93 protein-coding genes and 1 riboswitch (1 of these 94 running past the window's edge) are annotated in these 115,343 nt (G+C 65.6%); of the genes, 50 read left to right on the top strand and 43 right to left on the bottom strand.

Annotated features, from left to right (window positions below):
* Positions 1–110 precede the first annotated feature (110 nt).
* On the bottom strand, positions 111–596 hold the full coding sequence (locus tag AB0Y14_RS11215; RefSeq protein ID WP_436589345.1) for a GNAT family N-acetyltransferase: 486 nt from the start codon (positions 594–596) through the stop codon (positions 111–113).
* Positions 597–766: 170 nt separating this feature from the next.
* Between AB0Y14_RS11215 and AB0Y14_RS11220 the strand changes: the two genes are divergently transcribed.
* The 6 genes from AB0Y14_RS11220 (at position 767) to AB0Y14_RS11245 (ending at position 8,906) form a co-directional block, all read left to right on the top strand.
* Positions 767–2,839, top strand: a complete 2,073-nt coding sequence (locus AB0Y14_RS11220; protein ID WP_436589346.1) for a DUF6541 family protein — start codon at positions 767–769, stop codon at positions 2,837–2,839.
* 111 nt (positions 2,840–2,950) lie between these two features.
* Positions 2,951–5,086: a DUF6541 family protein gene (locus AB0Y14_RS11225; RefSeq protein ID WP_436589347.1), complete on the top strand. Its 2,136-nt coding sequence runs from the start codon at positions 2,951–2,953 to the stop codon at positions 5,084–5,086.
* A gap of 283 nt (positions 5,087–5,369) precedes the next feature.
* The gene (locus AB0Y14_RS11230) at positions 5,370–6,125 is read left to right on the top strand and encodes a glycosyltransferase family 2 protein (protein WP_436589348.1); all 756 of its coding nucleotides are present in this window, start codon (positions 5,370–5,372) and stop codon (positions 6,123–6,125) included.
* Positions 6,122–6,664: a DUF2304 domain-containing protein gene (locus tag AB0Y14_RS11235; RefSeq protein WP_436589349.1), complete on the top strand. Its 543-nt coding sequence runs from the start codon at positions 6,122–6,124 to the stop codon at positions 6,662–6,664. Before AB0Y14_RS11230 ends, AB0Y14_RS11235 begins: the two co-directional genes overlap by 4 nt.
* Positions 6,661–7,536, top strand: coding sequence for a glycosyltransferase family 2 protein (locus AB0Y14_RS11240; RefSeq protein WP_436589350.1), 876 nt, complete (start codon positions 6,661–6,663; stop codon positions 7,534–7,536). Before AB0Y14_RS11235 ends, AB0Y14_RS11240 begins: the two co-directional genes overlap by 4 nt.
* Positions 7,537–7,544: 8 nt before the next feature.
* On the top strand, positions 7,545–8,906 hold the full coding sequence (locus tag AB0Y14_RS11245; RefSeq protein WP_436589351.1) for a hypothetical protein: 1,362 nt from the start codon (positions 7,545–7,547) through the stop codon (positions 8,904–8,906).
* Between the two features lie 540 nt (positions 8,907–9,446).
* On the opposite strand, the gene AB0Y14_RS11250 is transcribed toward AB0Y14_RS11245, so the two are convergent.
* Both AB0Y14_RS11250 and AB0Y14_RS11255 read right to left on the bottom strand, forming a co-directional pair.
* A complete protein-coding gene (locus tag AB0Y14_RS11250) occupies positions 9,447–9,944 on the bottom strand; it encodes a DUF4385 domain-containing protein (protein ID WP_436589352.1) in 498 nt (165 codons plus the stop codon).
* Between the two features lie 71 nt (positions 9,945–10,015).
* Positions 10,016–10,894: an EamA family transporter gene (locus AB0Y14_RS11255; protein WP_436589353.1), complete on the bottom strand. Its 879-nt coding sequence runs from the start codon at positions 10,892–10,894 to the stop codon at positions 10,016–10,018.
* Positions 10,895–11,122: 228 nt separating this feature from the next.
* Between AB0Y14_RS11255 and AB0Y14_RS11260 the strand changes: the two genes are divergently transcribed.
* Positions 11,123–16,117, top strand: coding sequence for an NAD-glutamate dehydrogenase (locus AB0Y14_RS11260; RefSeq protein WP_436589354.1), 4,995 nt, complete (start codon positions 11,123–11,125; stop codon positions 16,115–16,117).
* 128 nt (positions 16,118–16,245) lie between these two features.
* On the opposite strand, the gene AB0Y14_RS11265 is transcribed toward AB0Y14_RS11260, so the two are convergent.
* A complete protein-coding gene (locus tag AB0Y14_RS11265) occupies positions 16,246–16,587 on the bottom strand; it encodes a DUF202 domain-containing protein (RefSeq protein WP_436589355.1) in 342 nt (113 codons plus the stop codon).
* A complete protein-coding gene (locus AB0Y14_RS11270) occupies positions 16,584–16,961 on the bottom strand; it encodes a YidH family protein (protein WP_436589356.1) in 378 nt (125 codons plus the stop codon). Before AB0Y14_RS11270 ends, AB0Y14_RS11265 begins: the two co-directional genes overlap by 4 nt.
* Positions 16,962–17,243: 282 nt before the next feature.
* Between AB0Y14_RS11270 and AB0Y14_RS11275 the strand changes: the two genes are divergently transcribed.
* Both AB0Y14_RS11275 and AB0Y14_RS11280 read left to right on the top strand, forming a co-directional pair.
* Positions 17,244–20,633, top strand: a complete 3,390-nt coding sequence (locus AB0Y14_RS11275; RefSeq protein ID WP_436589357.1) for an NAD-glutamate dehydrogenase domain-containing protein — start codon at positions 17,244–17,246, stop codon at positions 20,631–20,633.
* Between the two features lie 64 nt (positions 20,634–20,697).
* Complete coding sequence (locus AB0Y14_RS11280) at positions 20,698–22,065, top strand: FAD-binding oxidoreductase (RefSeq protein ID WP_436589358.1); 1,368 nt, start codon at positions 20,698–20,700, stop codon at positions 22,063–22,065.
* A gap of 539 nt (positions 22,066–22,604) precedes the next feature.
* Here AB0Y14_RS11280 and AB0Y14_RS11285 read toward each other — a convergent pair.
* Positions 22,605–24,128 (bottom strand): GMC family oxidoreductase, encoded by a 1,524-nt coding sequence (locus AB0Y14_RS11285; RefSeq protein ID WP_436589359.1) that lies wholly within the window; start codon positions 24,126–24,128, stop codon positions 22,605–22,607.
* A 7-nt stretch (positions 24,129–24,135) separates the two neighbouring features.
* Complete coding sequence (locus tag AB0Y14_RS11290; RefSeq protein ID WP_436589360.1) at positions 24,136–25,554, bottom strand: aldehyde dehydrogenase family protein; 1,419 nt, start codon at positions 25,552–25,554, stop codon at positions 24,136–24,138.
* A 200-nt stretch (positions 25,555–25,754) separates the two neighbouring features.
* Between AB0Y14_RS11290 and AB0Y14_RS11295 the strand changes: the two genes are divergently transcribed.
* Complete coding sequence (locus tag AB0Y14_RS11295; RefSeq protein ID WP_436589361.1) at positions 25,755–26,720, top strand: helix-turn-helix domain-containing protein; 966 nt, start codon at positions 25,755–25,757, stop codon at positions 26,718–26,720.
* 34 nt (positions 26,721–26,754) lie between these two features.
* Here the strand turns inward: AB0Y14_RS11295 and AB0Y14_RS11300 are convergent, their stop codons facing one another.
* Together AB0Y14_RS11300 and AB0Y14_RS11305 are read right to left on the bottom strand one after the other, a co-directional pair.
* Complete coding sequence (locus AB0Y14_RS11300) at positions 26,755–27,975, bottom strand: M20 metallopeptidase family protein (protein WP_436589362.1); 1,221 nt, start codon at positions 27,973–27,975, stop codon at positions 26,755–26,757.
* Between the two features lie 89 nt (positions 27,976–28,064).
* Positions 28,065–29,951 (bottom strand): FAD-binding monooxygenase, encoded by a 1,887-nt coding sequence (locus AB0Y14_RS11305; protein WP_436589363.1) that lies wholly within the window; start codon positions 29,949–29,951, stop codon positions 28,065–28,067.
* 148 nt (positions 29,952–30,099) lie between these two features.
* Here AB0Y14_RS11305 and AB0Y14_RS11310 point away from each other — a divergent pair, with 148 nt between their 5' ends.
* From AB0Y14_RS11310 to AB0Y14_RS11320, 3 genes are all read left to right on the top strand, one after another.
* Positions 30,100–30,798 (top strand): IclR family transcriptional regulator, encoded by a 699-nt coding sequence (locus AB0Y14_RS11310; RefSeq protein ID WP_436589364.1) that lies wholly within the window; start codon positions 30,100–30,102, stop codon positions 30,796–30,798.
* 310 nt (positions 30,799–31,108) lie between these two features.
* Positions 31,109–32,893: a thiamine pyrophosphate-binding protein gene (locus tag AB0Y14_RS11315; protein ID WP_436589365.1), complete on the top strand. Its 1,785-nt coding sequence runs from the start codon at positions 31,109–31,111 to the stop codon at positions 32,891–32,893.
* Between the two features lie 602 nt (positions 32,894–33,495).
* On the top strand, positions 33,496–34,461 hold the full coding sequence (locus AB0Y14_RS11320; protein ID WP_436589366.1) for an alpha/beta hydrolase family protein: 966 nt from the start codon (positions 33,496–33,498) through the stop codon (positions 34,459–34,461).
* Positions 34,462–34,827: 366 nt separating this feature from the next.
* Here the strand turns inward: AB0Y14_RS11320 and AB0Y14_RS11325 are convergent, their stop codons facing one another.
* Positions 34,828–36,222 carry an MFS transporter gene (locus AB0Y14_RS11325; RefSeq protein WP_436589367.1) on the bottom strand — a complete coding sequence of 465 codons (1,395 nt, stop codon included), beginning with the start codon at positions 36,220–36,222 and terminating at the stop codon, positions 34,828–34,830.
* Between the two features lie 531 nt (positions 36,223–36,753).
* On the opposite strand from AB0Y14_RS11325, the gene AB0Y14_RS11330 reads away from it, so the two are divergent.
* From AB0Y14_RS11330 to AB0Y14_RS11365, 8 genes are all read left to right on the top strand, one after another.
* Complete coding sequence (locus tag AB0Y14_RS11330) at positions 36,754–38,349, top strand: fumarylacetoacetate hydrolase family protein (protein WP_436589368.1); 1,596 nt, start codon at positions 36,754–36,756, stop codon at positions 38,347–38,349.
* Positions 38,346–39,056: a GntR family transcriptional regulator gene (locus AB0Y14_RS11335; protein WP_436589369.1), complete on the top strand. Its 711-nt coding sequence runs from the start codon at positions 38,346–38,348 to the stop codon at positions 39,054–39,056. Before AB0Y14_RS11330 ends, AB0Y14_RS11335 begins: the two co-directional genes overlap by 4 nt.
* Before the next feature lie 14 nt (positions 39,057–39,070).
* The gene (hpaE, locus tag AB0Y14_RS11340; RefSeq protein ID WP_436589370.1) at positions 39,071–40,582 is read left to right on the top strand and encodes a 5-carboxymethyl-2-hydroxymuconate semialdehyde dehydrogenase; all 1,512 of its coding nucleotides are present in this window, start codon (positions 39,071–39,073) and stop codon (positions 40,580–40,582) included.
* 132 nt (positions 40,583–40,714) lie between these two features.
* Positions 40,715–41,824, top strand: a complete 1,110-nt coding sequence (gene hpaD, locus AB0Y14_RS11345; protein ID WP_436589371.1) for a 3,4-dihydroxyphenylacetate 2,3-dioxygenase — start codon at positions 40,715–40,717, stop codon at positions 41,822–41,824.
* Between the two features lie 10 nt (positions 41,825–41,834).
* Positions 41,835–42,620 carry a 2-oxo-hept-4-ene-1,7-dioate hydratase gene (gene hpaH / locus AB0Y14_RS11350; RefSeq protein ID WP_436589372.1) on the top strand — a complete coding sequence of 262 codons (786 nt, stop codon included), beginning with the start codon at positions 41,835–41,837 and terminating at the stop codon, positions 42,618–42,620.
* Positions 42,605–43,384 (top strand): HpcH/HpaI aldolase family protein, encoded by a 780-nt coding sequence (locus AB0Y14_RS11355; protein WP_436589373.1) that lies wholly within the window; start codon positions 42,605–42,607, stop codon positions 43,382–43,384. The genes hpaH and AB0Y14_RS11355 overlap by 16 nt, the downstream gene beginning before the upstream one ends.
* Before the next feature lie 348 nt (positions 43,385–43,732).
* A complete protein-coding gene (locus AB0Y14_RS11360; protein WP_436589374.1) occupies positions 43,733–45,322 on the top strand; it encodes a S8 family peptidase in 1,590 nt (529 codons plus the stop codon).
* A 164-nt stretch (positions 45,323–45,486) separates the two neighbouring features.
* On the top strand, positions 45,487–45,927 hold the full coding sequence (locus AB0Y14_RS11365; protein WP_436589375.1) for an AEC family transporter: 441 nt from the start codon (positions 45,487–45,489) through the stop codon (positions 45,925–45,927).
* Positions 45,928–45,965: 38 nt separating this feature from the next.
* On the opposite strand, the gene AB0Y14_RS11370 is transcribed toward AB0Y14_RS11365, so the two are convergent.
* The 7 genes from AB0Y14_RS11370 to AB0Y14_RS11400 all read right to left on the bottom strand — a co-directional run bounded on the left by AB0Y14_RS11370 (position 45,966) and on the right by AB0Y14_RS11400 (position 53,488).
* On the bottom strand, positions 45,966–46,808 hold the full coding sequence (locus tag AB0Y14_RS11370) for an SDR family oxidoreductase (protein ID WP_436589376.1): 843 nt from the start codon (positions 46,806–46,808) through the stop codon (positions 45,966–45,968).
* A 202-nt stretch (positions 46,809–47,010) separates the two neighbouring features.
* Entirely contained in the window at positions 47,011–48,348 is a 1,338-nt protein-coding gene (locus AB0Y14_RS11375; protein WP_436589377.1) for an MFS transporter, read from the bottom strand.
* A 36-nt stretch (positions 48,349–48,384) separates the two neighbouring features.
* Positions 48,385–48,840: a MaoC family dehydratase gene (locus AB0Y14_RS11380; protein WP_436589378.1), complete on the bottom strand. Its 456-nt coding sequence runs from the start codon at positions 48,838–48,840 to the stop codon at positions 48,385–48,387.
* A 66-nt stretch (positions 48,841–48,906) separates the two neighbouring features.
* Positions 48,907–50,412 carry an acyl-CoA synthetase gene (locus tag AB0Y14_RS11385; RefSeq protein ID WP_436589379.1) on the bottom strand — a complete coding sequence of 502 codons (1,506 nt, stop codon included), beginning with the start codon at positions 50,410–50,412 and terminating at the stop codon, positions 48,907–48,909.
* 29 nt (positions 50,413–50,441) lie between these two features.
* Complete coding sequence (locus AB0Y14_RS11390; protein ID WP_436589380.1) at positions 50,442–51,647, bottom strand: acyl-CoA dehydrogenase family protein; 1,206 nt, start codon at positions 51,645–51,647, stop codon at positions 50,442–50,444.
* Positions 51,648–51,650: 3 nt separating this feature from the next.
* Positions 51,651–52,568, bottom strand: a complete 918-nt coding sequence (locus AB0Y14_RS11395) for an amidohydrolase family protein (protein WP_436589381.1) — start codon at positions 52,566–52,568, stop codon at positions 51,651–51,653.
* A complete protein-coding gene (locus AB0Y14_RS11400; protein WP_436589382.1) occupies positions 52,565–53,488 on the bottom strand; it encodes an SDR family NAD(P)-dependent oxidoreductase in 924 nt (307 codons plus the stop codon). Before AB0Y14_RS11400 ends, AB0Y14_RS11395 begins: the two co-directional genes overlap by 4 nt.
* A 92-nt stretch (positions 53,489–53,580) precedes the next feature.
* Between AB0Y14_RS11400 and AB0Y14_RS11405 the strand changes: the two genes are divergently transcribed.
* From AB0Y14_RS11405 to AB0Y14_RS11420, 4 genes are all read left to right on the top strand, one after another.
* Complete coding sequence (locus AB0Y14_RS11405) at positions 53,581–54,108, top strand: MarR family winged helix-turn-helix transcriptional regulator (protein WP_436589383.1); 528 nt, start codon at positions 53,581–53,583, stop codon at positions 54,106–54,108.
* Positions 54,109–54,656: 548 nt separating this feature from the next.
* Positions 54,657–55,697 (top strand): agmatine deiminase family protein, encoded by a 1,041-nt coding sequence (locus AB0Y14_RS11410; RefSeq protein WP_436589384.1) that lies wholly within the window; start codon positions 54,657–54,659, stop codon positions 55,695–55,697.
* Entirely contained in the window at positions 55,694–57,418 is a 1,725-nt protein-coding gene (locus tag AB0Y14_RS11415) for an amidase (protein ID WP_436589385.1), read from the top strand. Before AB0Y14_RS11410 ends, AB0Y14_RS11415 begins: the two co-directional genes overlap by 4 nt.
* Before the next feature lie 55 nt (positions 57,419–57,473).
* Positions 57,474–59,093 (top strand): APC family permease, encoded by a 1,620-nt coding sequence (locus tag AB0Y14_RS11420; protein WP_436589386.1) that lies wholly within the window; start codon positions 57,474–57,476, stop codon positions 59,091–59,093.
* Between the two features lie 43 nt (positions 59,094–59,136).
* On the opposite strand, the gene AB0Y14_RS11425 is transcribed toward AB0Y14_RS11420, so the two are convergent.
* A complete protein-coding gene (locus AB0Y14_RS11425; RefSeq protein WP_436589387.1) occupies positions 59,137–59,850 on the bottom strand; it encodes a TetR/AcrR family transcriptional regulator in 714 nt (237 codons plus the stop codon).
* Between the two features lie 140 nt (positions 59,851–59,990).
* On the opposite strand from AB0Y14_RS11425, the gene AB0Y14_RS11430 reads away from it, so the two are divergent.
* The 6 genes from AB0Y14_RS11430 to AB0Y14_RS11455 all read left to right on the top strand — a co-directional run bounded on the left by AB0Y14_RS11430 (position 59,991) and on the right by AB0Y14_RS11455 (position 68,683).
* Positions 59,991–61,439, top strand: coding sequence for a flavin monoamine oxidase family protein (locus AB0Y14_RS11430; RefSeq protein ID WP_436589388.1), 1,449 nt, complete (start codon positions 59,991–59,993; stop codon positions 61,437–61,439).
* A complete protein-coding gene (locus AB0Y14_RS11435; RefSeq protein ID WP_436589389.1) occupies positions 61,436–62,359 on the top strand; it encodes a universal stress protein in 924 nt (307 codons plus the stop codon). The genes AB0Y14_RS11430 and AB0Y14_RS11435 overlap by 4 nt, the downstream gene beginning before the upstream one ends.
* Positions 62,360–62,438: 79 nt before the next feature.
* Positions 62,439–63,914, top strand: a complete 1,476-nt coding sequence (locus AB0Y14_RS11440) for an NAD-dependent succinate-semialdehyde dehydrogenase (protein ID WP_436589390.1) — start codon at positions 62,439–62,441, stop codon at positions 63,912–63,914.
* A 54-nt stretch (positions 63,915–63,968) separates the two neighbouring features.
* The gene (locus AB0Y14_RS11445; protein WP_436589391.1) at positions 63,969–65,399 is read left to right on the top strand and encodes a gamma-aminobutyraldehyde dehydrogenase; all 1,431 of its coding nucleotides are present in this window, start codon (positions 63,969–63,971) and stop codon (positions 65,397–65,399) included.
* Between the two features lie 31 nt (positions 65,400–65,430).
* Entirely contained in the window at positions 65,431–66,771 is a 1,341-nt protein-coding gene (gene gabT, locus AB0Y14_RS11450; RefSeq protein ID WP_436589392.1) for a 4-aminobutyrate--2-oxoglutarate transaminase, read from the top strand.
* Between the two features lie 412 nt (positions 66,772–67,183).
* Positions 67,184–68,683, top strand: a complete 1,500-nt coding sequence (locus AB0Y14_RS11455) for an amino acid permease (protein ID WP_436589393.1) — start codon at positions 67,184–67,186, stop codon at positions 68,681–68,683.
* 55 nt (positions 68,684–68,738) lie between these two features.
* On the opposite strand, the gene AB0Y14_RS11460 is transcribed toward AB0Y14_RS11455, so the two are convergent.
* From AB0Y14_RS11460 to AB0Y14_RS11470, 3 genes are all read right to left on the bottom strand, one after another.
* Positions 68,739–69,509, bottom strand: coding sequence for a hypothetical protein (locus AB0Y14_RS11460; RefSeq protein ID WP_436589394.1), 771 nt, complete (start codon positions 69,507–69,509; stop codon positions 68,739–68,741).
* Between the two features lie 64 nt (positions 69,510–69,573).
* The gene (locus tag AB0Y14_RS11465; protein ID WP_436589395.1) at positions 69,574–70,155 is read right to left on the bottom strand and encodes an arsenic metallochaperone ArsD family protein; all 582 of its coding nucleotides are present in this window, start codon (positions 70,153–70,155) and stop codon (positions 69,574–69,576) included.
* A 138-nt stretch (positions 70,156–70,293) separates the two neighbouring features.
* Positions 70,294–71,787 (bottom strand): alanine/glycine:cation symporter family protein, encoded by a 1,494-nt coding sequence (locus tag AB0Y14_RS11470; RefSeq protein ID WP_436589396.1) that lies wholly within the window; start codon positions 71,785–71,787, stop codon positions 70,294–70,296.
* Positions 71,788–72,039: 252 nt separating this feature from the next.
* Between AB0Y14_RS11470 and AB0Y14_RS11475 the strand changes: the two genes are divergently transcribed.
* A complete protein-coding gene (locus AB0Y14_RS11475) occupies positions 72,040–73,440 on the top strand; it encodes a GntP family permease (RefSeq protein WP_436589397.1) in 1,401 nt (466 codons plus the stop codon).
* 173 nt (positions 73,441–73,613) lie between these two features.
* A complete protein-coding gene (locus tag AB0Y14_RS11480; RefSeq protein ID WP_436589398.1) occupies positions 73,614–75,326 on the top strand; it encodes a dihydroxyacetone kinase family protein in 1,713 nt (570 codons plus the stop codon).
* A 3-nt stretch (positions 75,327–75,329) separates the two neighbouring features.
* Here the strand turns inward: AB0Y14_RS11480 and AB0Y14_RS11485 are convergent, their stop codons facing one another.
* From AB0Y14_RS11485 to AB0Y14_RS11510, 6 genes are read right to left on the bottom strand one after another with little or no spacing between them, the layout of a single operon-like run.
* Entirely contained in the window at positions 75,330–76,019 is a 690-nt protein-coding gene (locus AB0Y14_RS11485) for a GntR family transcriptional regulator (protein WP_436589399.1), read from the bottom strand.
* 39 nt (positions 76,020–76,058) lie between these two features.
* Positions 76,059–77,390: an MFS transporter gene (locus AB0Y14_RS11490; RefSeq protein ID WP_436589400.1), complete on the bottom strand. Its 1,332-nt coding sequence runs from the start codon at positions 77,388–77,390 to the stop codon at positions 76,059–76,061.
* Positions 77,391–77,444: 54 nt separating this feature from the next.
* The gene (locus AB0Y14_RS11495) at positions 77,445–78,437 is read right to left on the bottom strand and encodes a 3-hydroxyacyl-CoA dehydrogenase family protein (RefSeq protein WP_436589401.1); all 993 of its coding nucleotides are present in this window, start codon (positions 78,435–78,437) and stop codon (positions 77,445–77,447) included.
* Between the two features lie 25 nt (positions 78,438–78,462).
* A complete protein-coding gene (locus AB0Y14_RS11500; protein WP_436589402.1) occupies positions 78,463–79,833 on the bottom strand; it encodes an MFS transporter in 1,371 nt (456 codons plus the stop codon).
* A 34-nt stretch (positions 79,834–79,867) separates the two neighbouring features.
* Positions 79,868–80,644 (bottom strand): SDR family NAD(P)-dependent oxidoreductase, encoded by a 777-nt coding sequence (locus tag AB0Y14_RS11505; RefSeq protein ID WP_436589403.1) that lies wholly within the window; start codon positions 80,642–80,644, stop codon positions 79,868–79,870.
* A 59-nt stretch (positions 80,645–80,703) separates the two neighbouring features.
* Positions 80,704–81,624 (bottom strand): sugar phosphate isomerase/epimerase family protein, encoded by a 921-nt coding sequence (locus AB0Y14_RS11510; protein WP_436589404.1) that lies wholly within the window; start codon positions 81,622–81,624, stop codon positions 80,704–80,706.
* A 284-nt stretch (positions 81,625–81,908) separates the two neighbouring features.
* Between AB0Y14_RS11510 and AB0Y14_RS11515 the strand changes: the two genes are divergently transcribed.
* Entirely contained in the window at positions 81,909–82,712 is an 804-nt protein-coding gene (locus AB0Y14_RS11515; protein ID WP_436589405.1) for a triose-phosphate isomerase, read from the top strand.
* 34 nt (positions 82,713–82,746) lie between these two features.
* Here AB0Y14_RS11515 and AB0Y14_RS11520 read toward each other — a convergent pair whose 3' ends face one another.
* From AB0Y14_RS11520 to nhaA, 4 genes are all read right to left on the bottom strand, one after another.
* The gene (locus AB0Y14_RS11520; protein WP_436589406.1) at positions 82,747–83,451 is read right to left on the bottom strand and encodes a hypothetical protein; all 705 of its coding nucleotides are present in this window, start codon (positions 83,449–83,451) and stop codon (positions 82,747–82,749) included.
* On the bottom strand, positions 83,448–86,855 hold the full coding sequence (gene lysX, locus AB0Y14_RS11525) for a bifunctional lysylphosphatidylglycerol synthetase/lysine--tRNA ligase LysX (RefSeq protein WP_436589407.1): 3,408 nt from the start codon (positions 86,853–86,855) through the stop codon (positions 83,448–83,450). The genes AB0Y14_RS11520 and lysX overlap by 4 nt, the downstream gene beginning before the upstream one ends.
* 19 nt (positions 86,856–86,874) lie before the next feature.
* Positions 86,875–88,050 (bottom strand): alpha/beta hydrolase-fold protein, encoded by a 1,176-nt coding sequence (locus AB0Y14_RS11530; protein WP_436589408.1) that lies wholly within the window; start codon positions 88,048–88,050, stop codon positions 86,875–86,877.
* A gap of 91 nt (positions 88,051–88,141) precedes the next feature.
* Positions 88,142–89,413 carry a Na+/H+ antiporter NhaA gene (nhaA, locus tag AB0Y14_RS11535; RefSeq protein WP_436589409.1) on the bottom strand — a complete coding sequence of 424 codons (1,272 nt, stop codon included), beginning with the start codon at positions 89,411–89,413 and terminating at the stop codon, positions 88,142–88,144.
* 280 nt (positions 89,414–89,693) lie between these two features.
* Between nhaA and AB0Y14_RS11540 the strand changes: the two genes are divergently transcribed.
* A complete protein-coding gene (locus tag AB0Y14_RS11540; protein ID WP_436589410.1) occupies positions 89,694–90,215 on the top strand; it encodes a MarR family winged helix-turn-helix transcriptional regulator in 522 nt (173 codons plus the stop codon).
* 25 nt (positions 90,216–90,240) lie between these two features.
* On the opposite strand, the gene AB0Y14_RS11545 is transcribed toward AB0Y14_RS11540, so the two are convergent.
* Positions 90,241–91,002: a GntR family transcriptional regulator gene (locus tag AB0Y14_RS11545; protein WP_436589411.1), complete on the bottom strand. Its 762-nt coding sequence runs from the start codon at positions 91,000–91,002 to the stop codon at positions 90,241–90,243.
* Between the two features lie 156 nt (positions 91,003–91,158).
* Here AB0Y14_RS11545 and AB0Y14_RS11550 point away from each other — a divergent pair, with 156 nt between their 5' ends.
* Genes AB0Y14_RS11550 through AB0Y14_RS11570 form a run of 5 tightly spaced genes read left to right on the top strand, consistent with a single transcriptional unit; the run spans position 91,159 to position 95,002 of the window.
* Complete coding sequence (locus tag AB0Y14_RS11550) at positions 91,159–92,229, top strand: ABC transporter ATP-binding protein (RefSeq protein ID WP_436589412.1); 1,071 nt, start codon at positions 91,159–91,161, stop codon at positions 92,227–92,229.
* Complete coding sequence (locus AB0Y14_RS11555; RefSeq protein ID WP_436589413.1) at positions 92,226–92,912, top strand: ABC transporter permease; 687 nt, start codon at positions 92,226–92,228, stop codon at positions 92,910–92,912. Before AB0Y14_RS11550 ends, AB0Y14_RS11555 begins: the two co-directional genes overlap by 4 nt.
* A complete protein-coding gene (locus tag AB0Y14_RS11560) occupies positions 92,909–93,580 on the top strand; it encodes an ABC transporter permease (RefSeq protein ID WP_436589414.1) in 672 nt (223 codons plus the stop codon). The genes AB0Y14_RS11555 and AB0Y14_RS11560 overlap by 4 nt, the downstream gene beginning before the upstream one ends.
* A complete protein-coding gene (locus AB0Y14_RS11565; RefSeq protein ID WP_436589476.1) occupies positions 93,580–94,509 on the top strand; it encodes an ABC transporter substrate-binding protein in 930 nt (309 codons plus the stop codon). Before AB0Y14_RS11560 ends, AB0Y14_RS11565 begins: the two co-directional genes overlap by 1 nt.
* A 52-nt stretch (positions 94,510–94,561) precedes the next feature.
* Positions 94,562–95,002, top strand: a complete 441-nt coding sequence (locus AB0Y14_RS11570; RefSeq protein ID WP_436589415.1) for a DoxX family protein — start codon at positions 94,562–94,564, stop codon at positions 95,000–95,002.
* Between the two features lie 176 nt (positions 95,003–95,178).
* On the opposite strand, the gene AB0Y14_RS11575 is transcribed toward AB0Y14_RS11570, so the two are convergent.
* The 3 genes from AB0Y14_RS11575 to AB0Y14_RS11585 form a co-directional block, all read right to left on the bottom strand.
* A complete protein-coding gene (locus tag AB0Y14_RS11575; RefSeq protein ID WP_436589416.1) occupies positions 95,179–95,646 on the bottom strand; it encodes an acetyltransferase in 468 nt (155 codons plus the stop codon).
* Positions 95,647–95,893: 247 nt separating this feature from the next.
* The gene (locus AB0Y14_RS11580; RefSeq protein WP_436589417.1) at positions 95,894–96,454 is read right to left on the bottom strand and encodes a pyridoxine/pyridoxamine 5'-phosphate oxidase; all 561 of its coding nucleotides are present in this window, start codon (positions 96,452–96,454) and stop codon (positions 95,894–95,896) included.
* Positions 96,455–96,636: 182 nt separating this feature from the next.
* Positions 96,637–97,242, bottom strand: coding sequence for a lytic polysaccharide monooxygenase (locus AB0Y14_RS11585; RefSeq protein ID WP_436589418.1), 606 nt, complete (start codon positions 97,240–97,242; stop codon positions 96,637–96,639).
* Positions 97,243–97,450: 208 nt separating this feature from the next.
* Between AB0Y14_RS11585 and AB0Y14_RS11590 the strand changes: the two genes are divergently transcribed.
* The 5 genes from AB0Y14_RS11590 to AB0Y14_RS11610 all read left to right on the top strand — a co-directional run bounded on the left by AB0Y14_RS11590 (position 97,451) and on the right by AB0Y14_RS11610 (position 102,075).
* A complete protein-coding gene (locus AB0Y14_RS11590) occupies positions 97,451–97,921 on the top strand; it encodes a DUF3995 domain-containing protein (protein WP_436589419.1) in 471 nt (156 codons plus the stop codon).
* Positions 97,922–98,778: 857 nt separating this feature from the next.
* A riboswitch (TPP riboswitch) is annotated at positions 98,779–98,869 on the top strand.
* The gene (thiM, locus tag AB0Y14_RS11595; protein ID WP_436589420.1) at positions 98,860–99,726 is read left to right on the top strand and encodes a hydroxyethylthiazole kinase; all 867 of its coding nucleotides are present in this window, start codon (positions 98,860–98,862) and stop codon (positions 99,724–99,726) included. It overlaps the preceding riboswitch by 10 nt.
* Positions 99,723–100,409: a thiamine phosphate synthase gene (gene thiE, locus AB0Y14_RS11600; protein ID WP_436589421.1), complete on the top strand. Its 687-nt coding sequence runs from the start codon at positions 99,723–99,725 to the stop codon at positions 100,407–100,409. Before thiM ends, thiE begins: the two co-directional genes overlap by 4 nt.
* A gap of 17 nt (positions 100,410–100,426) precedes the next feature.
* Positions 100,427–101,341 carry a bifunctional hydroxymethylpyrimidine kinase/phosphomethylpyrimidine kinase gene (gene thiD, locus AB0Y14_RS11605; protein ID WP_436589422.1) on the top strand — a complete coding sequence of 305 codons (915 nt, stop codon included), beginning with the start codon at positions 100,427–100,429 and terminating at the stop codon, positions 101,339–101,341.
* Positions 101,342–101,367: 26 nt separating this feature from the next.
* A complete protein-coding gene (locus AB0Y14_RS11610; RefSeq protein ID WP_436589423.1) occupies positions 101,368–102,075 on the top strand; it encodes a TenA family protein in 708 nt (235 codons plus the stop codon).
* A gap of 51 nt (positions 102,076–102,126) precedes the next feature.
* On the opposite strand, the gene AB0Y14_RS11615 is transcribed toward AB0Y14_RS11610, so the two are convergent.
* The 3 genes from AB0Y14_RS11615 to AB0Y14_RS11625 all read right to left on the bottom strand — a co-directional run bounded on the left by AB0Y14_RS11615 (position 102,127) and on the right by AB0Y14_RS11625 (position 105,076).
* A complete protein-coding gene (locus tag AB0Y14_RS11615) occupies positions 102,127–102,876 on the bottom strand; it encodes a hypothetical protein (RefSeq protein ID WP_436589424.1) in 750 nt (249 codons plus the stop codon).
* A gap of 201 nt (positions 102,877–103,077) precedes the next feature.
* Positions 103,078–103,539, bottom strand: coding sequence for a universal stress protein (locus AB0Y14_RS11620; RefSeq protein ID WP_436589425.1), 462 nt, complete (start codon positions 103,537–103,539; stop codon positions 103,078–103,080).
* A 34-nt stretch (positions 103,540–103,573) separates the two neighbouring features.
* Positions 103,574–105,076 carry a CitMHS family transporter gene (locus tag AB0Y14_RS11625; RefSeq protein WP_436589426.1) on the bottom strand — a complete coding sequence of 501 codons (1,503 nt, stop codon included), beginning with the start codon at positions 105,074–105,076 and terminating at the stop codon, positions 103,574–103,576.
* Positions 105,077–105,226: 150 nt separating this feature from the next.
* Between AB0Y14_RS11625 and AB0Y14_RS11630 the strand changes: the two genes are divergently transcribed.
* Positions 105,227–106,900 (top strand): ATP-binding protein, encoded by a 1,674-nt coding sequence (locus AB0Y14_RS11630; protein WP_436589427.1) that lies wholly within the window; start codon positions 105,227–105,229, stop codon positions 106,898–106,900.
* Entirely contained in the window at positions 106,897–107,553 is a 657-nt protein-coding gene (locus AB0Y14_RS11635) for a response regulator (protein ID WP_436589428.1), read from the top strand. Before AB0Y14_RS11630 ends, AB0Y14_RS11635 begins: the two co-directional genes overlap by 4 nt.
* Positions 107,554–107,611: 58 nt before the next feature.
* On the opposite strand, the gene AB0Y14_RS11640 is transcribed toward AB0Y14_RS11635, so the two are convergent.
* From AB0Y14_RS11640 to AB0Y14_RS11660, 5 genes are all read right to left on the bottom strand, one after another.
* Positions 107,612–108,427: an IclR family transcriptional regulator gene (locus AB0Y14_RS11640; RefSeq protein ID WP_436589429.1), complete on the bottom strand. Its 816-nt coding sequence runs from the start codon at positions 108,425–108,427 to the stop codon at positions 107,612–107,614.
* 106 nt (positions 108,428–108,533) lie between these two features.
* On the bottom strand, positions 108,534–109,067 hold the full coding sequence (locus AB0Y14_RS11645) for a YbhB/YbcL family Raf kinase inhibitor-like protein (protein WP_436589430.1): 534 nt from the start codon (positions 109,065–109,067) through the stop codon (positions 108,534–108,536).
* A 35-nt stretch (positions 109,068–109,102) separates the two neighbouring features.
* The gene (locus tag AB0Y14_RS11650) at positions 109,103–110,665 is read right to left on the bottom strand and encodes a GMC family oxidoreductase (protein WP_436589431.1); all 1,563 of its coding nucleotides are present in this window, start codon (positions 110,663–110,665) and stop codon (positions 109,103–109,105) included.
* Positions 110,662–111,249: a hypothetical protein gene (locus AB0Y14_RS11655; protein WP_436589432.1), complete on the bottom strand. Its 588-nt coding sequence runs from the start codon at positions 111,247–111,249 to the stop codon at positions 110,662–110,664. Before AB0Y14_RS11655 ends, AB0Y14_RS11650 begins: the two co-directional genes overlap by 4 nt.
* Positions 111,250–111,279: 30 nt before the next feature.
* Positions 111,280–112,308, bottom strand: coding sequence for an NAD(P)-dependent alcohol dehydrogenase (locus AB0Y14_RS11660; protein ID WP_436589433.1), 1,029 nt, complete (start codon positions 112,306–112,308; stop codon positions 111,280–111,282).
* A 640-nt stretch (positions 112,309–112,948) separates the two neighbouring features.
* On the opposite strand from AB0Y14_RS11660, the gene AB0Y14_RS11665 reads away from it, so the two are divergent.
* The 3 genes from AB0Y14_RS11665 to AB0Y14_RS11675 form a co-directional block, all read left to right on the top strand.
* Positions 112,949–113,581, top strand: a complete 633-nt coding sequence (locus AB0Y14_RS11665) for a superoxide dismutase (RefSeq protein ID WP_129315584.1) — start codon at positions 112,949–112,951, stop codon at positions 113,579–113,581.
* A 188-nt stretch (positions 113,582–113,769) separates the two neighbouring features.
* Positions 113,770–115,131 carry an aldehyde dehydrogenase family protein gene (locus tag AB0Y14_RS11670; RefSeq protein WP_436589434.1) on the top strand — a complete coding sequence of 454 codons (1,362 nt, stop codon included), beginning with the start codon at positions 113,770–113,772 and terminating at the stop codon, positions 115,129–115,131.
* Positions 115,132–115,272: 141 nt separating this feature from the next.
* A protein-coding gene (locus AB0Y14_RS11675; RefSeq protein ID WP_436589435.1) for a pyridoxamine 5'-phosphate oxidase family protein crosses the window boundary here: on the top strand, positions 115,273–115,343 show its 5' end (the start). Its footprint extends 412 nt past the window's final position; 71 of the gene's 483 nt are visible here — the first part of the coding sequence; it begins with the start codon at positions 115,273–115,275; its stop codon lies beyond the right edge, outside the window.

Below are 115,343 nucleotides of genomic sequence, written 5' to 3' on the forward strand. Positions count from 1 at the left end.
CCCCCACCTTTTTTTGTTTAATGTCCGGACCCTGTGGCCCCGGCCCCCGGGGCTGGTGCCCCGGCGCCCCGGGCCCCGGGGCGGGTTCTGGTGTCGGGGTGGTGGGGTGATCACACACCACGCCGCATCGGGACGTGCGGGATCCCTGCCTCGACGTCGGGATCGCCGGATCGGGTGAACCCGAACCGTTCGTACCAGTTCTCGAGATAGGCCTGGGCATGCAGGTCGATCGTCTCACCGTCGTGATCCGCCACGGCGGCGTTGAGCAACGATCCCGCGAGGCCGCGCCCCCGATGAGTGGGCGACGTCGCCACCCTGCCAATCGCGGGCAACCCTGAGGGGCCGCGCAGAACTCGCAATGTCGCTACAGGTACGCCCTCGTCTTCGACCCAGTATGTGGTCGTTGTCGGGTCGAGGTCGGCGCCGTCCAGATCCTGTTCTGACGTGATGCCCTGTCCCATCGTGAAGACCTCATACCGTAGCCGGGCGAGCCCGTACGTGGTCCGGGGGTCCAGTTGGAGCCAATGTCCGCTGCGCACTTCCAAGTGGTTGTCGGACCGGTCCGGACGCTCGTGGTCTGCGAATTCTGAGCTCATGGGTCCACGGTATCCGACCCGGCGGCGCCGCATCCCAGTTCCGCTCCGACGGTTCGCGACTCACGCATATACTTTCTTGAGGTGCTTCATCCGTTTTGCCCAGAGCGTTTGTGTACTTTTGCTCAGTCCGGGCCAATGCCCGGTTCGCCTGATGATCCTCGGAGTTCTACGTGGTCCTTGCCTTCGTCGTATGCGCTTTGTGCCTTGTCGTACCTGGGTTGTTGATCACCTGGGCAACAAAGGTCCAAGGGTTCGACGCATTGGCCCTCGCCCCGGTGGTGTCGTTGTTCTGCCTGGGCTCAAGTGCGTTGATTGGTGGCCAGCTGGGCCTCCGCTGGGGATGGTGGATGCCCCTTGGCTTGGCCGTGGTCCTCGCGGCCATTCTGGCCGCGATCGTTCGCCCGACCTACCGTCGTCGTCTCGGTGGTAGAGAGCCCGAGCCCCAATCGACGATCACAGCGGCGCTGCCCGTCATCGGCAGTCGGAAGTTTTCGGGGGCGGCCTGGATTGGGCTGGCCCTGGGCGTGGTCGTCGGCATCTGGCAGACGGCCCATATCACCGGGGGAATGGAGCACTTCTCTCAGGCATTCGACAACACCTTCCATCTCAACGCCGTCCGGTACATCGCCGACCACGGGAACGCGTCCCCGCTGTTCGTCGGAACCCTGAATTCCGGCGGGACGCCCGGATTCTTCTATCCGTCCGTGTGGCACTCCCTCGGGGCCATCCTGGTGACGACGACGGGCATTTCCGTCCCCGCGGCCACGAACGTGGTCACTTTCTGCACCACGGCACTCGTGTGGCCGATCAGCATCATGTTCCTGATCCGCTCCCTCACCCGTAATCGCTACTCCTGGCTCGTGGCCGGAGCGCTCTCGGGGGCGTTCGTGGTTTTCCCGGTTCTGCTTCAGACATACGGAATCCTGTACCCCAACCTCCTGGGCAACGCCGCCGTCCCGGCAGGTCTGGGGCTCGTGGTTTGGGCGTTGCGCGGTGGGCCCGATTCCCGACTTCTCCGCCCACAAGCGCTGACCCTGGGTGCCATGGCAGGTATAGGGATTTCCCTCTCGCATCCGAATGCGATCGTTTCTCTGGTCGCCGTCGCCGTTCCCGCCACGATCGCGCGGATCGCATCCCTGGTCGCCGGGATGCTCAAATCCACGGGGAGTCGTTCCCTTCCTGCCGCGCCAGGGAGGCGGAGGCATCCGATCCCGGAAATCCTGCTTCTCCTGGTATGCCTCGCGGCTGTGCCCGTGCTGTGGATGATGCTGCGTCCGAAGACCTTCCAGCCCGAGGCGGTCAAGCAGATTCCGGTTTCCGGGTCCGTGGTGGATGCCCTGAGCCTGGCGCCGTCCGGATACAGCATTTCCTGGGTGATCGTCGGTTTCATCGTCGTCAGCGCTGTGGTTCTTCTGTACCTCCGGCGTCACGCGTGGATGGTTTTTGCTTATGCCATCCTCGTGGTGCTGTACACGGCCGTCGAATCGATGCCTTGGGACTGGAGAGATGCTCTGACGGGCGTCTGGTACAACGATCCGTATCGATTGACGGCCCTGTTCCCCGTCATCGGAATCCCCATGATCGCCATTGCGGTCGGTTGGGCGGTCCAGGAACTCTACGCCAGCATCTCCGGGTGGCGGGCCGTGGGTGTACGCCGGCCACTGGAGGGGGAAGCGGAAGGTCGGATGCCTCCCCGCCCCAAAGCTCGGCCCGCCCTCGCCCAAACGGCCAAGATCATTCTGGGGCTGATTGCCGTGGTCGCGGTGTCCGTGCCGATCTTTGCGGCCGAGTCCATGAAGGAAGGCCGCACTCTCGCCCACGAGCAATTCGAAACCACCCCGAGCTCCGAACTGGTGACGCCGGATGAGCTCGACGTCCTCCACCACGTCCCCGACTACGTTCCGCGCGATGACACACTCATGGTCAACCCATGGACTGGAGGGTCTCTCGCGTATGCGCTGACCGGACAGAAGGTCAGCTCCTACCACCTCCTCGAGACGCGCACCCCCGAGATCGATCGGCTGGACAAGACGTTGAACACCGCCCTGGCGGACCCCAGTGTGTGCCAGGACGTCGAGCGCGTCCGCGGGTACTATGTCCTGGACTTCGGCACACGCGAGATGAACGGCGTCAATCACGCATCCGTCTACGGCGGCCTGCGAGGACTCGAACAAACCGGCGTGGCCCAGACGGTGTACCAGACCGGAAACGCGAGGCTTCTGGAGGTCACCGCCTGCGGCTGATCCCATCGGTTAGAAATTTCACGATGACCCGGCAACCGCACGTGGGCGAAGCTACTAGGATTGTTGGAGTTTGCTCGAAATGCACCACTACTGATCGGAGCCATGGAGCCCATGGAATGGTTGAGCCTCGTCCCCGCCCTGGCCGTCTGCATCATTCTGCTGATCGTGCCGGGCCTTCTGGTCACGCTCGCCGTTCGCATGCGCGGATTCGACGCGGTCGCACTGGCTCCCGCGGTATCGATCGGCCTGATCGCCGTCAGCGCCGTGCTGGCTCCCATCGCCGGGATCGGGTGGGCCCTCTGGGTCCCGTTCGCGGGCGGGATCGTGACGGCACTCGTCTTCGGGCTCATCGCGTGGGGATTCAGGGCCGGCCGGATCGAGGACTATCCCGTCCGATCGACGCCCCGTGCCAGAACGAAGAACGGTACTTCCGCCAGTCACGACGACGTCGAACGGGCGCCGTGGAACTCCGAGGCGGGATCGGACGGATCGACGTCGTCCCGCGGCTCCTTCCGTTGGACCGGCCCCGGGCGTCTCGGCGGTGACCTGGTGCCGGCCCGGTGGTTCTCACGGGGCCAACTCGCCTACTGGGGCTCCTTCGTCATCGCGGCCTTGGTCATGCTCCGGACCATCACGAATGCCATCGGCGCACCGGATCGGTTCTCCCAGACCTTCGACAACAATTTCCATCTCAACGTCATCCGGTACATCGTCGAGCAGCACAACGCCTCGTCCATGACGGTCAGCGCAATGACCGCGGGCGGGGGCGCACCGACCTTCTACCCGGCGGCATGGCACGACGTCGTGTCCTTGGTCTTCACGGCCACCGGACAGGGCTCGATCCCCATGGCCACCAACGCCATGATCGTGACGGTCGCCGTCGTCGTCTGGCCGTTGTCGGTTCTGTACCTGATGCGATCGATGATGCGGTTCAACCTTCCGACCGTGCTCGCGGCAGGCGCCGTACTCTCAGGGTTCGCGGCCTTCCCGATCCTGCTGATGTACTTCGGCGTGCTCTACCCGAACTTCCTGGGCATCGCGCTGATCCCGGCGGGCCTCGGGCTCGTGATCAATGTGCTGCGGGTCTCCGCGATTCGCCGGGTGACCACGATTCAATCGATTCTCCTCGGCATCGTCGTGGCTCTCGGCATCGGATTCGCCCACCCCAACGCGGTCATGTCCCTGGTCATCATGACCGTCCCGATTCTTCTGGTGCGTGGGGCCGTGCAGATCTGGCGCGCGGTGAACCGCAGGACGAGGGTCGGCGTCGTGATCATTCAGGTCATCCTGATTGCCGCGGGACTCTGGGTGATCTGGTACCTGTGGGGCATAGTCCGACCGGAAGCCGGAGCCGCAACGTGGGGTCCGGCGACCTCGGATACCCAGGCGTTCGGCGAGGCCCTGCTCAACAGTCCCTTGAGCCTCACCCAGGCACAGTGGGTGCTCTCGATCCTCGCGATCCTGGGCACCCTCGTGGTCCTCTACACCCGACGCAACGTCTGGCTCGCCCTCGTCTACGGCGTGCTGATCTACTACTACATTTGCGTGCGCTGGCTCCAGTGGGACCAGGACCGAATGTGGGCCACCGGTGTCTGGTACAACGACCCCTATCGTCTGGCTGCCCTGCTGCCCGTGGCCGCGGTGCCCCTGGCCCTCGTCGGCATCCACTGCATCACGCAGGCCCTGATGGGTTCGGCCGTGGTCGAGCGGTGGAAGCACAGGGGATCGCAGGTGCTCGGCGTCGTCTCGGCCCTCACGGTCATCCTGGCGCTTGCGCTGACGCAGTTCGCCCGGCCCCTCAACGACATGGTCAACGCGTCCTACTGGAGCTACTATGCGTCCGAGGACGCCCAGCTGGTCGACAGCGACGAACTCGACGTCATCAATCACATCGACGATTACGTCCCGGACGAGGACACCGTCATCGTGAACCCGTGGACGGGTGGGGCACTCGCCTACGCCCTGGCCGACCGACACGTCACGGCCGCACACACGCTCTACACGCCCACCGATAACGCGAAGATCTTCGACGGCTCACTCAACCAGGCGAACCAAGACCCGAAGGTCTGCCAGGCCGTCAAGGACGACGACGCCGAGTACGTTCTGGACTTCGGAACCGACGAGGTCAATCAGGGCGACCACTCGGGCGCGTTCCAGGGGCTGCAGAACCTGGAGGAGAGCGGTGTGGCGACCCCCGTCTACCAATCCGGGGATGCCAAGCTGCTCAAGATCACGGCGTGCGAGTGACCCGTCGATCCGCACGACACGGGGGAACGCAGAGGGCACATCGCGTCCTCGGCGTTTCCCGGATTCAAGCAGATTCCGGCCGAAGACGTCATTCGGGCGTTCGTCCGGTCGGTCGAAGGCGTCGAGAACGGGCAGGTCCTGACCGTTTGGGGCTGACTCTTGGGCGCACGCAATTCCGTGCGCGAGTCACGAGAGCCGAAGCGCTTCGGGTGCCCGGTCCCACACGTATTCTTCGCCGGTCCTCAGGTAGTTCCAGGGCGCAACCGGTAGGCTAAGGACCACTATGGCTAAAATTCCAGACGCTCACCCCACGTTGAGCTGCCTCATCATCATGCCCGCATGGAATGAGGAAGAAGTCATCGGGTCGACGATCCGTGAGCTTCAGTCCACCATGCCCGCCTACGACCTGCTGGTCGTCGACGACGGTTCCACGGACGACACCTCGCGCATTGCGCGTGCCGCGGGCGCGAGCGTTCTGCAACTGCCCTACAACATGGGCGTTGGGGGAGCGATGCGTGCGGGGTTCAAATACGCCCAGCGCCTGGACTACGACCGGGCGATCCAGGTGGACGCGGACGGGCAGCACGACCCCCGCGACATTGAAAGGGTCCTCGAAGGTCTGGAGCAGGCGGATATTTCCATTGGTGCCAGGTTCGCCGAACGAGGCACATACAAGGCCAAGGGCCCCCGCCGGTGGGCCATGGGAATGCTCGCCGGGATGTTCTCCCGCATAGCCAAGACCCGACTCACCGACGTCACCAGCGGCTTCCGGGCGGCCAACCGCCGCGCGATCGCCCAGTACTGCCGGTACTTCCCCGCCGAATACCTCGGGGACACCGTCGACTCTCTGGCCATGGCCCTTCGCGCCGGCCTTTCGGTCACGCAGGTCCCGGTCGAGATGAGGGCAAGGCAAGCCGGAACACCGTCCAACAACCCGTGGAAGTCCGCGATCTACCTGGTCAGGTCGATGTTCGCGTTCTTCATCTCGATGACGCGCAAACGCATTTCCCTGAACGACGCCGAGGGAGGCCACGAGTGAATACAGCATCCATATTCTTCCTGGTTCTTGGGCTGATCCTCGTCATCGCCGTGATCCGCCTGGTCAGGAACCTCAAGCTGCGTGAGAAGTACGCTGCCCTGTGGCTCCTCACGGCGGTCGTCATCGCGATCCTGATGATCTTCCCCAGACTCCTGGACTCTCTCGCGTCCCTCGTGGGCGTGGTGACACCCGTGAACCTGCTGTTCCTCATCGGCCTGGTTCTCCTCCTGGGGGTGTGCCTGCACCTCTCCCTCGAGATTTCGAGGCTCGAGGACGAGACCCGGGTCCTGGCGGAGGAAGCGGCGATCCAGCGTTCCCTGCTCAACCGCCAATTGGAGAACGTGGAGAGGAACCGCAACCCGACGTCGTCGATGCCCATCATCCAGGTTGACGCCACTGGGGAGCCCCACACGATAGAGACCCACGGGTCCAGCGCGGCTGGGACCGATGGCCGGAAGGACGAGAACTCGCGTCCTTCGGAACCAAAGACTGACCACCGGATCACCGGAGATCCCCACGACCCGACGGAGAAGCCATGACCGTTGACATTCTGTTCCCCTACTACGGAGACGTCGCCCTGATGAAGCAGGCCGTCCGCTCCGTGCTGCACCAGACCAACACGGACTGGCGGTTGATCGTCGTCGACGACGGCTATCCCGACGACTCGATCCCCGGCTGGTTCGAGTCCCTGAACGACGACCGCGTGACCTACATGCGCAACGAGAAGAACCTCGGAGCCAACGGGAACTACCGCAAGTGCCTGGGCTTCGTCGAGAACGAGCTCGTGGTGGTCATGGGCGCCGACGACGTCATGCTCCCCAACTACATCGACTGGTTCGTGCACGCCGCCGAGGCCCACCCCGAGGCGAACATCTTCCAGCCCGGGGTATTCGTGATCGACGAGAACAACGCGCCCTCGAACACCATGGTCGAGAAGACCAAGGCGTACTACCGTCCTGACCGCACCACGGTGCTCGACGGAGAGGGCCTGGCGGTCTCGATCCTCCGCGGTGATTGGCTGTACTTCCCCTCGCTCGGTTGGCGTGCGGAGACCATCGTGGGTCTCGGCTTCCGCGAAGGATTCGACGTCGTCCAGGACATGTGCCTGGTCATGGACGTTGCGATGACCGGTGGCGCGCTCTTCTACGACGAGACCGCGGCCTTCATGTACAGGCGCCACAAGGCATCGGACTCCTCCTGGCGCGCACTGGACGGCACCCGTTTCGATGAAGAGCGCCGTTTCTTCGAGACCATGGCCGAGGAAATGGGCGCCATGGGTTGGTCCAAGGCAGCCACCGTGGCCCGCCTGCACGTCTCCTCGCGTCTGCACGCGGCGAGCCTCTTGCCGAAGGCGGCACAAGCCAAGAACTGGGGCGGAGTCAAGAACCTGGCATCCCACCTGGTCAAGTAGGGCGTTACATGGTTCGTGCAGGTGAGGGCGAAGCCCCCGAGGTCAGCGGACTCGGTTCGGAGGTCACCGCGGAGAACACGGCCGGCCAGAGGTCTGTGACCAAGAAGGAATCCACCGGAATCCTTCTGGCCTCCATGGTCTCGGCGGTTTCGGCGTTGGGCGCAACTTTCATCGCCAAGCACGCGCTCGCGGGCGAAGAGGTCACGGAATTCCTGGTCTTCTGGTCCGCGCTCTTCGGGATCTACGGGATCGTTGCGGGCCTCCAGCAGGAGACGACGCGCGCGGTCGGGGCCGCCCAATTGCACACCGGAGATGCGGGACCCTCGCGTCCTGGGGCACGGGTCATGGCGGTCGCGGGCGGTTTCGGCATCGTCATCGCTCTGCTGGTCGCCGTCACGTCGCCGGTCTGGGCGCACGGACAAGTTCCCACCGGCACCGGATTCGCCGTGGCCATGCTCTGCATCGGACCGTGCCTGTATGCGATGCACTCGGCCATGAGTGGTGCCGCCGCCGGGCGCGACCAATGGTTCCAGTTCTCTGCCCTGGGCGGCGGCGAGGCGGGATGGCGTCTGATCGCGATGATCGCGGTGGCCCTGATCGCCGGGTCGATCGGCGGACTCGAGGCCGCCGCAGTCTCCCCGGTTCTGCTGTGGATGTTTATCGCCGTGTTCACCTCGGAGGGCCGCAAGACGTTCTCGGCGAGGGCCGACGTCGGCGCCGGCCGCTTCGTGCAGAACGTCCTGTTCGCGATGGGTTCCTCGGCCGCCTCTGCGGTCCTGATGGTCGGATTGCCGGTGGTCCTCAAGGCCAGCGCCGGCGCGGATGCATCGACGTACACGAAGATCTCCATGGGGGCGCTGATCCTCGCGATCTCCATTACGCGCTCGCCGATCATGATCCCGTTGCAGGCCTTCCAGGGTGTCGCCATTTCGGCTTTCCTCAAACAGCGGCATCGTCCCGTGGCCGCGATGCTCAAACCGTCGGCGGCGCTACTGGGGATCGGTCTCTTCGGGGCGATTCTGGCCTGGATCATCGGGCCGTGGCTGTTTTTCCTCATCTATGGTCCCAAGCCGGAGGAAGCGGCCGCGTATCACGACGTCATCCACGGATGGTTGCTGGGTACCCTGACCTTCGGTTCGGCGATCATGGCTTTGCTGGTCCTCTCCGGGACGGCCATCCTGGCCCTCAACGCGCACCGCATCTACATCTTGGGCTGGGTCGTGGCCGCCGCGATCGCCATCGGCCTGCTGTTCCTGCCGGTGGGGCTCGTGCCGCGCACGATCATCGCCCTCTACGTGGGACCGGCCTGCGGGTTCGCGATCCACCTGGCCGGCATGGTCGTGGCGTCGCGGAAATACCGCCCCGAGTAAGGCGGCGCTCGCCCGCACGCCCGCATGCGACCGGCGAGGTGGCAGTCTCGTGCAGAATTCGCGGGCAAAACCGCACAAACGCGCCACTTCGCGGGAGGGTGCGGGGTACCAGGTGCAGGTGCCAAGCGCAGACGCAGGTGCAGGTGCACAAAATTGCCGCCTCGAGGGGGTGCCGACGACGTCGTGCGCGGCCACGGTTCCGTGAGGTGGCGGTTACCCGATTGGGCGGGGGTTGCCGGCGACATCGTGGCCCTGAGAGTCGGTTGCGCGGTTTGGTTGGGTGGCGGTTGCCCGATTGCGAGGAGTTTTCCGCCGTTAGGTGGAGCTTTAACCCCCACCTAACGGCGGAAACATCTGCCGAATCGGGGAACCGCCACCTCACTCGGACGCCCGGGGCGGGATGCTCGGACGCCGGACGTACTCAGGCGCCTAGATCGTCAACGCCCTCCGGCCCCGGCCGCCGCCAGCGTCCCGGCCCCGTCGCCATCAGCGTCCCGGCCTCGGCCGCCCCAGAACGCCCCGGCCGCCGCCAGAACTCGGTCATCCATAGGTTTCCCGGTGCGCCTTCCGGAGTCGTTGGTACTTTTCGTTGGTTCGGGCCGTGTCCCATGCCTTCTTGAATATGCGCGCCGACTCCGCCTTCTCCGGGTCCTCAGGAGAGGCTTCCCGCTGCTCACGACCATGCGCTCCGCTGACGCCCTTCTTGTCCGCTGGCACGGGACCCTTGTACTTCTTTCCGCCGGGATACTTGGCGTAGCGCCGGGACCTGGTGTATCCCATCTGCAGGAACTTGCGGGCCATGTCCGCACCGACGATGTCCTCCTGCTCGAGGTAGTCCTCGAACATGCCGAGGATGGTTGAGCTGGATCGCTCGGCATCCTGGGGCGTCGCGAATTTCCAATGGGGGAGGATCTCGGACTTGTAGGGTTCGACCTTCAGAACCCCCTGCTCGCCCCGACCGATGCGGTACAACTCCGGATTCTTCCGGAGGTCTTCTTTCTCGACGTCGATCGAGTCATCGAATTCACGTGCCACCACATTGTTTATCCTAGCCACCGCCGGGTGTTGGTCGGCGTGGGCAGTCGGGCGCGGCGGTCGTCGTCCTTGCCTCAACCACCGATCAGGGCGACGCCGGCTACGACCAGCAGCGCCCCGAGCAGGCGCCGTCCCGGTCGGGATTCCTTGAAGACCACCCAAGCAAGCAACGAACCGACCACGATGCTCGTCTCCCTCAAAGGCGCAACCAAGGAAACGGGTTCGCTCTGCATTGCGGTCAGCACGAGGATGTAGGCCGCCGGCGATAGGACTCCGATGCTGACGATCACGGGCCAGTTCGTCTTCACCGAATCTCTCATGAGACGACGACGCGAACTATTCAGCCCACAGGTCATGAAAAGCGCCTGGTAGACCGCGGACAGAGAAAAATACGGGATGGGCGATTGTGCCAGGGCGGTGACGGAATGGTCGTCCCACAGGGTGTAACCGGCAATGAACGCCCCAGTGAGGATCCCCCAGCCGAGGCCGGCGAGCAGTCGCGACCCGTCCATGGCCCCCGGGTCCCTGCCTGGGGCGGCCGTCACCACGATTCCGCCAACGATCACGAGCGCACCCGCCAGCGCCCACCACCCGGGCCGCTCGGACAAGAAGGCGACGGCGACGATCATCGTCAGTATCGGCCCCGTTCCGCGGGCGGCGGGATAGACCACGCTGAGCGGGGCGCGATCGTACCCGGTCTGGAGCGCGAGGTTGTAGCCGATGTGGATGACGGCCGAGACCGCCGGCGCCCAGACGAGTGCGGGACCGTAGACGGACCAGCCGCCTTGCTGGACGACGCACACGATCCCGACCGGTGCCGTGACAAGGGCCGTGACCACCGCATACCACCAGACGAAGGTGTACGAATCACCATGCTTCGCCTTCGCGGCGAGATTCCACACGGCGTGGAGCACCGCGGCAGAGAGAACCATGGCCAATGCTGCTGCGCTCATCCGACCAGTCTAGAGAGGTGACCGCCGGTCGTTCGTGAGGCGTTGGGGCGTAGGGGGGGGCACGCGACGCCCCTCGGGCAGACCGTTCATCCGGATGTGGCAACAAATGTTGCCCAGAGCAAAACTCGCCCCCGGCCAGGCTGAATTTCCGGAGGCGGGATGAGTATCCTTGGTCAGGTAAAGACGACCACAACGAGGTGGTCCAGTCTTCTGAGGAAGGTAATTGACGTGCCCTTAAACCAGCAGTCCGATCCCACCGAACCTGAGTCCACGAGCCCCACCGGCTCGAACGGGACGCACGGAGCCGACGGAGGGGACGGAGAGTCCTGGATCTCCACGTACTATCAGCACGCAACCCGAGACGATGTGGCCGAGTTCAGCGAGGCCGAGCTGGTCGAACGGGCGGAACTGCACCGGAAACTCGCCGAGACCCGCGAACCGCACGGCACCAACATCGAGGTCATCCACCACGGAGCCTCATGGATCCTCATGGTCGTCACCGACGACATGCCGTTTCTCGTCTCCTCGATCACCGCGGAGATCGCGGCTTCCTACGGCGGCTCGAACGCACTGTTCCACCCCTTGTTCCTGGTCCACAGGAACAAGGAGACGGGCGTGATCGAGAGCTTGCGGGGTCTGAACCTCAAACAGCAGGTGGCCAGCGGTGACACCGCTGTGTTGCCCAGCCTGGGGTCCGCCGCAGGTCGCGAGAGCGCGATCGAATCCTGGATTTCCGTGGAACTGATCGGGTGCGATGACGAAGCCACGGCGCAGAACGTCGTCGAGAGCGTGAGATCCGTTCTGCGGGATGCCCGCCATGCCGATGCCGACGCGGAAGCCGTGCGCGACAAGGTCCTGAACCTCTCCGAACGGGTCGGCAACCTGCCGGAACCCGGTCGGGAGAATTCCCAGAACACCCCCGATGCGGCGGAGCACCCCAAGGTGGTCCAGGAGTTCCTGAACTGGGTCGCTCGGGACAATTTCTTGTTCTTCGGGTACAAGGAACGCGACCTCAAGGACGGCCCCGACGGCCTGACAATCTCCGACCGGCCGGGTACGGGTCTCGGCATTCTCTCCGATCAGCACGACGACGCCGAGGAATCGGTCCACCACCGGGTCAAGCACCTCACGGGACTCTCGCAGGACAATGCGCGCGACTCCAAGATCGTCTACGTGACCAAGGCGAATTCCCGGTCGACGATCCACCGGCACGAATACCTGGATTACATCGGGATTCGCGACTTCGATGCGAACGGACGCGTCGTCGGCGAATACGTGATCCTGGGACTGTTCTCCCTCCAGGCCTACTCCCTGCCGGCCACGGAGGCTCCTCTGATGCGTGAGAGGGCCCGGGTGATCCGGAACCGGCTGGGGTTCCAGCCCGGATCGCACTCGGACAAGACGCTCACGGGCATGATCGAGGACTACCCGCGCCTCGAGATGCTCCAAGCCGACCAGGACTCCCTCACGGAGACCTTCGCCGGGATCATCGGGCTCGAGGAACGACGCCGCACCAGGCTGTTCCTCCGTCCGGACGAATTCGGGCGCTTCGTCTCCGCCGTCGTGTTCCTGCCCCGCGACCGGTACAACACGGGCGTTCGCATCCGCATCGAGAACGTTCTCCGCGAAGCCATGAATCTGGCGTCGATCGACTTCGAGGTCAAGCACTCGGCGTCGGCCCTCGCACGCCTCTTCCTGCGCCTGCGCCTGTCCGAGCCGAACCAGATCCCGGACATCGACGTTGCCGAGCTCGAGAAGAAGCTGCAGGACGCTACCCGCTCCTGGCCCGAATCTCTCGAAGCGGCCCTGGGAGGTCCGGGTGCGGCCATCGCCAAGCGCTGGTTGGACGCCGCCCCGGTCACTTACCGTGCCGACTACGAAATTTCCGAGGCCGTCGCCGACGCCGGGATCTTCGAGTCCCTCGAGTCCTCCGGTCCGGAACGCCCGGCCGCCGTGCGCATTCGCCGGCCTCGCGCGGAATCGGACGGCAACGGCGTCGAGAAGGAATACCGCCTCAAGACGTACCTGCGCGAACCGAAGACGCTGACCGAGCTCCTGCCGATCATGCAGAATCTCGGGCTCACCGTGATCGACCAGAAGCCCTACGACCTCTCGACCGCGGACGGGAGCGACTTCCTCCTGTACGACTTCGGGGTGACGTTCCCGGCCGGCGTGGACCCCGAGGACATCGGAGGGCTCTACGAGGACGCCCTGTGCGCCGTGCTCTCCGGGCGCGCCGAGTCCGATTCTCTGGACCGCTTGGTGCTCGCCGAGAAGCTTCCGTGGCACACGGTGGCCGTGCTGCGCGCATACGTGCGGTACCTGGTTCAGCTGGGGACGGGACTGTCCCACGCCTTCATGGCGGACACGCTCCTGGCCAACCCCCGAGTCACACGCCTGGTGGTGCGGCTCTTCGAGTCGAGCTTCGATCCGTCCACGGAGGAGACCGTTGACCAGCGCAAGGCACGGCGCGCCGAGATCACGGAGGAAATCGAGTCGGCCCTGAACGAAGTGCCCACGCTCGACGCCGACAAGATGCTCCGAGCCCTGGCGGAGGTCGTGGCGGCGACCGTCCGGACCAACGCGTACCAGCAGGGTCCGGCGATCGCCTTCAAGCTCATGCCCCAACAGATCACTTCGGCCCCACTGCCGCGGCCCAAGTACGAGATCTGGGTCTACTCGCCCCGAGTCGAGGGCGTGCATCTCCGTTTCGGCGACATCGCCCGCGGTGGTCTGCGCTGGTCGGATCGTCGGGAGGACTTCAGGACCGAGGTGCTCGGCCTGGTCAAGGCCCAGATGGTCAAGAACGCCGTCATTATCCCGACCGGAGCCAAGGGCGGCTTCTTCGCCAAGCAGCTGCCCGATCCCGCGGCGGACCGCGAAGCGTGGATGACCGAGGGGCGGGCCGCGTACAGCCTGTTCATCCGTTCGCTCCTGGACGTCACCGACAACCTGGTGACCTCGGAGAATGGGGAGGAATCGGTCGTGACGCCGGAGGGCGTCGTCGCACTGGACGGCGACGACACCTACCTCGTGGTTGCCGCCGACAAGGGCACCGCGGCGTTCTCGGACCTCGCGAACTCGATCTCGCAGGAATACGGGTTCTGGCTCGGTGACGCGTTCGCCTCGGGCGGTTCCGTGGGCTACGACCACAAGGCCATGGGCATCACCGCCCGTGGGGCGTGGGAATCGGTCAAGAGGCATTTCGCGGAGCTGGGCATCGACTGCCAGAACGAGGAATTCACGGCCGCAGGCATCGGCGACATGTCCGGTGACGTCTTCGGCAACGGGATGCTGCGCTCGGAACACACGCTCCTGGTCGCCGCTTTCGACCACCGGGACATCTTCATCGACCCGACGCCCGACGCGGCATCGTCCTTCGCCGAGCGTCAACGGCTCTACGACCTGCCGCGCTCCTCGTGGCAGGATTACGACAGGTCTCTGATTTCCGAAGGAGGCGGGGTCTTTTCCCGGTCAGAGAAGTCCATCTCCCTGACCCCGGAGATCCGCAAGGTCCTGGGACTGGACGACAGGGTCACTCATCTCGCCCCGGCCGAGCTGGTCTCTGCCATCCTCAAGGCCCCGGTGGACCTGGTCTACAACGGGGGCATCGGCACCTACATCAAGGCGTCGACCGAAACGAATGCGCAGGTCGGGGACAAGGCGAACGACGTTCTCCGTGTCAACGGTGCCGATATCCGGGCCCGCGTGATCGGTGAGGGCGGCAACCTGGGTCTGACCCAGCTCGGACGTATCGAGGCCGCTCGCCAGGGTGTTCTGGTCAACACGGACGCGATCGACAACTCGGCCGGCGTCGAGACCTCCGACCGCGAGGTCAACATCAAGATCATGGTCGACCGCCTGGTCTCCCGCGGATTGTTGGACCCCGGTGAGCGCGCCTCGTTCATCGAGGCCCAAACCGACGCCGTCCGGAGCCTTGTTCTGGAGACCAACCGGGAGCAGAACGGGTTGTTGCAGGCAGAGCGCATGGGCACCATGCCCACGACGGCGACCGCCGCCCGCCTCATGGATCATCTCGAGGAAGCCGCAGGGCTCAACCGCGCGATCGAGTTCCTTCCGACCGACGACGAGCTGGAAGAACGCGTCGCCGAGGGCTGGGGGCTCACCGGGCCGGAACTGGCCGTGCTCACCGCATACGTCAAGATCGACATTTCCGACTCGTTGCTCAGCAGTGGATTCGGCAACGATCCGTGGCTCTCGCGGATCCTGGACGAGTACTTCCCGGAGGCCGTGACCGCACGGTTCGGCGATCAGCTGGACGATCACCCGCTGCGTCGGGAGATCATCTGCACCCGAGTCGCCAACGAGATGGTCGACCTGGCCGGGATCACCTACGCCTACCGGGCGGTCGAAGAAACCGGCGCCTCCGTGGCGACGGTGGCCAGCGCTTTCCTGGTGACCCGCGAGCTCTTCGACATCCGTGATCTCATGGCGGCCCACCGGGAACTGCCGGCGAACATCGAGCCGACCGCCTGGCGCTCCATGGCACGGGAGATCCAGCGCGTCGTCGACCGCGCGACCCGCTGGCTGATCAACGAAGGCTCGTTGGCAACCGGCGACCTGCGCACCGAGGTTCCGGAGAACCTGCAGATCAAGGCCGTGATCGACCGGTACGCTCCGGCGCTCGCGCTCGCTCCGGAGGTCCCCGAGCTGCTCGGTTCGAGCGCCCGGAAGCGCCTGGACGAGCGCGAGGAGCAGGCGCTGTCCTGGGGGATCCCCTCGGACTTTGCCGCCCGCTGGGCTCGGTTGCTGGACGTGTACCCGCTCATGGACATCGCGACCCTCAACGAGGAGACCGAGTGCGATCTCCGCGAGTCCGCGCTGCTGTACTACGCCCTCTCGGACCGGTTTGACGTCGACCGGCTGCTCGTCGCCGTCTCCAAATTGTCGCGTGAGGACCGGTGGGAGACCCTGGCGCGTTCATCGTTGCGGTCGGACCTGTACGAGACGGTCGCGGCGCTCACGGTCACGGTGTCCCGGGAAGTCACCCAGGGAGAACTCGGAGGGGGTGCCGCGTCGTCGTGGCCCGCGGACTCCGTCGCGGCGAGGAAACTCGTGGATGCGTGGGAGGGCGAGCACCCGGTGCATTCCTCGCGGATCGAGCGCCTCATGGGCGAACTGGACCAGGAACTGGGAGCGGAATCCGCGCCGCGCATGTCGACCCTCTCGGTCGCGGTGCGCACCCTGCGCGGCCTGATCTAGCGCCTCGGGCGGCAAGCCTCACGAGGGGGGGGGGGGGGGGCAGTTGGGGGACCGAATCTTCGCGATGGGCTCCCCAAACTGCCCCCTCGGCGTGAGGGACGCACGGGAACGCAACCCCGGCGTCCGGATCAGCCGCGCGTGATCACCACGATCGCGATGCCGGTGAGCGACAGGCCCGCGACGGCCGCGGCGGTCGAGAGCACGGCGACCGGGTCCGCCGACAGGCTCCCGTGGCGCACCCCGCGGGAGTGGCGGCCGTAGCGACGTCGTTGGGTTGCGTGGATCGCGGCGGCAATGAGCCACGCGAGAACGGTCAGAAAGACCACCCACCAGCCGAAGTGAGGCAGCCACCGCAGGAATCCGGCGCCGACGACGCCGACAGCGAGAAGCGTCCGACCCCAAGCGAGGACCGTCCGCTCCGGTTGCAGGCCGGCGTCCGCCGGGGCGTCGAGACGGTCGTGAACGCTCACCCCAGGACCATCCCGAGAATCAGGCAGGCCGCCACCGCGCCTCCCAGGCTCAGTAACGGAACAATCAGGGGCAGGGTCAGAGGCCTACCTCGTCGAAGCCGATTCTCGGTCTGCCACCACCGAACGGCGGCACCCAGGCTGATCAGGAATGCGATGGCAATGACCAGGATCGACAGAGCGCGGTGGATCCCTTCGGGAAAGACGCCGTCGCCAATGGTCTCCAGGGCGATGCCTCCGGCCAGAAAGGCCAGAGAAGTCCGGATCCACGCGAGAAAAGTCCGCTCGTTGGCGAGGGTGAACCGGGGGTCCGGCTCGGAACCGCCAGGGAGGACGGTGCGGGAGGCCCAGTCACGGTCCTTGGCTTCTTCGCTCATACATCCTCCGGATCGACGTCGTTCCCACCCTATATTGCTCCGTGTGACCCGTCACCGGAGCCGGTGACGACGTCATGAAATGCACCGGGCCAACGGGAGCATCCGAGCTCACCAACGGGCCCGCGTGAGACGTCCGCCCCCTCGTAGACCATCCCTGAGCGTGCGTAACGTTTTTCCACATCCTGGGCTGAGATCCTCAGCAGACCGTCACGGGTCCTACCCTTGGGAAAAAGTAACTTGAGCCATGCCCATGGCCGAAGACCGGAGGGAAGGGGGAGTCGGATGGCTCACCAGGAGAAGACCGAAACCACCGTCGAACGCGTGCGGTACGAGCTCCCGGAGGAGCAGGTCGATGCCTCGATCTTGAGGGACCTCGCGGAAGCGGGCCCCGATCGTCCTGCCGCGACCCGACTGTTCCGCCCTTCGACGGACGACGACCAGAACAGGATCGCCGGGAAGGAAGTTCGCCTTCGGGTCTACCTGCGTGAGCCTCGAGCCCTGTCCGATCTCCTGCCGATTCTGCAGAATCTGGGGCTCCACGTGGTCGACCAGATTCCCTACGACGTGCACACCAAGGACGGCGCAACGTTCGCCCTCTACGATTTCGGGGTCGTGTTCCCCGAGGGCGTGGACATCGACGAAGTCCTTCCCCTGGCCGAGGACGCTCTGTGCGCGGTGCTCGCCGGGCGTGCTGAACCCGGTTCCGCCAACCGGCTGGTTCTGTTCGAGTCCCTGCCGTGGCGAACCGTCGCCGTGCTGCGTGCATACTGCCGGTACCTGTTGCAGCTCGGAACCGAGTACAGCCGACCCTTCATGGCGGACGCCTTGGTCCAGAATGCGCCAGTGACCAAGTTGCTCGTGCAGCTGTTCCGCGTGGGCTTCGATCCCGAGTGGGAGCACGGGGCATCGGCCGAGCGGCGCCGCGAAAAGCAGGAGGAAGTCCGGGGAGAGATCCGCGCGGCTCTCGACGACGTCGCCGATCTCTCTCAGGACCGGTTCCTGCGGACGATGACGGAGGTCGTGTCCGCCACGGTCCGCACCAACGCGTACCTCGGCAAAGAAACTATTGCCCACAAGTTGTTGCCTCGGAAGATCGAGGAGGCGCCACTGCCGCGACCGGCCTTCGAGATCTGGGTCTATGCGCCGCGCGTCGAGGGCGTCCATCTGAGGTTCGGCAAGGTAGCTCGCGGCGGGTTGAGGTGGTCCGACCGTCGCAACGACTTCCGCACGGAGATCCTGGGCCTGGTCAAGGCCCAAATGACCAAGAACTCCGTGATCATCCCGACCGGCGCCAAGGGTGGCTTCTTCCCGAAGAATGCCCCGGGCCGCGATGAGGACCCGGAGGGTTACCAGAGGGAGGGCGAAGAGTCCTACAGGCTGTTCATCCAATCCCTGCTGGACGTCACCGACAACCTGGTGACCACGGACAAGGGCGAGCACGAAGTGGTCTCCCCGGAGGGCGTGGTCGTGCTGGACGAGCCCGACCACTACCTCGTGGTCGCGGCGGACAAGGGCACGGCGACTTTCTCCGACTTCGCCAACTCGATCTCGCAAGAGAACGGTTTCTGGCTGGGGGATGCCTTCGCGTCGGGTGGTTCGGTGGGCTTCGATCACAAGGACATGGGCATCACCGCCAAGGGCGCTTGGGAGTCCGTCAAACGGCACTTCGCATCCCTCGGGGTCGACTGCCAGAGTGAGGACTTCACGGCCATCGGCATCGGCGGTATGGCCGGAGACGTGTTCGGGAACGGCATGCTCCTGTCGGAACACACCAAGCTGGTCGCGGCCTTCGACAGCCGCCATATTTTCCTGGATCCCGATCCCGATGTGGCGAAGTCCTATGCCGAACGTCGTCGGTTGTTCGATCTTCCCCGGCCGTACTGGACGGACTACGACACGTCGCTCATCTCCGAAGGTGGCGGGATCTACAAGCGAAGCGACAAGTCGGTCGCCATCACACCGCAGGTCCGGGAGGCCCTCGGTCTGAAGGACGAGGTCGAGCGGCTCTCACCCGCCGAACTCGTGTCGGAAATACTGCGCGCCCCGGTGGATCTGCTGTACACGGGAGGGGCGGGAACCTACGTCAAGGCAACCGCCGAAACCCATCAGGACGCGGGAGACAAGGACAACGACCCGCTGCGGATCGATGCTTCCGAGCTCAGGGCCAAGGTCGTCGGCGAAGGCGGAAACCTCGGCCTGACTCAGCGGGCCAGGATCGAGGCCGCCAAGAATGGGGTCCTGGTCAATACGGATGCGGTCGACAATTCGGCCGGCGTCGAGACCTCCGACCGGGAAGTCAACCTCAAGATTCTGGTGGACCGTTTGATCGAGCACGGTCACATCGACCGTGAGGAACGGGCCGGATTCATCGAGGAGCAGGTCGAAGAAGTCTCCGACATGGTTCTGTGCAGCAATCGGGACCAGAACATTCTGCTCCACGCCGAACGGCTCGGGACTCGGCCGACCAACAGTAGCGCCTCCCGATTCATCCATTTCCTCGAAGAGCATGCTGACCTCAACCGTGAGGTCGAGTTCCTGCCTTCGGACAAGGAACTCAGGAAGCGCCGTGAGAACGGGGAGAAGCTGACCAGCCCGGAACTGTCCGTGATGACGGCCTATTCCAAGATCGAGCTGACCCACGCACTCCTGGACGCAGGATTCGGCGACGACCCCTGGTTGGAGGAAGTCCTCCGCGAGTACTTCCCGCAGCCCGTCACGGAACGGTTTGCCGAGTACTTCGGGGAGCACCCGTTGCGACGCGAGATCATCTGCACGCGCGTGGCCAACGAGATCGTGGATACCGCGGGCATCGTCTTCGCCTACCGCGTCATGGAGGAAACCGGTGCGTCCGTCCTGACGGTCGCCCGCGCCTTCCTCGTGATCCGGGAACTGTTCGACCTGAGGAGACTCCGGAAGCTCCACCGGGACATTCCGGCCGACGCTGACCCCGAGGCCTGGCGGACCGTTATCCAGGACATCCAGCGGTTCACCGACCGTGCCGTGGGGTGGGCCATCCGCCACGGCGTCGTCGCCCGCAAGGACGAGTCCAAGGGCGGAGACGTCATCGCCGACGCCATCGAGGAGCTCGCTCCCGGCGTGGCGCTGCGGGACGACGTCGCGAGCCTGGTCGGGCAGAAGTCAGAGGCCTCGATCCGCCGGCGTCTCGAACAGGCCGAGGAATGGGGTCTGCCCGATGAACTGTCCCGCACCTGGGCGCAGCTGTGGGAGTCCCTGACCCTGCTGGATGTCGGCGTCGTCGCCGAGGAGTCAGGACTGGCGCCCCGCCAGGCGGCGCTGATGTACTTTGCGGTGGTGGACAGGTACGCGGTCCACGAGCTGTTGGCCGCGGTGACGGAGTTGCCCCGGGTCGGTCGGTGGGAATCCATCGCGCGAGCCTCCCTGAGGTCCGACCTGTACAAGGCCAGCGAGGAGTTCACGAAGCGTGTGCTCAAGGACCTTCCGACTTCCGACATGCCCCAGGATCCGGCCGAGGCGCGGTCGGCTCTTCTCCAGTGGGAGAACGAGCACCCGGCCTATGCTCCGAGTATCGCGCGTCTGACCGACGAGATGAACCTCGAGATCCAGGGCTACTCGGGCGGCTCGCGGCCCGTCGATCTGGCGACCCTTTCGGTGGCCGTCCGGACGCTGCTCCACCCGACGGGAGAGTTCTAGAACACCCCGCCGCGGGGCGCCCGGCGAGGGTACCCCGCGGCTCCGAGCATTGAGGAGAGGGCCAATGACGACCTCGCACACAGCCACCCCCATCGTCGATCCATTGAGGCAACGCCTGGGGAGTCGATTCCTCACGTCTGCTGAGGCGCTCCGTGACTTCTCGGGGGACCGGTCATTGGCCGTGGCCGAGGGCCAGCCTCTCGGGGTCGTCCTCGCGGAATCCGCCGACGACGTCTCGGTTGCCCTGGCTTGGGCGAACGAGACGAAGACCCCGGTGTCGGTCCGGGGCGGCGGTTCGGGGCTGTCGGGTGGCGCGGTGTCCTACCCCGGTGGACTCGTGGTGTCTCTTGAGGCGATGAATCGCGTGCTGGACATCGACGTGGAGAACCGATTGGCCGACGTCGAGCCCGGAGTCATCACCTCCGACCTGGACGAGCACGCCCGGAAGCACGGCCTGTTCTTCGCCCCGGACCCGGCGAGCGTCCACCTGTCCACGGTGGGAGGCAACATCGCGACCGACGCAGGCGGCCTCCGGTGCATCGCCCACGGGACCACGGAAGCCTCGGTCGCGGCGCTGGAAGTCGTTCTGGCCGATGGCAGCATCATCCATACCGGGGCAAGAACCATCAAGAACGCGACCGGGCTCAACATGACACCGCTCTTCGTGGGCTCGGAGGGCACACTGGGTGTCATCACCCGGGCGACCGTTCGGCTCAAACCGGTTCCGGAAGGAACCCCGAGGACGTTCTGCGCGAGCTTTGACACCATCGAGGCGGCCGGTCGTGCCGTAACCTCGATCGTTTCCTCGAATCCGCGGCCGGAGGTGCTCGAACTGATCGATGCGATCTGTGCGCGCCTCATCGAGGACTTCGAACCCAGCGGTCTTCCGCAGCCCGAAGCGGCCCTGCTCCTCGGGCAGACGGTGGGCCCGACGGCGCAGCGGGACGCGGAGATCTTGGTCGCCGCGTGCGAACACATGGGCGCCACCGTGACCCGGATCGAGGAAGGCAACGACCTGCTCGAGGCTCGGAGGATTGCCAACGGCGCGCTCATGGCGGGCCGCTACGCGGTCCATTGCGACGTCGGGGTCCCGGTCGGGAATCTCGTGGAGATGATGCGGGGTGTGCAGGCCATTTCCGAAGAAGCGGGCCGCGGAGTCTCCATCCTTGCCCACGCCGGCGACGGCAACCTGCATCCGGCTGTCGAATCCGACGAAACACCCGAAGACCGCGCCGCGGCCGAGAAGATCGTGGACCGCATCACCGAACTCGCGATCAGCCTGGGCGGCGTGATCACCGGGGAACACGGCATCGGATCCATCAAGTATCGCGAACTGCCCCTCCAATTCGACGAGCCGACCCTCCGCGCGCAACGAGCCCTCAAAGCCGCACTCGATCCGCACGACATTCTGACGCCTGGCCGCGGAGTCTAGCCCGGGTCTTCCGGCAGCTTCCGGCGGTGGGCCGGCGGCTTCGGCGGGTACGTGACGTGGCGGCGTCCTGACGTGCGAGAACGAGGGGCCGGGTCTCTGCGTTTGGGCTGCGGGCCGCGCCTTTCAGGGGTCAGTCCGCTCGGGTCGGGGCCGGGCTACGCGGGCCGGAGTTGAGCTGCGCGGGTTGAGTGGTGGTTACCGGAACCGGAGGCAGTTTCCGCCGTTAGGTGGGGGTTAAACCGCCACATATGGGCGGGAAACACCTCTCAATCGGGCAACCCCCGCGTTACAGCGTCTTCGGGGGCCACGATGAGCGACGACGGCGTCGGTAAACCCCTCGAGGTGGCAACCGTGTGCAGGAGCGGACCCCGAGGTGGCAGTCCCGTGCGCTTTTCGCACCGGAATGTGCACAAACCTGCCACCTCGGCGGTGCACCTGCACAAATCTGCCACCTCGGCGCCGTCGCGTCGCTCCGCACCGCCGCGCCCGCTCCGCACCGCGGCGCCCGCGCACCGCCGCGCCCGCACCGCCAGCCGGTGCTACCCGAGCCGCTCGGCCGCGCGTTCGGCGATCATGATCGTCGGTGCGTTGGTGTTGCCCGTGGGAATCGTCGGCATGATCGACGCGTCGACGACGTGCAGGCCCTGGGTTCCCTTGACGGCGAATCGGTCCGGGTCCACGACGGCCTGCGCATCGGTCCCCATCGCGCACGTCCCGACCTGGTGGTGATACGTGACCACCGAGTCTCGGACGTACTCCTCGAGGTCGTCGTCGCTGACGTCGGGGCCGGGCCAGATCTCCTGGGCACCCCATGCGTCGGCCAGGGCGGGTTGGCGGCCGATGTCCCGGCAGTGGCGAACCGAGGCCACGAGGGCGTCGACGTCGGCCTGCTGGCTCAGAGCACCAAGATCGACCTCTACCGGATCATCCGGGCCCGCCCCGGTCAGGACCAGTGAGCCTCGGCTGACGGGGCGAACGAGCCCGCCGAGCAGGCTGAACGCCTTGTCCGGCCCGCTCATCTCACCGTTCTTGTACCCCTGCGAATACATCGGGACGGAGAAGAAGATCGGCTGCGTGTCGGGCACCGGAGCGTCCGGACGGGACTTCGCGAACAAGTGGACCTCGGCGGGGGCGACCTCGGGGTCCGGCAACGGGTGAGACTCCTCGGTCGTGAAGATCACGGGGGAGAGCAAGTGGTCGTGCAGGTTCTTTCCGACACCGGGAACATCGGCGACGACGTCGACCCCGACCTCCTCGAGCTCGGTGCGAGGACCGACCCCGGACCTGAGCAGGACCTCAGGGCTGCCCAGGGCACCCGTGCACAGGATCACCGTCTCGCCACGAGCCTCCTCGCGGGTCCCATACCGGTCGTACTCGACGCCGACGGCGCGATTCCCCTCGAAAAGAATGCGACGGACCTGGGCTTGCGTCACGAGCCTCAGAGCCTCGTGATCCGCCACCGGCTCCAGGTAGGCCTGCCACGTGTTGAAGCGTTCCCCGTCCCGTACGTTCAGCTGCATGCGGGACACGCCCTCGGGGTCGCCGAGGTTGTAGTCGGGGTTCAACGGGAAGCCCGCCTCCTGGGCGGCGTCCACCATGGACTCCTGAATGGGGTTGCGCTCGAAATCGGTGCGCACATCCAATGGGCCGTCCGTGCCGTGCAGATCCGAGGCCGGGCCGTCGAAGTTCTCGATCCGCGTGAAGTACGGCAGAACCTCGTCCCAGGTCCATCCTGGGCACCCGAGGTAGGCCCAGGCGTCGTAGTCCTGGCGTGCGCCCCTGACCCAGATGCACGCGTTGAGAGCGTGGGATCCGCCCATGACCTTGCCTCGCGGCAGGTGCAACCGCCGCGAGGAGCAGCCTTCCTGCGGCACCGTGAAGTAGTCCCAGTCCTGGGGGCTGTGCCAGATCTTGCCCAGATCGTACAGGTGCCTGATGTCAGGGTTTGTCTCTTCGCCGCCCGCCTCGAGGAGGGTCACGGTGTGACCCGCGTCGAGGAGACGCCGCGCCAGAACGTTGCCCGCAGATCCGGCCCCCACAATGACGTATTCCGTGGTTGTCATGATTCTCCTAACCGCTGATGACCTGGGGCAGTCCAAGGGCCTTGAGCCCCTCCACCCCGAACTCGAGTCCGTAGCCTGATTTCTTGACCCCACCGAAGGGAATCCGGGGGTCTACGCCGCCGTGTCCGTTGATCCAGATCGTTCCGGACTCGATCCGGGCGGCGACCTCGCGGGCCTTGTCCGGGTCGGAGGACCATACGGATGCGCCCAGGCCGACGTCGAGCGAGTTTGCTGCCTCGACCGCCTCGTCCACGGTGGAGTACCGGATGATCGGCAGGGCCGGGCCGAACTGTTCCTCGGTGACCAGAGGATTGTCAGGGTCGATGTCCGCGACCAGAGTGGTCGGGTAGAAGAACCCCGGATGGTCGGTGTCCGGATTTCCGCCCACGAGAACCTTCGCCCCGCCGTCCTTCGCGGCCTCGACGAGCCGGTCGACGACGTCGTACTGCGCCTTGTTCTGCAGCGGGCCCAGCACGTTCTCCTCCTCGAGCCCGACGCCCATCGGCATCTTCCCGGCAACGTCCACGAGTGCGGCGCACACGTCGTCGTACAGCGAGTCCGGGACGTAGAGCCGCTTGAGCGCGGCGCAGGTCTGCCCCGTGTTGATGAATGCACCCCAGAAGAGGCCTTCGGCAATCGCGGCCGGATCCGCGTCCTCGAGCACGATCCCGGGGTCGTTGCCGCCGAGCTCCAACGTGAGGCGCTTGATCGTTTCCGTGGAGGACTCGATGATCTTCCGGCCCGTTGCAGTGGAGCCGGTGAACATGACCTTGTCGATGTCCGGGTGTGAGCTCAGGGCCGAGCCGATGTCTCGCTCGCCCGAAACCACGCGGAGCACATCCTCAGGAAACACCGAATTGAGCACGGCGCACAGGGCCAGGACGCTGAGGGGCGTGTACTCCGAAGGCTTGGTGACCACGGTGTTGCCCATGCGCAGGGCCGGAGCAAGTTGCCAGACGCTGATCATCATGGGCCAGTTCCAGGGGCTGATGGTGCCGACGACGCCGATGGGCCGATAGCGCAGCACCGCGTGGGTCTCGCCGTCGTCGACGAGCACGTTGTCCTCGAGCTCGAACCCGGCGGTCGCGCGCAACCATGAGGCGCAGGCTCCCACCTCGAAACGGGCATTGGGCCCGTTCAACGGTTTGCCCTGTTCGCGGGAGAGGAGTTCGGCCAAGGGCTCGGCGCACGCTTCCACGGCGTCGGCGGCGCGCAGAAGCAGGTCGCTGCGCTCCTGGTGGCTGCGGCGACCCCATTCGGGCTGAGCCGCCGAGGCGGCCGCAATGGCGGCGTCGAGATCATCTGTCGTGTCCCGTGGTGCGTGACCGATGGTCTCGCCCGTCGCGGGATCCCGGATTTCGCGGCCGTCCGGGCCGGCGTCGACGGCGGCAAGAAGGTCGGCGTACGTGGAAGGAAGCTTGTTCATGAGGGTTCCTTGCTTCGTAGGGTGCAGTTCCCCCATAGTCCCCGGCGACCGGCGCCGACCAATTGCCGTACAGCGCAACGTTGTTGGCCACGAGCGTGCTCCACGTCACGTCGGTGATATTTTGAAGCAAGGAATCGGTGGACGGATTCCACCGCGACGGCCGGCAATGACGCCGTGCCGTGACCCCGGAAGGTGTTGAGATGACCCAATACCCTGTGCAAGAGACCCGAGCCTCCCGGTCGGGGCTGACCCCGCGGCAGTGGCAGGATTTCGCGGCACGGTATTTTGCGCCCCTGCGGATGACTTTCCCGGAGGGGCGGGACTTCCGTGCCGAAGTGCACCAGGTGGCGGTCGGGGACGTACACCTGCACGACATGGTCACGGACCCTCACACCGTGACGCGCAGCCCCGATCTCATCACCGAAGGCGAGGTTGCCTACTGCAAGCTGAGCCTGCAGCTCGCGGGCACGTCAGGGCTCGAGCAGGACGGGCGCAAGTGCAGGCTGTACCCGGGCGATCTGGCCCTGTACGTGACCCAGCGGCCGTACGAACTGTCCTATACCGAGCCGCAGCACGGCCTGGTGGTGCACTTTCCGGCCTCCTACGTGCAGATGCCGCCCGACCAGTTGCGGATGGTCACGGCCAGGCCGATCACCCGAGGCCACGGCCTGGGGAAGGTGGCCGTTCCCCTGTTCGAACAACTCGCCCAGAACATGGACCTCCTGCACGGTGCCCACGCGATGAACCTGATCCGCTCGTCCCTGGACATGCTGGTCACGGTCCTTTCCGCGGAGGCCAGGGACAGCGGGCAGGACCTGTCGGAGGGGTATTTGCTGCACGAGGCGATCTCGTACATCGAGCACCACCTGGACGACCCGGACTTGGGCCCGGCAAGGATCGCGGACTACCTGTACGTCTCGGTCCGCCAGCTGCACAGCCGATTTGCCGCGCACCGGCTGACGGTTGCTTCCTACATCAGGAACAGGCGTCTACAGGCCATCCGGCAGGACCTCGCGAACCCGCTCCTGGGCAACGAGACCGTGCACACGATCAGCGCCCGGTACGGTCTCTACGATCCGTCGCACGTCAGCAAGGCGTTCAAGGCAGAATACGGCGAATCGCCGTCCGCCTACCGCGCCCGCGTCCTCCAGGCCGACGCCGCCTGAGCCGCCCGGAGGACGCGACGGAGTGTCGCGCGCGTCAGGCCGCGAGTAGGCGCTCGAAGGCGAGCGTGGCCAGGGCCGCGGACTGGGTGGGCAGGACGGCGTCGTCGAAACGCACCTCGGCCGAGTGGTTCATCGGCGCCGTCATCGGGTCGGTGCCCGGATACGACGCGCCAAGGAACATGAACGTTCCCGGGACCTCTTCGAGCACGAAGGAGAAGTCCTCGGAGCCCATGCGAGGTTCCGGAACCTCCCGGACCCCTTCCTCGCCCAGGACGCCGCGCAGGGTGTCCGCGGCCCACTCGGTTTCGGACTTGTCGCAAACTGTCGGCGGATAGAGCGTCGAGAACTCGACCTCCGCGGTGCACCCGTGCGCCGCGGCAATATTTTCGGCGAGACGCCGCACCACGACGTCGAACTTCTCGCCGGACTCCCGGGTCATGGCCCGAACCGTCGCTCCGAGGCGGGCGTCGTCGCCAATGACGTTGACGGCGGCGGTTCCCGCCTCGAGCTGCGTGATGGTCGCGACCACCGGGTCGAAGACGTTGAACTGCCGGGTCACCGCGTTCTGCAGGGCCGAGGCGATCTCGGTCAGCGGGGGAACCGGATCAAGTGAGGAGTGCGGGGCGGAGCCGTGACCGCCCTTGCCGTGCACGGTGATGCTGAGATTGTAGGCGCCGGCCATCACGGTTCCCGAACGGTAGGCGAAGCCTCCGCGCTCGCCCGGGGCCACGTGGAACCCGTAGGCCGCCACCGGGCGCTTCCCGGTCACATCGAGCAGGCCCTCGTCCAGCATCGGCTTGGCCCCGCCGGGTCCTTCCTCGCCCGGCTGGAACATGAACACGACCTTGCCCGGCAGATCCTCCTGGTGGGCACTGAGCAACTTCGCGGCGCCGACCAGTCCGGAGGTGTGCAGGTCGTGCCCGCATGCGTGCATCGCACCATTCGTCGAGGCGAACTCCTCGCCGGAGTTCTCTTCGACCGGAAGGCCGTCCATGTCGCCTCGCAACAGAACGGTCGGACCCGGCTTTCCGCCTTCGAGCACCGCGATCACGGAGGACACGTCGGTGCCGCGGTGGACCTCGAGAGGCAACCCGGAGAGGGCCTCGATCACGGTCGCCTGGGTCTGGGGCAGATCGTTGCCCAGCTCGGGATTCCGGTGGAGGGTCCGTCGGAGATGGCTGAGCTCATTCGCGAGGACCGTCGCTTCCGAGAGGAAGTTGGGGGACTGCTGGTTCGGAACTCGGCTCTCAGCCATGATCATCTCCGTCACATACCGACATCGGATTGTCCATCCATGATGTCCGCCCGCTCAGGGAGTGTCCACCGACTCGCCGGAATGAGATCTCAGCGTTCGACGAGGATCGGCTCGAAGAACCCGGCCATACCTTCCCTGTCGGTCAGCGGCAGGACCGCGGAGACATACTGATCCGGCCGCACGACGACGATCGCGCCATCCCGGCTGATCCCTCGCTCCTCGAAGATGTCCTCATCGGGCAGGGTCGCGTACACCTTGTCCCTGTTGACCAGCCCGAATTCGCCAACTTTGGGCAAGAAAGCCTGTGGGACGCGGGACAGGTCGACGTCCGTGTGGGGCTGTTGGTAGACGACCTTGGTGTCGAAGACGGCGTCGTCGTCGGCGTGCTGGGGCGTGTAGCGGACCTGGGGCGAAGCGTGGTCGCGGGCAAACCATTCCGCGAAATCCGTGAGACGGGATGGTTCGCCCGCCGCCGGCCGGTCCGCGAAGACGTAGATACGCCACCGTCCGTCCGCGACCGCCTGGTGCCCCAGGTGAAGGGGATTCGCATCGCACACACGGTTGGCCTTGGCCGATTTGAAGCGCTTCCCGATCGGGAACCCGCTGGCCAGGCCCTGGTTCTCGGCCCCGCCCGTGATCATCGAGGGGGTGTATTCGGTCATGAACCCTGCCGGGAACTCGGCGGTCTTGACGTAGAAGTCCTCCAGGGTGGATTCGTCGGGGAGGTCCTCCGGCTTGGCGGCCATCAGGGTGGACCATTCCTTGTCGAAGTCGATCAGGTTCTTGGCGATGACCTGGCGTTCCTCCGAATAGGTGCTCAGCAGCTCTTCCGGGCTGGTTCCCGTGAGGACGTGGCCCAGCTTCCATCCGAGATTGAAGCCGTCCTGCATCGAGACGTTCATTCCCTGACCGGCCTTGGCAGAGTGGGTGTGGCAGGCGTCCCCGGTGATGAAGACGCGCGGCGTGCGTTCTCCGGTTTCCGCCTCGGAGACGTCGTCGAACTTGTCGGTCAGTCGGTGGCCGACCTCGTAGACGGAGTGCCAGGCCACGGATTTCACGTCGACCGTGTAGGGGTGCAGGATCGAGTTGGCCTTGTCGATGATTTCCTCCAGCGACGTGTCGCGGACGGCGTGATTGTTGTCCACAGGCACCTCGCCCAGGTCCACGTACATGCGGAACAGGTGCCCGCCTTCGCGGGGGATGTGCAGGATCGAACCGTTCACGGACTGGATCGCGCACTTGGTCCGGATGTCCGGGAAGTCCGTATTCGCCAGGACGTCCATCACGCCCCAGGCGTGGTTGGCGGCGTCGCCCGTCAGCTTGCGGCCGATCGATGACCGGACGGGGCTGCGGGCGCCGTCGCACCCGACCACGTACTTCGCCCGAACCGTGCGCTCTTCACCGTCCCGTTCCCCGGCGGTGTAGCGCAGGCGCGCCTGGATGGGGTACTCGCCCTCACCCGTGTTCTGCAGATCGAGGAATTCGATCCCGTAGTCCGGGGTGATGCGACCGGGGGAGTGCGCGGCGAATTCGGCGAAGTAGTCCAAGACCCTGGCCTGGTTGACGATGAGGTGCGGGAATTCGCTGATGCCCTGGGGGTCGTCGAGCGGGCGTGCCGTGCGAACGATGTTCTCTGGGTTCTCCGGGTCCGGCTTCCAGAAGCACATTTCGGTGATGTGGTAGGCCTCGTCCACGATCTGGTTCGCGAAACCGAAGGCTTGGAAGGTTTCGACGCTGCGGGCCTGGATCCCATCGGCCTGACCGATTTCCAGGCGGCCCGGGCGGCGCTCGATGATCCGAGCGCAGACGTCGGGGAACTGGGACAGCTGGGCGGCGAGGATCATGCCGGCCGGCCCCGTGCCGACGATCAGTACGTCCATGTCATCGGGCAGTTCCTCGGAGCGGTCGACGCCGTAACCGGCCGGCTCCTCAATCCGCGGGTCACCCGAAACGTATCCATGATGATGGAACTGCATATGAGACGAACTCCCTCCCCAACCACGGTGTTGGAGCGTTGATTGATTCTCTGTGTTCTATATGCGAATATTGCGTTCACATAACGAAACTCGCTAAATCATATACGACCCGCGTTCTATGTGGCAAGGGTCTCACCAAAGGTCGGTCATGCCCACTCCCGCCAGAGTTCCCTCCCAGACGCTGAGTCGCGGCCTCAGCATCCTCGAGATCCTGGCCGACGCCAGCGTCCCCCTCGGTATCGACGACGTCGCCGCGCACCTCGGCGTGCACCGGTCCGTCGCCTACCGCCTGATCCGGACCCTCGAGGAACACGGGCTCGTGGTCAGGAAGAACGATGGGCAGTTGGCCCTGGGGAACCGGCTTGCGGCGCTCGCCGGCGGCGTCGAGCGTGACCTCCAGGCGGTCGCCGTCCCCGAGCTGACCCTCGCCGCCCGGGACCTGGGGATGACCTGTTTTCTGGGGGTGCATGACCGGGGCGAGTGCCTGACCTTCGCCAGCGTGGAGCCTCCGCAGACGGTCGCCGTGGTCGCTCAGCGTCCCGGTACCCGCCACCCGGTGGCCCTGGGTGCGCCGGGGAAGGCGATCCTCTCCATGCTTCCCGAGGACCAATGGCCCGAAGGGGTCACCGACGCCGATCGTCAAAAAGTCGAGGGGATTCGGACCAACGGGTGGGTCGAAACCACCAACGAGGTCATCACCGGACTCCACTCGGTCGGTGTGCCCCTGAATCTCCGGGGCGGCCAGGCGGCGGCGCTCGCTGCGGTCTTCGTGGGCGACGGTGATCGCCCTGCCATCGCGGCGAGGCTGCGTCGAGCCGCCGACGTCATTTCGAGAAGCGGCGCCTGAGACTTGGCGTGCGGTGTTCGGTGCGCGGTATCCGGTGGTGAGGTGGCGGAGACGTGCGTTCTTTGGGTGGATTGGGTCCCGAAATTGCCACCTCGCCGTCGTGGGTGCACGAGATTGCCACCTCGCGCGGGGAAGGGCCGAGGGCACACCGACGTGGGAACGGTTGCGGAATCCTGGCCGAAGACTTATGTTAGGCGTGTCCGACATCACAGAGCATGTCCGGTGTTCGAAAAAGGGGCACTCAGTTGCGGCGATCCCGGAACGAGACATATATGGCCTAAAAGTTCATATGTGGTTCCGGAGGAACACCATGCAGTCCGTATCCGAAACGGTTGCGCGCGCCCTGACGCGCCATGTCGAAAAATTCTTTTGCCTGATGGGCAACGGCAACGCCTACTTCATTGACGCCCTCGAGCGTCTCGGCGTCCCGCCGATTCCCGTGCGCCACGAGTCGGGCACCGTCGCCTCGGCCGACGCCTACTATCGAATGACCCGGAAAGTCGCCGTGGCTACGGCGACCTACGGTGCAGGATTCACCAACACGCTGACGTCGCTGGCGGAATCGTCGTTGGCAAAAATGCCGTTGGTTCTTGTCGTCGGCTCCGCACCGACCGCGGGTCCCCGACCGCTCGACATCGACCAGACCATGACTGCCGCGTCCATGGGCGTACCCACATACACCGTGGGGGTGCAGGATGCCGGCACCGTGACCATCGAGGCCCTGGCCGACGCGATCGAGAATTCGAGACCCGTGGTGCTCGCGATTCCTTACGACCTGGCGCCCGAACTCATCGGTGAGCGCGGGGAAATCATTCCCGACCTGCCCGAACCAACCCGTCTGCCGTCACCCGACCACGTCGAGGCTGCGCGGATCGCCCACCACCTCGCTGACGCCGAGCGGCCGCTCATCCTGGCCGGCAGGGGCGCGATAGGGGCACGTTCCGAGTTGCGGGCGCTCGCGGAAACTCTGGGTGCCGACGTCGCCACGACCGTTCCCACCCAGGGCTATTTCTCCGTCCCCGCGCGGAGGCCGACGAACTTCCGTGATCTCGGCGTGTGCGGCGGATTCTCCGCACCCGTCGCATTGCGTGAGATCGGACGTGCCGACGTCGTCTTCGTGGTCGGAGCAGGCCTGAACCAGTTCACGATGGCATTCGGAACTGCCTTCTCGGACGAGGCTCGAGTCATCCAGGTCGGAGATACTGCGGAGCCAACCAATTCGCGGGTTGACCAGTACTGCCGCGCCGACGCCACCGACGCCGTGCGGCTGATCCATGACAAAATCCTGCAACTCGGAGTCAGCGGACGCACACCCGTGATCTCCCCGACCTCGGAGGAAGCCCAGCGGCGCACCGAGGGCGATGAGCAGGCTCCCGACGGGCGTCTCGACCCCCGGCGGGTCATGAGCCGCCTCAACGACCTGCTGCCCCAGGACCGTGTTGTGTTCACGGACGGCGGGCACTTCATGCAGTGGCCGCTGACCTATCTGAAGGTCAATGAGCCGGACAGTCACGTGACTGTGGGTACGCAATTCCAGTCGATCGGCCTGGGCTTCCCCAGCGCCGCAGGTGTGCTGGCGGCGTCGGGCAAGAGGTTGCCCGTGTTGGTCTCTGGCGACGGTGGCGGACTCATGGGAATTGCCGACGCCGAGACCTTCGTCCGCACGACTCGCCGCGGCGTCGTCGTGTTCTTGAACGATGCCGGTTACGGCGCCGAGGTTCACCAGTATGCCGCCCGCGGGCTGGCCCCCGAGCCCATGCTGATCCCCGACGTCGACTTCGCAGGAATCTTCCGTGCCCTGGGTGCCAAAGGCGATACCGTGCGGACCTTGGCGGATCTTGAAGACTTCGAGCGGTGGATCGCTGACGACGAGGACGGGATCTATGTTCTGGACTGCCGCATTACGAACAGCGTCCGTGCCGATTGGATCATCGAGACGCTGGAGGAGGCGCGCCGGGCTGCTCCGCACGTCGAGGAGATGCTCGGGATGGACGCCTCATCCCGGAACCCTTCGGGTGCGGCCCGGGGCGGTGGCGCAACGGACAGTGATCAGGAGAGCGCGAACGAAATCGACGGGCGTCACCTGCATGCGTGATCCATGGAAGCCTCACCAGCCGGCGTGGAACCCACCGACGTGGAGCTGAGGAGCTTTCGGCCCAGGCCGGACCATTCTTGAGAACACCGGCATCGGGCGGCACGTGCTGAGGGGACACACGTTTCGAGAATGACAGGCGGTCGGACACACACGTGTCCGGCCGCCTGAACCGTTCGCGGCAATATTGTCTTCCGGTGCTGACCGTCTGGTGTTCGAGGTCGGACTCGCCACAGCTGCCCGGGCCTCGTCCACGGCTCGACCGGCGAGGCGACGACGAAGCCCCAGATGAGCCACACTGCGAGAAATGCGGCACGGACGAAGCGCGTGATCCACCGGAATGCGTATGACTTTTTCATGGTTGCTCCGTCGAGTGACGTCGGTCAATACCTGGGTTGTGCCCCGAAGATACTCCACGGTGATGCACATATGGATTCATGATCCGGTGGTAAGACAGCTGTCTGCGGAAACGTGATCGACGTCGTTGAGCTCCGCCGTATCCGTGACATAAGATTTTGATGATCCATGGATCTTCCGTGGGATCTTCTGTGGTTGTTGGATGAATGGGTGTGGGGAGTTCGACGAACCACCGTTGAAAGGATCCTGTGAAGACCGGACTGACCAAGCCGACACGCCTTCCTCGGCTCGGTAAGATCGCGGCAGGCTCGATGGCCTTGGTTCTGCTCGTCACGTGCTCGGGCTGTTTTCCGAAAGAGGATCCTGGGCCTCTGAAGATCCAGGACTCGACCGTCGCCGCCGCTGAGCAACCGGTCTCCGAGAGGGCGGAACCCACCTCGCAGCGCATCCCCTATCCCGTGGGTGGCCAGGGGGATCCCAATCAGAACTGGGGAGACCTTTACCTTCCCGGTGGAGTTCACAAGCAGGGCACCGTTCCCATGGTGGTCCTGGTCCATGGCGGCGCCTGGCACCACTCCATCGGCGCGAGCACCTTCGATGATTACGCGCGCGCCATCTCGGCACACGGTTACGCCGTCTACAACATCGAGTACCGTCGCGTCGGATCGGGCGGCGGTTGGCCGACCACTTTCACGGACGTCGCCGCGGCCTTCGACCACGTGTCACAGCTTATGGACGAGTATCCCGAGCTTTCCGGTCGCGCCGTCGCGGTGGGTCACAGCGCGGGGGCCCAGCTGGCCACATGGGCGAGTACGCGTGGTGACTCCCAGCTCGTTCCGGGGCTGAGTGCCCCAAAGTTCAGGCCATCGCGCATCGTCGCCCTCTCCGGTCCCATGGACATGACCTTCGAGGCGACCACGGATGATCACGATCTGTTCCACGTCATGGGCGGGAAGCCGTCGCAGGTTCCGACCAACTACTCCGCCGTCGACCCGATTCAGAATCTCGATCCCCAGATTCCCGTCACCGCCGTGCACGGCACCGCGGACCAGACGGTCGCGTGGCAGAACTCCCAGCGGTACGTCCAGAGACTCCAGGCCCGGGGCGGTCAAGCCGACCTGAGGCTCCTCTACGGAGAAACCCACGGCTCGTTCCTGTCCTACGGGTCGCCCCACTTCAACGAGGTCATCGACCTCATTACGAACGGCACGTAGACCCCGGACGGCGTCCCCGCGGGGTCTGGGCTCGACGAGAATCTGCCCCGCTCCCAGCGAGGGTACGGGAGGCGAACGGGGCGGTGGGCGTGCCGGTTCAACGAACCGGATCGAATGCCTTGCTTGGCCGCGTCATGACAGCCGGTCAGGACGGCATGAAGCGCGTGATCCCAGGAGTCGCTGGCACCCGCCATGACGTGTCAGCCCAGAGACCGTGGCGTCCTGACTGCCGCGGTGCGTTCAGGAGCGGAGTTCATGGTGGCCTTCAACGGAAAAGAATTCCCTGCAGAATCCATCGCCCCGGACGACCTCGGCACGTACTCCTGACGACTTCCTTCTTGACCGGCCGGCGTTGTTCAGGCCTGGTTACTGGGCGTCCGACTTCACGAAAACGAGCGGGCTGCGCGACTGCTCCTCTTCGCTGCCGTGGCCCAGGGGAATCCCGGTGCGGTCTCGCAGCAGGAGTGTCGCGACCATTCCCAGGATCACCATGATGCCCAAGTAGATGCCGATGGACTGGGTGCTCCCCGTGGCATTCAGGAGGGCCTGGGCGATGGTCGGTGCGAATGCGCCGCCGACGATCGCCCCAATGGCGTAGGAAATCGAGACTCCCGAGAAGCGGACCGACGCGGGGAACAGCTCGGTGTAGGTCGCCGACTGCTGGCCGTAGGTGAAGCCGAGGCCGACGGTCAGCACCACCAGTCCCAAGAACAGCATCCCAATACTTCCGCTCTTGACCAGGGGGAAGAGGGCGACGACGCCGATGAACAAGAGAATCCACCCCAGGATGTAGCTGTTGCGGCGACCCATCCGATCCGAAGCCCAACCGGCGATCAGTGTGAAGATCAACCAAGTCACGGCGGACCCGGTCACGGCCAGAAGCACGGGGCCGCGTTCGAAGGCGAGGGGTCCCTCGGGGTCGGTCGCGTAGCTCTGGATGAACCCACCGGTGGTCATGTAGCCAGCGGCGTTGTTGCCGGCGAAGATGAGCGCGGCAAAGATCACGAGCACGCCGTGCTTGCGGAAGAGGACCCCGATCGGGGCCTTGCGTTCGTCCTTGAGCTCGGCGATCTCGTTGAACACAGGCGATTCCTCGACGCCGTGGCGGATCCAGTATCCGACGGCGATAAGTACCACGCTCAGCAGGAAGGGCACGCGCCAGCCCCACTGCATGAAGGCATCACCGGGGGCGATCGTCGTCATCAGAGTCAGCATGCCGGAGGCCATGAGCAAGCCAAGCGGAACACCGATCTGGGGTGCCGACCCATAGATACCGCGACGGTCCACGGGGGCGTGCTCGACCGCCATCAGTGCGGCGCCTCCCCATTCACCACCCGCCGACACGCCTTGGAGCAGGCGCAAGAGAATCAGGAGGATCGGCGCGGCCGCACCGATGCTCGCGTACGTGGGAAGGACGCCGATGAGAGTGGTCGAGGCGCCCATCCCGACCAGGGTCACCATGAGCACGCGTTTCCGGCCCCACTTGTCGCCGAGGTGCCCTGCGACGAAAGCACCGAGCGGCCGGAAGAGGAAGCTGAGGCCCACGCTCATGAAGGACACGATGACCGATGCCTGAGGTCCCAGCGGGCCGAAAAACAGCTTGCCGAAGACCAATCCGGCGGCCGAGGCGTACAGGAAGAAGTCGTACCACTCGATGCTCGTGCCGATCACCGTTCCGGCGATCACGCGTCGCTGTTCCTTGGCCTGCTGGACGGTGCGCAACGCTGCCGTCCTGGTTGTTGGATCGTGGTGGGCCGTCATCTCGACTCCTTTGTCGTGCGGTGCGGGTGTGTGGTTTCCGGGTTGCGGTTCCCGGCTTGCGATGCGGTTGTTCCGTGGTTGCGTCCCGCAGAACCTCGTTGTCGCGGGCCGGACAGGGCGCGTTGGCGTCCGATGATTGTGATCCAGCATACTCTTGATGTGATATTGGATGATATACGATGTGCGATTCAGGTCAAGGCCGGCCGCGTGTGTGACGCCGCCACCCTGCGTGAGCTGGAGGTGGGGCATGGATGCAGACTGTGTGTTGCTCGCGAGGTGGCAGTTTCGTGCGGTCACGCGCGGTGAGGTGGCGAGGTGAGCCAAGTGGGTCAAGTTGCCCAAACCGACCAGGCGGGCCCAATGAGCCGCCCGGCCCGAACGGGCCGAGCGAGCCAAGTCGGCCCAACGAACCGGCCGGTCCGCGCCCCAACCCAACCAAGCGGTCTCGTTACTTTGTGACCTGGACTACTTGTTGGCAAATCCGAAATAATATACGATCTGTGGCGAAGCATTCATCGACGAGGAGGCTGCATGACCACTCCGTACAAGGAGCCAGAGCGCGCCGCGCAGAATTCCGGTGGTGAGGTCGCCGATGTTCCGGTGCGTCCGGGAAAGATCATCGCCGTCCACGTGGCCTATGAATCGCGGGCGGCCCAGCGCGGCCGGCGGCCCGCGAAACCCTCCTACTTCATCAAACCCGCCAGCTCGCTCGCCGGCTCCGGAGCAACCATCGAGCGTCCGGAAGGGACCGAACTCCTGGCCTTCGAGGGTGAGATCGCGCTGGTTATCGGCCGGGCCGCAAAAAACGTGTCGCTGGAGAACGCCTGGAGCCACGTCGCTTCGGTCACCGCGTCCAACGACTTCGGCATCTATGACTACCGGGCCGCGGACAAGGGATCCAACCTCAGGAACAAGGGCAGAGACGGGTACACCCCCGTCGGCCCTCGGCTCATCGACGCGCGCGGCGTCGAACCCACCGAACTTCGGGTGCGCACCTGGGTCAACGGTTCCCTCGCCCAGGAGGACGGCACCTCGGAGAAGCAACTGATTTTCCCGCTGGCCCAGTTCGTCGCCGATTTGTCCCAGCACGTGACCCTCGAACCGGGCGACGTCATCCTGACCGGAACACCCGCGGGCTCGAGTGTGGTGGCACCGGGCGACATCGTCGAGGTCGAAGTGGACGCACCGAACGCACCGGGCACGCCGACGTCGGGACGCCTGCGGACCCGAGTCGTCGAGGGTCCGGGTCGTTTCGAGGAGTCCCTCGGCGCGCTTCCTGCCGTGGACGACAAGCAGCGCGAGGAGGCCTGGGGGTCCCGCGAGGCCGCAGGGCTCCCCGCAATGGACCCGACCGCCGACGCCGACCCGACCGCCGGCGCCGCCCCCAGCTCAACGCCCGCGCTGCCCGAGGACCTGCGCCGACGGCTCCTCGACCTGCCCACGGCCGGGCTCTCGGCGCAGTTGCGTCAGCGCGGCCTGAATCAGGTCAGTATCGAGGGCGTCGCACCGTCGCAGCCGGGCACCAAACTGGTCGGCGTCGCGAAGACCCTGCGTTTCGTTCCTGCTCGCGAAGACCTGTTCAAGAAGCACGGCGGAGGTTACAACGCCCAGAAACAGGCCTTCGACGCGGTCGGGGACGGTGAAGTGATCGTGATCGAGGCCCGTGGTGAGCCCGGTTCCGGGACCCTGGGCGACATACTGGCGCTCCGGGCCAAGTCGCAGGGCGCGGCCGGCGTGGTCACGGACGGCGGGGTTCGCGACTCCGCCGCCGTGAGAGACATCGGGTTGCCGGTGTTCTCGACCGCCTCGCACCCCGCGGTCCTGGGGCGGAAGCACGTCCCCTGGGAGGCCGACGTCGCCGTCGCCTGCGGAAATGCGACCGTACTCCCGGGCGACGTGATCGTGGGCGACGACGACGGCGTCATCGTGATCCCGCGTGACCTGGTCGAGGACGTGGTCGACGGCGCAGAGGCCAAAGAAGTCCAGGACGCCTGGGTCGCCGAGAGAGTTGCAGAGGGCCATCCGGTGGACGGGCTGTTTCCCCCGGTCGGCCGGTGGAAGGACCAATACGAGTCGTGGCTGGCCTCCAGGGAGCAGTCCTCCACGGAGAGCGGAGAGAACCAATGACCCAGGACCAGACGCTGCCCTCGACGTCGGAGGACCTGAGCAAGGCGCAACGCGCCTACCAGTGGCTCAAACAGAAGATTGCCGAGCAGGAATTCACCCCGGGATACCGGCTCGTGCTGAGCACCATCGCTCAGCGTCTGAACATGTCGGTCGTTCCCGTGCGGGAGGCTATCCGGCGGCTCGAAGCCGAAGGGCTCGTGACGTTTCGACGGAACGTCGGGGCGCAGGTCGCGATGGTCGACGAGTCCAGGTACCGCTATTCGATGGAAACCCTCGGGATCCTGGAGGGCGCCGCGACGGCGCTCGCCGCCCCGAACCTCACGAACGAGGACCTGAACCGGGCCCGCGAGCTCAACGACCGCCTCGCGGCCTCGCTCGAAGATTTCGACCCCCACGCCTTCACGCAGACTAACCACGATTTCCATCTGGTTCTGTTTTCCCGGTGCCCGAATGAGCGCCTCATGGACCTGGTCGGAGCCGAGTGGGAACGTCTGGGGCACCTGCGCGATTCGACCTTCTCGTTCGTGCCGGGGCGCGCCCGCGAATCCGTCGAGGAGCATGCGCGCATGCTCGAACTCATCGAGAGCGGTGCGAGCACCGTGGAGATCGAGCGCGCCGCCCGCGGACACCGACAGAACACCTTGGCGAGCTACTTGAAGAGTAAGCAGTCCGACGCCGCCGACACAGACTTCAGCACGAATTCCTGATCGAAGGGAGCAACATGACCACTGCACACCAGGTCAACGCCCGTCCGGAGAACCTGCCCGAGACCATCCGTCACTACATCGGCGGCTCGTTCGTCGACTCCCTGGACGGTGAGACGTTCGATGTCATCGACCCCGTGACCAACGACCCGTACATCACGGCCGCGGCGGGCAAGCACGCCGATATCGACGCCGCGGTCGCCGCCGCGAAGAAGGCCTTCGATGAGGGCCCCTGGCCCAGCATGCTTCCTCGGGAGCGCGCTCGCGTGCTCAACAAGATCGCTGACATCGTCGAGGACCGCGGCGACCAGCTGGCCGCGATGGAGTGCTTCGACACGGGGCTGCCGATCAGCCAGGCCCTGAGCCAGGGGCGCCGCGCCGCCGAGAACTTCCGTTTCTTCGCAGACCTGATCGTCGCCCAGCACGACGACGCCTTCAAGGTCCCGGGTCGCCAAGCCAACTACGTCAACCGCAAGCCCATCGGCGTCGCGGGCCTGATCACCCCCTGGAACACGCCCTTCATGCTCGAGTCCTGGAAGCTTGCTCCGGCGATCGCCACCGGTAACACCGTGGTGCTGAAGCCCGCGGAGTTCACCCCGCTCTCTGCCTCGCTGTGGGCCGGCATCTTCGAGGAAGCCGGCCTCCCCGAGGGCGTGTTCAACCTGGTCAACGGCTTCGGCGAGGACGCCGGCGACGCCCTGGTCAAGCACCCGGACGTCCCCCTGATCTCCTTCACCGGCGAGTCCACCACGGGCCAGTTGATCTTCGCCAACGCGGCCCCCTACCTCAAGGGCCTCTCGATGGAACTCGGCGGAAAGTCCCCGGCCGTGGTCTTCGACGACGCCGACCTGGAGGCCGCGATCAACGCGACCGTGTTCGGTGTCTTCTCCCTCAACGGGGAGCGTTGCACCGCGGGCTCCCGCATCCTGGTGCAGCGGGGCATCTACGACGAATTCGTCGAGCGCTACGCGGCCCAGGCCAAGCGAGTCAAGGTCGGGGTGCCGTCCGATTCGAAGACCGAGGTCGGTGCCCTTGTGCACCCGGAGCACTTCGAGAAGGTCATGAGCTACGTTGAGCTCGGCAAGACGGAGGGCCGTCTCGTGGCCGGGGGCGGGCGCCCCGACGGATTCGAGGAGGGCAACTTCGTGGCCCCCACGGTCTTCGCCGATGTTCCCGCCGACGCCCGCATCTTCCAGGAGGAGATCTTCGGACCCGTCGTCGCGATCACCCCGTTCGACACGGAGGAGGAGGCGCTCGAGCTGGCCAACAACACCAAGTACGGGCTCGCCGCCTACATCTGGACCAATGACCTCAAACGGGCGCACAACTTCTCGCAGTCCGTGGACGCCGGCATGGTCTGGCTCAACTCGAACAACGTGCGTGACCTCCGCACCCCCTTCGGCGGCGTCAAGGCCTCCGGGCTCGGCCACGAGGGAGGGTACCGCTCGATCGACTTCTACACCGATCAGCAGGCGGTTCACATTAACCTGGGCGAGGTCCACAACCCGGTCTTCGGCAAGGCCGAGTGACGGCGTAGCCCCGTGCGGACGCGCGGCGTCGTTCGGCTGCCGACCGGACGACGTCGCCCGCCCGACAGGGCGCCCGACCGGCGCAATGCCGGTCTCCCTATCCAACCCATCGACAGAGCAAGGACGCTTGAGATGACCGCAACAGATTCCAACCCCATCCCGACACCATCGGTTCCGGCGCCGGATATTCTCCGTTGTGCCTACATGGAACTGGTCGTGACCGACCTGAAGAAGTCCCGCGACTTCTACGTGGACCTGCTGGGCCTCGTCGTGACCGAGGAGGACGACGAGGCGATCTACCTCCGGTCCATGGAGGAGTTCATCCACCACAACCTGATCATCCGCAAGGGCCCCGTGGCTGCGGTGCGTGCGTTCTCCTACCGTGTGCGCACCCCGGAAGACGTCGATACGGCCGAGGCCTACTTCAAGGAGATGGGCTGCAGGACCGAGCGTCGTCGTGACGGATTCGTCAAAGGCATCGGCGACGCGGTGCGGGTCGAGGACCCCCTCGGATTCCCGTACGAATTCTTCTACGAGGTCGAGCACGTCGAGCGTCTCGCATGGCGCTACGACCTGTACGGCGCGGGCGCGCTGGTCCGGCTGGACCACTTCAACCAGGTCACCCCGGATGTGCCGCGCGCGTGCCGGTACATGGAGGGCCTGGGCTTCCGGATCACCGAGGACATCTCGGATGCGGAGGGCACCGAGTACGCGGCGTGGATGCGTCGCAAGTCCACCGTCCACGACACGGCGATGACCGGCGGCAACGGACCCCGCATGCACCACGTCGCGTTCGCGACGCACGAGAAGCACAACATCCTCTACATCTGCGACAAAATGGGCGCCCTCCGCCTGTCCGACCGGATCGAACGGGGCCCGGGGCGCCACGGCGTCTCGAACGCGTTCTACCTCTACATCCTGGACCCGGACGACCACCGCATCGAGATCTACACCCAGGACTACTACACCGGCGACCCGGACAACCCGACGGTCCACTGGGATGTCCACGACAACCAGCGTCGTGACTGGTGGGGAAATCCCGTGGTGCCGTCTTGGTACACGGAGGCGTCTCTCGTCCTGGACCTCGACGGCAACCCGCAACCGGTCCGCGAACGGGACGACAAGTCCGAGATGGACGTGACGATTGGCGCGGACGGGTTCTCTTACACGCGTGCCGACGATGAGGCCGGAACCTACCGCGGCCAGGCATCCAAGGGCTTCAAACTGGGCCACCAGGTCTGAGGAGGGAAATATGCTCGAGAAGGAACAGCTCACCTCGATCGCGGACGACCTCGCCGCCGCGGAGGAGTCCCGCGGGATGATTCCGCGGCTGACCTCGCGGTTCCCCGATATGACGGTCGAGGACGCCTACGCCGTGCAGAACGAGTGGCGACGCCGGGGCGAGGCCGCCGGCCGGCGGCTCGCCGGACGGAAAATCGGTTTGACCTCGAAAGTCATGCAGCAGGCCACGGGGATCACCGAACCGGACTACGGTGCGATCTTCGCGGACCAGGTTTATGAGAACGGCTCGGTGATCGAGCACGGCCAGTACTCGAACGTCCGCATCGAGGTCGAGCTGGCCTTCGTGCTGAAGGAAGACCTCGCGGGCGACGACGTCACCATCTACGACGTCCTCCGAGCGACCGAGTACGTGACTCCGGCCCTCGAGGTGCTGAGCTCCCGCGTCGAGATGGAAGGGCGCACGATCGTCGACACCATCAGCGACAACGCGGCCCTGGGGGCGATGGTTCTGGGCGGGCGCCCGGTGGCACCCGACGCCGTGGACCTGCGATGGGTTGCCGCGATGCTGTACCGCAACGAGACGATCGAAGAAACCGGCGTGGCCGCGGCGGTGCTGAACCACCCGGCCGCCGGCGTCGTCTGGCTCGCGCGCAAACTCGCCTCACACGGGGACTCACTCAAGGCGGGGGAGACGATCCTCGCGGGTTCCTTCACGCGCCCGATGTGGGTGCACCAGGGCGATACCGTCCACGCCGACTACGGAAACCTGGGGGCCATCACATGCCGTTTCGTGTAGAACTTCCCGACACCTTCGCTCGGACCCTGGCCGGCGCGGACCGGCCCCTGGTGGGGATGTGGGTGTGCTCGGGTTCGCCCGTCGCCGCCGAGATCGCCGGGTGCTCAGGGCTCGATTGGGTCCTGCTGGACGGCGAGCACTCCCCGATAGGCCTTGAGACCACCGCATCCCTGCTCCGCGCGCTCGCCGCCTACCCGACGACGCCAATGGTTCGCGTCCCGTCCCTGGACACCGTGCTCATCAAGCAGTTCCTCGACCTGGGCGCCCAGAACCTCCTGGTGCCCATGATCGACACCGCCGAGGAAGCGCGGCAGGCCGTGGCCGCCGTGCGGTATCCCGCGCGGGGAGTCCGCGGCGTCGGCTCCGCCCTGGCCCGGGCCTCCCGGTGGGGAGCGGTTGAGGGGTACCTCGGGCGGGCCGAGGACACGGTGTCCCTGACGGTACAGATCGAATCCTCGGCCGCGGTGGAGAACGCCGCGGAGATCGCGGCGGTGGACGGCGTCGACGCCGTCTTCGTGGGCCCGTCCGACCTGGCCGCCTCGATGGGTGTGCTGGGGCAACAGACACATCCGGACGTGACGGCGTCCGTGCTCTCGGTCTTCGACGCCGTGCGTGCGGCCGGCAAGAAGGTCGGCGTCAACGCGTTCGACCACGACCAGGCGCGAAAGTACCTCGACGCCGGTGCCTCGTTCGTACTGGTCGGGGCGGATGTGCAGCTGCTGACCCAGGCGTCGCGGGGTCTGGCGGAGAAGTTCATGGGGTGATTCCCGGGCCTCCACGAAGCGCGACCCGAATATCTCGGTCACCAGGGAAAACGAACACGCACAATCATTGCCACCCACACACCTCCTAAAACATAGTTTTTCTATGTGAATAGTGGCACTTCTCGATTCAAAAAATCTGTTGTAAATTTCTCCATCGTGCGCGCGAAGATCTCACGGATCAGCGCCATCATGGGGATGGAGTCGCTCCGACGGCGTCGTCCATCCTCATTTTCGAATTACCGCACTATGGGGAGAAATATGATCGGTTGTGATCAAGGGAAACAATGTTCCCTGGGAAGTCGAATCAAAAAGGTTGCGCGAAATGCTTGCGCTGTCACCATGGCGACCGTGGTGTTTTCGGCATGGGGGCTTGCCGAAGGGGCATCGGCGGTGGAGCGGGTGCCCGCGTCCCCCGAAGACCGGACGGCCGTTCAGGTGGAGCACGAGCGCATCGACCCGAATGCGGACGGCCTGGATCGATTCATCGTCACCTTCACAGGTAATAGCCGTTCCACCGAGGACCGGGAGCAGGCCGTGGACGTGGCCGAGAAGGCCGTGGGTACCTCGGCCGATGTCGTGAGGGAGACTGCGGACGGAAGCGTCGTCGTCGCGACCGACCAGAAGCTCGACCCGCGGGAATCCGCCGAGTTCATGGAGAAGCTGGCGCAGTCGGACACGGTGGACTACGTCGAGCCGGACGCACTGGTCACCATCGCGGACGAGAAGGCTGATGAAGCCCCGAAGGACGACGAGGACAAACCCGCTGACCCGAACGACACCATGTATTCGTCGCTGTGGGGTCTGCACGGTCAGTGGGGTGCACACGTGCCCGGTGCCTGGAAAACCACCCAGGGCAAGGACACGACCGTCGCGGTCCTGGACACCGGGATCACCAAGCACCCTGACCTGGAAGCGAACCTGAATCCCGGTTATGATTTCATCTCCCGTGAGGAAGCTGCGCGCGATGGCAATGGTCGGGACGCCGACCCCCAGGACGAGGGTGACTGGTTCGGTCCCCGCGAGTGCGGCGACAACGACCGCAAGGCCAAGTCCAGCTGGCACGGCACCCACGTTGCCGGAACCATCGCTGCGGTGGGCAATAACGGACAGGGGGTCGTCGGCGTCGCACCCGAGGCCAGGATCCAGCCGGTCCGGGTCCTGGGCAAGTGCGGTGGCAGCACCTCCGACATCGCCGACGCGATCGTGTGGGCGTCGGGCGGCGATGTTCCCGGAGTTCCGAAGAATCAGACTCCCGCTCAGGTCATCAACATGTCCTTGGGCGGACGCCACCAGTGCGGACGCGCAGCCCAGAACGCGATCGACGGTGCCGTGGCGCGCGGGTCCACGGTCGTGGTGTCGGCCGGCAACAGCACGGCCGACGCCGCCGAATTCTTCCCCGCCGGGTGCAAGAACGTGGTGACGGTTGCCGCCTCGGACTCTCACGGCAAGATTGCTCCGTACTCCAACTTCGGAGCCGTGGTCGACGTCGCCGCGCCCGGCGGGGACACCCGGGAGCGTGGAGGCGGGATTCTGTCGACCTTGAACACGGGGGCCACGACGCCGGAGGATCCGACCTACGTCGCCTACCAAGGGACCTCGATGGCCGCGCCGCACGTGTCCGGGGCCGCCGCGCTCTTGAAATCGGTGGATCCGGGCCTGACGCCGGCCCGCGTCGAGGGAGTCCTCACAGAGAAGGCCGTTCCGCTGGACCAGCCCTGTGAAGGCGTGTGCGGGGCGGGCCTGATCAACGCTGCCGCGTCCGTTGCGGCGGTCGCCCCGGTGGAAGCCGCCCCGGATCCCGCACCCGAACCGGCGCCCACACCCACGCCGGACCCGGCCGAATCCAAGCCGTCCAAGGTGAAGTCGGCTTGGCGGCAGTGGTGGACGAACAACTGGAAGGCCTTCCTCGCCAACCGGCATTGGTACCGACGGGCTTGACCCACGGGACCTCGTGCCTCATGGGGGCGCCTGGGCCGGGCGACCTGCTGCGTTGGGTGGCGGTTGCCCGATTCGGTGCCTTTTCCCGGCGTAAGGAGGCGGTTCAAGCCCCACCTAACGGAGGAAAACCCCGCTCATTCGGGCAACCCCCACCCAACCGCGCGGTGGGCGGGGCACGACGTCGACGGCACGGCGTCGCGGTCAACGCCCTGGGCTTCGATCTGCCGGATCCAGTCCTGACCCCGTTCGAGCTCGTGGGCCAGGCGACCGTGCCCCTGATGCTCCTCGCCTTCGGCATGTCCCTCAGGCGAAACGGCAGGCCGTTCCGGAACGGCGACACTGCCGGAATCGTCCTGGCCGTTGCGCTGAAGACCGTTGCGGCGCCGCTCGTCGCCGTCGCGATCGGCTCCACGGTTTTCGGTTTCGGCGGGAAGGACCTGCTCGCGCCGGTGCTCTGTTCGGCTCTTCCCACCGCCCAGAACGTGTACGTCTACTCGTTGCGCTACCCCGGGTCGACGGCACTCGCTCGCGACGCGGTGCTGCTCAGCCTTATCGTCGCGGTCCCCGTTCTCGTCGTGTTCTCGGCGGTGTTCAGCAACGGGTGATGACTCCGGTTCCGCCCCTCGCGGTCAGGCCCGATGCGTCAGGACCGGGTGGGGCGCTCGGGCAGAGTCATCGGACCGGAGACCTCCGAGTAGCGCGGCGGAGCGGCGACCGTGAGGCCGCCGTCGACGACGATCGTCTGCCCCGTGATGTAACCAGCCTGCGGAGAGACGAGGAACTCGATCGCGTTGGCCATGTCCTCCACGGTGCCGGGGCGCTGGAGAGGAATCTGGTCGACCACCTGTTGCATATCCGGCATCCCCTCCTGGTCGTAGAAGAAGGCCAGACTGTCCGAATCGATGAGCCCGCCGTTGACCCCGTTCACCGTGATTCCGTAAGGCGCGAACTCCACGGCCATGTAGCGGATGAATGATTCCACGGCCGCCTTGTAGGACCCCAGGGCGGCGTAGGTCGCGAATCCTTGGCGACTCCCGTAGCTCGTGACCGCGACGATCCGGCCGCCGTCGTCCATGAGCTTGACCGCCTCCTGGGCGCCGAGCACGAAGGGGCGGACGTTCATCGCGTACGAGCGGTCGAGGTGGTGCGGCTTCAGGTCCATGATCTTTTTGAAGGCCGCCGCGGCCGCGTTGTTGACGAAGACGTCCAGGCGGCCGTACTGCTCAGCGACGGCGTCGAACAGCCTGGTCACGCCCTCGGGGGTTTCGACGTCGGCCTGGACCGCAACCGCATGCCCGCCCAGGCGCTCGGCTTCTGCCACAACCTCTTCGGCCAGTTCGTGATTCGTCCGGTAGTTCACGACGACGGAGGCACCCTGGGCAGCCAGGTCGAGCGCGAGTCTTCTGCCGATACCTCGGGAGGACCCGGTGATCACCGCGACCTTTCCCCGATACGTGGACTGATTACTGACCGGGGACTCGCTCACGGGGTGCCTCCTCGTCTCGTGCCGCAGAGGACGAGTGCGAACCGGTCCCTGCCGTGCGGCGTGGTTGTCATGGAATGCACGAGCAGTCTACTGATCCCCCGGACGGTCGAGCGAAGCGGGGTGGGGGGCGGCGTCGCGGGTGGCCTCGCGCCCGGGCGCGATGCACTCCCACGGAGCGTCTTCGAGCGTGGCTCCGATTGACTCAGTGCTCGTAGGTTTCCAGGTCGTTGTTCTTCGACTCCCGCGTCAGCAGGATGAAGATCCCCGAGAGTGCGCCCATCCCGATCAGGTACCACAAGACCGGAGCGAGCTCCCCGCCGGCCTTGGCGAAGATCGACGTGATGATCGTGGGGGTGAATCCCGCCCCGATGAGCGTCGCCAACTGGTACCCCAGGGACGCACCCGTATAGCGTGCGGTGGTTCCGAATTGTTCGGACACGAACGCCGCCAGGGGACCGAAGATCGCGGCGTGGGAGCAGAGGCCGATCACCATGGCCAGGAAGATCCAGCCGGCCTGGCCCGACGCGTACCAGGAGAACATCGGGAAGATCAGCAACAGATAGACAGCGGTTCCCCCGATCATCACCGGCTTGCGGCCGACGACGTCGGACAACCGCGCCCAGCCCACCACGCACGGGATGCTCACGACCGAAGCGGCCGCGAAGAGATACAGGACCGTGGATCGGTCCGCCCCGTGGTCGACGGCGTATCCCACGGCGAAGATCGAGATGACCGCCTGGAGAGCGAATCCGCCCGCGCCTCCCAGCATGACCAGGATCAGGTTCTTCGGTCGCCTCAGGATCTGCCAGATCGGCAGCTTGGGCCGGTCCCCTTGTTTCCTGTCCGCCTCGACTGCCTCCCGGAAGATCGGTGATTCGGAGATCTTGGACCGGATGAAGACGCCGACCGCGAGCAACACCACGCTCAGCACGAACGGGATGCGCCAGCCCCACTCGAGGAAGGCGTCACCCGTCCAGTGATTGGCCAGACCCATGACCGTGGTGCCCAGAGCGGCACCCATGGGGGCTCCGGCATTCGTGAACGACGCCGCGAATCCTCGCCGGCCGCCTTTGGCGTGTTCGAGGGCCATGAGCGCGGCGCCGCCCCACTCGCCCCCGATGGCGATGCCCTGCAAGACCCTGAGAACGATCAGGATGATCGCACCCCAGGAACCGATGCTCGCCTGACCGGGAACCAGCCCGATCAGCGTCGACGCGGACCCCATGGCCACCATCGACAACACGAGCATCTTTTTCCGACCCAGGCGATCGCCGAAGTGGCCGAAGACGGCACCTCCCAAAGGCCGCGCGATGTATCCCGCCGCGAAGGTCCCGGCAGAGGCGATGGCGCCGGCCAACGGGTCCAGGTTGGTGAAGAACACGTGCGGGAACACGAGGGCTGTTGCGGTCGCGTAGAGCAGGAAGTCGTAGTACTCGATCGTGCTGCCGATGAAGCTCGACGCGATGACCCTTCTCGCCTCACGCCGGAGGTCCCGGGCGCCGAGATGGGCCGACGTGGTCTTCGGATCGGTGGTGCTCATGGCTCTCTCATCTTTCTGCCGACGGACGCCGACGCATCACGAGTAGAAGCGCAAAACGGACCGGGCTGCGACGGCCGGCTTGGATGCGCCCTCGGCCGTGACGGCGTTGTCCACCTTGAGCTGGACCCCGCCCTCGATCTCCTTCACGTCCGCGACGACCGAGGTCATCGAAACGCGCTCGCCGACCTTCACCGGTGACGGGAAACGCACTTTCTCCAGGCCGTAGTTGATCTTGGCCGACACGTCCGTGACCTCGAGGATCTCCGCGAACATCGGAAGGGTCAGGGACAGGGTCAGGAAACCGTGGGCGATGGTTGTGCCGTACGGGCCCTCTGCGGCGCGCTCGGGGTCCACATGGATGTACTGGTGGTCCCCGGTCGCATCCGCGAAGGTGTTGACTTGGTCCTGCGTGATCTCACGGGCCTCGCAGGGGCCGAGCTCCTGGCCCACGAGATCCTGCAACTCGGCCAGCGTGACGTTCTTGGCGGTCATGATGTGCTCCTGTCGTTGTCGTTGTCGTTGTCGTTGTCGCCCGTCCTCGGTCGGAAGGGCGTGAATTCAGTAGGTCTTCCGCAGGATGTTCTTGCGAATTTTCCCGGTCGTGGTCCTGGGCATGTCTTCGACGACGCGCACCTCGCGCGGCACCTTGTACTTGGCCAGCCGCTTCAGCGCGTCGTCCCGAATGTCTTCCCCAGTCAGATCCTCCCCGGGTTCGAGAACCACGAAAGCAACCCCGGATTCGCCCCACCGGTCGTCGTCGACGCCGATCACCGCGGCCTCGGCGATTCCGGCGATGTTGAGCAGCGCGTTCTCCACCTCGGCGGGGTACACGTTCTCGCCGCCGGAGATGTACATGTCCTTCATGCGGTCGTGAATGCGCAGGTAGTCGTCCGGGTCCACACTCCCGACGTCGCCGGTGCGATACCACCCGTCCTGAAGGACCACAGCGGTCTCGTCAGGCTTGCCCCAGTAACCGGTCATGAGGTTGGGACCGCGGGCCCAGATTTCTCCGGGCTCGTCGGGCGGGACGTCCTTCCCGGTGAGGTCCACGACGCGTGACTCGGTGAAGAAGTGCTCTCTCCCCGCCGTCCCGGCTTTGACGACCCCGTCGCGCGGGTCGAGCATGCGGATCCCCGGAGCCGTCTCGGTCATACCGAATCCCTGGCTGATCGAGATTCCTTTGTCCGCCCAGGTCGTGAACATGCGCTCCGGGAGCGGCGCTCCACCGACCATGAGGTTGCGCAGCATGGACAGGTCCGCGACGTCGAAACCCTCCTCGTGGGCGACGGCGTCGAGCATCGCCGGAACCATGAACGCGGAGTTCACGCGATGCTCTGCGAGCGCGCGAAGAGCCTCCCTGGCTTTGAAGCGACGGTGGATGATGATGCGCCCGCCCATCATGAAGGTCGGGACCGCCAACATGTTCAGGCCGGCGATGTGGAACAGGGGAGCGACGGACAGGTTGACGTCGTCCTGGCGGAAATCCTCACCGAGGATCGCGTTGAAATACTGGAACAACAGGGCGCGGTGGCTCAGCATGACGCCTTTGGGGTTGCCCGTGGTCCCCGAGGTGTACATGATGAGCGCCGTATCGTCCTCGTCGAGGGGCACGACGGCGTCGTCGTCCGACCCGGCGGCGAGCAGCGACTCGACGTCGCCGTCGTCGACGCCGAACCAACGGACCTCCGGGTCGTTCCCGGCGCTCAGCCGCTCGGCATTCTGGGCCTGTTCCTCGCCGAAGAAGACGACCGACGGGGTGCAATCCCGCAGAATGTACTCGACCTCGGGGCCCGCCAGGCGGGGGTTGACCAGCACGCACGCCGCGCCGATGAGGGTCGTGGCGAAGAACGTTTCCAGCAACGCCGGATGATTGAACCCGGCGTAGGCGACTCGGTCCCCGGGCGATACACCGAGGTCCTTGAGGGAGTTGGCGAGGCGGTTCACGCGACCCGCGAACTGGGCGTAGGTCGTATCCTCTCCCTCGAAGGAGATGGCGACGTCTTCACCGCGAATCTTGGCGCGGCGGGCCGGGTAGGTGCCTATCCCGTAGTCAATGGTGGTCATGGGAACTCCTTTGTTCTGGACCTGTCGTGTCAGCTCCTGCGTCGTGGAACGAAGGCACCGATCCCCGTCAGTGAGCGCCCCACGATCAGGCTGTTGATCTCGTGCGTTCCCTCGTAGGAGTAGATGGCCTCGGCGTCGGCGAAGAAGCGGGCGACGTCGGCCTCCAACGTGATCCCGTTCCCGCCGCAGACTTCCCGGGCCAGAGCGACGGTTTCGCGCATGCGGAGGCACACGGTCGCCTTGGTCAGGGCCGAGTGCTCGTCCCGATAGGATCCGTTCTCCTGTGCCTCGGAGAGGGACGCGCACATCGAGATGGACTGGGCCACGTTTCCCTGCATTCGGGCGAGCTTTTCCTGGATCAGCTGGAAGGACCCGATGGACATGCCGAATTGTTCGCGGTCCGTGACGTAGCGGAGGGCCGCTTCGAGGGAGCCGGCGGCGACCCCTGCCGCGATCCACGCGACATCGGAGCGCATGAGGCGCAACATTCTCGCGACGTCCTTGAAGGATCGGACGTTCTTGAGGCGCATCGATTCGGGGACCTCGACGTCGTCCAGGGTGATGTGGGCGTTCTGCACGATGCGCAGGGCGGCCTTGCCCTGAATCGTCTCCATCTCGACCCCGGGAGCATCGGTCGGGACGAGGAATCCTTTGACCTCGCCGTCGTCCTTGTCCCGGGCGAAGACGGCAAGCCAATCGGCCTGGGTCGCGCCGCCGATCCATCGTTTGGCCCCGGTCAGTCGCCATGTGTCTCCTTCGCGCCGGGCCGTGGTCGCGAGGCCGCCGGCAACGTCCGAACCGTGATCGGGCTCCGTCAGGCAGAAGACCCCGAACCGGTCCCACGAGGCGATCTTGGGTCTCCACTCGCCGATCATCTCCGCGTCCCCGCCCTCGAGAACGGCCGTGCGGAACAACCCCGCCTGGGCCGTGTGGAACGTGGCGACGGACGCATCGGTCTTCGCGAGAGTGAAGCATCGGAACCCCCGGAACAAGGGGCGAGGATCCGCGTCGAGCACGGCCGGCTCCACCAAGTCCAGGTCCACGAGGGGCCGGACGATGCGGTCGGGGAAACGTCCCTGATCCCACGCTTCGTTGACGTAGGGGGCGACGTCGTCCGCCAGCGTCCGTTCGAGGGCTTCGAGCAGGCCGCGCTCGGCGTCGGTCAGCGACGCGGAGACGCCCAGGGGATCGGACATCGGGAACAGTGAACGGTGCGGGTCGGCGGTCGGAGCCATGGGTCAGCCCTCCTTCTTCGCGTTGTCTTCCCGGGTCAGGCCGAGAAGACGGGCGACGTTGTTCTTGAGGATGTCCTCCCGGATCTCGTCACGGAACTCGCGTTCTTCGAAGGCTCGGAGCCACTTGTCCGGCGGGATCAAGGGGTAGTCCGTGCCGAAGAGGACCCGGTCGGGGAAGAACCGGTTGGCGGCAGCGATCAGGGAATTCGGGAAGTACTTCGGCGACCACCCGGACAGGTCGATCCAGACGTTGGATTTGTGCGTCGCAATCGAGTTGGCCTCCTCCTGCCAGGGGACCGAGGGGTGGGCCATGATCACGTCCAGGTCGGGGAAGTCGGCGGCGATCTCGTCCAGGAGCAGCGGATTCGACCGAGCCAGTTTGATGCCGCCCCCGCCGCGCAGCCCGGCGCCGATTCCGTTCTGACCGGTGTGGAACAGCGCGGGAACGCCGAGGTCCGAGATCTCCGACCAGAGGGGGGAGAACGCCTCGTCGGACGGGTCGAAGTCCTGCAACGAGGGATGAAACTTGAACCCCATGACCCCGTTGTCCTCGACGAGGCTCCTGGCCTGCTCCACCGCGGCCTGACCCTTGCGGGGGTCGACCGACGCGAAAGGGATCAGCACGTCGGCGTGGTCCGCGGCCTGTGTGGCGATCTCCTCCGAACTGATCGGAGGGTGGCCGGTGGCCGACTCAGAGTCGACCGTGAAGACCACGGCGGCCATGCCCCACTCGCGGTACCGCTCGGCGATGGTCTCGAGGTGCGGCGTCCGGTCACCGGCCTTGAAGTACTTCTCCGACGCCGCGATGAACTCGTGGGGCATGGACTCGTGGCCGTGGGAGTCCTGCTCGATGTGGGTGTGGACGTCGATGGCCGAGACAGCGGCGGGATCGACGGCGCATTCGTAACGAGTCATGATCATTTCTCCTCGGGACGAAGATCATCCGGGAGGGGCAGGAATTCTTCGCCGACCGACTGGCGGTGCTGGTCGACCAGGGCAGGCAGGTCCGTGGCGAGCCGGTCGTAGTCCCAACCGCCATCGCGGTACTCGGTCGTCTCGGGCTGCGGGTGGGTCCACACCTGCAGTCGGTCGCCGCCGATGCCGACGACCTGCCCGCTCTCACCGAGATCGCCGCCGACCAGGTACGCTACGAGGCCGGCGACGTCGCCCGCGGTACCGAACCCGAGGTCGTGGCGGAAGAACGAAGGCATCGGGCGGCCTTCGTCCTCCGCCTCGATGGCCTTCTGGAAGTAGGGGACCGTGCGGGTCATGGCGGTCGACGCAACGGGAACGGCCGCGTTGATCTGGACGCCGGCCTTTTTCATCTCGAGGGCCCACGTTCGGACCATGCCGATGATTCCGGCTTTGGCCGCGGCATAGTTGGTCTGCCCAAAGTTTCCCCGCTGTCCGGTGGGCGAACCGATACACACGATCGACCCCTGGACGTCGTTCTCCTTGAAGTGCCGGAAGACTTCACGAACGCACGTGAAGGTGCCTCGCAGGTGGACCTGGATGACGGCGTCGAAATCCTCGTCCTGCATCTTGAGCAGGGACTTGTCGCGGAGGATCCCGGCGTTGGTCACCAAACCGTCCAGTCGACCGAATGCTTCGAGGGCGGTCCGGACCAGGAGCGTGGCCGCCTCGGTCGTCCCGACCGCGACCGCACACGCCGTGGCCGTGCCGCCTTCGCCGCGGATCAGCGCGACGGCGTCGTCGGCAACCTTCCGATCGACGTCGTTGACGACCACGTTCGCACCCTGACGAGCGATTTCGCGGGCGTAGGCGAGACCGAGCCCGGCCCCGGCCCCGGTCACGATGACGGCTTTGTCCTTCAGGGTCATGTCCACTCCTTGCGTGATTCGGGTTACATCTTCAGTCACCAAAGCCGATATAATTGAAATTGTCAATCATTGGTTCGTTCTATGATGTTCCTATGACTAATCGAGTTGAACCGAAACCGCCGAAGGTTGACCTGCGTGGGTCAGATGGTGAGGGAGTGTGTGGGCCGGGAGGTGCCGGTCTGAAGTCGACCGAGATCGCGCGGGACGCGGTCTTCCTGTTGGAGAAGTTGGGGGCCGTCGGAACCCTGGATGCGAATCGGGAATTGAGGGACTTCGGCCTCAACGCCAGGTCCTTCAGCGTCCTGAGCCTGGCGGGGGAGGAGGATGCTCCGACGCAGAAGGCATTGGCCGAGATGCTGACCCTGGATCCGAGTCAGATCGTGGCGCTCGTCGACCGGCTGCAGGGAGAGGGCTTGGTCGAGCGGGTTCCGGATGAGCGAGACCGGCGGATCCGCAGGGTCAAGGCCACGCGGGAGGGGAATGAGGTGTGCCGCAAGGCTCGCGAGCGGATTTTCCGGGCTCAGCGGGTGACCCTCTCCGAGCTGGACGAGTCGGAGGTCCGGCAGCTTGTTGCCCTGTTGGGCAAGGCGTTGTTCGGGCGGGCGGGGTCGGCCGGGTGACGGGGTCGGGTGCTGCTCCGGGGTGAGGCGCTCCGTCGGGGTGAGGCGTTGAGGTGGCAATGCTGTGCAGTTTCTGGCTCGAGACGGCGATTTCGTGCGATTTTCACCGCCGATTCCGCACAGGCTCGCCACCTCGCGGGGATCTCTGCGCAGAAGTGCCACTTCGAGAGGGTTTCGGGCGGCGTCGGCCCCACGAGCGGCGCAGTTGTGTGGGGGTTGAACGATCGGGAGGTGAGAACCTCCGTTACGTGGCGGTTCAGCCCCCTCCTTTCGGAGGGAACCACCTCTGAATCGGGTAACCGCCACCCAGCGGGCTGTAGCGGCGTCCCCCGCGCCCAAACCCAAGCCCGAACCTCGAACCCGAACCCGCCCCCGTCCCACGCCTCTCGGGCCTGCTCGACCGCGCGCTCCTTCCCAGTAGTGCAAATCACATGTACTCTTGCTGAGAACGTAAACGAACCTGGTTCGTTAAATCGACACGCACGATGATTCGTCGACCGCCCGGCCGCTCCGCCACGGCAGGCGACGAACGGGAAAGTGAAGGACCCATGGCCTGGACGATGCCGGCGGAAACGGCGCCCCACGAGAGGACCTGGATGGCGTTCCCCAGTGAGGGGGAGACGCTGGGTTCCTCGGAGGTCGAGCGCGAGGAGGGCTACGAAGCCTGGGCTGCCGTGGCTCGCGCGATCGCGGATTTCGAACCGGTCACCATGGTCGCCGACCCGTCGGAGGTCGGGCGTGCTCGGCGCATGCTGGGCTCCGACATCGAGGTGGTCGAAGCGCCGGTGGACGAGTTCTGGATGCGCGACGTCGGGCCGACTTTCGTGCGGGACGCCGAGGAGACGCAGCGGATCGCGGCGGTCGACTGGATCTTCAACGGCTGGGGCGACAACGACTGGGCGCAGTGGGAGAAATCCGCGGAACTGGGGCGATTTGTCGCCGAATCCGCCGGCGTCGAGCGGGTTTCCTCCGTGCTCGTCAACGAGGGCGGCGGAATCCACACCGACGGTGCGGGGACGCTCCTCGCGACCGAGACGGTGCAGCTCGATCCGCGTCGCAACCCGTACGCGACGCGGGAAAGAGTCGAGGCCGAATTCGCCCGGACGCTGGGCGCGAGGAAGGTCATTTGGCTCCCCCAGGGGCTGACCAGGGATTACGACGAGTTCGGGACCAACGGTCACGTGGACATCGTCGCGACCTTCACCTCGGCGGCGACCGTGCTCGTGCACGATCAGCAGAACCCCGAGCACCCCGACCACGCGGTCTCCCAGAAGATCCGGCAAGCACTCGAAGGCCAGACCGACGCCGACGGTCGGCCCCTGCGGATCCTGGATCTGCCCGCCCCGAGCCGGCTCAATGACGATTTCGGCCCGGTGGACTGGAGCTACGTCAACCACTACGTCGCCAACGGCGCCGTGATCGCCTGCTCCTTCGGGGACGACGCCGCCGACTCCCGTGCGCGGGAGGTATTGGGAGAGGCCTATCCCGGACGCGAGGTCGTGTCCGTGGAGGCGCGGCCCATCTTCGATCGTGGCGGCGGCATCCACTGCATCACCCAGCAGCAACCGGCCGGGGGTGACCTGGCGTGACGCGGATCGACGTCGTGGAAGCAGGGATCGCCGACCTGCGTGAGGCGATGAACTCCGGGCGGGCAACCTGTGAGGAGATCCTGGACGCCTACTTGGCGCGCGTCGATGCCTACGACGTCGCCGGTCCCTCCCTGAACGCCGTGGTCGTGCGGAACCCGGAAGCCCGCGCGGAGGCTCGGGAGTCGGACCGACGCCGTGCTCGGGGCGAGACCCTCGGCCCGCTGGACGGGATCATCTATACGGCCAAGGACAGCTACCTGGTCCGGGGGCTGACTGCGGCGGCCGGCAGCCCGGCGTTCGCCGATCTGGTCGCCCAGAAGGACGCGTTCACGATCGAGAGGCTCCGGGCGGCCGGGGCGATCTGCCTGGGCCTGACCAACATGCCTCCCATGGCCAACGGCGGTATGCAGCGTGGCGTCTACGGGCGCGCCGAGAGCCCGTACGACGCATCCTGGCTGACCTCCGTTTTCGGGTCGGGGTCCTCCAACGGGTCGGGGACCGCCACCGCCGCCAGTTTCGCCGCCTTCGGGCTGGGCGAGGAAACCTGGTCGAGCGGGCGCGCCCCGGCGTCCTGCAACGCCCTCTTCGCCTACACCCCGTCGCGCGGTGTCATCTCGGTGCGCGGGAACTGGCCCCTGGTGCCGACGATGGACGTGGTCGTTCCCCACACGCGGACCGCTGAAGATCTCGCCGAGGTCCTGGACGTGATCGTCGCGGACGACGCCGATACCCGCGGAGACTTCTGGCGCGCACAAGAGTGGATCGATATTCCGCGCGCCTCCGAGGTCAGGCCGGCGTCGTACCTTCCGCTGGCCACCGGCGACCCAGCCGCCGCGAAGCAGCGACTCGATGGGCTGACCCTGGGCGTTCCGCGCATGTACATCAATGCCGACCCGGACGCGGGTACCGCGGAGAAGCCGGGCATCGGTGGCTCGACCGGGCAGCGCATCGACACCCGTTCGAGCGTGATCGATCTCTGGGTCTCGGCGAAGGCCGACCTCGAGGCTGCCGGTGCGCGCGTCGTCGAGGTCGATTTTCCCGTGGTGACCAACTATGAAGGCGACCGGCCGGGGGCGCCGACCATTCGCACCCGCGGCCTCGTGGCGTCCAAGTACCTCGACCGGGAGATCCTCGACCTGTCCGCTTGGGCCTGGGACGACTTCCTCCGGGCCAATGGCGACGCCGCGCTGAACCGACTCGCCGACGTCGACGGCGCGCAAATCTTTCCGCACCCGGAAGGCAGCTTGCCCGACCGGTACGACGGTTTCGACGACGACATCGCCGAATATCCCGCGTTCATCAGGGAGAACCCGATCGAGTCCTTCCGAGATATCCCGGATCTTGCCGAAGGATTGGCCGGTCTCGAGAAAACCCGAAGGGTCGACCTCGAGGAGTGGATGCAGGAGATCGGCCTGGACGCCGTCGTTTTCCCCGCCATGGCCGATGTCGCCCCGTCCGATATGGATGTGAACCCGGCATCCGCGGACCTGGGGTGGCGCAACGGCGTCTGGGTCGCCAACGGGAACCTGGTGATGCGTCACCTGGGGATCCCCAGCGTGACCGTCCCGATGGGAACCATGCGGGACACGGGCATGCCAGTAGGGCTGACTTTCGCTGGGCGGGCCTACTCGGACACGGAGCTTCTGGGCATCGGCCTGGCCTTCGACTCCTTGAGGTCGCGCCGCACCTCACCGGCCAGGACCCCGCGCCTGCCGAACTGACCTTTTGGGGCACAGGCCCCTTCACCCCTCGAATTCCCACACACGGGAGGAACTCATGCCCTCTTCATCGCAGCAGAGGAAGGATCCCGGGCGCTCGGACGGCGCCGGGGTCACGATCCACACGTCCACGTCCCCGATTGTTCGGCCCTCGACCCCCGACGTCACGATCGTCGGTGGCGACGGGAAGAAACAGGCCAAGGGCCTGAGCGCGGCGAGCATCGGCTTGGTCGGTGCGACCGTTATCGGCGTCTCGACGATTGCCCCCGCCTACACGCTCTCCGGGGCGTTGGGCCCCACGGTCTCCGTGGTCGGCTTCCACCTTCCGGCGATCTTCCTGCTCGGTTTCATACCGATGCTGCTCGTCGCCCTGGGATACAGAGAGCTCAACTCCGCAATGCCGGATTCCGGAACCACGTTCACGTGGGCCACCAAGGCCTTCGGTCCATGGGTCGGCTGGATGGGCGGATGGGGCCTGCTGGCCTCGACCGTTCTGGTGCTCTCCAACCTGGCGGGTATCGGCGTCGACTTCTTCTACCTTCTGCTCTCCCAGATCTTCCGGAACGATGCGATCGCCGACCTGACCCGCAACGTCCCCCTCAACGTCCTCACGTGTCTGGTGTTCATGGCCGGTGCGTGCGTGATCTCCTATCGCGGTGTCGAGGAGACGAAGCGTTTCCAGATCTTCCTGGTCAGCTTCCAGCTGCTCATCATGGTCGGATTCTCCGTGATGGCCATCGTGCACGTGCTCAACGGCTCCGCCTTCGACGGCCATATGCCCAATATCGAATGGTTCAACCCGTTGGGCGTCGACTCCTTCTCCGCGTTCTCCGCGGGTGTTTCCCTCTCGGTCTTCATCTACTGGGGCTGGGACACGGTACTGACGCTCAATGAGGAGACCGAGGGTTCCGACAAGACGCCCGGGCGTGCTGCCCTGCTGGTCATCGCCATCGTGGTCGTGCTGTACCTCGTGGTTGCCTGCTCGACCCTGGCCTACTCCGGCGTCGGAGACGGACGCCTCGGACTGACCAACGGAGGAATCCAGGAGAACGTGTTCGCGGCGCTCGCCACACCCGTGCTGGGCCCGCTGGGCATTCTGATGTCGATCGCCGTCCTGATGTCGTCGATCGCGTCCCTCCAGTCGACCATGGTCTCTCCCGCGCGCACGATGCTCTCGATGAGCTTCTACGGTGCCCTGCCCAAGGGGCTCTCCCGCATTCACCCGAAGTTCCAGACCCCCAGCACCGCCACGGTGACCTCGACCGTGGTTGCCGCGGTCTTCTACACGGTCATGAGGTTCGTGTCCGAGGACGTCCTGTGGGACACGATCTCGGCGCTCGGCCTGATGGTCTGCTTCTACTACGGCCTCACCGCGCTCGCGTGCGTCTGGTACTTCCGCAAGTCCTCACTCCGATCCGTGCGGACGGCGTTCACTCAGTTCATCGGGCCCCTTCTGGGCGGGATTCTGTTGCTGATCTTCTTCGTCCAGACCACGATCGATTCCTTCGACCCGGGATACGGTTCGGGGTCGTCCCTCTTCGGGGTCGGTCTGGTCTTCTACCTTGGCGCCGGCATGATCGTTCTGGGCCTCGTCGTCATGCTCCTGCTCTCCCGAAGGCTGCCGTCGTTCTTCCGTGGGGAGGTCACGGTGGCACCAGGGGCGGTCGACCGTGCGTAGCCGGCTCGTCCCGGTGATCGATGGCGGCGATCCGGATCGTCGATCAGGAGGCCTCGAGGTGTTCCCGGAGCCGTCGCTCGAGGCCGTCGAGCATGCTGGGCAGGCCCAGATCGAGCGCACGTTCCGCCGCGGCCGGACCGGAGACTTCCTCACGGTCGCGGTGGAGGCGGGCCATGACGGCGTAGTCCGTGCTCAGCTTCCCGGGGTCGAAGATGTCGGCGGGCGCCGCCGCATCGAGGGCGGTTCCGAGCAGGAAGGATTCGAGGGTCTCGATGACCCGCAGGACCTCTCCTTCGGGCCACCCGGCCCTGAGGAAGGCCTCCGCGACCGCTTCGTACATCGCCAGTGTCTGGGGCGCCTCGGCCACCGGCGTCAGGGCCAGGGTCGCGACCACGTACGGCTGAGCCGCGAAGGCGCGGAAGTAGGAACGCGCCCAGACCTCGGTGGCGGACCGCCACTCGGCCGGCGAGGGCCCGACGTCACCCTCCGCCGCGTCCTCGGCGCCGGTCAGGCGGAGCAGATCCTCGACGTCGATGCCGCGCACGACGTCGTCCGAAATCCTCGCGAATACCTCGTCCCGCGACTGGACGTGGTTGTAGAGCGACGAGACGGCCACGCCCAGGCGCTTCGCCAGCATGGTCATCGTGAAGTTCTCCCCGTGGGACTCGAGCAGTTCCCGGGCGGCCTGAACGATGGTCGTCGAACTCAGGATCGTCTGCGCGGGGCGACCCCGCTTCCTCGTCGCTTTTTCCGTCACTCGGACGACCTTACCCGCGACGAGGCCCGGAAGCCCGGCACACGGCGGCATGCGGCATGCTTCACAAAATCTTCTGACATCGATACCATAAACGAAACGCATTCGTTTATCCGTTTCGACTTCTTGCGAAAGGTCCGATCATGAGCACCAACCCCCATAATCCCCAGCAATCCGCGTGGCCCGTCCGCGAGTCCGACGTGGTCGTCATCGGTGCCGGCCCGTCCGGGCTGAGCGCGGCCCGGGAGCTGCGCAGGGCAGGCAAGTCGGTCACGGTGCTCGAGGCCCGCGAGCGCGTGGGTGGCCGCACGTGGTCCCGCGTCATCGACGGCGCGTTCCTGGAGATCGGTGGCCAGTGGATCTCCCCGGATCAGACCGTGCTCAGCGAGCTGGTCGAGGAACTCGGTCTGCGGACGTTCTCCCGGTACCGCGAAGGGGAGAACATTTATCGCGGCCCGGACGGAAAGGTCAGCCGGTACACGGGCGAGATGTTCCCGGTGTCGGAGGAGACCGAACGAGAAATGGAACGTCTGATCGAGATCCTCGACGGCCTGGCGGCCGAGGTCGGCCCCGCGGAGCCCTGGGCCCACCCCAAGGCACGGGAGCTGGACACGATCTCTTTCCACCACTGGTTGCGCGAGCAGTCCTCGGACGAAGAGGCGTGCAACAACATCGGCCTGTTCATCGCCGGTGGCATGCTGACCAAGCCGTCCCACGCGTTCTCCGCGTTGCAGGCCGTGCTGATGGCGGCATCCGCGGGTTCCTTCTCGCACCTCGTGGACGAAGACTTCATTCTGGACAAGAGGGTCCTGGGCGGCATGCAGTCCGTGTCCCTTGCGATGGCCAACGAGCTGGGCGAGGACGTCATCACCAGCCACCCGGTGCGCGTGCTCCGGTGGCAGGAGGACTCCGAGTACCCCGTTCTGGTCGAGGCGGAAGAGTTCTCCGAGGATGGCGAGGCCAGCGGATCGGGTGTGGTCGTCCGCGCCAAGCGCGCCGTCGTCGCGGTCCCGCCGAACCTCTACGGCCGCATTTCTTACGTCCCCGCTCTGCCGCGTCGCCAGCACCAGCTGCATCAGCACCAGTCGCTCGGGCTGGTCATCAAGGTGCACGCGGTGTACGACGCCCCGTTCTGGCGAGGAAAGGGCCTCTCCGGCACGGCATTCGCCGCGGATTCCCTGGTTCAGGAGATTTACGACAACACCAATTACGATCCGGAGACCGGCGAGGAGGAACCGCGCGGCACGCTCGTCGGATTCATCTCGGACGAGAAGGCGGACCGCATGTTCGAGTTGTCCGAGGAGGACCGCAAGGAGGCCATCCTGTCCTCGATGGCGAGCCTGCTCGGCGAGGAGGCCAAGAGCCCCGTGGTCTACTACGAATCCGACTGGGGATCCGAGGAATGGACCCGCGGGGCCTATGCCGCGAGCTACGACCTGGGCGGTCTGCACCGCTACGGAGCGGACCAGGCACAGCCCGTGGGGCCGATCCATTGGTCCTGCTCGGATCTCGCGGCCGAGGGATACCAGCACGTTGACGGTGCGATCCGGATGGGGCAGAAAACGGCCGCGGATATCGTGGACTCACTATGAGATACATCGTTGGTTATTCCGCGGACCGCCGTGGCCGAGAAGCGCTGAATCTGGGCGTTGCCCTTGGCCGTTCGATGGGTGCCGAATTGGATGTCGTCCTGGTGCTCAAGGCGGAGGACGCATACGCGGGTGCACTGCGCGGTCATGGGAACTATGCCGAACTGGTCAAGGAACGGGCCAAGGAGTGGTTGCGTGAAGCGGCGGAATCCGTGCCTGAGGACGTCGTCGCCCGGTACCACATCCGGCGATCGGTCAATGCCGCGACGGGGCTGATGGAGATGGCCGAATCGGTCAATGCCGGGGCCATCGTGGTCGGCAGCTCGTCCAAGAGCTCATGGTTGTGGCACGGGATCGGCTCCGTGGACAACGCGCTCTTGCACAGGGCGCCGTTGCCCGTGATCATCGCGCCGCGGGGTTACGAGAACTCCACCGCCATCACCGCGATCGACTGCGCGGTCAGCCCCAAGTACGATTCGATCGGCCTGGTCGAGGAAGCCATCGCGACCCTGAATCGGACCGGCATTCCGGTCCGGCTGGTGTGCATGGTGGACGGTTCCGCCGAGGAAGACGAAGGCCGGGTCAAGGAAGCCGTCCAGGGGCTCATTGAGGATTCCTCCCTCACGCCGGACGAACCCGAGAAGCTGGAGGTCGTCGTCGGCCACGGCCGGGGTATTTCGGAGGCGGTCGAATCCGTGGACTGGGAAGAGGGAGCCGTTCTCATGGCGGGTTCCTCGAAACTGGCCCAGAAGGGCGAGCTGTTCCTGTCCTCGACTACGTCGAAGATCCTGGCCAAACTTCCGATCCCTATCGTCGTGGTGCCGCGCGAATACCACCCCGGTCGCTACGGGTCCGAAGCTCAACCCTGGACGGGCCAGCTCAGGGCGATCGACCCGGTTCGAGCCCGCAAGACCGGCAAATAGTGTAATGAAACAAAAATTGATTATTGGTCAACTACGGTTGATTCCAGTCCTATAGAACATGCGAAAGAGGTACACATCCATGGCCGTCGACGTCGATCGACTTCTGGCCCGAGTCCCCACGGGATTGCTGATCGGTGGCCAGTGGCGAGACGCCTCTGACAATTCCGTCTACGAGGTCGAGAACCCCGCGACCGGCGAAACCATTGCGACGCTGGCCTCCGGCACGAGCGAGGATGCTCGGGCCGCGATGGACGCAGCATGCGAGGCACAGGCCGGATGGGCGGCAACCCCGGCCCGAGAACGGTCCGATATTCTGCGCCGCGCCTTCGACCTGGTTCAGGAACGCAAGGAAGAATTCGCGACCCTCATGACCCTCGAGATGGGCAAACCGCTCGCGGAATCCCGCGGTGAGGTTGCCTACGGTGGGGAATTTCTCCGCTGGTTCTCCGAAGAGGCTGTGCGGGACTACGGCCGCTACGCCCCGACCCCCGAAGGCAACCTCCGCATGCTGACGGCGCGCAAGCCCGTCGGCCCGTGCCTGCTCATCACCCCGTGGAACTTCCCTCTGGCGATGGGCACCCGCAAGGTCGCTCCGGCCGTGGCCGCGGGGTGCACCATGGTGCTCAAACCGGCCCGTCTGACCCCGCTCACCAGCCAGTACTTCGCACAGACGATGCTCGACGCGGGGCTTCCGGCAGGTGTGCTCAACGTGGTCTCGGGCGCCTCTGCATCCGCGATCTCGAACCCCATCATGGAGGACCCGAGACTCCGTAAGGTGTCCTTCACCGGTTCGACCCCGGTCGGCAAGCAGCTGATGGCTCAGGCCGCGAACAACGTGCTCCGGACCTCGATGGAACTCGGCGGCAACGCACCGTTCCTCGTCTTCGAGGACGCGGACATCGACGCCGCCGTCGAAGGCGCGATGGGCGCGAAAATGCGGAACATGGGGGAGGCCTGCACCGCGGCGAACCGATTCCTGGTCCACGAGTCGGTGGCCGAGGAATTCGGCCGCAAGTTCGCGGAGAAGATCGGGGCGCTCGAGGTCGGCAACGGACTCGAGCCGGGAACCACCTGCGGACCCCTCGTGGAGAAGAAGGCACAGGAATCCGTGACCGCCTTGGTACAGGATGCCACCGAGCGTGGTGCGCGACTCCTGGTCGGGGGCAAGCCCGGTCAGGGCAAGGGCTACTTCTTCGAACCCACCGTGCTGGCCGACGTTCCTCGGGATGCCAGGGTCGTCACGGAAGAGATCTTCGGTCCCGTCGCCCCGATCGTCACGTTCGCGACCGAGGACGAGGCCTACGAACTGGCCAATGCGACCGAATACGGCTTGGCCTCGTACGTGTACACCCAGGACCAATCCCGCATGTTCCGCGCCTCGGACCACCTCGAATACGGCCTCATGGGTTTCAACGCCGGAGTCATCTCCAACGCGGCAGCGCCCTTCGGGGGAGTCAAGCAATCCGGCCTCGGGCGTGAAGGCGGGGCCGAAGGCATCTCCGAATACACCACAACCCAATACATCGGTATCAAGGATCCCTACGCCGGTCAGTAGCCTGCCCGGATCTCGTTCCGTTCCGTCAAGACCACCCCTCAAGAAGGAGTCCCCATGGTCACCCGTCTCAAGAACTTCATCAACGGAGAATTCGTGGAGTCCGCCTCGAGCGAGGCGCTCGACATTGTCAGCCCCGTGACCGGTGAGAAGGTCGCCGAGTCACCCATTTCGACGCCCGAGGAGATCGACGCCGCGTTCGCCGCCGCCGCGGAAGCCTTCAAGAGCTTCAAGCGGACCACGCCCTCGCAGCGCCAGAAGATGCTGCTCGATCTCGCCGACGCGATGGAAGCCAACGCCGAACGGCTCGCCGACGCCCAGTACCGCAACACGGGACAGCCCCGCGAGGCCATCACCTCGGAGGAAATCATCGGCGGTGCCGACCAGTTCCGGTTCTTCGCGGGAGCCGCACGCACCCTCGAAGGCAAGGGCGCGAGCGAATACGTGGAAGACCACACCTCGTACATCCGTCGCGAGCCCATCGGCGTCGTCGCCCAGGTGACCCCGTGGAATTACCCCCTCGATATGGCCGTGTGGAAGCTCGGTCCCGCCCTGGCGGCGGGCAACACGGTGGTGCTCAAGCCCTCGGACACCACGCCTGAATCGACCCTCGTGCTCGCCGAACTGATCGCGGAGATCTTCCCTGCCGGCGTCGTGAACATTGTGCTGGGCGACGGCGGGGTCGGTGCTCAGCTGGTCTCGCACAAGACGCCGCAGCTCGTCGCCATCACGGGTTCGGTCCGGGCCGGTCGTTCGGTCGCCGAGTCTGCCGGCAAGGAACTCAAGCTGACCCACCTCGAGTTGGGCGGCAAGGCCCCGGCCATCGTCTTCGCCGACGCCGACCTCAAGCGCACCGCCCAGATGCTGACGGAATTCGGCTATTTCAACGCCGGTCAGGACTGCACCGCCGTCACGCGAGTGCTCGTCGAAGAATCCGCGGCCGAGGAATTCACCCGGCTCCTGGTCGAGGCGGCCAAGGCCACCAAGACCGGCTCCGAGAACGACGCCGAGAACTACTACGGCCCGCTCAACAACGTCAGTCATTTCGAGACCGTGATGGGCAAGCTCCAGAGCCTGCCCTCGCACGCGACGGTCGAGTGTGGCGGCAAACAGTTCGGTGACAAGGGGTTCTTCATCGAACCGACCGTGATTTCCGGTGTTCACCAGGATGACGCGATTGTCCAGGAGGAAACCTTCGCGCCCGTGCTGACGGTGCAGACCTTCTCCACCGAGGAGGAGGCCCTCGATCTCGCGAATGACGTCGACTACGCCCTGGCCTCGTCGGTGTGGACCAGCAACCACGGTACGGCGATGCGCGTGTCCCGCGATCTGGACTTCGGCTGTGTGTGGGTTAACACCCACGTCGTGCTCGCCGCCGAGATGCCGCACGGCGGGTTCAAAGACTCCGGGCACGGCAAGGATCTGTCCTTGTACGCTGTTGAGGAATACACCCGCGTCAAGCACGTCATGCACGACATCAGCGCGTAACCCATCCCCTCGCCAGAAGGACCAAACACACATGTCAAACATTAGCTACCGTCTGCCGCAGGAAATTCGTCTGACCGGCGAATTCCCGGGCCCTCGCTCCGCCGAGCTCGCGGAACGTCGTGCCAAGGTGGTGCCGGGCGGCGTTGCTTCCTCCGTTCCCGTGTACGCTGCGGACGCTGACGGCGGCGTGATCGTCGACGTCGACGGCAACTCGTTCGCCGACCTCGGCTCGGGAATCGCGGTGACCTCGGTCGGCGCCTCGGCGCCCAAGGTTGTCGAAGCGGTGCAGGACGCGGCCTCGCACTTCACCCACACCTGTTTCATGGTTACGCCGTACGAGGGGTACGTGGCCGTTGCCGAGAAGCTCGCCGAAGTCACCCCAGGCGACTTCGAGAAGCGCTCGGTCCTGTTCAACTCGGGTGCCGAGGCCGTCGAGAACGCGGTCAAGGTGGCTCGCGCGGCGACGGGCCGCAACGCCGTCGTCGTATTCGATCACGCCTATCACGGCCGGACCAACCTGACGATGGCGCTGACCGCCAAGGCCGCGCCGTACAAGCGCGGATTCGGCCCGTTCGCCTCCGAGGTCTACCGAGTCCCGATGAGCTACCCCTACCGGGAACCGGCCGAGATCGACGGGAAGGAAGCCGCGGAGCGTACCATCCTCCAGATCGAGAAGCAGATTGGCGGCCAGGACGTCGCCGCCATCCTGATCGAGCCGATCCAGGGCGAGGGCGGGTTCATCGTCCCTGCCGAGGGTTTCCTGCCCCGCCTGGCCGAGTGGGCCCGCGAGAATGGCGTCGTCTTCATCGCCGACGAGGTTCAGGCCGGCTTCTGCAGGACCGGCAAGTGGTTCGCCGTTGACCACGAGGGCGTGGAGCCGGATCTCGTGACCCTGGCCAAGGGCATTGCCGGTGGTATGCCACTGTCGGCCGTCACGGGTCGGGCGGACCTCCTAGACGCCGTCGGCCCCGGGGGTCTGGGAGGCACCTACGGTGGCAACCCCGTTGCGTGCGCCGCGGCGCTGGCGTCGATCGAGACCATGGAGGAGTGGAATCTCAACGAGCGTGCCACCGCGATCGAAAAGGCCATTCGCGGCGCGATCGAACCCTTGGTGTCGGAGTCGGACATCGTCGGTGAGGTGCGTGGACGCGGTGCCATGATGGCGATCGAATTCGTCGCCGACTCCAACTCCAAGAAGCCGCACCCGTCCGCCGCGAAGGACGTCGCCGCCTACTGCCTTGAGCGCGGGGTCGCGATCCTGACCTGTGGCACCTACGGAAACATCGTCCGCCTGCTCCCGTCGTTGACCATCAGCGATGAGCTGCTCGACGAAGCCCTCAAGATCCTGGTCGAGGGCATCCGGTCGGTCTAGTCCGACCTCCTCGGAGCCGTGCTGCGGCGTGCCCGGGGCCGCCCAGAGGCGCCGTCGTCGGTGTTCGGAACTCACCCCGTCAGGGGCTCCCGAACACCGGCGGCGGCTCTTTCTGGTTTCGGCTGGGTGCTCGCGTTCTGGCGAGGTCCTGTGTTCCGGCGTCGCTCGATCGTCCGCGAGGTGGCAGTTTTGTGCGATTTCGGCCCGGATTTTCGCCCGAGATTGCCACCTCGGTGTCGGGAGCGCTCTGTGGACTTCCCCGCTCATGCAACACACGGTGACTGACATGCAACGGTAGGTAAGATTTCGGGACTGCGACGTCCGCGCGGGCCCGGCAGCATCCACGCCACGCGGGCGTGTGGTGAAATGGGCCGAGTTCCACACATTGTTTTCTGAAGAAAGTGGCTTATCCATGAGTCATTCACCGTACGATGACCGGGTTTCGCCCGAGACGTCGATGGGATCGACCGTGCACCGTGGCAAGGACTCGTCCCCGGCGGGCGGGTCCGGACGGTCCGGCTCCGCCGGCTCAGGGTCGCCCCGCAAGCTGCGGTCGCGTCACGTCACGATGATAACCCTGGGCGGGATCATCGGCGCGAGTCTGTTCGTGGGATCGGGCAACGTGATCCGCTCGGTCGGCCCGGCGGCGGTGCTTTCCTACCTCATCGGCGGCCTGCTGGTGTTCCTGGCAATGAGGATGCTCGGCGAAATGGCCGGGGCACGGCCCGCGATCGGATCCTTCATGGAGTACGCCCGGGTGGGGCTGGGGGACTGGGCGGCCTACCTCGTCGGCTGGCTCTACTGGTACTTCTGGGTCGGGGTCCTGGCCTACGAGTCCGTGCTCGGCGGCGAAACCCTCCACGGGTGGTTCCCGGCGATCCCGGCGTGGGCCGGGTCCTTCTTCCTCCTCGCACTCTTCGTGGGGACCAACCTCATCTCCGTGCGCACCTTCGGCGAAGTCGAATTCTGGCTCGCGAGCATCAAGGTCATCGCGATCGTGGTGTTCCTGGGCGTGGGTGTGCTGTTCGCCTTCGGGCTCTGGCCGCACGCGGACTTCTCCGTCGGGAACCTGTGGCAGCACGGCGGCTTCGCCCCGCACGGCTACAGCGCGGCACTGACCGGCGTCGCCCTGGTGATCTTCTCCTACTTCGGGACCGAGATCGCCGTGATGGCCGCGGCCGAATCCGAAAACCCGGCCAAGGGGATCCGCCAGGCCACGAGCACCGTCATCTGGCGCATCCTGCTGTTCTTCGTCGGCGCCGTCCTCGTGATCACCGTGGTCATCCCGTGGAACGAGCTGCCCGTCCCGAGCGACGTCGCCCACGCGCCCTTCACCCTTGTCTTCAGCCGGTACGGAGTACCGGGTGCGGCCATGGTCATGCAGTTGATCATCTTCACCGCCGTGCTCTCCGTGCTGAACTCCGGCCTGTATTCCGCATCCCGCATGTTCGCCGCGCTGGCCGATCAGGGGTATGCGCCCCGGGTGATTCGGTCCCGTTCGCGCAGTGGTGTCCCCATCATGGCGCTCCTGGCTTCGACCGTCGGCGGAGTCGTGGCGACCATCGTGAATTTCGCGGCGCCGGACTCCGGGGTCTTCGACTTCATCATGAACTCGGCGGGGCTCGTGGCGTTGTTCGTCTACGTGTTCATCGCACTGACCCAGATGAACTTGCGGCGCAAGATGAGCCCGGAAGAACGGGACAGCCTGACTCTCAAGGTGTGGTTGCACCCCGTGCTGAATTACGTGCTCTTCGCGGGGGTCGCATTCGTCCTCGTCGTCATGCTGACCACCCCGGACGGACGCACCCAGGTGTGGACGAGTTTGGTCGCGGTTGTGGCCCTGATCCTGTTCTGGCCCGTGGTTCGCCGGGGTCTGAAGCGCAAGCGAGCCGCAGAAACCAATCGAGCCTGAAAAACACGGGGCGCGCCGCCCAGGCATGGACGCCTTGCCCCGTGACGGTGGTGTTCTAGCGCTTCGCGGTGCGCGCGCCTCCGGACAGACGCCACGCATAATACGCAACCCACCCCGCGTTGAGCGCGAGGGGGCCGACGGCCCGCGTCAACCGCGGCGCGGCCTTTCGGGAGACGGTGCTCAGCACGCCGACGCCGGTCGTCAGGACCGTGAGTGGGGTGATGCGCGTTATGGCAGACCAGAGCAGGAACTGTTGCATCGGAGTGCCGTTGTGCCCGAGGGCGCGGGCATAGGCCTTGTAGGGGACGGGTTCCACGAGACCCGAAACCAGGGCCTTGGCACCGTACTTCCTGACCTCGGTCTCGGCCCGACGAATCGTCTGCGCGGAGACTCCTGGAACGCGGAGCAGACGCCCGGCGCTCTCACGCTTGCTCGAGTTCTTGGCCACCGTGTACGTGCAGGCTCCGCCGGTCAGGCTGCCAGCGAGCGCCACGAAGGTGATGGCACCACTGCGCGAGGGCTTCCTGAAGGCCACGTTGGTCGTCCAGGTCTCGGGGGCAACACACGAGACGGTCGCGTCCGCGAAGGCCCAGCCGAACGCGACCGCTGCGTCGCGGAGGAACCCGGAACCGGAGGCGTCCCGGCTCCCGGAGCCGTGGTTGCGGTCCGGCGCAGTCCGGTTCGTACGGCCCTCGGCGCTCGTCCGCCGGGGGGTGAGGGACCGCCGAGCTTCGCGCTCCTGCTGCCGACGTTTCTTCTGTTCCTCGGGGGACAATGAGAGCTGCCACTCGGGGAGGCGTTTGTTTCGTGATGGGAACAGTCCCATGGTCACTCCTTCGTCATGGTCGTGAGAGGTGCTGCTCGGTGAGGGAGGGGGCAGGTGTTTCCCCTCAATGTCCTCCGCACCCACAGGAACCGCCGCAGCATCCGCCGGCGGAATGGTCGTAGCTCGAGGCGCGGTCCTCCGAGGACGGGAGGCCGTCTCCGGTGTCCCCGCCCATGAGATTTCTCCGGTCGCCCATATCGGGACCTCCCTGTGGGGTCTCTTTGACCCCGGCCAGGACGGCGGCGAACCCGGCGGGCGCGGGCTTCTCGGCGGGTTGGCCCTGTCCGGGAACCTGCCGGCCACCCGGTCCGCAGGCGGCACCTGCGGCGGAGAACCGCGGGTCCTTGCGCTTCGGCTCCCTGGCCTTCGCGAATCGCTGCAACTGCTCCGACGTCGGGTACATCCAGGAGGTCACGATCTGGGGTCCCAGGAGGGTGATGGGCAGAACCATGTCTCCCGACGCCGCGATCATGTCCGCGACGTGTTCGCACTGCTCAAAGGCCCATTCGTCCTCCCCGCGGACGTACACCGTGATGGGGTAGCCCTGTTCCGCGAGTTCGGCGGCGGCGTCGAGGAACTCCTCGCGCTCGGTGTCCTCAGGGCCGCCTGCGGGAATGAAGACTTCCACCTCGGTCAGATCGGACATTCTTTCCTCCATCGTAGGTTCGCCCCCATCTTGCCCGGGACGATGGAGTAATTCCACCGGTGTTCGCCCGCCGCCCACTCGCCGAGCTCCGGGACGCCCCGCTCGCCGTCCCGTGACGGCCGGGCAGGGGACCTCGGCCTACTTCTTGGCCGCGCGCCGCAAGGACTCGTGGTCGATCCAGAACTGACGGGTCGTGACCTCGTCACCACCGTCCCAGGTCTCGAGCCCGGTGATCTCCGGGAGGTCCGAGGCGTGGAAGATTGGCTCTTTGCCTTCCTTGCGCTGGCGGTCGTAGTTCTTCAGAACCTTGGCGGCGACTCCCGCCAGCAGGAAGATCGCGATGAGGTTGAGGAAGGCCATGACCGCCATGAAGACGTCGGCCAGGGTCCACACGAGGTCCAGGGCCGCGACAGTGCCGATGAAGACGAAGAGCATCACCAGGGCGCGGTAGACCTGAAGGACCCACGGCCGATCGGTCAGGAATTGGATATTCGACTCGCCGTAGTAGTAGTTGCCGATCACCGAGGAGAAAGCGAACAAGAAGATCGCCACGGTCAGGAAGTGGACGGCCCAGCCGCCGAGCTGACTGGCCAGAGCGGACTGCGTCAGCGAGGCGCCCGCGGCCTCGTCCCCGAAGGACGGCTGCGAGAGCAACACGATGAACGCGGTGATCGAGCAGACCAGAAGCGTATCGAAGTAAACGCCCAAGGACTGCACGAAACCCTGCTTGGCGGGGTGCGAGACGGCGGCCGTGGCTCCCGCGTTGGGAGCCGAACCCATACCTGCCTCATTGGAGAACAGGCCTCGGCGCACGCCCTGCATGATCACGCCCATGAGACCACCCGTCACGAACTCCTTGAAGCCGAACGCACCCTGGATGACCTGCAGGAACACGGAGGGCACGAGGTTGATGTTCAGAATGACGACCAAGAGGCCCAAACCGACGTACATCACGGCCATGACCGGTACCAGGATCTGGGTGATGGCGGAGATCGAGCGGACACCGCCGTAGATGATGAAGCCGGTCAGCGCGGCCAGGACGATTCCCAGAACGATCTTGAGCCCGACGCTCGAGGCGAGGCCCTCGTTGAAGTGCGCCGTGGACTGGGAGACGGCGTCCGCGATCGAGTTCGTCTGCACCGAGTTGAACACGAATCCGTAGGTCAGGCAGATGATGATCGCGAAGGCGACGCCCATCCACCGTGCTTTCAGACCGCGTTGCATGTAGTAGGCCGGCCCGCCGACGTAGGCTTCCTTGCCCGGGTGCTTGTACAGCTGGGCCAGGAGCGATTCGACGAAGGCGCTGGCTGCACCGACGGAGGCGATGACCCACATCCAGAAAACCGCGCCGGGACCGCCGATACTGATGGCCAAGGCGACGCCGGCGATATTCGCCGTGCCCACGCGGGAGGCCGCGGAGATCGTGAAGGCCCGGAACGAGGAGATCTGGGTCCGGCCATCGGCGTCCTTCCCGCTGGGCTCACCCAGAATCCGGAACATTTCCGGGAACCGCCGGAATTGGACGAACCGAGTGCGGATCGTCAGGTACAGCCCGACGCCGATGAGGATGACGAACATTGGGTACCAGATGACGTCGTCGATACCACCGACGATCGAATTCAGAAGTTCCATGAGGTCCAGCCTTCGAGTGATTCTCCGCGGCGTCGGGACGGCCGCTCGTCCGTACAGCTTGTCATGACGACAAGTTACCTGACCACTTCGCCGTGCCGCGGGCGCCGACCGGGGGACGTAGGGGGTAGGTTTCGTGGCACGCCATCGGCCTCCGGCGGTACGAACCCGCCGGTGCTCGCTCGATCGGCGTCGAGAACGCGGGGAGTGCACCTGGAGGTGGGCCTCTTCCCGCACGACGACGAAAGGTGCCCCATGAAAGTCGACGGATGGACGCAGACGCTCGGTGTCGGGCCGCTGCTGCTCATCGCCGCGGGAGCGTTTGTGGTGCTCCTGTTCCTGATCATCCGGCTCAAGGTCCACGCATTCCCGGCTCTGATCCTGGTGAGTCTGCTGACTGCGGCAACCGCGGGCGTGCCGCTCGGGAAGGTCGTGGACGTTCTGACGGAAGGCTTCGGAACAACTCTCGGCTCGGTGGCCCTGCTGGTCGGTTTGGGCGCCATGCTGGGCGCTTTGCTGGAGTCTTCCGGCGGCTCCAGGTCGCTCGCCGACCGCTTGGTGCTGGCCTTCGGGGAGAAACGGGCCTCGCTGGCCTTGGGCGTCGCGTCCTTGCTCTTCGGCTTCCCGATCTTCTTCGACGCCGGCCTGGTGGTCATGTTGCCGGTCGTCTTCTCCGTGGCGCGGCGCGTCGGCGGATCCATGCTTCTGTACGGGATCCCCGCGGTGGGAGCGTTCTCCGTGATGCACGTCTTCGTCCCGCCGCATCCCGGGCCGGTCACGGCGTCCTCGTTCTTCGGCGCGGATCTCGGCATTCTTCTGTTAGTCGGGCTGGTCGTGGCCATCCCGACCTGGTACCTGGCGGTCTACCTCTTCGGCATGATCGTCGGGCGCCGCCTGGACCTTCCCGTCCCCGAAACCCTTGGCTCCCCGGGATCGACCACGACCGACGCCGCCCCGCGGTGGACGGTCGTGGTCGGTATCCTCCTGCTCCCCATGATCCTGATCTTCCTCAACACGGGCCTCTCCGCCCTCGAAGACACTGGAACCCTGGGCAGCGCGGTCACGGACTCGCCGTGGTACGACGCCGTGGTCCTCCTGGGCGAGACCCCGGTCGCATTGCTGGTGACTCTGATAGTCGCCCTCGTCGCTTTCGGTTGGCGCAGAGGCACGTCCAAGAAGGGCGCGCAGGATCTGCTCGAGGGGGCGCTCCCCAAGGTGTGCTCCGTCATCCTGATCACCGGCGCCGGAGGCATGTTCGGCGGGGTCCTCCAGGCCAGCGGCATCGGGGATGCGTTGGCCTCCTCGCTGTCAGGTCTGGGGTTCCCTCTCATCCTGGCGGGGTTCATCATTGCGGCGACGCTGCGGGTCGTTCAAGGGTCGGCCACGGTGGCCCTCACGACGACGGCCGGGCTCATCGCCTCCGGTGTGACCGACGCCGGGTACAACAACGTCCAGCTGGCCGCGATGGTCGTGGCCGTGGCCGCGGGATCCGTGGTGCTGTCCCACGTCAACGACTCGGGATTCTGGCTCGTGGGGAACCTGCTCGAAATGGACGAGGTCACCACCCTGCGGATCTGGACCGTGTTGGAAACGCTGATCGGCGTGGTCGGGTTCCTGCTGGCCTGTGCCGTCTTCGGCGTCGGGAGCCTGTGGTGATGGCCTCCGGCGCGGCGGCCAGTCCCGGTCACTGGCCGGGTGGGCCAGGAAAGCCGCCGTCAGCGAGGGTATTTCACGAATCGTATTTCCTATAGGATTTGTGGGGTGTGGGATCCAGCCCACATTTGCCGATCATTCCGGGATCCCGAGCGACTACCGATGGAGGGCCGTCGATGACCTACCTGTACGACCAGCCGAACGATTTCGCGGCGGATGCCGTGGCAGGATTCGCTGCCGCGCATCCGACGATCACCCAGGTCCACGGCGGCGTGGTCCGCGCGAGCGCGACACCACCAGGCCAACCGGCCTTGGTCATTGGGGGAGGAACCGGCCATTACCCTGCTTTCTCCGGTTGGGTGGGGCCGGGCATGGCGCACGGCTCGCCGTGCGGCAACGTGTTCGCATCCCCCTCGGCGAGCCAGGTCTATTCCGTGGCACGCAACGCGGAGAACGGCGGAGGAGTGGTCCTCGGCTTCGGTAATTACGCGGGAGACATGCTGCACTTCGGCCTGGCCGCCGAGAAGCTCCGGGCCGAGGGCATTGACGTCAGAGTGGTTCCGGTCAGCGACGACGTCGCGTCCAACGACCAGGAGAACCGCCGAGACCGTCGAGGAATCGCGGGAGACCTGCCCGTCCTCAAAGCGGTCGGGGCGGCCATAGAAAACGGAGCCGACCTCGATGAGGCCGAACGCATCGCAACCAAAGCCAACGAGGCCACCCGTTCCCTGGGCGTGGCCTTCGACGGGTGCACTCTCCCCGGGGCCGATGAGCCGCTTTTCCGTGTCCCGGAGGGAAAATTGGCCGTGGGCCTGGGCATTCACGGAGAGCCGGGTGTGCGCGACGAGCCGATGGGCACGGCGGCCGACGTCGCGGACCTCCTGGTCGACGGCGTCCTGGGGGAAGAACCGGCGCGAACGACCGACGGGTACGACGGCCGGGCCGCCGTGATCCTCAACGGGCTCGGAACGGTGAAGTACGAGGAACAATTCGTGGTCTACAACCACGTCGCCCGGCTGCTCGCGGAGCGCGACATCGTCCCCGTCCACCCTGAGGTCGGCGAATTCGTCAGCAGCCTCGACATGGCAGGCCTCTCGCTGACACTGGTCTTTCTGGACGACGAACTCGAGCGGCTCTGGACTGCACCCATCGACACCCCGGCCTTCCACCGCGGTACCATGCCCGACATCGATCGTCCGCTTCGTGAAAACGTCTGGGAACCAGGCGACGAACCGGTGCCGGATTCCGGGGAGGCGTCACGCCAGAGCGCCCGGCAGATTGCCGACGTCATCGCGTTGTTCGAACGCGTCTGTGTCCGGGAGGAAGAGGAACTGGGCCGCATCGACTCCGTGGCCGGCGACGGCGACCACGGCCAGGGGATGCTGCTCGGATCCTCCGGAGCAGCCGACGCCGCCCGCGAGGCCGTGAACCAAGATGCCGGTGCCCGGACTGTTCTCGCTCGCTCCGGCGAAGCGTGGGCCGAATCGGCCGGCGGAACGTCGGGGGCCCTGTGGGGCGCCGCGCTGGTCGCGGCGGGCAACGCCGTCAGCGACCAGGAGGGCGTGGACCAGGAGGCCGTCGTCGGAGCGCTCGATGCGGCCGTCGAGACGATAGGCCGACTGGGAGGAGCGAAGGAAGGTGACAAGACCATGATGGACTCCGCCCTCCCCTTCCGTCGGACGCTCGCGACGTCGTTCACCGGGCAGAATGCGGGGGAAGCAATTGCCGCGGCGGCCGCGGCCGCCAGGGAAGCCGCGGACGCAACGGCGAGCATCACGGCGAACAAGGGCCGGGCGCGGGTTCTGGGGGACAAGTCGTTGGGAACCGTGGATCCCGGTGCCCTGTCCTTCGCGATCCTTATGACCGAACTCGGCGAGCACCTGGCCTGATCCTCAGACTTCCCGTGGCGGAGTCAGCCCGCCGGAGCGCTGGCGGACCCCTTCCAAGTGGCGGCGCAGGGCGGCCTGGGCGCCGTCGTGATTGTGTTCTTCCACCCTGGAGAGGATCTCCGCGTGCTCGGCCAGGGCATCGGCGGCGTCGATCCGTTCCGGGCCTTCCGACCAGGTCTGGCGCATGCGGTGGCCGTGAGCGTTCAGCACACCGCGCATCGAAGCCAGATAGTGGTTGCCCGCATGGCGGAAAAAAGCTGCGTGGAAGGCGTTGTCCGCCTCGAAATACGCGTGGAAGAGCGCGTAGTCCGGCTTGGGCTCGTTCGCGATCTGTTCGGCGATCCGCGTGTGCTCGGCGTAGGCCTCGCGCAGATCGTCGAGCAGTGCCTGCCATGTTCCGAAGGCACGGGTGAACGCCGCGAGCTCGACCACCAGGCGGGCGTCGATGAGCTCGTCGATCTGTTCCGCGGTCAACGGGGGAGCTACAACGAAACCCTTGAGCGGTTCGTACGTGATGAGTTCCGACCGCTCGAGAGCCGCCAAGGCCTCGCGCACCGGCGTCGGGGAGACGTCCAGATCCCTGGCGAGACCGTCGATGCTCAACCGGGCGCCGGGGCGCCAGTCGCCCTGCATGAGTCGATTCTGAATCTCCTCCTGCACGTCCGCGCGCAGGGCCTGGCGCTTGCTGCTCATGGCGTCTCCTGTCCGATCGAGTTGGTCGCTTTCCAGATACTAGAGGACGCGCGCGGCGTCGCCCTTCGGCTCGGCCGACGGCCCCTCCGGGTTTTTCCCGGCCCAGGCGCGCATCCCGAAGAACGAACCGACGGCGCCCAGAACCAGCACGATGCCCAGGAAGTGCATCCCGTTCGCGGCGTTCCCGGTCGCGTCCGAAACGGCCCCGACCACATAGGGCCCCACGAAGCCACCGATGTTGCCGAAAGAATTGACGAAAGCGATGCCGACGGCTGCCGTGGCGCCAGCCAGGTACCGGGTCGGCAGGGCCCAGAAGACCCCCGCGACCGAGTACAGGAAAAAGGCCGCCACGGACATGGCCGCCAGTTGCACCATGCCCGAACCGGAGAACCCGGCCCAAAAGATGCCCACGGCACTACCCAGGTAGATCAGGATGAGAGGGACCCAGTTCTCCCGCAGCTTCGAGGCCAGGCGCGAAGTGACGAAGATGCCGATGACCCCGAACAGATAGGGGATCGCAGAAAGCCATCCGGTGTTCGCATCCGAACCGCTGAAGGAGCTCACGACCGTCGGCATCCAGAAGCTCAGACCATAGATCCCCACGGTCGAGGGGAAGAACAGCACCGCGAACACCCAGACGTACCGTGACCCCAATGCCTTGAGGGGGTTGTCGTGGGACTTCTGACCGAAGCGCTCGCGATCCTGCTCCAACTCGTTCTCGAGCCAGTCGGCCTCCCGAGATGTCAGCCACGGTGCCTTGCGCGGGGCGTCCCGAAGCCATTTCAGGGTCGGTACCGCCGCGATCACGGCCGCCGCGCCCGAGAGGACAAAGAGCCAATGCCAACCTCGCAGGCCCAACCAGTCCAGGCCGAGGATCGTGCCCGCGAGCGGGCTCATGACCAGGAACGCGATCGGTGCCGCGAGGACGAAGGTGCCGGTCGCCCGGGTGCGGTGACGCTGGGGGAACCAGAAGGTCAGGTAGTAGAGAACCCCGGGGTAGAACCCTGCTTCGGCCACGCCGAGAAGGAAGCGGAGCACGTAGAACATGCCGCTCGACGTCGTGAACGCGGTCAGTGCCGTGATCAGGCCCCAAGTAAACAGGATCCGTGCGAACCAGATGCGCGGCCCGACCTTGGGCAGCACGTAATTCGACGGCACCTCGAAGAGGAAATACGCCAGGAAGAACAGGCCGGCGCCCAAACCGAAGGCGGAGTCGCTCAGCCCGATGTCGGCCGACATCTGGAGCTTGGCATAGCCAATGACCGAACGGTCAATGTAGGCGATGATGTACAGGACCATCACGAACGGAACGATGTGCCAGGTGATCTTCTTGATCAGGGCGTGCTCATCGACGGGAACAACAGAATTCATGGTGACTCCTCGAGTCCATAGCGGCGGGGCGGCCCGGAGGCCAGGCGGCGCAGGTCAGTCCTGGCCACGGCGTGTGCCGCGTGGCGCGGGGCCGATCTCCCGCAGTACTTCCCGCATCCTCGCGTAGGCCTTGTTGCGGTAGGCGATCAGTTCGGCCCGGGTCTCTTCGTCGTAGTCCTCGACCAGGCCCTTGCCGTTCTTGAGGCCCTTGCGATCCTCGGCCGCCGCGTCCTTGAGCAGTTGCGGGGTGGCCAGACGCTCGCCGTACGCTTCTTCGAAGGTCGAGAAGCAGTTGGCGTACACGTCGAGCCCCGCCTGATCCGCGATGGCGAAAGGTCCGAAGAAGCCCAGGCGGAAGCCGAAGGTGGTGCGAACGATCGTGTCGACATCGTCGACGGTCGCGACTCCCTCCTCCACCACCGAGGTCGCTTCCTTCAACAACGCGTATTGGAGCCGATTGAGCACCATGCCGGGAGTGTCCGCGACCTGCGCGCCCTCGCAGTCGGCACGTGCCAAGAGGTCCTTGACGGCGTCGATCGCGCCCTGGGTCGTCGCGTCTCCCGCGACGAGCTCGACACCGGGGATGAAAGGCATCGGGTTGGAGAAGTGGACCGTCAGGAAACGCTCCGGGTGGGAGACGGCGGGCGCGAGTACGCGCACCGGGATCGTCGAGGTATTGGTCCCGATGATCGCTTCGGGCCGCGCGGCCGCCGAGATCCGTCCGAGAACCTCGTGCTTGACGTCGGGTACCTCGAAGACGGCTTCCTCGATGAAGTCGGCCTCGGCGACGGCCTCCTCGATGGTCTGACCCGCCGTGAGGTGGGAGGCGACGGCGTCGGCGCTTCCGGCAGGGATGAGGCCCTGGTCCTCCGAGGCTCGCGCCTCGCCCAGGATGCGCTCCAGGGCGGCGTCGGCGGCCTCGACGCTGACGTCGGCGATCCGGACGGGCAGCCCCGCCATGGCGAGGACCTGGGCGATGCCTCCGCCCATATAGCCTGCGCCGACGACGGTTACGGTGCGGATAGTCGACACGGGGTGTGTGGACATGGTGAATCCTTTCGTGGAAGGGGAATCATGCGGATGGGGCTGACGGTTCTTCGGTTCGGTCGCGGCGTTCCAGCACGGCCGTCCCGGCGACGAGGAGTGCCCCCAGGAACGGAGCCATCGCGAGCATCACGAGACCGGCCGCTTCGCTTCCGAAGGTCACGGTGACCCATGACCTCAGATTCGGGGCGATGAAACCGCCCAGATTTCCCAGCCCGTTGATCAGCCCGACGCCGGCCGCCAGGGCCGCGCCCGAAAGATAACCGGTGGGGATGTTCCAGAAAATGGGCTGCGCCGAGACGAACCCGATGGCCGCGGCGCACAGGGCAATCATCGTCAGGACCGGTTGGTGCAGGAAGGCGCTGGCGGTCAACCCGACGCCGGACAGGGCGAGCATGAACGTGGTGGTTCGTCGGTAGGCGGCGCGTTGGTCGGCATAGCGCCCCACAAAGGCGGCCGAGACGAGGGCGGCGAGCCACGGGATGGCAACCAGGAGTCCGACGACGAAACCGATCTCCTGGCCCGTGATCTGCGAAACCTGGCGCGGCAGGAAGAAAGTCAGCCCGTACACCGCGACCTGGATCGTCAGGTAGATCAGCGCGAAATACAGCACTCGCCCGTTCAGCAGAGCCTTCCACCAGCGCATCCGGTGCGTCTGCTCCTTGACCTCCGCCTCGGCGGCCAGGGCATTCTCCAGGCCCTCGCGCTCGGCCCGGGACAACCAGCCGGCTCGGGCCGGCCGGTCGGGTAGACACAGGAACGCCACGCAACCGACGGCGACCGCGAGCAGGCCCTCCAGCAAGAACATCCACTGGAACCCTCGGAGACCGAACATGCCATCGAGCTCGAGCAGGGCGCCCGAGAGCGGCGAACCGACAATGTTGGCGATCGGCAGCCCCAAGTAGAACAACGAGGTGGCCTGCCCACGACGACGTCGAGGGAACCAACAGGTCAGGTAGTAGATGACGCCTGGGAAGAACCCCGCTTCGGCCACGCCGAGCAGGAATCGGAGAACGTAGAACATGACGGGACCGCTGGTGAACATGAACAGCGCGGCCACGATCCCCCAGGTGACCATGATGCGGGCCATCCACCAGCGGGCCCCGACCCTGTACATGATGAGGTTCGAGGGAACCTCGAACACGGCGTAGCCGATGAAGAACAGTCCGGCACCGAGCGCGTAGGCCGTGGTCGAAATACCGGCATGGATTTCCAGGGCTTCTTCCGCGAAACCGATGTTCGTCCGGTCGATGAAGGCCACCACGAACATCAGCATCAGGAACGGAAGCAGGTGCCAGCTGGCCTTGCGCGTCGCCGATTCGACCTCGTGGGTGAGGGACTGCCGCTCGGTCTCGGATTGGATCCGGGGGTCGCGGCCCGGGGATGACTTCATTGTCATGATTTCGTTCTCCTTGCTGAGGGAGCCGGGGAGGTCAGACCATGTGTTTTCCGCCGTCGACGAAGACGGCGTCACCGTTGACGAAGCTGGAATCCTCGCTGACCAGGAACTTGACCAGTCCCGCGACCTCTTGGGGCTGGCCGACCCGCTCCAGCGGGATGTCGGCGGACATCCCGCTCTTGCGCTCGTCCGTGAGCGTCCCGCCCATGATGTCCGTATCGATGGGGCCAGGCACGATGGAGTTGCAGGTGATGCCGTGTTTCCCCAGTTCGCGGGCCCCGCCGCGGGTCAGCCCCAGAACCGCGGCTTTGGCGGCCGCGTACCCGGTCTTGGAGAAAGTTCCCCCGCCGTCGTAGGCGGTGATGGAGGATGTGTTGACGATCCGGCCGCCGGTGCCCGCCTCGATCATGCGGGCCGCCGCCGCCTGCATCATGAAGAGCGTGCCCTTGGCGTTGACGTCCATGATGCGCGTGAAGTTCTCCGAGGTGAGGTCGAAGAATTCCTGTGGCCCGGGGATTCCTGCGAGGTTGACCTCGGCGAGGATGGGCGGTAGTTCGGCGTCGATCGTGGCGAAGGCTCGCTCGACCGATTCCTTGTCCGCAATGTCCACCCCGACCCCGACCACGGTGCGGCCGCTCTCCTCCGCCAATTCGGCCGCGAAATCGACGACCGCGGATTCGTCGATATCAAGAACGGCCACGTTCCATCCGGACCCGGTGAGGGTGCGGGCCACGTGCCGTCCGATGCCGCGCGGGGCCCCCGCGCCGGTGACCACCGCTGTGCGCTCGGAGGGGAAGGGGATCGTGGACATGAATGCTCCTTTGCATGCGTCTGAGAAGGAAGGATGTAGTGAAACGGTCGCGGGGAGGATCAGTCCAGGGCCGAAGCCAGGACCTGGCGGATGTACTGGATGTTCTCCGCGATCACACCCAGTGAGTCGGAGCCGTAGTGCTCGCAGCAGAACGGGCCCGTGTAGCCGGATTCGATGGCTCGACGGATGATCCGCCGATAGTTGATGTAGCCGTATTTGAGGGGCATCGGCGCGGAGGTGTACGCCCCGGTGCGTGGGTCGAAGTCCCGTGAATAGTTCTTGATGTGCCAGAAATTCGACCGGGGGAGGACGGTCTCGTACATGCCGTCAGGATGGGGCACGGGTCGGTGAAGACGAACCAGGTTGCCGAGGTCCGGGTTCAGCCCGACGGCGTCGTGGTCGACGTCGTCCAGGAAGGTTACGGCGTCCTCGGGGGTTCCGATGTAGGTGTCCTCGTACATTTCGAGGCTCAACCCGACCCCCACCGACTGGGCGTGATCGCCGAGCTCCCGGATGCGTTCGATGGCGAGATCACGGAGTGCGGGGTCGTCGTGATGGCCGTCTTCGAGCCAGAACCAGACGGCGTCGGACTGCTCCTGCGTCAGGGCCTGCATGAAACCGACGTTCACGACGCTGGCTCCGAAGCTCGGAGCCAGGTCGAGGAGGCGATGGGCCTCGGCCAGGAACTGGTCGCCCCTGTCTCGGTCCACCACCGAACTCCGAGTCATCGAGATCGAAGGGATGGAGAGGCCCTCGCCTTCGAGGGTGCGCCGGAACTCCTCGACCCGTTCGTCGCTCAGCCGTGCCAGGGGAACCCATGCGTCGGTCGGGTCGATCTGCGTGATCCCGAGCTCTCGGGCTTCGCGCATCTGCGCGGCCCAGACCGTGGCCGGTGCATCCTTGATGTGGCCCCCATCGGGCGCGGTGTCACCGAACGACAACATGTTGGCGGCGATCGGCCAGGACTCGGCTGTGAACATGCGGCTCTCCTTCGAGTTGATTATTCCTATAGGATTTATGCCCGACGTGACCTGTGTCAACCATCCCGAGGAATATTTTGGGTAGGTGCGATACCCGGGTGACTGGCCTCGAGGCCCGCTCTGGTGCGATCCGGCAGGAGAGATGATGCCAAAACCCTTCACTCGCCGAGACTTCTTCCTATAGGATCGGGAGTGGATCGCGAGGCCGCGAGCGTTGCCCGAGACGGTGCAGCGGAACCCTGGGAGAGGCCCCGGAACAGGACGTGGTCGGAAGGAGCGCACCCATGCCCCCACTCGAATCGAGTGCGACAACCGAAGAATCCGCGACGAAACCGCTGTGGATCGGGACCAGCTGGAAAATGAACAAGCTGGGGTCAGACGCCCGTGCATGGGCCAACACGCTCACGGAGAACCTGACCGACGACGTCCTCAGTCAGGTGCAGCCCTTCGTCATCCCTTCTTTCACCGCGATCTCACCGGTTGCCCAGGTTATCGACGGTCGGTCTCCCGTCCTCGTCGGCGCCCAGAATGCTCATTGGGAGGACTCCGGGGCCTGGACGGGGGAGATCTCCGTTCCTCAGGTCAAGGATGCCGGGGCCTCCATCGTGGAAATCGGGCACTCCGAACGGCGGACGCATTTCGGGGAAACGATCGAGACCACACGGTGGAAGGTCGAGGCGACGATCCGGTACGGGATGCGGCCACTGCTGTGCATTGGGGAACCCGCGGACACCAAAGCCGCCGGACAATCAGCGGAATACATTCTCGAGCAGGCGCACGGCGCGCTCGACGGTCTGGACGAGTCCGACCTGGGGAAGGTCCTGATTGCCTACGAACCGATGTGGGCCATCGGCGACGCGGGCCGGCCTCCCCGCACCGAGGAACTCGTCGAATCCTTCGCCGCCCTGGGAGACGAATACGACCACCGCGTGGAAGCACTCCTGTACGGCGGTTCCGTCACGGTGGACAATGCCGCGCAGCTTCTGTCGATCGACCATGTTGGAGGGCTGTTCGTGGGGCGGACCGCCTGGGATGTCCACGGATACCTCGAGCTGCTCCGAATCGCTGAGGCCCACCGGCGCTCTTAGGGGATGGCCGGTCCTCCTGGCCGGGAAGGCCTGATCACCCGATCAGGAAACGCCCCAGGAGGAAGAAGCGGGCGGCGTCGAGCAGCAGGAGCACGCTGACCGATGCCAGTCCGACGGGGACCGCCCATCGAACCCACGTGCGCAACGAATCCCAGGCCCGGCCGATCACCCGGGAAACCTTCCGGTGCTTGTTGACCAGCACCGCGATGCACAGGACGAACAGTGGGAACTGGGAGACCACGGCCCAGACGATGAACGCCGGGATCATGGCCCACACGGGCTGGTGGGAAGAAAGGCCGATCGTGACGATGAACGGCACGTCGGCGGTCACGATCGCCACGAACCCCAGGGCCACGAGCATGAGTCCCGCCCTGTTGCGGGCCTTCTCCTCCCGTGGCGGGTCGTTCCGGTGCACCCATTTGTGGCCGGCCGCGCAGAATCCGGCGATCGCGAGAAGGAGCTCGACGCCGGCCGCCCACCCGCCGGCACGCAGGAGCCCGTACCAGGGGACGCTCGCGAGACGCTCCCCGACCAGGAGGGACAGCCCAACTCCCCAGAGCACGGTTCCTCCGATGAGCACCGTGCCGAACAAGAGGACGTCGCGGCGGACGCCCCGGGCCTGTTCCGGTGTCTCGCTGGGGCGCGCGGCCATGAACACGGCGGCGATCAGCGCCGGCGCAGGGTCGAATCCGCCGACGCCCAGCCCCGAGGAGGCGGCAAGGAACTGGATCGGGTTCATTCGAGCGACGCGGAATCCGGCCCCTTGACGCTGCGAGGCGCGGACTTGAGCCTCGGCGTCGCCCCTGGGCGAACGAACGGGAAGGCCAGGACGCCGCGAATAGGCGAGCCGGTGAGCATCATGATCAGCCGGTCGATGCCGATCCCGAGCCCGCCCGTGGGCGGCAACCCGGTCTCCAGGGCGTCGAGGAAGTCCTCATCGATCTGCATGGCCTCGACGTCGCCCGCCGCCGCCTTGAGGGACTGCTCGGTCAGGCGGCGTCGCTGTTCGATCGCGTCGGCCATCTCGGAGTAGGCGGTGCCCATCTCGGTCCCGTTGATCACCAGGTCCCAGCGTTCGGCGAGGCGAGGGTCCTCACGGTGAGGGCCGGCCAGGGGAGAGGTCTCGACGGGGAAGTCCTTGTAGAACGTGGGCCTGGAGGTTTTCGCTTCGACGAGTTCGCCGTAGAGCTCCTCGATGACCGCTCCCGGCCCCATATCGTCCCGCACGTGGATCTCGTGGTCGCGGGCCAGACCCATGAGCGTCTCGAAATCTGTATCGAGGTCGATGGGCCGCCCGACCGCCTGGGACAGGGCGTCGCACACGCTCACGACCGGCCAGGGGCCGGAGACATCGGTCAGCACGGCCTCCTGACGAGGATCCTTGGGCTCGTCCCCCAGACGCAGCGGAAGCACTTCTTCGCCGAAGACCGCGCGCGCCGCGTTCTTGAGGATCCGCTCGGTCAGCTCCCTCATCACGGTGTAGTCAGCAAAGGGCTGGTAGGCCTCCAGGACCGTGAATTCGGGATTGTGGGTCGAGTCGGCGCCCTCGTTGCGGAAGTCGCGGCCCAACTCGTAGACGGGCCCCATGTCTCCAACGACCAACCGTTTGAGGTAGAGTTCGGGTGCGATGCGCAGGGTCAGGTCGACGCCGTAGGCATTGATGAACGTCTTGAACGGCCGGGCGCTCGCTCCACCGTGGATCGTGTTGAGCATCGGCGTCTCGACCTCGAGGAAACCCTGGTCGTCCAGCGTGGTGCGGATGGCCCGGATGGTCGCCGACCGGATGCGCAACCGCTTCGACTCCTCCGGGTTGATGATCAGGTCCATGGACCGACGGCGCAGCCGCGCCTCCGGGTCCGTGAAGGAATCGTAGGGAATCGGGTGCAAGCATTTGGACGTGATCTCCCAGGACTGAGCGATCAGGGACGGCGTGCCGGTGCGCGAGGAGCCGATGTGGCCGCGGACCAGCACGTAATCTCCCGAATCGATCCACCGCACCCGGGCGGCCGTGTCGGTGCCGCACACGGAACCGTCGAGCACCACCTGAATCGTGGTTCCGTGCTCGTACAGGTCCAGGAATGTGACCTTTCCGTGTCGTCTCATCGACCGGACCCGACCGTTGACCGAGACGTCGGCGGGCGACGTCGCCCCCGGTGTTCCTCCGCCGGCGACGTCCCCTTCGCTTCTGAGCAGAGGAGCGACGGCGCGCACGGTCATGCCTTCACCGGTGCCCTTCGGGAATGGTTCGACACCGGCCTCCCGCATCTCTTCCAGATGCCGGATGCGGTGACGTGTCTGGTCCGACCACTTCGGGGCAAGATCCTCGGCACCGACCCGGCGTCGTTCGATCTCCCGGAGCCGTTCCAGCTCGTTCCGGCCGAGAGTGTGTTCCGCGGACGCCTTCCCGCCCATCCAGGCCGGAAGGAACCCTTCCGCGACGCCGCAGCCCATGCCCACATTCGCCACCGAGACGTACGAGTCCACGCAGATGAAACGGGGGACCCAGGTCGGAGCGAATTTCTGGTTGAACTTGTAGAGCCGTTCGAGCTGCAGGAACCTGTCCAGCACGCCCAGAACCGACGAGCCGAAACGGGTCAACGGATTCGCCCCGAGTTCTTCCGAACGGGCGAACGTCTCGCGGAACATCGCGAAGTTCAGCGAGACCCTGCTGACTCCGAGCCCCTCGGCCTCCTCCATCATCTTGACGATCATGAACTCGGTGGTCCCGTTCGGGGCTTGGGGCGAGCGACGCATGACGTCGAGCGACAAACCGTTCGAACCCCACGGGACGAAGGAGAGAAAACCGATGGGCTCGCCTTGCGCGTTCTCCGCGGTGATGAAGACGTTCCGAGAATCCGCGGCATCACCGATCCTGTTGAGCGCCATCGAAAACCCACGTTCGACCTTGCCATGCCGCCACTCGTCCGCGAGAGCGACCACCCGGTCCAGTTGCTCCTGGGTGAAGTCGGCCTGGCGCCTGATGCGGTAGGTGACCTCTTCCCGCTCGAGTCGTCGCACACTGTGGCGGACCTCGTTCATGGACGTGTTGTTCAGCGAGAACCGGTCGGGGTAGAGGATGGCCTCGTCACCCATCCCCAGAGCCGCCATGCCGACTTTGGTGTATTCCTTGGCACCGTCCCGGCTCGCGCTGATGACCGCGGGAATCCAACCGTATTCCCGTGCTTCCGACTTCCATTTGAGGATGGCGTTCTCCCACGAGCTCCGGTCGCCCACCGGGTCGCCCGAGGCCAACGAGACCGATCCGAAGACGCGGTACGTGACGGCCGCGCGGCCGTCGTCGGAGAACACCATCGACTTCTCGCGGCGGGTCGCGAAGTAGGACAGCGAATCCTGGTGTCCGTACTCGTGGAGCAACTCGCGCAGGTGCAGCTCCCGCTCGCCGGTCCAGGAATGGATCGCCCTCTTGGAGCGGAGAAGCACCCAGACGGCGGCGATCGCGGTCAGGCCGTACACGGTAGAGATGGTCTGGACGTGCCACCGGTGGATGTTGTGCAGGTGGGACATGACCGCCGGCGAGGTGCTGCCCCATGCCCTCAGGAGCAGGGCCCACAGGTCTCCCATGGCGTGGAACGGGAGGAAGACCCATGCCACCACCAGCGCGAGCACGAATCCGGCCGCCACGACCAGAAGCCCCGCGCCGTAGGAGATCGGCCTGATGCGGGCCGGGAATTCCCGGCGGGCCCTGTAGAGCAGGATGAAGAACACGATGCCCAGCACGCCCGCCACGATGTCCCACGCCGGGTGCAGCAGGGGGTTTGCCGCGAGAATCTCGGGCGGCGCGGCCACGGCGTCGAAGGCCACGGCGGTCAGGATTCCCGAAGCCAGGCCGCCCAATTGGAAGATCATGGCCGCCCACAGGCCGGCTCTCTTGCGGCGCAGCAAGGCCCAGAACACGAGCGCCGAAATCACCAGCATGATCAGGCTGCGCTCGACCGGGATGTTGAGCAGCCCGAACAAGAACTCGACTACTCCGTGACGGGAGGGGCGGGTGATGAGCAGCGCCGCGTTGACCAGGACCGCGAGGGCATAAACCCAGGTGACGAGCGCCGCCATGCGACGGCCCGGTTGTTTGCCGGGCAGGTAGTAGGTGGCGGAACGGCTGCCGGTGCTATGAGTCTTCACGAGTACTTTCCCTCTGGAATCAGGTCAACGGCGCGAAAAATGGGCTGGTGCGGCCCAACCAGATCAGGCTCTTGGCCATCCCCGGCTCCCAGACGTCCTGGCGGTGTCCCCCGGTATCGACCGAGTCGACCGTCAACGACGTCGGGCGGCTCACCTTGTCCTTGAACTGGTTCAAGGACGGCCAGGACAGGGTGTCGTCCTTGCTCGAAAAATAGTGGAGGTTCGTGTCCGGGGGCTTGTTCGAGGCCATCTTCTCCAGGTCGTACCGCGGATCGTCCTGCGCATTCCAATGCTGGTTATCGCTGTAGATCGGCTCGAAGTAGCCGGATTGGACCAGCCCAGAGGCAAAGAGATCGGGGTGTCTCATGCTCAGCATCGCGGAGCACCAACCACCGGCACTGTACCCGGTCAGGGCCCACGCGTGAGGGTCGTCCGAGACCCTGAAGTTGTCCTTGACCCACGGCACGACGTCCTGGGTTACGTAGGTTTCGACCTTGGGCGTCTTCCCCCCGGACTGGGAACGGGTTCCGTCCACGCATTCGCTGTCGTAGCCACCCGGGTACACGGCGGGAACCACGAAGATTGCTTCCCGCATCTTGTTGTGCTTGACGGCGTTCTCGATCAACTGGCCGTAGTCGATGGACTTGGAGTAGGTGTCCGGGGAACCGGGAAAACCGCTGAATCCCATGATCACCGGGTAGAAACTCTCCGGATTCTTCAGATATGAAGCGGGCAACCACACCGTGACGTCGTAGCTCTGCCCACTCGCTTTCCCCGGAACTTTGACAGAAAAGTACGTGCTGTCCGATTCGCCCTCTTTGATCTTGTCCTTGAAAGCGGGATTGGAGGCAGGGTCGCGCTGCTTGTCCGTGGCGTCTCCGGTGATTTTCTTGGCGTGGGCAACTTTGGCCACTTTCTGGCCGAAGACCTTGCTGGAGTTCATGGCGGTCACGTCCCCGCTGCTGAAGAGATCGTCCCAAGAGGTGTACCAGTTGTTGTCCCGGTTGAGCCACGCGGTCGCTGTCAGGAGGACCAGCGCGGAGACCACGACGAAGGCAACGGCCTGAGCCAAATACTTAAGGGGACCCGGAGCCGACATCCGCGGCAGGAGGAGTACGCCGAGGACGAAGACGATGATGGTGACCACGAGAATTCCGATCAGGAATCCCCATCCTGTGAGGTCGAAAAAGCCCATTCCTGCCTTTCGTCGGCGACATTCCGCCGAGTCGGGAATCGTCCGGACAGTCTACAAATGCTGTGGAATGAATCATAGAGCGCAGGCCGAGTTACCGGGAGGTACTGAGCTCACTGTGCATTTCCGTTCGGGCCCGGCGTTTGCTCCGCAGGGCAAGGAACGCACCTCCGCAGAGGGCGGCCAGAGCCGACCCGGTGAGGATCGCGACCTTGGCTGCCCCGTCCAAGGACGGGTCCCCCGCAAAACTCAGCTCGGCGATCAGGAGCGAGACGGTGAATCCGATGCCGGCGACGAGCGATACCCCGACGACGTCGGGCCACGCGATCTCCGGATCCAGCTTCGGTCCGCGCAGGCGCGTCACGAGCCAGGTGGCCCCCGTGATCCCGAGGCATTTGCCGACCACGAGGCCGAGGACGATCCCAAGGGCGGCGGGACTGCTCACGGACTCCACGAACCCGCTCCAGCCTCCGACCGCCACACCCGCCGAGAAAAACGCGAACACGGGGACGCACAGCCCAGCGGAGAGCGGCCGGATGCGGTGCTCCAAGACTTCGGAGAGGCCTGCGCGGGCGTCGGCGGGCGTGCGGCGTCCTTGCCGGACGGGCACGCAGAAGCCCAACAGGACGCCGGCGATCGTCGCGTGGATCCCCGAACCGAGGAAGAAAGCCCACGTCAACACGCCGAGAGGCAGGAGGATGATCCACGCGGCCTCGGGTCGCAGGTGCAGAACCTTCTCGCCCCGGTAGGCGACGAACGCGTAGGCCGCGAGCGGCAACGCGGCAAGGGCCAGGAAACCGAGGTTCAGATCGGAGGTGTAGAAGATCGCGATGATCGTGATCGCGATGAGATCGTCCACCACGGCCAGGGTCAGCAGGAAGGTTCGCAGGGCCGTGGGGAGGTTTCGCCCGACCACGGCGAGCACGGCGACGGCGAACGCGATGTCGGTGGCTGTCGGAACCGCCCAGCCGCCGATGGCCGGGCCTCCCGCATTGATCGCGGCGAAGATGATGGCCGGGAGCGCGACGCCGCCCGCCGCGGCGGCCATGGGAACCACGGAGGTTCCCGGGTTGCGGAGTTCTCCGACCACGAACTCTTTCTTGAGCTCCAGCCCGACGATGAAGAAGAACACGGCCAGAAGACCGTCCGCGGCCCAGTGGCCGATCGACAGGTCGAGGTCCAGGGCGCCGATGGCGAAGCCGAGGTGGTGGTCTCGGACCGCGAAGTACCAGGACGAGGCGCCGCTGTTGGCCATGACAAGGGCCAGAAGCGTTGCGCAGAGGAGGATCACGCCGCCCGTGGATTCCTGGCGAAGCAGTGAGGCGAGGCGGTGTGGGACGAGGTGCTGCATGAGAGTCTCCGACAAGGGTCGAGGATCGGTCGATACGTCGATCCATGGGAACAAGGCCGCGCACTCCGCGACCTGCCGACCAGACTTCCCGGCACACCTGAATGACCCAGTATAGGCGAAGGACGCCGCCACGAGGTGCGTGCTCCGTCACGGAACGGAGTCGAGTCCTCCCATGTCAGAACGTGGATTCCCGAGCCGGATGGGGCGGGAACGGGTGAGTGATTGGGGCATAATGGCATGACCTGCGGATCGTGGATCGAGCAGGGAGCAAGATCGTCGAGTGGAAGGTCGTCCGGTGTCCCACGCGCCCCAAGCCCCGTGCGAGCCGCAGTGGCTGACGCAAGAAGAGCGTGAAGCCTGGTTGAGTCTTTCTGCGATCATGTTCCAACTTCCGGGCCAGCTCGAGAACCAATTGCAACGAGACTCAGGCATGGGCTTCGTCGAGTACATGGTTCTCGCGATGCTCTCCGAGGCTCCCGGGCGTCGGCTCACGATGACCGAGCTCTCGTCCCAGACCAACACGCGCCTGGCGAGGCTCTCTCGCGTGGTGAAGCGTCTCGAGGAAGACGCCTACGTCGAGCGCACGACCTCGGAAACCGATCGCCGCGTCAGCATCTGCCACTTGTTGCCGAGCGGTCATGACGCCGTCGTCGCCGCCGCACCCGGCCATGTCAGACAGGTGCGCGCCGCGGTCTTCAACCGACTCAACAAGCGTCAGGTCAGCCAGCTCGCCGCGATCGGTGAAGCGCTGCTCGGTGGCAAGCCTTCTTCGATCGTTGCGGCGCAATTGGCGCAGGGGACGGGCCCCAGGGCCTAGCGAGTCCTGGGACAGGGCTGGTCCGTCAGGGGTTCTCGGGTCGGGTTCCTCCGGCCGTGAAGTAGATGTGGGCGTCGGTCGAGACGAAGACCGATTCGCCGTACAGGAACGGCTCCCCGTCCGAGGAGTAGGCCGTGATCTGCAAGGACAGGCGCGGTTGTCTGTCGGTGATTCCGAGCGTCCGGGCCTCGTCCCGGGACGGCACGCGCAGCGAGACGCTCAGATCCTGCTGTGCGATGCTGACGCCGTACTTCTCTTCGAGGCAGCCGTAGAGGGACTGCTCAGAGAAATCCTCGGTCTCGATCCCCGGGAAGCGGTCCGGGCCGAACCATGTGCGCGAGAGCTGGTGGACATTGCCGTCCACGTAGCGGCGTCGGGACATGTGGAGCACCTCGGAGTGGCGGTCCACTCGGAGGGCGCCCGCCACGAAAGTATTGGCCCGAACGGGGCCGAACTCCAGAATGTCCGAGTGCACCCTGTGCCCAAAACCGGTCAGCTGACCGAAGAAGCCGGTGAATCTGCTGTCGAAGTGCTCGCCCTGTTCGACGTGGTTCTCCGTGGTCGTCGGGGCGGGGCGACCGACCGTGGTGCCGTGTCCACGATGTCGGGTCACCAGGCCGTCTCGGGCAATTTCCTCGATGGCCCGCCGCAGCGTGATGCGCGAGACGCCGTATTCCTCGCACATGCGGGCTTCCGTGGGGAGCAGGGCGCCGTCCTCGAGCTCAGCGACTCGGGCGCGCAATTGCCGCTCGACGGCGCGGTACTTCGGCATCGAAACGGCAGACACTCGACCTCCTGCGGGCCCGGCGGATTCTTATGATTCGTAAGCTATCCTCTAGGCGCTCGAACCCAAAGTATGACGTCGTTTCCGGGTGAGTTGGGCGACGCCCCGAGAAGGCCTGGCGTAGGATCGCACAAAGCAGTCTGGACCGAAGGAACCACCATGCCACTAGGAAAAACGGACGCAATCGAGTTCATCGGAGTCTCCAAGGAGTTCGAGTCCTCCACCGCAGTGGAGAACCTCGATCTCGCGATCCCCGACGGTCTCATCACGGTCTTCGTCGGGCCCTCCGGGTGTGGGAAGACGACGTCGCTGCGCATGATCAACCGGATGGTGGAACCCACCCGCGGACGGATTCTCATCCAGGGTGAGGACAACAAGGACACGCCGGCGTACGAACTGCGCCGGTCCATGGGTTACGTGATGCAGGAATCCGGGCTGATGCCTCACCGCACGGTCGCCGACAATATTGCGACCGTGCCGAGACTGAACGGGGTGTCGAAGCGTGATGGGCGGTCGCGCGCCCTCGAACTGATGGACACGGTTGGTCTGGACCGCGGGCTGGCGAAGCGCTATCCCGCCCAATTGTCCGGGGGACAGGCGCAGCGCGTCGGTGTTGCCCGAGCCCTGGCCGCCGATTCCCCCGTGCTGCTCATGGACGAGCCGTTTTCCGCCGTTGACCCCGTGGTGAGGGCGGACCTGCAGCGCGAGCTCATCCGGCTCCACGAGACCCTGGAGCGGACCATCGTGTTCGTGACCCACGACATCGATGAGGCTGTGACCTTGGGGCAACGTGTCGCGGTCTTCGCCGAGGGCGGCCGTGTTGCCCAGTTCGGAAGCCCCGAGGAGATTCTGCGCGAACCGGCCGACGACTTCGTAGCATCGTTCGTCGGCCACGACCGCGGCACGCGCCGCCTCACTTTCGCCTCCGCGGGAGAGGTTCCGATCCGCCCCCTGGATGCGGAGGACCGGCCGTGGGGCGATTGGCGCCTGGCCCTCGACGACGCCGGCCGACCCGCCGGATGGAGCATCGACGATCGCACGATGATCGGTGGAAGCCTGTTCCCCCAGGGCGGGAGTTTGCGCGACGCCCTGGATTCCGTGCTCTCTTCCCCGTCCGGGTGGGGCGTCGCGGTGGACGACGACGGCCGGGCCCTCGGCCTGCTGTCCTCCGACGACGTCATGGATGCCGCGGCCAGGGAGCGTAAGAGCCGATACGGGGTGGGCCTGTGACCTGGCTCTTCCACAATCTGTCCTACGTGGGGGAGCTGACATGGCTGCACTTGTTGCAGTCCGTGCTTCCCGTGATCATCGGAACCGTGATCTCGATACCGATCGCTCGATTCGCCGCGGTGCGGCGTTCCCGTGGCGCGGAGGGCGCCGGGCGTGCCTCTCGCGCGCGGGCCGGCAAGGCCCGGCGGGGAACTGTGGTCAATGCGGCGGCCCTTCTCTACACGATCCCGTCCCTGGCCCTGTTCGTGCTCCTGCCCCTGGTCCTCGGCACGGCCATTACCTCGCTGACCAACGTGATCATTGCCCTGAGCCTGTACGTGATCGCGATGATGGTCCGCTCCTGCGTGGATGCCTTCGAGTCCGTGGACGCCGCGGTGCTCGACGCCGCCACGGCCGTCGGGTACCGACCGGCTCGCCGGTTCTGGACGGTTGAGCTTCCGCTGTCCGTTCCGGTGATGGCCGCGGGGCTGCGCGTGGCTCTGGTATCGAATATTTCCATGGTCTCGGTGGGCGCGGTGATTGGCATCCAGTCCCTCGGCACGCTCTTCACCGACGGGCTCCGGCGTGACTTCACGACCGAGATCATCGTCGGGATCGTCTTGATCGCGCTGATCGCCGTCGTCCTGGATCGCGTGGTCGCCCTGGCCGCGGCCGTCGCAACGCGTTGGCAGGTGAGGTCATGAACGTTGTCGAACAAACCTGGAACTGGTTCACGGACCCGGCCTCCTGGGGCGGCTCGGGCGGAATATGGATCCGCCTCGCCGAGCACCTGGGATACACGGGCATGGTTCTGGGGATTTCCGTGGTCGTCGCCGTCCCCATCGGGCTGTGGCTTGGGCACACGCGCCGGGGCGGAAACGCGGTGATCGGGCTGACGGGCGCCCTGCGCTCCCTTCCGACCTTGGGCCTGCTGACCCTGTTTGCCCTGTGGATCGGTATCGGTCTGACCGCACCCGTTCTGGCCCTGGTCATCCTGGCCGTGGCCCCATTGCTCGCCAACGCGTACGCGGGAGTCGCCGCCGTCGATCCTGCCGTGGTCGACGCCGCCCGCGCCCAGGGGATGAAGGAATGGCAGATCCTGTTCACGGTCGAGATACCCAACGCGGTCCCGGTCCTGTTCGGCGGGATCCGCAACGCTACCCTCCAGATCGTGGCCACGGTGACGGTCATGGCGTACATCGACCTAGGAGGTCTTGGCCGATTCCTGATCGACGGACTCGCTGTCAGGGACTATTCGCGGATGGTCGCCTCGATGCTGCTCGCCGCGGTCCTGGCACTTGCCCTGGACGGGATCCTGGCTCTCGTGCAGCGCATGCTCACTTCTCCCGGCCTGGTCAAGGAGGAATCGTGATGAATCCCGTATCGAGGAACGCGTCGCGCCGGGAGGTGCTTGGTCTCGCCGCGGCGGCGTCGGTCCTGGGACTGACGGGGTGCGGTCTCTCGGGGAAGAACGCTCTGGGGCCGTCCAAGGGCAGGGGCACAATCGTCGTCGGCTCCGCGGACTTCGTGGAGTCACAGATCATCGCCGAAATCTATACCGCTGTCCTCCAGAACGCCGGGCACAAGGCCGAGAGCCAGCCCGCGATCGGCGCCCGTGAGGCCTATATCGGCGCTGTCAAGCAGGGGAGTGTCAGCGTGGTACCCGACTATTCGGGCAACCTCCTCCAGTACTTTGACAAGACGGCGACCGAGAGCACGGCCGAGGACATCATGACCGCCCTCGCCAAAGTGGTCCCGAAAGGACTCCAAGTGCTGGAACCGTCCCCGGCCGAAGACAAGGACGCGCTGGTGGTCACGAAGGATGTGGCGAAAAAGTACGGGCTCGAGTCGCTCGAGGACCTCGGCAAGGTCTGTTCGGACCTCAAGCTTGCGGGACCACCCGAGTTCCAGGAACGGGCCTACGGCCTGCCGGGGCTCGAAGCCAATTACGGGTGCGTTCCCGCGAAGTTCTCGCCCATCAACGATTCGGGCGGACCCCTCACGGTGAAAGCTCTTCTGGACGATCAAGTGCAGGTTGCAGACATCTTCACCACGACGCCGGCGATCGAGAAGAACGACCTGGTGGTTCTGGAGGACCCCAAGAACAACTTCCTGGCCCAGCAGGCCATTGCCCTGATCCGAAAGGACCAGGTTCCCCAGGCGGCACAGGAAGTGATCAATAAGGTGTCGAGGACGCTGACCACCAAGGACCTGATTCGATTGAACGATCGGGTCAGTGGCGACGAGAAGGCATCGACCGTACAGGCCGCCAAGGACTGGGTCTCGGACAAAGGGCTGTGACTGTGACGCCGGGCCGCGAACGTGCATCGCTCACGGGTAGAGTGTTCGGGATATGAGTTACCCACAGAATTCGACGTTGTCCGCGCCCCTCGGCCTGCTGCTCCTGAGAGTCGGCTTGGGCGTTGTGTTTCTGATGCACGGTTTGCAGAAGTTCAACGAATGGACCCTGGCCGGGACCGCGGAGAATTTCCAGCAGATGGGTGTTCCCTCGCCCGAGCTCGCCGCGACGGTGGCCGCGTACGCCGAGCTGATCGGCGGCATTGCGCTGATCGTCGGCTTGTTGTCCCGGCTCGCGGGTCTGGTGCTTGCCGTCGACATGCTCGGGGCCATCTACTTTGTGCACGGTTCCCAAGGTTTCTTCGCCTCGAACGGCGGGTACGAATCCGTTTTGGTGCTTGGACTCGCGTCCTTGGCCGTCTTCCTCCTCGGACCCGGTCGGTTCGCGATCGCCGGCGGGCTCGACGACCGGCGAGGCTGGGGCATCCTGGCCTGACAACCGGGCTTTCACGCGCCGAGGTGGCATTCTCGTGCGCCCTTCGGCGTCGAGGTGGCAGTTTGGGGACTGAAAATACGGTTTTTTGTCGCAAAATTGCCACCTCGCCAGGCCGCTAGGCCCGCCGTCCCGCCGTCGCCCGCCATCTCGGGCCCCTCCGACCGAAGCCCTCGGCCTCAGCCCAGGCGGAGATGCAGTAACGGGTACGGTCGCCCGGCGTCGTCGGTTTCGCTGCGTCCGACCACGTGAAAACCTCGACGGGTATAGAACTCCACCGCTTGGGCATTCTGTTCATTCACATCGACGTTCCGGACCCCGTGCTCTTCGATCGCGTGGGTCAGAAGTTTCGTTCCGATGCCGACTCCGCGTTGGCCGGCGTCAACGAACAGCATCTCCAAGTTCCCGTTGAGGACGCCGGAGAACCCCACCTGTCGACCATCCAGCTCGGCGACATCCAGCGAAACGGCGGGGAAATATCCGGTTTCCATAGTGGATTCGATCTCTTCTCGGTCCGCCTCGGCAAGGAAATCGTGGGTTGCGTTGACCGCGCTGCGCCAGATTGCGACGAGTGGCGCATAGTCATCTGGTGCTCGAACGGGCCTGACTCTGATTCCGATCTCGCCGGCGTATGACTGCTCATTCATGTCTCCATCATGATGGGGGCAGCGCGAGAACGCATGACCTTGTTGGCCTCCTGCCGAGTGGCACGGCCTAGCGCCGGCCGACGCCGGGGTCGCATCCACGCCTGTGCCGGCCGCGATGAGCGCGATCCAGTCGTCGTAGTCGGCGCACTCGATGACGGTTTGTGGTCGGTCCCGAGCGCTTCGAACGCGCGTAGATGGCGCAATTCCAGGTCCATGACTCCCAGCTGAGGGCGCGGGGCCGCGCGGGTCAGCCGGCCGGGGTCGTGACCAGGTGGTTCTCCCACCCTGAAGATTCGCGCACGTATTCGACCCTCGTGTGGTTGCGGTCTTCGCGGGCCTGCATGAATTCGTATTCCGTGGGTTCCAGAGAGTAGAGCTGCCACTCCGGATTCGGTTCGCCCGTGTAGCTGGGACGCTTTTCCCAATCGCGCTCTGATTCCTCGCCGCTGAGGGCGACCACGTTACCCGTGACCCGGACCTGCCGCCCGGACTCCCGCCAGAAGAAGACCATGGATGCGCGCGGGTTCTTGTCGAGTTGCTCGCCTTTGCGGGAGGTGCGGTGCGTCGAAAAATGGAAGCCCCGCTCGTCGATGTCCTTGACGATGAGGGTGCGACCGACGGGAGTGTCCCCGTGCTGGATCGTCGTGAAGGTCATCGCATGCGGCTGTCGATTTCCCGATGCGATCGCGTCCTGGAACCACTCCTGGAACAACTGCTCCGGGTCCTCGGGAACTGTCCCGGGGTCGAGGATCGGAAGGTTTTTGGGGAAGGACGGCAGACTGCCCAATTGGTCGCTCAATGTGCTCATACGTCGATGGTAGGTGAGGACGACAAAACACGGACGATGAATGCGAACTGTGCCTGGAACGATGTGCGGAATCTGAGGGCTCACCTGCCCGCCTTCGCCGAGTAAGCCCCGCCGGTGTCGACGAGGATTGGAGTCCTCATCGACACCGGGCAGGAAATGACTCGACCGAATGTCGAAAAATATCAGTCGTTGATATTCACATCGACGGTGTTGTAAAACGCGTTGGACGTATCCTCGATATCCCACACGGCGTAGATCACGTGATATCCCTTGTGGTCATCGGGCAATTTCATCTGGTCCGCGGTCCCGTCAGTAGGAAGCGAACCATCGCCCTCGACCTCGGAGAGCGGCTGCAGCTCATCGCGAGTCAGCGGGGAGTTCTGATCCCAGCCGTTCTTGGTGATGTAGTAGTGCCACTTGGCGGTGGGGTGCTTGGCCGTGTACTCCCAACCCAGGTTGAGCTCCTGGCCGGTCTGGACCTCGTTCTTGTCCCACCTGTCCGAGGACTGCTCGTCCAGGTTCTTGGCGAGATCCGTGCCCGCGGAGGCCAGATGGCCGTCCTCCGGGCCGCCCGTCGAGGAATCCAGGCTGAACCCCTTCGGCGCCTCGATGGACTGCGGCTCGTACTGGACAGCGCCCATGTCGGTGTTCGAACCCATGGCTGCACGAGCGGTCACGTCCGATTCGGAATTGCCGATGTACCCGTGGGCGTTGGCTGCCGCGGCACCGCCGAGAACGAGCACGCTCGCCAGGGCAGTGGCGGCGCTTAAAGTGAATGACTTACTCATAACGTGTTCCTCAATGTGATTGGTGTCAAATGTTGTGCGAGTCGGTCAGCGAGTCTAACCAAAATTTTGAGGGGTACGCGAAATTCGGAAATCGCTGTCGTGTTTTGAATGGGATGCGAGATAAGTGCTGGAAGGTTGCCGAATGAAAGCTCCATACGGTCTCGGTGCGCCCCTGGTATGTTCCGGGGCGGGTCAATAGGCTCGACCCATGAAGAGATCGGAAGGGCCGCGTCTGCTGACCGTGGCGATGGTTCTGGGGTTCTGCCATGCTGCGGCGAGTCTGTACTGGGCGCTCGGTGGGTCCTTGCTCTTGGGGACGGTCGGGGAATTTGCGGTCCGAATGCATCGGGACGGGGATGCCGGATTCCGGTGGATGCTCGGTCTTGTCGGGGTGGGCAAGGCGGCCGCCGCCTTGATCCCCTGGGCCGACCATCTCCGCCCTCCTCCGCATCGATGGATCCGGGCGGTCTCCTGGGTTGGCGCCATCGCGCTGATCGGCTGGGGCGCTCTTGGGGCGGTCGGCGGCTGGATCGGGATCGCCACGGGCTCGTCGGCTTCGAATCGACCGGCGCAATGGGGGCACGCCATTCTCTGGGATCCCGTGTTCCTGCTCTGGGGCCTGGCACTTGCTGGTGCACTCTGGCTCACCCGTCGGTCCGGGGTGGGCCCAACTCCGTGACTCACGGGTGGTCCTGGGGATGAGGGCGCGGAATGCAGGCCGAACCCCACAGGCGGTGGAGAAAGTTATCCACAGGTGTGTACAACGGTGTGCACAAGTCGAACACGTGTCCTAGGTTCTGTGGGATGTGGAAGGGTTCGACGCGCTCATGGGGCCGAAGTCGATTCGAAACACGACCCCGACGGGGGATCGAACTACGCGTATGTAAGTTGTCCACGCCTGGGGACAACGTCTGTGGACAAGGCGTGGTCCGGCGACGTCGACCGGTCCCGCTTTCCGCGCGTCCATGGGGATCCAGGGCGGGCCGATGGGGCGTCGGCCGCCAGGGGAATGCGCTGGTCAACGCGAGCCTTGTGAGGACGGCGTCGGTACAAGGGGCCGTACGTCGGGGTGTATGGTTCGACGGCGGTCGCCCCGTCACGAGCGGGGCAACGCGACCATGGGTTGTCCACAATTATCCACAAGTGTCCACAGGGCGGCTTCCGAATTTCCAGATTCTCCACCACCTGTGCGAAAAGTTGTCCACAGGTGGGGACGGGCGTGGTCGGATGCGGGCCGCTGGTCGACTCTCCGAATGGCCGGGCGTCGTCGACCGGCTTTCTTTCGGGGACAGATTGACCCACGACACCCCCGATATTGCGGGATCAATGGTTGCGGACCAACTCGAGGTGGCGGTTCGCCGTCGAGTTCGTGGACAACGTGAAGTCACATTCGTGTAAGTTCTCCACACTGTGGATATGCGGTGTGGAAAACCGGTCTTGCGCGTCGATTGTCCACAGATTGTCGGCGCCTTCGCTCCGTCCATGCCAAGGTTCGGGTCCTCGGACTAGAGTTGGACCCGAGCGCACGTGAGCGTTCGCAGTGACAAGGGGTGCCCTGGGGCTGAGATACGACCCTTTGAACCTGATCTAGCCAGTACTAGCGAAGGGATGGTCACCATGGCTGGTTCGCAGAACATCGAAGCGTCGATCACGGATGCCGAGGCCAACGGTGCCGATCGGGTCGTGATCGATCCCGCCCGGGCGGTGCGGGACACGGCTCCTCTGGTGCACTGCCTGACCAATGCCGTGGTCAAGGAGATCACCGCCAACGTTCTGCTCGCTGTGGGCGCCTCTCCCGCCATGGTTGAGCACCCGGAGGAAGCGGGCATTTTCGCCGGAGTGGCCAACGGACTTCTGGTGAACGTCGGAACGGTCTCGGATACTCAGATCTCGGCCATCAAGGCCGCGGTCGAAACGGCCCGAACCAACGGCGTGCCCTGGGTCCTGGACCCTGTCGCCGTGGGCTCTCTCCCCGTGCGCACCGAACTTTCCCGGACCCTGCTCGAAGCCCGACCGTCGGTGATCAGGGGAAACGCCAGCGAGATCGTGGCCCTCGCGGGGTTGGGACAAGGCGGCCGCGGGGTCGAATCGACCGACGACGTCGAATCCGCTCTCGACGCCGGACGCGCACTGTCAGAGCGCACGGGTGGCGTCGTCGCCATCTCCGGGGAGCGGGATGCGATCGTCTCCGCGGATCGAATCACGTGGGTGACCAGCGGTCACCCGTTCATGCCCTTGGTCATTGGCACGGGATGTTCCCTCGGGGCAACGGTGGCAGCCTACCTTGGTGCCTCACGGCCGGCCGGCGTGTCGGAGCACGACGCCGCCGTGGCCGCTCACGCGCACCTGGGGGCCGCCGGAACCCTGGCAGGCAGAACTGCGGAAGGCCCCGGAACGTTCCATGTGCGGTGGCTCGACGCTCTTTACGAGTTGCATCCTGAGGGCATCGCCCGCACGGCCGAGATAGTAGAGGACGCCCCGTGATCCCCCCGACCACAGACTTCTCCCTGTACTTTGTGACCGATACCGCCCTCTGTGGGGGTGTCGATCGCGTCCCACACGTCGTGTACGAGGCCGTGATGGGCGGCGTCGGTGTGGTTCAGGTGCGTGACAAGGAACTGAGGGACGCCGAATTCTCCACATTGGCGAAGGAATGCGCGAAGGCCATCGGGAGGGCCGAACAGGATTCGGGCCGGCCCGCGCATCTGTTCGTCAACGACAGGCTCAATATCGCGGCCGACCTCGGGCTCAATGTGCACGTCGGCCAGTCGGACGCCGCAGCGAAGGAGGCCAGACGGGTCCTCGGGCGGGAGCTGATGGTCGGCCTCTCGGTGTCGAGTCCGGACGAAGCCCGCGCCGCGGTGGCCGAACGGTATGCGGATGTTCTGGGCATCGGCCCCGTTTGGTCCACCCCCACCAAGAACGACGCCGGTCCACCCCTGGGGCCCGATGGCGTCACCGCGTGCGCGGCCTTCGCCCGAACGGTCGGTTTGTCCAGCGTGGCCATCGGCGGTATCAATCCCTCCACGGCGACCCGGCTCGCGGGCGTGCCCGTCGATGGTCTCTGTGTGGTCTCGGCGATCGCCGGCGCGGATGACCCCCGGCACGCGGCCGCGGAGATGCGGCGTCTTGCAACCATGACCCTGATGAGAGGACGTGACTCGTAATGCGGCCACCCGTCGCCATGACCATTGCAGGTTCCGACCCCTCCGGAGGCGCCGGAATCCAGACCGATCTGAAGGCCTTTGCGGCCGTCGGGGTCTACGGGTGCGCGTGCCTGACGTCGTTGACAAGCCAGAACACGCGCGGAGTCCGTGATGTCCACGGAGTCCCGCGCGAGGTGGTGGCCACCCAGATCGAGTCCGTGATCGACGACCTGCCGGTGGACGCAACCAAGATCGGCATGCTGGGCACCGCCGACGTGGTGCGGACGGTCGCGGCTCTGATCTCCGAGCGGCGCGAGAACTTCGGCACCGTGGTCCTTGATCCCGTGATGGTCGCAACCAGTGGGGACCCCCTCTTGAGTGAGGACGCCGACGCCGCGCTCCGCGGCGACCTGCTTCCCCTCGCGGACCTGATCACGCCTAACCTGCCGGAAGGCGCCCGGCTTCTGGATCGTCCCGACCGGGTCGCGCGGTCCGTCGACGAGATGCGGACACAGGCCGAGGAGCTGCTCGCGCTCGGCCCCCGCGCCGTGCTCCTCAAGGGAGGCCACCTGCGTACTGGCGAGGCCGTGGACATCCTCGCGACTGCCCCCGGATGGGAGCCCGGCACGACGTCGTCCAGAAACGAGCCGGCAGGAAACCCCGTTCTGGTCGAACTGAGCTCGCCGCGAGTACGGACGCGCAACACGCACGGAACGGGGTGCACCCTCTCGTCCGCCATCGCAGGATTCGCGGCCCGGAATTCCAGGCCGGAGACGCTGGACTCGGAGAGCGCCGAACCCCGGACCATTGACGACGACGCCCTCGAAGGGGCGACAAGGGACGGCAAGAACTTCCTGACGAGGGCGCTCAAGGACGGTGCCGAGTGGCGCCTCTCGCGATTCCCGGAGCAGGGCCACGGTCCCGTCAACCACTTGTCCCAAGTACTGAGGTAGAAACGTCCACGGAGTGTGAGCACGCCATGAACCAAATCGCCGAAGACAAGACCGGCCCGTGGCGGACCGGTGAATTCACGAGTCGCCTGTGGAACGATGCCTCCGGGATCCTGGACCGAGTCAACCGTCTGGCTTTCCTGGAGGAACTCGCCGCGGGGACTCTCGCCCCAGAAATTTTCGTCGACTACATCCAGCAGGACACCTTCTACCTGGGCAATTACTCCCGGGCGCTCGCGATGTTGGCCACGCGAGCACCGTCACAGGAGGCCGCCGAATTCTGGGCCGGGAGCGCCAGCGCGGCCGTCGCGGATGAAAAAGCCCTTCACGCCCAACTCATGGCTGACCGCCGTTTGAGTGCTTTGCCCAGACCGGAGGCGCCGTCCCCGACCACCAGAGGGTACATGTACACCCTGCTCGCGGCGTGCGCGTACGAGCCCTACGACGTCGGTGCGGCTGCGGTTCTTCCCTGTTTCTGGATCTACGCCGACGTCGGCCAGCGCCTGTCCCTTCGCGCGGAGACCGTGGAGGATCCCCCCTACGGCCGCTGGATCGAGGAATACGGCGACCCGGCCTTCGCGGAGGCCACGCAGCGGGCCATCGACCTGGTGGATGAGGCCGCCGAATCGGCGTCGGATACGGTTCGGTCACGGATGCGCGAAGTGTTCCTCGACGCCTCCCGATACGAGGAGATGTTCTGGGACGCCGCCTATCGTCGGGAGAAGTGGAGCCTGTAGCAGTGCACCGGTCTGTCACCGGGCTGTGGGCGGCTCAGTGCCGCGCACGGCTCACGTGCAGGTGCAATCCTTTCGGGTCGTGTATGAAATCGGGGAGATGTACACCTGTTGGTAGTTCGTCGAACTGTTCCCGGATGAATTGCTCGAGTAGGTCAAGGAGAAGCTGGTCAGCCCTTGGCCGGTCAGCTTGTAATGCACCAGTCCGAGTTCCGTCCCCGGGAACACTCCGAAGGCACCCGGGGACCCCGAGTGCGCGCTGCGGCACGTGGGGCCGGAACAGGTCACGTCCGCCGGGGTCGAAGGGGTCGCGACGGCCCCTGGAACCGTGACCACGTCGCCGTAGTATCCGCTTTCGTAATCGATGTCGGTCACCCAGAATTCGACGCAGTAGACCGGCTGGGGGAACGTGAAGGTCACGGTCTGGGAGGCCTGCCGGTAGCTCTTCAAGAGGGTTCGCTGGTTCAGCTCCAGGTACGCACCGGCGGTGGCCCCTGGGGGAGCGAGATTGACGACACCGAAGTTGTACCGCCCCCTGTTGCCTCCGTTTCCGGCTTCCCCGGAGGTGGTCAGGAACATCTTGGAGGTGGCGCCCGTCGTGGCCGCGGAAGTCACGGTGATGCCGTTGGACATGCTTCCTGAAGCGGCTGTCTGCGTGGTGCGCCCGCCCCGGTGGGTGGCCACGGTCTTCTCGCAATTGCTGACCGCGTAGGCGGGGACGGTGGAAGCTCCGGCAACCAGGGGCACGCTCCAGGCGGCACCCTTGGCCACCGCGCGCCGAGTGGGGGACGACGTGGTGTGCATTGGTCCTCTTCTGCTCATTCTGTGCGAATACCTGTCCTGACGGAGCAGACGAGCGAGCCTCAACGGACCAACGGGTCCGGCAGGGGTGGCCGCCCGAACGCCCCACAGTTCGGTACGGTAATGTACTCGTGAGTACGGGAAGAATGTTAACACAAAAAGGATTCCAACGCTTTGGGCGACAGCGGTTGATCAGGCCCTACGTTATTTCACGGTGAGCACGGGGCAATCCGCCTCGAGAATGACCCGCTGGGCGCTCGAACCGAGGAACAGTTTCATGACCGGGGAGCGACGCCGCGTCGCCAGCACGATCAGCCGGGCATCGTGTTCTTCCGCGAGCTCCAGGACCTGGTTGGCGACGTCGTCGCCGGCGCGCTGGATCTCGAATTCGATCCCCGCATCGATGATCTGGCGGGAGACCTCCTTGACGATCTCGATGCGGCTTGCCGTGGGGCTCGTGGTGCTGTCCGATGCGTACACGACGACCCGCAGGGCCGCCTTCTCCCTCTCGGCGGCCGCGATCGCCTCGTGCATCACCCGAGGGCTGGCATCCGAACGGTGCCCGAGGACCACGGTCCTCGCCGCCCGGTCGATGCCCGCCGACGCCGAAACCCTCAGAGAGGGCTCCGGCATCGGCCGGGCGGGTTTCGAATAGAAGTCAGACATGCGGTGTTTTCTCCTTTCGCTTGCTGTCCGCCGGCTAGGAGCCGATGGCGATCACGCCGACCAGCACACCCACGGCCAGCATGACCAATGAGACCACGAGCGCTCGCCACAGAACCTTCTTGTGGTGGTCGCCGAGTTCGACTCCGGAGAGCGAGACGAGCAGCAAGATGGCGGGAACCAGCGGCGACTGAAGATGCACGGGCTGCCCGGTGATGGATGCCCTGGCCATGTCCGTGGCCGGAATCCCGTAATGGGCCGCGGTTTCCGAGAGAACCGGAAGGATGCCGAAGTAGAAGGCGTCGTTGCTCATGAAGAACGTCATCGGGACAGACAGGACGCCCGTGATGACGGCGAGGTAGGGGCCCATGGAACCAGGGATGACGTCCACGAGCCAGGAAGCCATCTCGTCGACCATGCCGGTCCCACTCATGACACCGGTCAGAACTCCGGCGGCCATGACCATCGCCACGACCGAGATGATCGAGGTCGCGTGGGAGGCCAGCTCGTCCTGCTGTTCCTTGACGCCCCGGAAATTGACCAGAAGGGCGATGACCGTCCCGATCATGAACAGGTACGGAAGGGGCAGGATGTCCACGATCAGCAGGACCATGATCGCAACCGTCAGGGCCAGGTTGAACCAGAAGAGGTGCGGCCGAAGGGTCGGACGATTCGGGTCCAAGGCCGTATCGGTCAGCGCGGAGGAACCCTGCTGCTTGTCCTCGAACTGGTTGACCACGAGCGCTTGAGTGGCCGGTCCGGCCGAGGGGTTCGCCGCGGAGCCGTCGTCGCCACCGGAGGCGGAGTGGGAGCCACCGTCGGCCGGTGCCGCGACGTTGGCCATGACCCGTCCGGAGCCCTCGGTTGCCGCATCGGTCCCGTTCTCGGCGGCGTCACCGGAGCCGGTAACCCATGCCACGCCGTTCTTCTGCAGGCGACGCCGTTCGGACCGCCCCAGAAGGTAGGCGAAACTCAGGGCAACGATGAGGCCCACGATCAGGGACGGGACCATGGGGGCGAAGATCGAGTTCGCGTCCAAATGCAGTGCGGAGGCCGCGCGCGCCGTCGGGCCGCCCCAGGGGACGATGTTCAGGGTTCCGTTGATCAGGCCGGCCGTACAGGTCAGGACCACGGGCGACATGTGCAGCCGCTGGTAGATCGGGAGCATTGCGGCGGTGACCACGATGAACGTCGTCGAGCCGTCGCCGTCCAGTGACACCGCGCCCGTGAGAAGGGCCGTGCCGAAGACCACTCGCACCGGGTCGTTGCCGCAGAAGCGCAGAATCAGGTCGACGAGCTTGTCGAACAGTCCGACGTCGATCATGATGCCGAAGTAGATGATGGCGAACAGCAGCAGCGCGGCCGTCGATGACATGGACTCGATCGCGTCCATGACCATGTCACCGATGCCCAGGCCTGCGCCCGCAAAGAGGCCGAAAATGGTCGGGATCAGGATGAGCGCCAGGACTGGCGAAAGTTTCTTGGTCATGATCAAGGCCATGAAGACCAGAATCATGACGAATCCGAGAAGGACGATCACGGGCTTCTCCTTCGAAGGTTATTGTGATGCGCAATACACCCTAGGGACTCCCGTGGGGTGCGCGCAGGGTTGTGCTCACAGATCGCGTTCTGCTCATTGCGCGCCTTTTGTGCATTGTGCTCAACGGTGATTGCGGTCTAGGCTGAGCGCATGCCGCGACCCTCCAGCTCCTTCTCCCGCCGAGTGCTGACGAGTCAGCTGCTGGTCATCATCGTGGTGCTGGCGCTCGCGGCGGCGACCTTCGCGTGGCTGGGCGCTCGAACGGTCACGGACACCACCGAGACCAGGGCGCTGTCGATTGCCCGGACTCTCGCGTCCGAATCCGTGATCGAGGAAGGCGCGACCCGGGCCAGTTCCGAGAAGGAGATCGACCCCGAGGCCGCCCGTTCCGGTGACGTCCAGGCCCTCGCGCAAGAGGTGGCCTCCCGGAATTCCGTCGAATTCGTGGTGGTCACGGACGACCGCGGATTGCGCATCGCGCACCCGGACCAGTCGCGTCTGGGGAAGAAGGTGTCCACGTCACCCGACGCCGCCCTGTCCGGTCGCGAGGAGACCACCCACCAGAAGGGCACCCTCGGGGAAACGGTGCGGGCCAAGGTCCCCGTGTATTCGTCGACCGGAGACGGGACCGTGGTCGGTGAGGTTTCGGTCGGGATCCGCACCTCCGTGGTCGGCGCCGAGGTGCGCCAGAGGCTCTGGGTGATCGGCGCTCTCGCGGCGGCCGCGCTCGCGGTCGGCGTCGCGGTTTCCGTGGCCCTCGGCAGGAGACTCAAGCGCCAGACCCTGGGCGTGGGCCCCGAAGAACTGGTCGAGATGGCCCAGCACCAGGAGGCCGTGCTGCGCGGCCTGGACGACGGCGTCCTCGGATTCGCGCCGGACGGGCGATTGACCCTGAGCAACAGCACCGCGCGGATCCTCTTGGGCCAGGACGAGGGGTCGATGGGCGACATCGACATCCCCGAACGGATCCGGACGATGGTCGAGGAGGTCCTCACCGAGGACGCCGGCCCGAACGCCCCTGAGCTCAGACGGCGCGTCTCTGTCGGCGACCGGATTCTCCTGGCCACGGCCGTGCGGGTGCGGCGCGGCGGCATATCGGTCGGGGGCGTCGTGACGCTCCGGGACGAGACCCAGATCCTGACCATGTCCCGTCAGCTCGAGTCCGTCACCACGATGGCCGATGCCTTGCGCGCCCAGCGTCACGAGTTCGCGAACCGGCTCCACACGGTCATGGGTCTCGTGGCCACCGGGGCCGACCAGGAGGCCGAACGCTATCTGGGCGAGATTCTCAGGACAGGCCCGATCGGTGCCCCGGTCGAGGGGATCGACGCTATCTCCGACCCCTACCTGAGGGCGCTCGCCGAAGCCAAGGGCACCACAAGCGCGGAGGGCGGCGTCCAGCTGCGCGTTTCGGAGGACTCCCTGGTCCTGGGACGGGTCCGGGAGCCCGAGGACGTGACCCTCATCCTGGGCAATCTGATCGACAACGCGGTGCGTGCCGCCGTCCGCGGCTCGGTGACGCCACGGGTGGTCGAGATGCATCTGCTGAGCGACGGAGAGGCTCTGCACGCCGTCGTGAGCGACACCGGCGACGGCCTGGCCTCGGAGAGCGAGCGTGAGCGCGTCTTCGACGACGGCGTCAGCTCGGGCGATGGTTCCGGCGACGAGGCGCACGGGTTGGGCATCGGTCTGGCCTTGTGTCGCCGGGTCGCCCGACGCCAAGGAGGTCGAGTGTGGCTGATCCACGGCAAGGACCCGCGACTGGGCGGGGCGAGTTTCGGGGTGGAACTGCCCCACGTTCTGGAAGAGAAAGGTGAATCGTGACGAAAGTACTGGTGGTCGACGACGACCTGTACGTCGGCCAATTGCACTGTGAATACGTCAACCAGGTGGCGGGGTTCGAAGCCCTCGAGCCCGTCCGGGATGTCCGTGCGGCCCGGGAAGTCCTGGACGGCGGAGAAGTTGACCTGGTCCTGGCCGACTACGTGCTGCCCGACGGCAACGGGCTGGACCTCCTGCGTGCCGCGGACACGGATGCCGCCGTGCTTTCTGCGGTTGCGGATGCCGCGGTGGTTCGTTCTGCGTTGCGGGCGGGGGCGCTGACCTACATTCTCAAGCCTTTCGACGCCGCCGTGCTCCAGGGATTCCTCCGTCGGTACGCACGGTACTGCCGGTTGCTCGACAGGGAACGCCTCGACCAGGCGGGCCTCGACCGGGCTCTGCGCGCACTGACCGATTCGGTCGGGGCGACGCCGGCCACGCACTCTCCCGGTTCTTCGACGTCGGGCACGATCTTGGAGACCCTGCGCGGTGCCAATGCGGTCATGTCGACCGCCGAGGTCGCGGAGGCCGTGGGGGTTTCCCGAGCGACCGCGCAACGACACCTGGTCAAACTTGCCGAATCACGCTCTGTCACGGTGACCCTCCACTACGGGTCGACGGGCCGCCCCGAGCATCTGTACGGGGCCGAAAGGTAAGGGACTCGAAGGAAGGGCCGGGGCAGCGCCGTCGGCCCGGACGGGGACGCCGGCGGGACTACGCGATAGGGGCCTGAGTCGTGCGGTAGTAGCGGCTGATGCGATTCGCGGTGTCACGAAGCCGACGTTCGAGCTCCCTGTCCCGGACGGGGCCCGTGTCCTGGGACGGAGTGCTGATCGCGACGGAACCCACGACCATTCCGGCGTCGTTCCGAACACCGATGGCGGCGCAGGTCATGCCAGGGATGAACTCTTCCTTCTCCCAGGCGATGCCCCTGTTCCCGACTTCCGCGAGGTGTTCCTCCAGCTTGGCTCGGTCGGTGATGGTTGTCGGGGTCAGGTCCGACGTGCCGTGGGCCTCGAGATACTGGTCGAGCTGGGCCTTCGACATGCCGGACAGCATGATCTTTCCGAAAGCGGTTGCGTGGGCGGCTTCGTGGAAACCGAAACGCAACGGCTGGAGCCGTGGATACCGGGGGCTGTCCACGACGTAGGCGAGCACCACGCCGGTCCCTCGGTAGATCGCGAAATACGCCGCGGCCTTGGCGTAGTCGTGCAGGATCTGGATTTCCGAGCGGACCATGGCCGGGACCCCGACCTGACGGTGCAGGGAGGCCCCGAGCTGATCGAGTTTGAACCCCAATTCGAAGCGATGCTCCGATTGCAGGTGCGTGAGATAGTCCGCCTGCACGAGCGCCTGCATCAGACGGTAAACGGTCGGCAGGGGGTACTGGAGCGTGTCGGAAACTTCTCGTGCCGTTGCGCCGCCGCGTTCGGAGACGAACTCGAGGATAGCGAGGGTTCGCTCAATGGTCTGAACGCTCGAATCACGAGGTGCAGACGACTTCTTGGCGGTCTTCTTCTCGACGGTCACGTTCACTCGCCTCCGTACATAGCGGTCATTCCGGACAAGACATGGGGATGGTGACCCGGCCGTCCGCGCCACGGGTCGGTGGGACGGACGGCCGGGCCCAGGGAGCCTACTTGGCTTCGAACGCACCGGTTATCACTGCCCGGGCGATCGTGTGCCCCGACATGTTGAATCCGAGGAACGCCGGTGTGGCGTCCGCCCCGACGTCGAGGGTTTCGACGTCGAGCGCGTGGACCGCGATGTAGTAGGTGTGGACCCCGTGGCCTGCGGGAGGAGCCGCCCCGAGGTAGCGGGAGAGGCTCGCATCATTTCGCAACTGGATGGCTCCTTCGGGCAAGCCTTCGCCGTCCTCGCCGCCGGCTCCGCTCGGGACCGACGTCGTCGAAGCAGGCACATCCGTGACGGCCCAGTGCCAGAAACCGCTGCCGCTCGGTGCCGTGGGATCGTACACAGTGATGGCGAAGCTCTTCGTCTCGGAGGGGAAGCCGCTCCAGGACAGTTGCGGGCTGATGTCTTCTCCGCCCGCGCCGAAAATTCCGCTGACTTGGGCTGCGGGCAGGGTTCCACCATCGGAGAAGTCGGTGCTCGTGATGTCGAACGAGGGCACTTCTGCGATCTGATCGTACGGGGATGTAGTGGACATTCTCTCTCCTCAAGTAGTGATGAAGTTCAGGTGTTTCAGATGCCGTTGGTCTTCAGCTGGTCGACGATGTACTCGGCCTGTCGAATCGCGAGCGCGACGATGGTCAGCGTCGGATTCGCTGCGGCTCCGGTCGTGAAGACCGAACCGTCGCTGATGAACAGGTTGGGGATGTCGTGAGTACGTCCCCACTGGTCCACCACGCCGTCCTCGGGGCGCTCGCTCATACGGGAGGTCCCGAGATTGTGCGTCGAGGGGTACGGGGGAGCCCGGTGGGAACCGACGGCACCGACCGCGTTGTAGAGCTTCTCGGCCTGCTGGTACCCGTGGTCGCGCATGGCGACGTCGTTCGCGTGATCGTCGAAATTGACGTTCGGGACCGGCAGACCGTTCTTGTCCGTGACGGACGAATTCAAGGTGATCCGATTCGACTCCTGCGGCATGTCTTCGCCGATGACCCACAGGCCCGCCGTATTCAGGTAGGCGTTCATGATCTCGGCGAAGTCGGCGCCCCAGGCTCCCGGATCCGCGAAGCTGGCCAGGAACGCGGGGCCGAGGGAGATCGTTTCGAGATAGTAGCCTCCGACGAAACCACGGTCCGGGTTGTGGATGGATTCGTCGGCGATCACGCCCGCCATCGTCTCGCCCCTGTACATGCGCACCGGCTTGTCGAACCGCGAGAACACGGAGCCCGTGGTGTGCCGCATGTAGTTGCGCCCCACTTGCCCCGACGAGTTCGCGAGCCCATCAGGGAACATGGGTGTCGCCGACATGAGGAGAAGGCGTGGGGTCTCGATCGAGTTGCCCGCGACCGCCACGAGCTTCGCGGCCTGCCGGTGGAGGTTTCCCTCGTCGTCGAGATAGAGCACGGAATCCGCTCGACCGGAAGCGTCGTGGGTGATCTGCACGACCTGACAGTCCGAACGCAGGTCCAGCAGCCCGGTGTCTTCGGCTCGCGGGATTTCGCGGACCAGGGTCGACCACTTGGATTTGTTCTTGTCGCCTTGGAAGTTGAAGCCGTCCTGGATGGATGCGGGGCGGCCGTCGTACTCCTCGGCGTTGGTCGCGTAGGGCCCGGTCGCGTAATGCTTGTAGCCGATGCGCTCGGCCCCGTTCGCGAAGACCTTGTAGTTGTTGTTGGCCGGCAATGGTTTGCGCCCGTGGGTGTGGGTCGATCCCATCGCGATTTCTGCCCGCTCGTAGTACGGGTCCAGGTCTTCCCTGGTGATCGGCCAATCGAGAAGGTTGGCCCCCTCCACGCGGCCGTACGTGCTCCGGGCCTTGAACTCGTGTTCCTTGAAGCGCGGCGTCGCGCCCGACCAGTGCGTCGTGGTGCCGCCCACCGCCTTCACGATCCACGTCGGAAGGTTCGGGAAGTCGGTGGTGATTCGCCACGAACCACTGGTGGTGCGCGGATCGAGCCACGCCATCTGGTTGAAGGCTTCCCATTCGTTGTTCACGTAGTCCTCGTTGCGCAGGTAGGGACCCGCCTCGATCATGACCACGGGGATGCCCTTTTTGGTCAGCTCGTAGGCGAGGGTGCCTCCGCCCGCTCCGGAACCCACGATGACAACGGCTTCTTCATTCTGATCGATTTTCACTTCGAAACCTTTCTCATCACGGTTTCCTGGGATCCAGGCTGGTTGCTGGTGTCGGTCTGCTGACCGCCGATCGGCGACTTTCCGGTGGACGCGAGTATCGCGTTCGGGGCAATGTCCGGCAGCGGCTCACCGTCGTAGAGCTCGATCCGGGGTTCGGGAAGCCAATCGAGGTCGTTGAAACCGCGGTTGATGTAGCCGCCCTTGTCGAAGCTCGGCCCCTCGTAGCCGAGGACCTCCCAGACCTCGGGGTCGTCGTAGAGGTTGAGCACCGTGGTGCGACGGATGAACCCGAAGAACGCCGTGGCCTCGATGCGGTGCAGGACGCTCGTCGCGGCTTCGTCGTCGAGATTCCTGAAATCGCCGCCGGCCAATTGGCTCAGCGTGAGAATGCCCTGGGTCAGGGCCACGCGGAACCAGGTCGATTCCCGGGCCTCGGTGAGGATCCTGGTGGCGGTTCGTTCGTACGGGCCGTCCGGGAATTCCGGATGGGGGAAGGCCACGCGGAGCAGCCTGACGAGCACGTCGTGTGCGTCATCCGTCAGCTCCATCTCGTTCAGTTGTGGGTATTTTGCTGGGAACGTCATCGTTCAGCTCCTATCGATCATTTGTTCCGGTCAGGGCACGAGGATCCCTCGACCGACCAGGCGGCCGGCGTCGAGGTCGTGAAAGGCATCCAGGGCGGCATCGAGGGGGTAGATGGAGGTGTGCAGCTTGACCCTCCCCTGGGCGGTGAGCGTCATGAGTTCGACCAGGTCGTTGTAGGTGCCCACCAGGTTTCCGATCACATTGATTTCCCGGCTGATGATCTCGATCGTCGGGAGTTTTGATTCGCCGCCGTAGCCGACGACGTAGTGAGAACCGCGATTGCGCAGGAGTCGCGGGGCCAAGAGCTCGACGCCCTGTTCGCCGACGAAGTCGAAGACGATCTGGGCTCCGCCGCCGGTGATGTCGAGGACTTGCGACGCGACGGCTTCGTCGTCGCCCGCGCGCACCGTGTGGTGGGCGCCGAGCTGTTGCGCGAGCTCGAGGGCTTCTTCGCTCCGGTCCACCACGGTGATTTCCGCGCTCGTGATGGCCGCCAGGGTCTGGATGCCGATGTGGCCGAGGCCGCCCGCGCCAATCACGACGGCGTGGCTGCCCGGGAACAACTCGTCGGCGGCCTTCCTCACCGCGTGATACGCCGTCAACCCGGCGTCGGCCAGCGCCGCCACGTCCTTGGGGTCCAATCCGTCGTCGAGTTTCACGACCGCCCTGGCGTTGGTGAGCAACTGGTCGGCCATCCCGCCGTCCACGCTGACGCCGGGGAAAGTCGAATTCTCACAATGTGAGTCCTGACCGAGGCGGCACGGCGGGCACAGCCCACAGCTGGTCAGGGGATGCATGATTACGGTGTCGCCCGGGCTGACGTTGTTCACGGCGCTTCCCACCTCGCGGACGCGCCCCGCGTTCTCGTGGCCAAGAATGTAGGGGAGACGCGGGTGCTGGATCGGCTCCCACTGGCCCTCGACGATGTGCAGATCGGTCCGGCAAAGGCCCGCGGCCTCGACGTCGACGATCACGCCCCATGGGTCGGTGATCCTCGGTTCGTCGACCTCTTCGAGCACAGGGTCCTTCCCGTATTGGTGGAGACGGATAGCCTTCACGGTGACTCCTCTTCGAGTGTAACTAAATGTGTTCCACAACACAGTCTCACTAGGCCACTCGGAGGCTGAGAAGTCCGGTTCTCGCGGAGTGAGAATAGGGCGCGGATTGCGTGGGCGGGTTTGGCTCTGTGGTCGGGCGGGCGGGCCGCGGCCGAGCGTGGCGGGTGGAGTTGCATGGCGGGTGGAGTTGCGAGATTGCTGGAGTTGCGTGGCGGTTGCCGGATTCGGAGGCGTTTGCCCCGGTTAGGTGGGGCTTGAAGCGCCACCTAACAGGGGTAAACGCCCCTCAAGCGGGTAACCGCCACCCAGCGGGCCCCCAACAGCCCCGCGTGTGTGGCGTGAAATGGTCGGCAAACGCCTCTCAACTGGGTAACCGCCACCCAACGGCGCCGGGCAGGGGTGCGACGGCGTCGGCAACCGTCCCAAAGCGGCAATCGAGTGCGTATGCGGCCCCCGCTCTCTGGGGAGGGGCACGGCCAAGGTCGGGTTCCGTCGGTGCGGAGAGGGTTGCGCCCGACGTCGCTGTGTTCAGCGGATCTTCGCTGGCGGCGGAAGATGTGACGTTTCCCTGGGAGGCGGCCGCGCCCTGGTGTTAAAGTCGGGAGTGGATCTATTAGCTGGATCACTGAAAGGATTGGTTATGGCTGACCAGTACGTACTTCCGGATCTTCCGTATGACTACGCAGCTCTCGAGCCCAACATCTCGGCTCGCATCATGGAGTTGCACCACGACAAGCACCACGCGACCTACGTCAAGGGTGCGAACACCGCTCTGGAGAAGCTGGAAGCGGCACGTTCGAGCAACGACCTCGCCTACGTGAACCAGCTCGAGAAGGACCTCGCCTTCAACCTGGGCGGGCACACCAACCACTCGATCTTCTGGAACAACCTGTCTCCGGACGGGGGCGACAAGCCCACCGGCGAACTCGCCGCCGCGATCGACGACTTCTTCGGTTCCTTCGACGCCTTCCAGGCGCAGTTCACTGCGACTGCCACGGGCATCCAGGGATCCGGTTGGGCCGTGCTGGCCTGGGACTCGATTGGTGAGCGTCTCAACCTCTTCCAGCTCTACGATCAGCAGGCCGGCAATGTCCCGCTGGGCCAGACCCCGATCCTGCAGCTCGACATGTGGGAGCACGCCTTCTACCTCGATTACCAGAACGTCAAGCCCGATTACGTCAAGGCATTCTGGAACATCGCCAACTGGGCGGACGCCCAGGAGCGTTTCGACCGTGCTCGTACGCAGACCAAGGGCCTCATCGTTCCCAACTAAGGAACACCGACCCTGATCTGGGCCCCGCACCCTCGTGGTGCGGGGCCTTTCGTTGTTCCGGCCTGTTCCGGCGTGCTCCGGCGGCTCGCGGTGACCCACGGGTCATCTCTCATGATGGGAGGATCTGGAAAGTCCTTCGGAATCCGGGAAGAGTCGTGACCACACCCGCCGCAACGTCGAGGAGCTGTATGTACGCCGTGACCAACCCCGCTACTGGCGAGACCGTGCACGAATACGAAAGTGCCACGGACGACGAGATCGAGTTCGCCCTCGAGACCCTCCACAACGGCTACAGGGCGGATCGGCAGTCGACCCCGTCCGAGAGGGCTGGTGCATTGCTCAAGGCCGCGGAGCTCTTGCGGGACAAGTCCGCTGAGCTTGCCGGCATCATCACCCGGGAGATGGGGAAAAGGAACACGGACGCGGTCAGCGAGGTCGAGATCGTCGCGCAGATCTTCGAGTACTACGGCTCCAAGGGGCCGGACATGCTCCAGGAGCAGCCTATCGAGGATTCCGATCAGGACGACGTCGTGCAGTACCGGCCCACCGGCGTCGTTCTGGGCGTCATGCCCTGGAACTATCCGATGTACCAACTGGCTCGGCTGATCGCCCCCAATCTTGTTCTCGGCAATACCTTGCTCATCAAACCGGCGTCCTCGACCCCGGAGTCGGCCTACGCCCTGGCCGACGTTCTCGCGGAAGCGGGCCTGGGTTCGGACGTCGTCCAGATCCTTCTCATCGATTCGGGGCATATTGGCGACGTCGTCCGCGACCCCAGGGTCTCCGGGGTTTCCCTGACGGGAAGCGAAGCCGCCGGAGCGTCGGTCGCCTCGATTGCCGGGGAACAGCTCAAGAAGGTCGTGCTCGAGCTCGGCGGGTCCGATCCGCTGATCGTGCTCGACGAAGAGAACATCGAAGACATCGCCGAACTGGCCGTTCGGACGCGGATGGAGAACATGGGGCAGGCCTGCAACTCCCCGAAGAGGTTCATCGTGATGGAAGAGGCCTATGCTCCCTTCGTTGCCGCGGCGAAGAGGATCCTGGAGACCGACTACGAGCCGGGAGACCCCCAGGACCCGGCGACCACGCTGGCACCCTTGTCTTCCTCGGGCGCGGTCGAGGCCATCTCCGAACACGTGGACCGCGCCGTCGCCCAAGGCGCCACGCTGGTCACGGGCGGAGAGCGCTTGGACCGCCCCGGCAACTACTATGCGCCGACGCTCCTGACCGACGTCGAGCCCTCCTCGGACGCGTACCACGAGGAGCTGTTCGGGCCGGTCGTCGTCGTGCACTCGGTCAACAGCGATGAAGAAGCGATCGAAGTGGCCAACGACTCGCCGTTCGGGCTGGGTGGCGCCGTGTTCGGCGGGGACCCGGAGAGGGCCGAAGCCGTGGGTGAGGGCCTCGAGGTCGGGATGGTATCGATCAACATGCCCGGCGGTACCGCAGCGGAGCTGCCCTTCGGCGGGGTCAAGAGGTCCGGCAACGGTCGGGAGCTCGGGAGGCTGGGGATCACCGAGTTCGCGAATCAGCGGCTGTTTCGTCGCTAGGTTCCGGGCCGGCCCCCGACGACGCCGGCCCGCGTTCCTCCGTGAGCATAAGCGGAACGCGCCTCTGGCCAGTGGGGCCGGCGAGGAGAAAAATGGGTTCCAGAGCCAACGCGCCGCATTTCACGATGGAAAGGAACCGCAATGTCCGACCTGACTCAGGAAAAGATCGTCGAGATCATGCGCAGCGAGCGTTTCGTCATGCTGACGTCCGT

The sequence above is a fragment of the Rothia sp. HC945 genome (assembly GCF_051370785.1).
Lineage (GTDB): Bacteria > Actinomycetota > Actinomycetes > Actinomycetales > Micrococcaceae > Rothia.

Excerpts from the sequence above, each read along its gene's own strand:
- AB0Y14_RS11215 (WP_436589345.1), bottom strand. The coding sequence starts at position 596 with ATGAGCTCAGAATTCGCAGACCACGAGCGTCCGGACCGGTCCGACAAC.
- AB0Y14_RS11225 (WP_436589347.1), top strand. The coding sequence starts at position 2,951 with ATGGAATGGTTGAGCCTCGTCCCCGCCCTGGCCGTCTGCATCATTCTG.
- AB0Y14_RS11230 (WP_436589348.1), top strand. The coding sequence starts at position 5,370 with ATGGCTAAAATTCCAGACGCTCACCCCACGTTGAGCTGCCTCATCATC.
- AB0Y14_RS11240 (WP_436589350.1), top strand. The coding sequence starts at position 6,661 with ATGACCGTTGACATTCTGTTCCCCTACTACGGAGACGTCGCCCTGATG.
- AB0Y14_RS11245 (WP_436589351.1), top strand. The coding sequence starts at position 7,545 with ATGGTTCGTGCAGGTGAGGGCGAAGCCCCCGAGGTCAGCGGACTCGGT.
- AB0Y14_RS11255 (WP_436589353.1), bottom strand. The coding sequence starts at position 10,894 with ATGAGCGCAGCAGCATTGGCCATGGTTCTCTCTGCCGCGGTGCTCCAC.
- AB0Y14_RS11270 (WP_436589356.1), bottom strand. The coding sequence starts at position 16,961 with ATGAGCGAAGAAGCCAAGGACCGTGACTGGGCCTCCCGCACCGTCCTC.
- AB0Y14_RS11275 (WP_436589357.1), top strand. The coding sequence starts at position 17,244 with ATGGCTCACCAGGAGAAGACCGAAACCACCGTCGAACGCGTGCGGTAC.
- AB0Y14_RS11280 (WP_436589358.1), top strand. The coding sequence starts at position 20,698 with ATGACGACCTCGCACACAGCCACCCCCATCGTCGATCCATTGAGGCAA.
- AB0Y14_RS11285 (WP_436589359.1), bottom strand. The coding sequence starts at position 24,128 with ATGACAACCACGGAATACGTCATTGTGGGGGCCGGATCTGCGGGCAAC.
- AB0Y14_RS11290 (WP_436589360.1), bottom strand. The coding sequence starts at position 25,554 with ATGAACAAGCTTCCTTCCACGTACGCCGACCTTCTTGCCGCCGTCGAC.
- AB0Y14_RS11295 (WP_436589361.1), top strand. The coding sequence starts at position 25,755 with ATGACCCAATACCCTGTGCAAGAGACCCGAGCCTCCCGGTCGGGGCTG.
- AB0Y14_RS11300 (WP_436589362.1), bottom strand. The coding sequence starts at position 27,975 with ATGGCTGAGAGCCGAGTTCCGAACCAGCAGTCCCCCAACTTCCTCTCG.
- AB0Y14_RS11305 (WP_436589363.1), bottom strand. The coding sequence starts at position 29,951 with ATGCAGTTCCATCATCATGGATACGTTTCGGGTGACCCGCGGATTGAG.
- AB0Y14_RS11310 (WP_436589364.1), top strand. The coding sequence starts at position 30,100 with ATGCCCACTCCCGCCAGAGTTCCCTCCCAGACGCTGAGTCGCGGCCTC.
- AB0Y14_RS11315 (WP_436589365.1), top strand. The coding sequence starts at position 31,109 with ATGCAGTCCGTATCCGAAACGGTTGCGCGCGCCCTGACGCGCCATGTC.
- AB0Y14_RS11325 (WP_436589367.1), bottom strand. The coding sequence starts at position 36,222 with ATGACGGCCCACCACGATCCAACAACCAGGACGGCAGCGTTGCGCACC.
- AB0Y14_RS11330 (WP_436589368.1), top strand. The coding sequence starts at position 36,754 with ATGACCACTCCGTACAAGGAGCCAGAGCGCGCCGCGCAGAATTCCGGT.
- AB0Y14_RS11335 (WP_436589369.1), top strand. The coding sequence starts at position 38,346 with ATGACCCAGGACCAGACGCTGCCCTCGACGTCGGAGGACCTGAGCAAG.
- hpaE (WP_436589370.1), top strand. The coding sequence starts at position 39,071 with ATGACCACTGCACACCAGGTCAACGCCCGTCCGGAGAACCTGCCCGAG.
- hpaD (WP_436589371.1), top strand. The coding sequence starts at position 40,715 with ATGACCGCAACAGATTCCAACCCCATCCCGACACCATCGGTTCCGGCG.
- hpaH (WP_436589372.1), top strand. The coding sequence starts at position 41,835 with ATGCTCGAGAAGGAACAGCTCACCTCGATCGCGGACGACCTCGCCGCC.
- AB0Y14_RS11355 (WP_436589373.1), top strand. The coding sequence starts at position 42,605 with ATGCCGTTTCGTGTAGAACTTCCCGACACCTTCGCTCGGACCCTGGCC.
- AB0Y14_RS11375 (WP_436589377.1), bottom strand. The coding sequence starts at position 48,348 with ATGAGCACCACCGATCCGAAGACCACGTCGGCCCATCTCGGCGCCCGG.
- AB0Y14_RS11380 (WP_436589378.1), bottom strand. The coding sequence starts at position 48,840 with ATGACCGCCAAGAACGTCACGCTGGCCGAGTTGCAGGATCTCGTGGGC.
- AB0Y14_RS11385 (WP_436589379.1), bottom strand. The coding sequence starts at position 50,412 with ATGACCACCATTGACTACGGGATAGGCACCTACCCGGCCCGCCGCGCC.
- AB0Y14_RS11390 (WP_436589380.1), bottom strand. The coding sequence starts at position 51,647 with ATGGCTCCGACCGCCGACCCGCACCGTTCACTGTTCCCGATGTCCGAT.
- AB0Y14_RS11395 (WP_436589381.1), bottom strand. The coding sequence starts at position 52,568 with ATGATCATGACTCGTTACGAATGCGCCGTCGATCCCGCCGCTGTCTCG.
- AB0Y14_RS11400 (WP_436589382.1), bottom strand. The coding sequence starts at position 53,488 with ATGACCCTGAAGGACAAAGCCGTCATCGTGACCGGGGCCGGGGCCGGG.
- AB0Y14_RS11405 (WP_436589383.1), top strand. The coding sequence starts at position 53,581 with ATGACTAATCGAGTTGAACCGAAACCGCCGAAGGTTGACCTGCGTGGG.
- AB0Y14_RS11410 (WP_436589384.1), top strand. The coding sequence starts at position 54,657 with ATGGCCTGGACGATGCCGGCGGAAACGGCGCCCCACGAGAGGACCTGG.
- AB0Y14_RS11420 (WP_436589386.1), top strand. The coding sequence starts at position 57,474 with ATGCCCTCTTCATCGCAGCAGAGGAAGGATCCCGGGCGCTCGGACGGC.
- AB0Y14_RS11430 (WP_436589388.1), top strand. The coding sequence starts at position 59,991 with ATGAGCACCAACCCCCATAATCCCCAGCAATCCGCGTGGCCCGTCCGC.
- AB0Y14_RS11435 (WP_436589389.1), top strand. The coding sequence starts at position 61,436 with ATGAGATACATCGTTGGTTATTCCGCGGACCGCCGTGGCCGAGAAGCG.
- AB0Y14_RS11440 (WP_436589390.1), top strand. The coding sequence starts at position 62,439 with ATGGCCGTCGACGTCGATCGACTTCTGGCCCGAGTCCCCACGGGATTG.
- AB0Y14_RS11445 (WP_436589391.1), top strand. The coding sequence starts at position 63,969 with ATGGTCACCCGTCTCAAGAACTTCATCAACGGAGAATTCGTGGAGTCC.
- gabT (WP_436589392.1), top strand. The coding sequence starts at position 65,431 with ATGTCAAACATTAGCTACCGTCTGCCGCAGGAAATTCGTCTGACCGGC.
- AB0Y14_RS11455 (WP_436589393.1), top strand. The coding sequence starts at position 67,184 with ATGAGTCATTCACCGTACGATGACCGGGTTTCGCCCGAGACGTCGATG.
- AB0Y14_RS11460 (WP_436589394.1), bottom strand. The coding sequence starts at position 69,509 with ATGGGACTGTTCCCATCACGAAACAAACGCCTCCCCGAGTGGCAGCTC.
- AB0Y14_RS11465 (WP_436589395.1), bottom strand. The coding sequence starts at position 70,155 with ATGTCCGATCTGACCGAGGTGGAAGTCTTCATTCCCGCAGGCGGCCCT.
- AB0Y14_RS11470 (WP_436589396.1), bottom strand. The coding sequence starts at position 71,787 with ATGGAACTTCTGAATTCGATCGTCGGTGGTATCGACGACGTCATCTGG.
- AB0Y14_RS11475 (WP_436589397.1), top strand. The coding sequence starts at position 72,040 with ATGAAAGTCGACGGATGGACGCAGACGCTCGGTGTCGGGCCGCTGCTG.
- AB0Y14_RS11480 (WP_436589398.1), top strand. The coding sequence starts at position 73,614 with ATGACCTACCTGTACGACCAGCCGAACGATTTCGCGGCGGATGCCGTG.
- AB0Y14_RS11485 (WP_436589399.1), bottom strand. The coding sequence starts at position 76,019 with ATGAGCAGCAAGCGCCAGGCCCTGCGCGCGGACGTGCAGGAGGAGATT.
- AB0Y14_RS11490 (WP_436589400.1), bottom strand. The coding sequence starts at position 77,390 with ATGAATTCTGTTGTTCCCGTCGATGAGCACGCCCTGATCAAGAAGATC.
- AB0Y14_RS11495 (WP_436589401.1), bottom strand. The coding sequence starts at position 78,437 with ATGTCCACACACCCCGTGTCGACTATCCGCACCGTAACCGTCGTCGGC.
- AB0Y14_RS11500 (WP_436589402.1), bottom strand. The coding sequence starts at position 79,833 with ATGACAATGAAGTCATCCCCGGGCCGCGACCCCCGGATCCAATCCGAG.
- AB0Y14_RS11505 (WP_436589403.1), bottom strand. The coding sequence starts at position 80,644 with ATGTCCACGATCCCCTTCCCCTCCGAGCGCACAGCGGTGGTCACCGGC.
- AB0Y14_RS11510 (WP_436589404.1), bottom strand. The coding sequence starts at position 81,624 with ATGTTCACAGCCGAGTCCTGGCCGATCGCCGCCAACATGTTGTCGTTC.
- AB0Y14_RS11515 (WP_436589405.1), top strand. The coding sequence starts at position 81,909 with ATGCCCCCACTCGAATCGAGTGCGACAACCGAAGAATCCGCGACGAAA.
- AB0Y14_RS11520 (WP_436589406.1), bottom strand. The coding sequence starts at position 83,451 with ATGAACCCGATCCAGTTCCTTGCCGCCTCCTCGGGGCTGGGCGTCGGC.
- AB0Y14_RS11530 (WP_436589408.1), bottom strand. The coding sequence starts at position 88,050 with ATGGGCTTTTTCGACCTCACAGGATGGGGATTCCTGATCGGAATTCTC.
- AB0Y14_RS11550 (WP_436589412.1), top strand. The coding sequence starts at position 91,159 with ATGCCACTAGGAAAAACGGACGCAATCGAGTTCATCGGAGTCTCCAAG.
- AB0Y14_RS11560 (WP_436589414.1), top strand. The coding sequence starts at position 92,909 with ATGAACGTTGTCGAACAAACCTGGAACTGGTTCACGGACCCGGCCTCC.
- AB0Y14_RS11565 (WP_436589476.1), top strand. The coding sequence starts at position 93,580 with ATGAATCCCGTATCGAGGAACGCGTCGCGCCGGGAGGTGCTTGGTCTC.
- AB0Y14_RS11570 (WP_436589415.1), top strand. The coding sequence starts at position 94,562 with ATGAGTTACCCACAGAATTCGACGTTGTCCGCGCCCCTCGGCCTGCTG.
- AB0Y14_RS11575 (WP_436589416.1), bottom strand. The coding sequence starts at position 95,646 with ATGAATGAGCAGTCATACGCCGGCGAGATCGGAATCAGAGTCAGGCCC.
- AB0Y14_RS11580 (WP_436589417.1), bottom strand. The coding sequence starts at position 96,454 with ATGAGCACATTGAGCGACCAATTGGGCAGTCTGCCGTCCTTCCCCAAA.
- AB0Y14_RS11585 (WP_436589418.1), bottom strand. The coding sequence starts at position 97,242 with ATGAGTAAGTCATTCACTTTAAGCGCCGCCACTGCCCTGGCGAGCGTG.
- AB0Y14_RS11590 (WP_436589419.1), top strand. The coding sequence starts at position 97,451 with ATGAAGAGATCGGAAGGGCCGCGTCTGCTGACCGTGGCGATGGTTCTG.
- thiM (WP_436589420.1), top strand. The coding sequence starts at position 98,860 with ATGGCTGGTTCGCAGAACATCGAAGCGTCGATCACGGATGCCGAGGCC.
- thiD (WP_436589422.1), top strand. The coding sequence starts at position 100,427 with ATGACCATTGCAGGTTCCGACCCCTCCGGAGGCGCCGGAATCCAGACC.
- AB0Y14_RS11610 (WP_436589423.1), top strand. The coding sequence starts at position 101,368 with ATGAACCAAATCGCCGAAGACAAGACCGGCCCGTGGCGGACCGGTGAA.
- AB0Y14_RS11615 (WP_436589424.1), bottom strand. The coding sequence starts at position 102,876 with ATGCACACCACGTCGTCCCCCACTCGGCGCGCGGTGGCCAAGGGTGCC.
- AB0Y14_RS11620 (WP_436589425.1), bottom strand. The coding sequence starts at position 103,539 with ATGTCTGACTTCTATTCGAAACCCGCCCGGCCGATGCCGGAGCCCTCT.
- AB0Y14_RS11630 (WP_436589427.1), top strand. The coding sequence starts at position 105,227 with ATGCCGCGACCCTCCAGCTCCTTCTCCCGCCGAGTGCTGACGAGTCAG.
- AB0Y14_RS11645 (WP_436589430.1), bottom strand. The coding sequence starts at position 109,067 with ATGTCCACTACATCCCCGTACGATCAGATCGCAGAAGTGCCCTCGTTC.
- AB0Y14_RS11655 (WP_436589432.1), bottom strand. The coding sequence starts at position 111,249 with ATGACGTTCCCAGCAAAATACCCACAACTGAACGAGATGGAGCTGACG.
- AB0Y14_RS11665 (WP_129315584.1), top strand. The coding sequence starts at position 112,949 with ATGGCTGACCAGTACGTACTTCCGGATCTTCCGTATGACTACGCAGCT.
- AB0Y14_RS11670 (WP_436589434.1), top strand. The coding sequence starts at position 113,770 with ATGTACGCCGTGACCAACCCCGCTACTGGCGAGACCGTGCACGAATAC.